Source organism: Gelidibacter pelagius (assembly GCF_017581925.1).
GTDB classification, from domain to species: domain Bacteria; phylum Bacteroidota; class Bacteroidia; order Flavobacteriales; family Flavobacteriaceae; genus Gelidibacter; species Gelidibacter pelagius.
The window spans coordinates 57672-173014 of the sequence record NZ_JAGEVG010000006.1 but is presented as its reverse complement, the minus strand read 5'-3'; the positions used below and the strand labels follow the sequence as shown (position 1 = coordinate 173014).

At 36.9% G+C, this 115343-nt stretch carries 93 protein-coding genes and 1 tRNA gene (2 of these 94 cut by a window edge); 43 read left to right on the top strand and 51 right to left on the bottom strand.

Going from position 1 to position 115343, the window contains the following annotated elements:
- Nucleotides 1–1573: the 5' portion of a zinc-dependent metalloprotease gene (locus J4051_RS06975; RefSeq protein ID WP_208233141.1), read on the bottom strand. The gene continues 899 nt to the left of window position 1, outside the view; only the first 1573 of its 2472 coding nucleotides appear in the window; the start codon lies at nucleotides 1571–1573; its stop codon lies beyond the left edge, outside the window.
- A gap of 642 nt (nucleotides 1574–2215) precedes the next feature.
- Nucleotides 2216–3772 carry a DEAD/DEAH box helicase gene (locus J4051_RS06970; protein ID WP_208233140.1) on the bottom strand — a complete coding sequence of 519 codons (1557 nt, stop codon included), beginning with the start codon at nucleotides 3770–3772 and terminating at the stop codon, nucleotides 2216–2218.
- 113 nt (nucleotides 3773–3885) lie between these two features.
- On the opposite strand from J4051_RS06970, the gene J4051_RS06965 reads away from it, so the two are divergent.
- From J4051_RS06965 to J4051_RS06955, 3 genes are all read left to right on the top strand, one after another.
- Nucleotides 3886–4692: a DUF1853 family protein gene (locus J4051_RS06965; RefSeq protein WP_208233139.1), complete on the top strand. Its 807-nt coding sequence runs from the start codon at nucleotides 3886–3888 to the stop codon at nucleotides 4690–4692.
- A 254-nt stretch (nucleotides 4693–4946) separates the two neighbouring features.
- Complete coding sequence (locus tag J4051_RS06960) at nucleotides 4947–7238, top strand: DNA topoisomerase 3 (protein ID WP_208233138.1); 2292 nt, start codon at nucleotides 4947–4949, stop codon at nucleotides 7236–7238.
- Complete coding sequence (locus tag J4051_RS06955; RefSeq protein ID WP_208233137.1) at nucleotides 7225–7821, top strand: pseudouridine synthase; 597 nt, start codon at nucleotides 7225–7227, stop codon at nucleotides 7819–7821. The genes J4051_RS06960 and J4051_RS06955 overlap by 14 nt, the downstream gene beginning before the upstream one ends.
- On the opposite strand, the gene J4051_RS06950 is transcribed toward J4051_RS06955, so the two are convergent.
- Together J4051_RS06950 and J4051_RS06945 are read right to left on the bottom strand one after the other, a co-directional pair.
- Nucleotides 7818–8261 (bottom strand): cold-shock protein, encoded by a 444-nt coding sequence (locus J4051_RS06950; RefSeq protein ID WP_208233136.1) that lies wholly within the window; start codon nucleotides 8259–8261, stop codon nucleotides 7818–7820. The two genes, J4051_RS06955 and J4051_RS06950, sit on opposite strands and share 4 nt — an antisense overlap.
- A gap of 193 nt (nucleotides 8262–8454) precedes the next feature.
- Nucleotides 8455–9723, bottom strand: a complete 1269-nt coding sequence (locus J4051_RS06945; RefSeq protein ID WP_208233135.1) for an NAD(P)/FAD-dependent oxidoreductase — start codon at nucleotides 9721–9723, stop codon at nucleotides 8455–8457.
- A 405-nt stretch (nucleotides 9724–10128) separates the two neighbouring features.
- Between J4051_RS06945 and J4051_RS06940 the strand changes: the two genes are divergently transcribed.
- Complete coding sequence (locus tag J4051_RS06940; protein WP_208233134.1) at nucleotides 10129–10392, top strand: heavy-metal-associated domain-containing protein; 264 nt, start codon at nucleotides 10129–10131, stop codon at nucleotides 10390–10392.
- Nucleotides 10393–10399: 7 nt separating this feature from the next.
- Here the strand turns inward: J4051_RS06940 and J4051_RS06935 are convergent, their stop codons facing one another.
- From J4051_RS06935 to J4051_RS06925, 3 genes are all read right to left on the bottom strand, one after another.
- Complete coding sequence (locus J4051_RS06935) at nucleotides 10400–11062, bottom strand: hypothetical protein (RefSeq protein WP_208233133.1); 663 nt, start codon at nucleotides 11060–11062, stop codon at nucleotides 10400–10402.
- A gap of 91 nt (nucleotides 11063–11153) precedes the next feature.
- On the bottom strand, nucleotides 11154–12668 hold the full coding sequence (locus tag J4051_RS06930) for a DEAD/DEAH box helicase (RefSeq protein ID WP_208233132.1): 1515 nt from the start codon (nucleotides 12666–12668) through the stop codon (nucleotides 11154–11156).
- Nucleotides 12669–13094: 426 nt separating this feature from the next.
- Nucleotides 13095–13574, bottom strand: coding sequence for an Hsp20/alpha crystallin family protein (locus J4051_RS06925; RefSeq protein ID WP_208233131.1), 480 nt, complete (start codon nucleotides 13572–13574; stop codon nucleotides 13095–13097).
- Nucleotides 13575–14134: 560 nt separating this feature from the next.
- Here J4051_RS06925 and J4051_RS06920 point away from each other — a divergent pair.
- The gene (locus J4051_RS06920; RefSeq protein ID WP_208233130.1) at nucleotides 14135–14695 is read left to right on the top strand and encodes an ExbD/TolR family protein; all 561 of its coding nucleotides are present in this window, start codon (nucleotides 14135–14137) and stop codon (nucleotides 14693–14695) included.
- 57 nt (nucleotides 14696–14752) lie between these two features.
- Here J4051_RS06920 and J4051_RS06915 read toward each other — a convergent pair whose 3' ends face one another.
- A complete protein-coding gene (locus J4051_RS06915; protein WP_236027297.1) occupies nucleotides 14753–15172 on the bottom strand; it encodes a 3D domain-containing protein in 420 nt (139 codons plus the stop codon).
- 47 nt (nucleotides 15173–15219) lie between these two features.
- On the opposite strand from J4051_RS06915, the gene J4051_RS06910 reads away from it, so the two are divergent.
- Complete coding sequence (locus J4051_RS06910; RefSeq protein WP_208233129.1) at nucleotides 15220–16533, top strand: dipeptidase; 1314 nt, start codon at nucleotides 15220–15222, stop codon at nucleotides 16531–16533.
- A gap of 67 nt (nucleotides 16534–16600) precedes the next feature.
- Here J4051_RS06910 and J4051_RS06905 read toward each other — a convergent pair whose 3' ends face one another.
- A complete protein-coding gene (locus J4051_RS06905) occupies nucleotides 16601–16804 on the bottom strand; it encodes a putative signal transducing protein (RefSeq protein WP_208233128.1) in 204 nt (67 codons plus the stop codon).
- 220 nt (nucleotides 16805–17024) lie between these two features.
- Nucleotides 17025–19025 carry an alpha-ketoacid dehydrogenase subunit alpha/beta gene (locus tag J4051_RS06900; RefSeq protein WP_208233127.1) on the bottom strand — a complete coding sequence of 667 codons (2001 nt, stop codon included), beginning with the start codon at nucleotides 19023–19025 and terminating at the stop codon, nucleotides 17025–17027.
- Between the two features lie 149 nt (nucleotides 19026–19174).
- Here J4051_RS06900 and J4051_RS06895 point away from each other — a divergent pair, with 149 nt between their 5' ends.
- The 5 genes from J4051_RS06895 to J4051_RS06875 all read left to right on the top strand — a co-directional run bounded on the left by J4051_RS06895 (nucleotide 19175) and on the right by J4051_RS06875 (nucleotide 23299).
- Nucleotides 19175–20125 (top strand): isopenicillin N synthase family dioxygenase, encoded by a 951-nt coding sequence (locus tag J4051_RS06895; protein ID WP_208233126.1) that lies wholly within the window; start codon nucleotides 19175–19177, stop codon nucleotides 20123–20125.
- Nucleotides 20126–20224: 99 nt separating this feature from the next.
- Nucleotides 20225–20548, top strand: coding sequence for a translation initiation factor (locus J4051_RS06890; protein WP_208233125.1), 324 nt, complete (start codon nucleotides 20225–20227; stop codon nucleotides 20546–20548).
- Nucleotides 20548–21477, top strand: coding sequence for a DUF1835 domain-containing protein (locus J4051_RS06885; RefSeq protein WP_208233124.1), 930 nt, complete (start codon nucleotides 20548–20550; stop codon nucleotides 21475–21477). Before J4051_RS06890 ends, J4051_RS06885 begins: the two co-directional genes overlap by 1 nt.
- Nucleotides 21477–22346 carry a nucleoside phosphorylase gene (locus tag J4051_RS06880; RefSeq protein WP_208233123.1) on the top strand — a complete coding sequence of 290 codons (870 nt, stop codon included), beginning with the start codon at nucleotides 21477–21479 and terminating at the stop codon, nucleotides 22344–22346. The genes J4051_RS06885 and J4051_RS06880 overlap by 1 nt, the downstream gene beginning before the upstream one ends.
- Before the next feature lie 98 nt (nucleotides 22347–22444).
- Entirely contained in the window at nucleotides 22445–23299 is an 855-nt protein-coding gene (locus J4051_RS06875) for a substrate-binding domain-containing protein (RefSeq protein ID WP_208233122.1), read from the top strand.
- Between the two features lie 232 nt (nucleotides 23300–23531).
- On the opposite strand, the gene J4051_RS06870 is transcribed toward J4051_RS06875, so the two are convergent.
- Nucleotides 23532–24215, bottom strand: coding sequence for a uracil-DNA glycosylase (locus J4051_RS06870; protein ID WP_208233167.1), 684 nt, complete (start codon nucleotides 24213–24215; stop codon nucleotides 23532–23534).
- A 116-nt stretch (nucleotides 24216–24331) separates the two neighbouring features.
- Here J4051_RS06870 and J4051_RS06865 point away from each other — a divergent pair, with 116 nt between their 5' ends.
- The gene (locus J4051_RS06865) at nucleotides 24332–26497 is read left to right on the top strand and encodes an endonuclease MutS2 (protein WP_208233166.1); all 2166 of its coding nucleotides are present in this window, start codon (nucleotides 24332–24334) and stop codon (nucleotides 26495–26497) included.
- Between the two features lie 67 nt (nucleotides 26498–26564).
- Entirely contained in the window at nucleotides 26565–26981 is a 417-nt protein-coding gene (locus J4051_RS06860) for a thiol-disulfide oxidoreductase DCC family protein (protein ID WP_208233121.1), read from the top strand.
- A 297-nt stretch (nucleotides 26982–27278) separates the two neighbouring features.
- Here the strand turns inward: J4051_RS06860 and J4051_RS06855 are convergent, their stop codons facing one another.
- From J4051_RS06855 to J4051_RS06845, 3 genes are read right to left on the bottom strand one after another with little or no spacing between them, the layout of a single operon-like run.
- Complete coding sequence (locus tag J4051_RS06855) at nucleotides 27279–28319, bottom strand: glutathione synthetase (RefSeq protein ID WP_208233120.1); 1041 nt, start codon at nucleotides 28317–28319, stop codon at nucleotides 27279–27281.
- Nucleotides 28320–28330: 11 nt separating this feature from the next.
- Nucleotides 28331–30169, bottom strand: coding sequence for a flavohemoglobin expression-modulating QEGLA motif protein (locus J4051_RS06850; protein ID WP_208233119.1), 1839 nt, complete (start codon nucleotides 30167–30169; stop codon nucleotides 28331–28333).
- A complete protein-coding gene (locus J4051_RS06845; protein ID WP_208233118.1) occupies nucleotides 30170–31000 on the bottom strand; it encodes an N-formylglutamate amidohydrolase in 831 nt (276 codons plus the stop codon).
- A gap of 232 nt (nucleotides 31001–31232) precedes the next feature.
- Between J4051_RS06845 and J4051_RS06840 the strand changes: the two genes are divergently transcribed.
- On the top strand, nucleotides 31233–32138 hold the full coding sequence (locus J4051_RS06840) for an EamA family transporter (RefSeq protein ID WP_208233117.1): 906 nt from the start codon (nucleotides 31233–31235) through the stop codon (nucleotides 32136–32138).
- Nucleotides 32139–32140: 2 nt separating this feature from the next.
- Here J4051_RS06840 and J4051_RS06835 read toward each other — a convergent pair whose 3' ends face one another.
- From J4051_RS06835 to J4051_RS06825, 3 genes are all read right to left on the bottom strand, one after another.
- On the bottom strand, nucleotides 32141–33586 hold the full coding sequence (locus J4051_RS06835) for a dicarboxylate/amino acid:cation symporter (protein ID WP_208233116.1): 1446 nt from the start codon (nucleotides 33584–33586) through the stop codon (nucleotides 32141–32143).
- A gap of 84 nt (nucleotides 33587–33670) precedes the next feature.
- Entirely contained in the window at nucleotides 33671–34738 is a 1068-nt protein-coding gene (gene aroC, locus J4051_RS06830; protein WP_208233115.1) for a chorismate synthase, read from the bottom strand.
- A 221-nt stretch (nucleotides 34739–34959) separates the two neighbouring features.
- Complete coding sequence (locus tag J4051_RS06825) at nucleotides 34960–37887, bottom strand: FAD-binding and (Fe-S)-binding domain-containing protein (RefSeq protein ID WP_208233114.1); 2928 nt, start codon at nucleotides 37885–37887, stop codon at nucleotides 34960–34962.
- 133 nt (nucleotides 37888–38020) lie between these two features.
- On the opposite strand from J4051_RS06825, the gene J4051_RS06820 reads away from it, so the two are divergent.
- Nucleotides 38021–38515: a hypothetical protein gene (locus J4051_RS06820; protein WP_208233113.1), complete on the top strand. Its 495-nt coding sequence runs from the start codon at nucleotides 38021–38023 to the stop codon at nucleotides 38513–38515.
- Nucleotides 38516–38577: 62 nt separating this feature from the next.
- On the opposite strand, the gene J4051_RS06815 is transcribed toward J4051_RS06820, so the two are convergent.
- The 11 genes from J4051_RS06815 to J4051_RS06765 form a co-directional block, all read right to left on the bottom strand.
- A complete protein-coding gene (locus tag J4051_RS06815; RefSeq protein ID WP_208233112.1) occupies nucleotides 38578–39600 on the bottom strand; it encodes a helix-turn-helix transcriptional regulator in 1023 nt (340 codons plus the stop codon).
- 59 nt (nucleotides 39601–39659) lie between these two features.
- On the bottom strand, nucleotides 39660–40799 hold the full coding sequence (gene bshA / locus J4051_RS06810; RefSeq protein ID WP_208233111.1) for an N-acetyl-alpha-D-glucosaminyl L-malate synthase BshA: 1140 nt from the start codon (nucleotides 40797–40799) through the stop codon (nucleotides 39660–39662).
- A gap of 155 nt (nucleotides 40800–40954) precedes the next feature.
- Nucleotides 40955–43873, bottom strand: coding sequence for a glycoside hydrolase family 3 N-terminal domain-containing protein (locus J4051_RS06805; protein ID WP_208233110.1), 2919 nt, complete (start codon nucleotides 43871–43873; stop codon nucleotides 40955–40957).
- A gap of 138 nt (nucleotides 43874–44011) precedes the next feature.
- The gene (locus tag J4051_RS06800) at nucleotides 44012–44497 is read right to left on the bottom strand and encodes an ABC transporter ATPase (protein ID WP_208233109.1); all 486 of its coding nucleotides are present in this window, start codon (nucleotides 44495–44497) and stop codon (nucleotides 44012–44014) included.
- Between the two features lie 52 nt (nucleotides 44498–44549).
- Nucleotides 44550–46028 (bottom strand): PH domain-containing protein, encoded by a 1479-nt coding sequence (locus tag J4051_RS06795; protein WP_208233108.1) that lies wholly within the window; start codon nucleotides 46026–46028, stop codon nucleotides 44550–44552.
- Complete coding sequence (locus tag J4051_RS06790) at nucleotides 46015–46530, bottom strand: PH domain-containing protein (protein WP_208233107.1); 516 nt, start codon at nucleotides 46528–46530, stop codon at nucleotides 46015–46017. Before J4051_RS06790 ends, J4051_RS06795 begins: the two co-directional genes overlap by 14 nt.
- Nucleotides 46531–46676: 146 nt before the next feature.
- Nucleotides 46677–47900 (bottom strand): phosphoserine phosphatase SerB, encoded by a 1224-nt coding sequence (gene serB, locus J4051_RS06785; protein WP_208233106.1) that lies wholly within the window; start codon nucleotides 47898–47900, stop codon nucleotides 46677–46679.
- The gene (locus tag J4051_RS06780) at nucleotides 47900–48691 is read right to left on the bottom strand and encodes a (Fe-S)-binding protein (protein WP_208233105.1); all 792 of its coding nucleotides are present in this window, start codon (nucleotides 48689–48691) and stop codon (nucleotides 47900–47902) included. Before J4051_RS06780 ends, serB begins: the two co-directional genes overlap by 1 nt.
- Nucleotides 48692–48821: 130 nt before the next feature.
- Nucleotides 48822–50129, bottom strand: a complete 1308-nt coding sequence (locus J4051_RS06775) for a (Fe-S)-binding protein (RefSeq protein WP_208233104.1) — start codon at nucleotides 50127–50129, stop codon at nucleotides 48822–48824.
- Between the two features lie 10 nt (nucleotides 50130–50139).
- Nucleotides 50140–51132 (bottom strand): MlaD family protein, encoded by a 993-nt coding sequence (locus J4051_RS06770; protein WP_236027285.1) that lies wholly within the window; start codon nucleotides 51130–51132, stop codon nucleotides 50140–50142.
- 55 nt (nucleotides 51133–51187) lie between these two features.
- Nucleotides 51188–52333, bottom strand: coding sequence for an N-acetylmuramoyl-L-alanine amidase family protein (locus J4051_RS06765; protein WP_208233103.1), 1146 nt, complete (start codon nucleotides 52331–52333; stop codon nucleotides 51188–51190).
- Nucleotides 52334–52421: 88 nt separating this feature from the next.
- Here J4051_RS06765 and J4051_RS06760 point away from each other — a divergent pair, with 88 nt between their 5' ends.
- Together J4051_RS06760 and J4051_RS06755 are read left to right on the top strand one after the other, a co-directional pair.
- Nucleotides 52422–55184 (top strand): putative LPS assembly protein LptD, encoded by a 2763-nt coding sequence (locus J4051_RS06760; RefSeq protein WP_208233102.1) that lies wholly within the window; start codon nucleotides 52422–52424, stop codon nucleotides 55182–55184.
- 65 nt (nucleotides 55185–55249) lie between these two features.
- A complete protein-coding gene (locus J4051_RS06755; RefSeq protein ID WP_208233101.1) occupies nucleotides 55250–55630 on the top strand; it encodes a Rid family detoxifying hydrolase in 381 nt (126 codons plus the stop codon).
- Between the two features lie 124 nt (nucleotides 55631–55754).
- Here J4051_RS06755 and J4051_RS06750 read toward each other — a convergent pair whose 3' ends face one another.
- The 4 genes from J4051_RS06750 to J4051_RS06735 all read right to left on the bottom strand — a co-directional run bounded on the left by J4051_RS06750 (nucleotide 55755) and on the right by J4051_RS06735 (nucleotide 63326).
- Nucleotides 55755–56621, bottom strand: a complete 867-nt coding sequence (locus tag J4051_RS06750; protein WP_208233100.1) for an N-acetylglucosamine kinase — start codon at nucleotides 56619–56621, stop codon at nucleotides 55755–55757.
- A gap of 80 nt (nucleotides 56622–56701) precedes the next feature.
- Nucleotides 56702–57703 carry a type I glyceraldehyde-3-phosphate dehydrogenase gene (gene gap, locus J4051_RS06745; RefSeq protein WP_208233099.1) on the bottom strand — a complete coding sequence of 334 codons (1002 nt, stop codon included), beginning with the start codon at nucleotides 57701–57703 and terminating at the stop codon, nucleotides 56702–56704.
- Between the two features lie 92 nt (nucleotides 57704–57795).
- Complete coding sequence (gene pfkA, locus J4051_RS06740; RefSeq protein ID WP_208233098.1) at nucleotides 57796–58782, bottom strand: 6-phosphofructokinase; 987 nt, start codon at nucleotides 58780–58782, stop codon at nucleotides 57796–57798.
- Between the two features lie 134 nt (nucleotides 58783–58916).
- Nucleotides 58917–63326: a translocation/assembly module TamB domain-containing protein gene (locus tag J4051_RS06735; RefSeq protein ID WP_317192700.1), complete on the bottom strand. Its 4410-nt coding sequence runs from the start codon at nucleotides 63324–63326 to the stop codon at nucleotides 58917–58919.
- Between the two features lie 106 nt (nucleotides 63327–63432).
- On the opposite strand from J4051_RS06735, the gene tsaD reads away from it, so the two are divergent.
- From tsaD to J4051_RS06705, 6 genes are all read left to right on the top strand, one after another.
- Entirely contained in the window at nucleotides 63433–64455 is a 1023-nt protein-coding gene (gene tsaD / locus J4051_RS06730) for a tRNA (adenosine(37)-N6)-threonylcarbamoyltransferase complex transferase subunit TsaD (protein ID WP_208233097.1), read from the top strand.
- Between the two features lie 17 nt (nucleotides 64456–64472).
- Nucleotides 64473–65180 (top strand): 16S rRNA (uracil(1498)-N(3))-methyltransferase, encoded by a 708-nt coding sequence (locus tag J4051_RS06725; RefSeq protein WP_208233096.1) that lies wholly within the window; start codon nucleotides 64473–64475, stop codon nucleotides 65178–65180.
- A 142-nt stretch (nucleotides 65181–65322) separates the two neighbouring features.
- Entirely contained in the window at nucleotides 65323–65979 is a 657-nt protein-coding gene (locus J4051_RS06720) for a DUF4159 domain-containing protein (RefSeq protein WP_208233095.1), read from the top strand.
- A gap of 369 nt (nucleotides 65980–66348) precedes the next feature.
- Nucleotides 66349–66861, top strand: coding sequence for a TrmH family RNA methyltransferase (locus J4051_RS06715; protein ID WP_208233094.1), 513 nt, complete (start codon nucleotides 66349–66351; stop codon nucleotides 66859–66861).
- Between the two features lie 83 nt (nucleotides 66862–66944).
- Complete coding sequence (locus J4051_RS06710; protein WP_208233093.1) at nucleotides 66945–68033, top strand: AI-2E family transporter; 1089 nt, start codon at nucleotides 66945–66947, stop codon at nucleotides 68031–68033.
- Nucleotides 68034–68067: 34 nt separating this feature from the next.
- The gene (locus J4051_RS06705) at nucleotides 68068–69249 is read left to right on the top strand and encodes a class I SAM-dependent methyltransferase (RefSeq protein ID WP_208233092.1); all 1182 of its coding nucleotides are present in this window, start codon (nucleotides 68068–68070) and stop codon (nucleotides 69247–69249) included.
- Nucleotides 69250–69336: 87 nt separating this feature from the next.
- Here the strand turns inward: J4051_RS06705 and J4051_RS06700 are convergent, their stop codons facing one another.
- The 6 genes from J4051_RS06700 to J4051_RS06675 all read right to left on the bottom strand — a co-directional run bounded on the left by J4051_RS06700 (nucleotide 69337) and on the right by J4051_RS06675 (nucleotide 75837).
- Entirely contained in the window at nucleotides 69337–69474 is a 138-nt protein-coding gene (locus tag J4051_RS06700) for a hypothetical protein (RefSeq protein ID WP_208233091.1), read from the bottom strand.
- 66 nt (nucleotides 69475–69540) lie between these two features.
- On the bottom strand, nucleotides 69541–70191 hold the full coding sequence (gene pdeM, locus J4051_RS06695; RefSeq protein WP_208233090.1) for a ligase-associated DNA damage response endonuclease PdeM: 651 nt from the start codon (nucleotides 70189–70191) through the stop codon (nucleotides 69541–69543).
- A 2-nt stretch (nucleotides 70192–70193) separates the two neighbouring features.
- Nucleotides 70194–72647 (bottom strand): ligase-associated DNA damage response DEXH box helicase, encoded by a 2454-nt coding sequence (locus J4051_RS06690; protein WP_262897796.1) that lies wholly within the window; start codon nucleotides 72645–72647, stop codon nucleotides 70194–70196.
- Nucleotides 72644–74236 (bottom strand): ATP-dependent DNA ligase, encoded by a 1593-nt coding sequence (locus J4051_RS06685; protein WP_208233089.1) that lies wholly within the window; start codon nucleotides 74234–74236, stop codon nucleotides 72644–72646. Before J4051_RS06685 ends, J4051_RS06690 begins: the two co-directional genes overlap by 4 nt.
- Complete coding sequence (locus J4051_RS06680; RefSeq protein WP_208233088.1) at nucleotides 74233–75255, bottom strand: ligase-associated DNA damage response exonuclease; 1023 nt, start codon at nucleotides 75253–75255, stop codon at nucleotides 74233–74235. Before J4051_RS06680 ends, J4051_RS06685 begins: the two co-directional genes overlap by 4 nt.
- Nucleotides 75256–75336: 81 nt before the next feature.
- Nucleotides 75337–75837 carry a pyridoxamine 5'-phosphate oxidase family protein gene (locus tag J4051_RS06675; protein WP_208233087.1) on the bottom strand — a complete coding sequence of 167 codons (501 nt, stop codon included), beginning with the start codon at nucleotides 75835–75837 and terminating at the stop codon, nucleotides 75337–75339.
- Nucleotides 75838–76034: 197 nt separating this feature from the next.
- Here J4051_RS06675 and J4051_RS06670 point away from each other — a divergent pair, with 197 nt between their 5' ends.
- Nucleotides 76035–76589, top strand: coding sequence for a ferritin (locus tag J4051_RS06670; protein WP_208233086.1), 555 nt, complete (start codon nucleotides 76035–76037; stop codon nucleotides 76587–76589).
- A gap of 277 nt (nucleotides 76590–76866) precedes the next feature.
- On the top strand, nucleotides 76867–77781 hold the full coding sequence (locus J4051_RS06665) for a WD40 repeat domain-containing protein (RefSeq protein WP_208233085.1): 915 nt from the start codon (nucleotides 76867–76869) through the stop codon (nucleotides 77779–77781).
- Between the two features lie 113 nt (nucleotides 77782–77894).
- Here the strand turns inward: J4051_RS06665 and J4051_RS06660 are convergent, their stop codons facing one another.
- The gene (locus J4051_RS06660) at nucleotides 77895–78335 is read right to left on the bottom strand and encodes a DsrE family protein (protein WP_208233084.1); all 441 of its coding nucleotides are present in this window, start codon (nucleotides 78333–78335) and stop codon (nucleotides 77895–77897) included.
- A 420-nt stretch (nucleotides 78336–78755) separates the two neighbouring features.
- On the opposite strand from J4051_RS06660, the gene J4051_RS06655 reads away from it, so the two are divergent.
- Nucleotides 78756–79091 carry a DUF6150 family protein gene (locus J4051_RS06655; protein ID WP_208233083.1) on the top strand — a complete coding sequence of 112 codons (336 nt, stop codon included), beginning with the start codon at nucleotides 78756–78758 and terminating at the stop codon, nucleotides 79089–79091.
- 255 nt (nucleotides 79092–79346) lie between these two features.
- Nucleotides 79347–79784, top strand: coding sequence for a hypothetical protein (locus J4051_RS06650; RefSeq protein WP_208233082.1), 438 nt, complete (start codon nucleotides 79347–79349; stop codon nucleotides 79782–79784).
- Nucleotides 79785–80289: 505 nt separating this feature from the next.
- On the opposite strand, the gene J4051_RS06645 is transcribed toward J4051_RS06650, so the two are convergent.
- From J4051_RS06645 to pta, 7 genes are all read right to left on the bottom strand, one after another.
- A complete protein-coding gene (locus J4051_RS06645) occupies nucleotides 80290–80538 on the bottom strand; it encodes a GIY-YIG nuclease family protein (protein WP_208233081.1) in 249 nt (82 codons plus the stop codon).
- 378 nt (nucleotides 80539–80916) lie between these two features.
- A tRNA-Arg gene (locus J4051_RS06640) sits at nucleotides 80917–80990 on the bottom strand.
- A gap of 252 nt (nucleotides 80991–81242) precedes the next feature.
- On the bottom strand, nucleotides 81243–81953 hold the full coding sequence (locus J4051_RS06635; RefSeq protein WP_208233080.1) for an AKAP7-like phosphoesterase domain-containing protein: 711 nt from the start codon (nucleotides 81951–81953) through the stop codon (nucleotides 81243–81245).
- 240 nt (nucleotides 81954–82193) lie between these two features.
- Entirely contained in the window at nucleotides 82194–83048 is an 855-nt protein-coding gene (locus J4051_RS06630) for a hypothetical protein (RefSeq protein ID WP_208233079.1), read from the bottom strand.
- The gene (locus J4051_RS06625) at nucleotides 83045–83452 is read right to left on the bottom strand and encodes a hypothetical protein (protein WP_208233078.1); all 408 of its coding nucleotides are present in this window, start codon (nucleotides 83450–83452) and stop codon (nucleotides 83045–83047) included. Before J4051_RS06625 ends, J4051_RS06630 begins: the two co-directional genes overlap by 4 nt.
- Nucleotides 83453–83644: 192 nt before the next feature.
- The gene (locus J4051_RS06620) at nucleotides 83645–84829 is read right to left on the bottom strand and encodes an acetate/propionate family kinase (protein WP_208233077.1); all 1185 of its coding nucleotides are present in this window, start codon (nucleotides 84827–84829) and stop codon (nucleotides 83645–83647) included.
- A 71-nt stretch (nucleotides 84830–84900) separates the two neighbouring features.
- The gene (pta, locus tag J4051_RS06615; RefSeq protein WP_208233076.1) at nucleotides 84901–87009 is read right to left on the bottom strand and encodes a phosphate acetyltransferase; all 2109 of its coding nucleotides are present in this window, start codon (nucleotides 87007–87009) and stop codon (nucleotides 84901–84903) included.
- 490 nt (nucleotides 87010–87499) lie between these two features.
- Between pta and J4051_RS06610 the strand changes: the two genes are divergently transcribed.
- Nucleotides 87500–88189 carry a ferredoxin reductase domain-containing protein gene (locus tag J4051_RS06610; protein ID WP_208233075.1) on the top strand — a complete coding sequence of 230 codons (690 nt, stop codon included), beginning with the start codon at nucleotides 87500–87502 and terminating at the stop codon, nucleotides 88187–88189.
- A 31-nt stretch (nucleotides 88190–88220) separates the two neighbouring features.
- On the top strand, nucleotides 88221–89657 hold the full coding sequence (locus J4051_RS06605; RefSeq protein ID WP_208233074.1) for a pyridoxal phosphate-dependent decarboxylase family protein: 1437 nt from the start codon (nucleotides 88221–88223) through the stop codon (nucleotides 89655–89657).
- Nucleotides 89658–89917: 260 nt separating this feature from the next.
- On the opposite strand, the gene J4051_RS06600 is transcribed toward J4051_RS06605, so the two are convergent.
- From J4051_RS06600 to folE, 4 genes are all read right to left on the bottom strand, one after another.
- A complete protein-coding gene (locus J4051_RS06600; protein WP_208233073.1) occupies nucleotides 89918–91192 on the bottom strand; it encodes a hypothetical protein in 1275 nt (424 codons plus the stop codon).
- Nucleotides 91193–91342: 150 nt separating this feature from the next.
- Complete coding sequence (locus tag J4051_RS06595) at nucleotides 91343–91702, bottom strand: plastocyanin/azurin family copper-binding protein (protein ID WP_208233072.1); 360 nt, start codon at nucleotides 91700–91702, stop codon at nucleotides 91343–91345.
- Entirely contained in the window at nucleotides 91702–92241 is a 540-nt protein-coding gene (locus J4051_RS06590) for a DUF4142 domain-containing protein (protein ID WP_236027284.1), read from the bottom strand. The genes J4051_RS06595 and J4051_RS06590 overlap by 1 nt, the downstream gene beginning before the upstream one ends.
- Before the next feature lie 73 nt (nucleotides 92242–92314).
- Nucleotides 92315–92953, bottom strand: a complete 639-nt coding sequence (gene folE / locus J4051_RS06585; protein ID WP_236027283.1) for a GTP cyclohydrolase I FolE — start codon at nucleotides 92951–92953, stop codon at nucleotides 92315–92317.
- A 220-nt stretch (nucleotides 92954–93173) separates the two neighbouring features.
- Here folE and J4051_RS06580 point away from each other — a divergent pair, with 220 nt between their 5' ends.
- From J4051_RS06580 to asnB (J4051_RS06560), 5 genes are all read left to right on the top strand, one after another.
- On the top strand, nucleotides 93174–93839 hold the full coding sequence (locus J4051_RS06580; RefSeq protein WP_208233071.1) for a sigma-70 family RNA polymerase sigma factor: 666 nt from the start codon (nucleotides 93174–93176) through the stop codon (nucleotides 93837–93839).
- Nucleotides 93840–94162: 323 nt separating this feature from the next.
- On the top strand, nucleotides 94163–94618 hold the full coding sequence (locus tag J4051_RS06575; RefSeq protein WP_208233070.1) for a DinB family protein: 456 nt from the start codon (nucleotides 94163–94165) through the stop codon (nucleotides 94616–94618).
- 426 nt (nucleotides 94619–95044) lie between these two features.
- A complete protein-coding gene (locus J4051_RS06570; protein WP_208233069.1) occupies nucleotides 95045–96244 on the top strand; it encodes an alanine dehydrogenase in 1200 nt (399 codons plus the stop codon).
- 2 nt (nucleotides 96245–96246) lie between these two features.
- A complete protein-coding gene (locus tag J4051_RS06565) occupies nucleotides 96247–96624 on the top strand; it encodes a hypothetical protein (RefSeq protein ID WP_208233068.1) in 378 nt (125 codons plus the stop codon).
- 336 nt (nucleotides 96625–96960) lie between these two features.
- A complete protein-coding gene (gene asnB / locus J4051_RS06560) occupies nucleotides 96961–98775 on the top strand; it encodes an asparagine synthase (glutamine-hydrolyzing) (protein ID WP_208233067.1) in 1815 nt (604 codons plus the stop codon).
- 272 nt (nucleotides 98776–99047) lie between these two features.
- On the opposite strand, the gene J4051_RS06555 is transcribed toward asnB (J4051_RS06560), so the two are convergent.
- Nucleotides 99048–103646: an Ig-like domain-containing protein gene (locus J4051_RS06555; RefSeq protein ID WP_208233066.1), complete on the bottom strand. Its 4599-nt coding sequence runs from the start codon at nucleotides 103644–103646 to the stop codon at nucleotides 99048–99050.
- A gap of 869 nt (nucleotides 103647–104515) precedes the next feature.
- Here J4051_RS06555 and murJ point away from each other — a divergent pair.
- From murJ to J4051_RS06510, 9 genes are all read left to right on the top strand, one after another.
- A complete protein-coding gene (gene murJ, locus J4051_RS06550; protein ID WP_208233065.1) occupies nucleotides 104516–105859 on the top strand; it encodes a murein biosynthesis integral membrane protein MurJ in 1344 nt (447 codons plus the stop codon).
- Nucleotides 105856–106917: a glycosyltransferase family 4 protein gene (locus J4051_RS06545; RefSeq protein ID WP_208233064.1), complete on the top strand. Its 1062-nt coding sequence runs from the start codon at nucleotides 105856–105858 to the stop codon at nucleotides 106915–106917. The genes murJ and J4051_RS06545 overlap by 4 nt, the downstream gene beginning before the upstream one ends.
- A gap of 3 nt (nucleotides 106918–106920) precedes the next feature.
- A complete protein-coding gene (locus J4051_RS06540) occupies nucleotides 106921–108165 on the top strand; it encodes an O-antigen ligase family protein (protein ID WP_208233063.1) in 1245 nt (414 codons plus the stop codon).
- Nucleotides 108166–108378: 213 nt separating this feature from the next.
- A complete protein-coding gene (locus J4051_RS06535; protein WP_208233062.1) occupies nucleotides 108379–109812 on the top strand; it encodes an MBOAT family O-acyltransferase in 1434 nt (477 codons plus the stop codon).
- A gap of 8 nt (nucleotides 109813–109820) precedes the next feature.
- The gene (locus J4051_RS06530) at nucleotides 109821–110798 is read left to right on the top strand and encodes an SGNH/GDSL hydrolase family protein (RefSeq protein ID WP_208233061.1); all 978 of its coding nucleotides are present in this window, start codon (nucleotides 109821–109823) and stop codon (nucleotides 110796–110798) included.
- Between the two features lie 36 nt (nucleotides 110799–110834).
- Nucleotides 110835–112268: an MBOAT family O-acyltransferase gene (locus J4051_RS06525; protein ID WP_208233060.1), complete on the top strand. Its 1434-nt coding sequence runs from the start codon at nucleotides 110835–110837 to the stop codon at nucleotides 112266–112268.
- 2 nt (nucleotides 112269–112270) lie between these two features.
- Nucleotides 112271–113212: a hypothetical protein gene (locus J4051_RS06520; RefSeq protein WP_208233059.1), complete on the top strand. Its 942-nt coding sequence runs from the start codon at nucleotides 112271–112273 to the stop codon at nucleotides 113210–113212.
- Nucleotides 113213–113231: 19 nt separating this feature from the next.
- Nucleotides 113232–115079, top strand: a complete 1848-nt coding sequence (asnB, locus tag J4051_RS06515; protein WP_208233058.1) for an asparagine synthase (glutamine-hydrolyzing) — start codon at nucleotides 113232–113234, stop codon at nucleotides 115077–115079.
- Nucleotides 115066–115343 carry the start of a glycosyltransferase gene (locus J4051_RS06510; protein ID WP_208233057.1) on the top strand. Its footprint extends 814 nt past the window's final position, so 278 of the gene's 1092 nt are visible here — the first part of the coding sequence; it begins with the start codon at nucleotides 115066–115068; the stop codon falls past the right edge of the window. The genes asnB (J4051_RS06515) and J4051_RS06510 overlap by 14 nt, the downstream gene beginning before the upstream one ends.

Below are 115343 nucleotides of genomic sequence, written 5' to 3'. Positions count from 1 at the left end.
CTGGAATCCAACGGTAACCCCAATTGGTGACATAATGGTCGTAAGGCCCAATCTGACGGACAAATCGGATGTTTTCATCGCCTGGTTGTGCAATATAATTGTATCGGGCATAATCCATAATACTTGCCGCAATGCCATGCTCTTGAGTGAACGCACCGTTTCGATAACTTTCCACATCATAGGCATTACTGGCGGCCATATTGTGTGGAAATCCTAAGGCGTGGCCTACTTCATGGGCAATCACCATACGCATCATTTCTCCTATTTCCTCATCGCTGGTATCCAAAGTACGTGCTGAAGGGTTGGCGGCGCCAGTTTCAAGCATGTATCGGTTTCTATAGGATCGCAAATGGTTGTGGTACCAGATGATGTCGCTTTCAATAATTTCACCTGTACGTGGATCAGACACACTTGGTCCGACCGCATTTCGTGTGGTACTTGCCACATAACGCACTACGGAATACCGAATATCCTCTGGACTGAAATCGGGGTCTTCTTCGTAAGTTGGTGGGTCTTTCGCGATAATCGCATTTTTAAATCCTGCAGTTTCAAATGGTTTCTGCCATTCTTCAATGCCTTGCTTGATGTATTTGCGCAGTTTCTCAGGCGTTGCAGGATCCAGGTAATACACGATGGGTTTGATGGGCTCTACCAATTCGCCTCTATTATAAGCTGCAGCGTCTTTAGGTTCCAAACGCCAGCGACGGATATATGTTTTTTCATCTGATTTTAAAGCTTCACTACTATAATCATATTGACTGACCGTAAAAAACCCGACGCGCGGATCGGCAAGACGAGGCTGCATGGGTGTGGTCGGTAACAAGACCATCGATTGGTTCATTTGCAAACTGATGGTCTCCGTAGCCGGAAGCATGGGTGGTTTTGACGCATTATAGGTAAAATCTTGAATGATTTCGATATTCAGAGGAAAACTTTTTGCAGAGGTGATAAAACTACGGGAATCGTCCAAATTACGGACTTTGTAAGTCTCACGGAGTCTACTGGACAAGCCACTAATCGCTTTGACATCACTGGTGTAGAATTTAGTAACATCAATCACCACAGCAGATGAATCTTTACTAAACGCCGCAATATCGAAGGCGAATAAGACCGGCTCATAATTGTTTGCTTTTACGGAGATATTGATGGGCAAACTGTCATTGGCAACAGCATTATAGGATTTGACTTTGATCAAGATCTTGTCCTGAAAACGCTCCCATGTAATCAATTGTTCATTGGCTTTTGACCCAGCATTCATGTAGCCTCCACCTAAATTAGAAGGCAATTTGGACATGCGGCTCACGAGCAGCATATCTTTATTCAGTAAACTATCTTGAATTTCAAAGAAGTATTTGTCTTTTATCTTATGGATTTTGAACAGGCCATCATCGGTGATGGCGTCTTTGGTAATCACCTTGTCATAAGGTTTGATGGCCTCGTCCTTCTTCTTTTCTGGAGCAGGCGCTTCTACCTGATTCTTTCCTTTTTTAGTGTTTCTTTTAGATTGTGCACTCACATTCAGTGGATTGAGAAGACCCCCAATCAGCAGGGCAAAAAGACATAAATTCTTCATTGACTTGATTCGTTAGTTAAGATTTATAAATATAGAAATAAGTTTTGGATTGCGGTGGGTTTTTCTCGTTGAGGCGCGGAGACGTGGAGTTGAAATTACCAAAAACAAAAGTACCAATGATAAAATTCCCTGTCTGCCGACAGGCAGGCAAATTCCAATCAGATGGTCTGTGGGAATCTGTGTAATCTGTGTGAAAAAATCAGGATCTTCAGTCTGCCATTTTGCACGCAGGAGGCGCGGATAGGCAAAGTATTTGGGCGAATTAATGCAATTGAAGGAGCACCAAAGAAAAACTCCCTGTCTGGCGACAAGATAGATTAACTCCAATAAGATAATCTGTGAGAATCGGTGATCCCGATAGCTATCGGGACGTGTCTAAAAATTCAGTGAATATCTACTAAGATCAGTGTCACCCGTCTGAACGTACGGGCAGGTCAGCGTTCCGTTTGGCTCACAAAGGCATTGAGACGCAAAGAATTCGTAAAATTAAAGCGGTTAGAAAAACAACAAACTCCAATAAGATAATCCGTGAGAATCGGTGAAATCTGTGTCTGAAAATTCAGTGAATATCTGCTAAGATCAGTGTCACCCGTCTGAACGGACGGGCAGACCAGCGTTCAATTGTTAGCGTTCTATGTCAAATTAATCCTCAGGCGGATGCCCATGAATTTCTTCATAAATAGTATCGAAATTTTCCCTGATATGCGCTCGGAGTTTCATGCGGTAATCATCATGCAACCATTTTACAAAGTTGAAGGTACTTCTACTGATACATTGTGTGTAGCGCTCTAAACGGTGATTGATATCGTCCTCCAACAATTTCATCAAGGCTAGGGCATCATACACATCTTCACTGTTTTCAACACATATTTTCGTGTGATGTGCAATGGACTGCTCTAAAAGCACTTTTGAAGAATCGCCTTTGTTAACAGAATCGGTATAGGCCTGTTTCATATCAAAATAGACCTCTTCAGAATTAGCAAATTCCTGACGCAGGGCATCAGGCATCTCATATCTGAAATCGGCTTCAATATCATCATCATTAACAATACTGTCCAGATAATAATTTGGCGATCCGAAGATTTTCTGCCAGTTAATATCTGCGCCCCAGGGTCCAAAACGGTGCATATTGTTACCTAAATCGATAATCTTAAATACTTCTTTGCCCTTATAAATACGAGACCCACGTCCCACCATTTGGTAATACAAGGCCAAGGATTTAGTAGCTCTGTTAAGAATGATGGTATCAACAGAAGGCTCATCAAATCCGGTAGTCAAAATACTCACCGAAGTCAAAATGGCATTCGGTGTTTCCTTGAACCATTTCAGAATCATCTTCCGTTCCTTCTTGGTCGCAGTATTATCTAAGTGCGCAATGGTATAGCCAGCACGTTTAAAGGCATCGTACACATGTAAGGAAGTGTTGATCCCGTTATTAAAGATCAGCGTTTTCTTATTAAGTGAATGTTGCTCATAGGCGTACACCACTTTTCTTAACATGTCGGTATTGGTGTATAGATCTTCAGAAGATTTGACGGTATAATCGCCGTTGGATCCTACTTCCAAAGACGTTAGTCCCACGTTATATTGATAAGTCTCTGCCCGTGATAGGAAGTTGTTTTCAATAAGGTGCTCAATAGTTTCTCCTGTAATCAGCTCATTATAGTTGTCCTTCATTGGCAAGTCCTTGTTGGAACTCAAGGGAGTTGCTGTCACGCCAAGGATAAAGGAATTTTCAAAATACTTAAAAAGTTTTGTAAACGAATTGTAATGCGCCTCATCAATAATGACTAGACCCACATCAGAAATATCCAACTTGTCCTCTTGGAGTCGGTTGTTCAATGTTTCCACCATCGCCACAAAACAGCTGTAATTTGCCTGATCATCCAAATTGGCTTTACTATCCACTACTTTGTTGGTCACGTTGAATTCTGTCAACATCTTAGACGTCTGTTTCAACAATTCAATACGGTGGGTAAGAATTACCACTTTTTTATCGTGATTCTTTAAATACTGCCTCACAAATTCAGAAAAAATCACAGTTTTCCCACCACCTGTCGGTAATTGATAGAGCAGATGATAGTCGGAAGGAGCTTCATCAAAAGCTTTAAATACCTTGTCAATGGCCTTCTTTTGATAATTGTATAAATCTTTCTCGGTTTGACGTTCTAAATTTTTTGAAACTGTTTTTACAGACATTTCGTATGTTGAGCTTAGCGGTTGGATGTTATAAGAAGATGCAAAGATATGAGTATTAGCACGGTCTTCCAATTATATGTTTAAAAGATATTTGTAATTTGCCCTCTCAATCTATGGAAAAAGACAATTTACAACGCAATTTTGAAGGCTATTTAAGCACACCCCGATTATGGCAAAATGCCGAAATTTATGGTCTGCAACAGTGTGTGTTGAGCAAAACTTCCCTCCGGAATTTCTCCGTTATTAACGCTGGTAATCTGCGCTTGGGAAAACTGGTGGAACAATTTGTATTCCACCAATTGAGTGACGATGACTCTTGTTCGATTATAGCTGAAAACATTCAAGTACAAGACGGCAAACGCACGATTGGCGAATTGGACGCGCTTTTAATGACCGAGAGTCGACCTGTACATTTGGAGATTATCTATAAATTTTACCTGTATGATCCTGAAGAAGGCCCTACGGAGTTATCACATTGGATCGGCCCAAATAGAAAGGACAGTTTGCTTCAGAAATTGGACAAGCTAAAGGAAAAGCAACTTCCACTACTCTACCATCCCAAGACCCAATCCCTACTTGACGATTTAGGCCTTAGCACAAGTGAAACTATACAGCAAGTTTTATTCAAAGCACAGTTGTTTTTGCCACTCGATCACCAAAATATAGAATTTAATCAATTGAATCCGGCTTGTGTTAAGGGTTTTTATGTGAAAATGGACAATCTCGAGCTCTTCAAAACCGGACAATTTTTTATTCCTGAGAAAATCAATTGGCTTATGGATGTCCATGACGATGTGAAATGGATGAATTATGATAATTTTCTACTTAAGTTGAACCCTTTGACCAATAAGAAACTCGCGCCTTTATGTTGGTTGAAGCAGCATGGTAAGTATTCTAAATTCTATGTAGTCTGGTGGTGATTTTTGTAAATGGCTCATCTCCAATCACCTTATTGGTTTCCTCTTAATCCTTGCGATATGTCTTCAAATAGTTTTACTTTGCACAGGTTAAATTTAGAACTCGAATAAAGCTTAAATGCGATGTGAAAATCATAAATATAAATCAGTTCTTCAATGATTGAAAACGATTCCTAATCAAGAACCTCGGGATATTAAAACCCATTAGTAGAAATAAAAAACAATCAACAACTAATAACAATAAATAAACACCTATTTTGAAAGTCTGTATTGCCGAAAAACCCAGTGTTGCGCGAGAAATCGCCGCTATTTTAGGCGCCAATAGTAGGCATGACGGTTACTATGAAGGCAACGGCTATGCGGTAACCTATACGTTTGGGCATCTCTGCACTTTAATGGAGCCCAACGATTATAAACCACACTGGAAAAGTTGGGATTTAAACAATTTACCCATGCTTCCCGAAAAATTCAAAACTAAGGTAGTTGGGAATACGGGAATTCAAAAGCAATTTAAAATAGTCAAGAAGTTATTCGACCAAGCCGAGGTAGTCATCAATTGTGGGGATGCGGGCCAAGAAGGAGAATTGATCCAACGCTGGGTTTTGGATCAGGCAAATTATAAGGGAAAAGTGCAACGTTTATGGATTTCTTCATTAACTGCGGAAGCCATAAAAGAAGGTTTTGAAAACCTCAAACCATCAGAACAGTATGATAATCTCTTTTATGCCGGGTTTTCACGCGCTATAGGCGATTGGCTTTTAGGGATGAATGCCACCCGTTTATACACCCTTAAACACGGAGGCTACAAACAAGTATTATCTGTTGGCCGTGTGCAAACGCCAACTCTAGCGATGGTGGTTAACCGATTTAAGGAAATTGAGAATTTTGTGCCCCAACCCTATTGGGAATTGCAGACACTCTACCGAGATACCTTGTTTAGCTATGAAGAAGGCCGTTTTACCAAAATGGAAGATGGCGAAATATTGGCCAATAAAGTCAATGAGCATGAATTTGAAATTGTCTCTGTTACCAAGAAGAAAGGAAAGGATTACGCTCCAAAACTGTTCGATTTAACGGGACTACAGGTGTATTGCAACAACAAATTTGGGTTTTCAGCCGACGAAACGCTTAAGATTGTACAGAAACTATATGAACAAAAGGTGGTCACCTATCCGAGAGTAGATACCACATTTTTACCCAATGATGTTTATCCTAAAGTCTCTGGAATTTTACAGAACCTGAAGAAATACGCGCCCTTAACAGCACCGCTTTTAGGTAAAAAAATCAAAAAATCATCAAGAGTCTTTAACGATAAAAAGGTTACGGACCACCACGCTATTATCCCAACAGGTGTGGAAAGCCAGTTGCAATACAACCAACAGCAAGTTTATGACATTATAACCAGACGGTTTATAGCTGTTTTTTATGATGATTCTGCAGTATCCAACACGACGGTTATCGGGAAAGCTGCGGATGTTAATTTTAAGGCTACAGGAAAAGAAATCTTGAGCAGAGGCTGGCGCGTGGTGATCGAATCAGCGGAAAAAGAGCAGAAAGCGACAGACTTGCTCCCATCGTTTGTCAAAGGTGAAAAAGGACCTCACGAACCCTCATTTTTGGAAAAACAAACCAAGCCACCCAATCAATTCACAGAGGCTTCCCTCCTACGCGCTATGGAAACTGCAGGGAAACAGGTGGATGATGATGAGATGCGTGAACTTATGAAGGAAAACGGCATCGGTCGTCCTTCTACACGTGCGAATATTATCGAAACCTTATTCAAGCGGAAATATATTGAGCGTAATAAGAAGCAAGTGTTGCCTACGCATATCGGCATTCAACTGATTGATACCATTCAAAACGAACTGTTGAAATCGGCCGAATTGACCGGAATGTGGGAAAAGCAATTGAAAGACATTGAAAAAGGGACTTATAGTGCTGGACAATTTATCGCCAATATGAAAAAAATGGTAGATGCTTTAGTGTATGAAGTCCGTAGTGAAACGCAACGCGCAAACATTTCACATGTAAAAGTTGAACAAAAAGCAGTTGCTGAAAAAGAAGTCAAAAAGAAAGCAGGAATTGCAGGAGAAACTTGTCCAAAATGTAAAAACGGGCATATCATCAAAGGCAAATCGGCTTTTGGGTGCAGCGCTTATAAAAACGGATGTCGATTTGTGCTGCCTTTTAAATTTAAGGACAAAAAGGTTTCAGAAAAACAATATGTGCGTTTGCTCCAAAAAGGATCAACCGTCAATTTGAAAGGCTTTAAAACCGAGGCCGGAGACTTGGAGGGTTTGATCAGATTTGATGATCAATTTCAGTTGGTTTTGGAGCCCAAAAAAGCAGTGAAAAAAGAAACATCTGATGCCCTGACCTGTCCAAAATGCAAGAAAGGTACGGTCATAAAAGGGAAAACCGCCTATGGCTGCAGCCAATACAAAGAAGGCTGCACATTTAGATTTAGTTTTGATGAAGTGCGACAAAAAGCAACCGGAAATATAATGAGCAAGGAGCTGGTTTACAGTATTTTAAATGGAGACGTCTAAACCAAAACAACACATTCATTTCTTACTTCATAAACCCTTGGGATACTTGAGTCAATTCATGAGTAATGCCAAGCACGAACGCAACAAAAAGTTTTTGGGAACACTTTATGATTTTCCTGAAGGCGTCATGCCGATTGGACGTTTAGATAAAAACTCTGAAGGTTTATTGCTATTGACCACTGATGGTTTTTTAAGCAATACCATTTGTAGCACTCCGATCGAAAAAGAATATTATGTACAAGTGGATGGAGAGATTACTGAAGCCGCTATAACACAACTTCAAGAAAGCGTGACTATTGGATTTGAGGGCATCACCTACCAGACTAAAGCCTGTAAGGTTTTTAAACTGGAACAATCGCCGGATTTTGCGGAACGCATTAAAAAAATAAGGGACGCACGCCATGGACCAACCTCATGGATTTCCATCACTATAAATGAAGGAAAGTTTAGGCAGGTTCGCAAAATGACTTCTGCTGTTGGTTTTCCTACCTTGAGATTGGTACGCGTACGTGTAGGTCGCATTTATTTAAACAAAATGCAACCTGGTGAAGTCATTAAACTTGATGAATTAAATGTAGATTAAACGCGCTTTACTTTTACAGCGTTCATGCCTTTCATGCCACGTTCCAACTCAAAGCTCACTTTGTCATTTTCGGCGATATCATCTAAGAGTCCGCTCACGTGACAAAAATACTTTTCATTGTTTTCTAAATCGATAATAAATCCGAAGCCTTTTGAGCTATCATAGAAAGAAACTTTACCTTGTCTTACAGGATCTTCTTCTTCGCCTTCTTCTTTTTTAGGAACACCTAAAACGATGTCTTCAGCATCAACTTTGATTTTATCTGCAGGATCAATTGGAGTATCTGATAAGTTTCCATAAGCGTCTACATAAGCAAACTGGATTCCATCACTTCCGCCTTCTGCACGACGGGCATCTTTTTTCTTCTTTTTTTCTTCACGCTTTTTAGCACGTGCTTTTTCTTTTTCAATTTTGTTAAAGGTCTGTTGCGACTTAGCCATTCTTTTTTTTAAATATGTTTTAAGGGTTAGATTTGAATTACCAAATTATGCTTTAGATGGGCAATTCTTGGAATTGTTGATTCGAAAGATTAATTCAGTGATTCTAATATACATTAAAATTTAATGGAATGCACCACAAAATGTCTATATACCTTACAAATATAAGATTTTGATTCGAGATAATGGTTTCAAACTACGATTCTTTGCGCTTGTAAGGTCTAATTATTAGTCCTAAAGGTTTATCGTAGGTCAAATAGTTGGCCATCCAATCATAAAATGCCATGATTTTATTTCGAAAGCCTACCAACGACATGATATGGATGAACATCCAAACCATCCAGGCAAAAGTACCTTGGAATTGCCATTTAGGTAAATCTACTACTGCTTTTTTACGACCAATGGTTGCCATTACACCTTTGTTTTTATATTTAAAGGGCACCATTGGCTGTTGAATTATCAGCTTGATGATATTATCGGAAAGTAGTTTACCCTGTTGTTGGGCCACCGGAGCCAACATAGGCAGGCCCTTTGGATTTTCAGTTGTTACGCAAGACGCCACATCTCCAATGGCAAATATATTCTTTGTGTTTTTTACTTGATTGAAAACATCAACCAATATGCGGCCGCCTGCTAAAGCATCGGCAGGAAGCCCATCAATCGGCGCTGCTTTCACCCCAGCGGTCCATATAACCGTGTCTGTGGCAAATGAGGTTCCATCTGCGAGAGTCAATATCTTGCCATCATAAGCATCCACCTTAGCATTGAGATGGACGTTCACGCCCAACTCTCCTAAATACTCCAAACTTTTCGTTGAAGACGCTTCTGACATGGCAGATAACAACTCTTTTGCAGCTTCGTAAAGATTGATTTCCATTTTGGACAAATCGAGGTCAGGGAAGTCTTTCGGAAGCACAAAATGCTTCATTTCCGCGAGCGCCCCGGCCAATTCAATTCCAGCAGGTCCGCCACCAACGATGGCAATATTCATAAGATCATCAATAGAGCGCTCATCCTGATGTGCCAATGCCTTTTCGAGATTTTGATAAATATAACTACGCATATTCAATGCATCTGGAATGGACTTCAAGGTTAATAATTTATCCTTGACCGGTTCGAAGTTAAAAAAGTTGTTCGTGCTTCCCGTGGCGATCACCAAATAGTCATAAGCAATGGTCCCTATTGACGTATGAAGACGTTGAGTGGCTACGGAAACCTGATCCACCTTGGCCATTCTAAAACTGAAGTTCTTTTGGTTTCTAAAAATTCGCCTGACTGGATAGGCTATACTATCGGGCTCCAATCCACCTGTCGCAATCTGATACATCAAAGGTTGGAAATTGTGATAATTGTGTTGGTCTATTAAAAGGACTTGGACAGGTTTATTCTTGAAAGATTTCGCTATGGTTATTCCTCCAAAACCTGCACCAACAATAACAACTTTAGGTGTGGTTTGTATGTTCATTCGGCAGGATACTATAATTTAAACACTCGTGAAATGACTGGGCGTTTCATTTCATAAAGATACAAAATCCTTTCCCTTGAAATATTAAAAACTATATATTAGATTGGAATTGAATATTCTACACGAGTCATTATATGGACATTTTGCAATAGCTTATTTTATTCCATCAGAGGGTTTTAATACATTAAAGTCTTTGATGAAATATCTAAAAATCTTGAATTTAATAAGTTAGCAGTCGACAGCATAAAATCCATGTATTTCCGCCATTTGTATTAGGTGAAGTGCGATAAATTATCTAAATTTAGATTCATAAAACAAGAAGCCGAGGCAAATATCCATCTGTGAATACGTAATTTGTATTTGCGATTGAGACAACTCTGAGGCTATTAAAACCGCTTTGTAAAAATGACCTATATAAATGACAATGTCATCCCTGGAAATCACGGTAAGACATTTACCACAGATGTTAGAAGTCCTGAGGAGAAATCAAAATTGAAAGCTGCAATCATGAAAATTGATGGTGTTACCAATGTGATTTTTGAAGATGTCTATCCATCTGAGGTTACCGTTCACACCGATAAAGTCGTCCATGTGAACGAGATTCAGGATATAGCTACTGATCTTGAATTTCATGTGATTGCAAAAGGACCTTTCTTTCCTTTGTTTTAGAAAATCACTATTCTTTTTCTTTTACGAGAATAATACTTGCCGTAACTCCAGTCAAGAGGTTCCACTTTTTAGACGAGACCTGAACACCATTGTCGTCGTAAACTTGAAATTCGGCTGTATTTGGACCAGACTCTCCCTGATTAAGCGCTACAAAGTCAATTTTATTGATGCCCTCCACCAAAGGCACATCAAAGCTCTTGTAGTTGCCTGTCAGTAATAAATCGGCTATAAAAACCGTACCATTGACAAATACCCGAACCCGGTCGCCATCAGGATATTCATGGTCCCGACATCTAATATTGGCTTTTTTTCCGGTGATATTAAAATTGCCCAAAAACTGATCTTCCATGGTTTCCATTCGGAAACCTTGCTCTACAGCTTTCTTGTTCCATTTATTATCAAAGATTTCGCCAGGATCACGCAAATTGCTATCGTCGAACATTGAAAATTCAGTTTCGCGTTTTTTAATGGTGATCGGGCTTTCAGCTTTAGGCTGTTCTTCTTTTATGATTGGGTCAATTTTGACAGGTTCAGGTTCAGGTTCTTTCTTTTCGTCCTTCTTCTCCACCGCAGGAATAGGAATACTCTTAACTGGAAATTCCTGAGCCTTGGTTTGGAAAATTGCAACAAGAAAAAAAATGCCTAAAAGTTTATATTTATAAGATGTCATAAGCTTAAAAACTAGTTCGGATATAAGAATCAAAAACCATACCTATCAGCGAAACTAACGATTAATTCCGACTATAATTTTAAAGGAAACGTTAAAACTTACCGTTAAAACTCAGTCTAAGTTTTCTAATATATTCTTCCATCAGCCATTCTTTGTAATTTTTGGTACTGTTCATCATACAATAAGAATACTGTTTGATCCGGTATGAAATGTCGTCCATCAAATATTTAGTGAGGTCCCTAGCTTCAAAAATGGTTTCGGCATTGGCAATACACATTTTGGAATGCTGTTCTATCGACCGTTCGATGGTAACCATAGATTTGTTGCCGTCAGCAATGGCTTTTTCATATTCCGCTTTGACATCGAAGTCGATATTTTCAGAATTCTTAAAGCGTTCCCTGATGGAATCTGGCATGACGTACACAAAATCACGCTCAATATCCTCGTCATTTCGGAGGTTTTCGAGATATAAATCCGGGTACTTGAAAATATGCTGCCAATCGACCGTTTGTTCCCAAGGTCCAAAACGAACCGCATTATTTCCCAGATCCAAAACCAAAAAGGATTTTTTATCCTTTAAAATACGGGAGCCCCGCCCTATCATTTGAAAATATAAGGTCAATGACCGTGTGGCACGGTTCAAAATAACCGACTCAACGGTAGGCTCATCAAAGCCCGTGGTCAAAATACTGACTGAGGTCAAAATGGCATCAGGCGTGTTCTTAAACCATTTCAAAATTTCCTTTCGTTCCTGTTTGCTGCAGGTATTATCCAAATGCTTCACCTTATAACCAGCACGCTTAAACGAATAATAAACCTCCTTAGAAGTGTTGATGCCGTTATTGAAAATCAGTGTTTTCTTGCCTTTCGACATTTCTTCGTAAGCAAAAATAAGCTTGCTCAACATATAGGAATTGGTGTAGAGTGTTTCCGAAGATTTAACGGTATAATCACCATTGATTCCTATCTTCAACGTGTTTAATTCCACATCAAAGTTGTACAAATTAGCATTTGCCAAAAATCCATTTTTTATCAAAGTCGAAATATCATCACCAACAATCAATTTCTGGTAATTATCTTTCATTGGCAATTTAATATTGGAACTAAGTGGCGTTGCCGTGACCCCAAGGATAAAACAGTTTTCAAAAAATTTGAACAGTTTTCTGAACGAATTATAATGCGCTTCATCAATAATGACCAATCCAATATCTTCCAATCGCAATTTTTTATCATTAAGACGGTTGTTTAAGGTCTCGACCATGGCCACGAAACACTTGTATTGATCTTGATCAGGGAGCTCCTTGACATGGCTATTGATGACCTTATTTTCGACATCAAAATTAGTCAGCATCTTTGAGGTTTGTTTACATAGCTCAATGCGATGCGTGAGAATTACAACCTTCTTATTATGGTTTTTAATATAGCGCCTTACAATTTCAGAAAAAATCACAGTCTTCCCTCCTCCGGTTGGAAGTTGGTACAACAAATTAAAATTATCTGGAGCAGTTTCCATGACCTCAAAAATCTTGTTCAAATCAGCAAGCTGATAATCATAAAGATCTTTTTTGGTTTCGGTTTGGTTAAGTTGCTCTATAGTTTCTGACATAAAAGTTTGGGTTCAAAAAAATTTCCACAAATTTAAGACTTTATAAGAGTTATTCTTAGTTAATGTTGAAAAGAATTAACAAGTATTAGGATTCTAATTCGTGATTATCTGATAGTTATCTAAGGGGTCTAAAAAGATATTTGGATATCCGCTTTTGGTCGTAAGGATTAAAAACTGAAAATACAATCCCGACTTGTTGTTTGCTCCGCCCTAAAAGGGATCAAAAATCTCAAATTATTAATTAAATTGAGAATAAGCCACTCTTTAGTCCCGATAGCTGTCTGGAAAGGCAAGGCTTATTCAGATTTTAAATGAGTAACCTCTATTTTTAAGGATTAATTGCGGATATGTAATAAAGATATCTTGTAAAAACTAAAAAGAGAAACCGATTGGTTTCTCTTTTTGAATTTTCTGATTTCCAATTTCTTAGGAAATAGTGATTCGCTTTGCTGGCTTATCTTTGGCCTCTTCTTTTTTCGGTAAATGCACCGTTAAGATACCTTCTTTATATTGGGCACTGATTTTATCAGACTCAATTGTATCTGGTAAGGTAAAGGTTCTTTTAAAAGACGAATATCCAAATTCGCGTCGCGTGTAATTTTCTTCTTTATGCTCTTGTTCTTCTCTGGTTTCGGATGAAATAGAAAGGACTTTATTATCAACATCAATATTAAAATCTGATTTTTTCATTCCAGGAACTGCGATTTCTAAAAAGAACTCATCGGCGTTCTCTTTAATATTCACTGCCGGAAGCGTCATTCCTGTATTGAAATTGGACAGAAAACCTGTTCCCATTCCGCCTTCAATTAAATTGTCAACCCAAGATGAAAAACTTGGTAAAGAAGAAGTGTTTCTCTTTGTAGAAACCTCATTGCCATGTTTAGGCATTGTTGCTAATGTACTCATTGTTTTCAAATTTTTTATAGTTAAACTTTATTTTGATTACTATACTTCAAAATCAATACCAGCTGTGATTTTAGGTCAAATTACTGACATATCTATCCAGATAACCGACATTTTGACACTTATAATACCCTGATAGCTAACATTTTGGCAGTTTTAACATTTCTATAACTACTTTGTATCGCATAGTACTGTAACAAAGCATTTGTTGTGTCGTCTTTATAGTATAATCATTAATTAAAAAATTAGAAATCATGAGAACATTAAACAGTAATCAAACAACAGGAACATTTCAAAACTCAAAAACATCTGCTTGGAATACCAAAAGACGTTTTAAAAACTAATGCTATTAGAATTTCATCAATCTGCCAAGAATCTTGGCACCAAATAACTTCACAATGAAAACTTTATCCAAAATAATCGACTCATCATGTACTTAAAATGACGATCTGGAGACGATTAAAACTCAATCTTCATCAAAATTACTGGCGCCTTAATCGAACGCCAGTATTTCGTGGCATCAATTTTGTGATTTCGTTAACATATCCTTAACACTTCACATGATGAGACATTCACAAAAATCTGCCCCACAGGTCAATGCTGGCTCCATGGCGGACATCGCCTTTTTATTATTGATTTTCTTTTTGGTAACCACTACCATTTCTGCTGATAAGGGCATTAATAGAAAACTCCCTACCAATTGTCCACCGGGAACAGACTGCTCAATGGAAATCAACGAACGTAACATTTTAAGAATTGTATTAAATTCGAATGATGAATTGATGGTTGATAATGAGCTTATCGCAATTGAAGATTTGAAAGCAAATGTTAAAATGTTTTTGGATAATAATGGCAATGGTTCTTGCTCCTACTGCAACGGAACATCTGCGAAGTCGCTCTCTGACCACCCTAAGGACGCCGTGGTCTCTTTGTCCACGAGCGAAACCTCCAATTATGCAACTTTTATTGCCGTACAGGACGAACTCTCCAAAGCCTATTATGAGTTAAGGGAAGTTTACGGATATACTGTTTTCGGGAAATCGCCGGACAAGCTAAATGCTTCTGAAATTAAAGAAATTAAACAGGCCTATCCTTTTATACTATCTGAAGCAGATACAAAATAAATAAAGACACGAACCTACCCGAATGGGCCGGTTCGTGTTCATACTTATCGACAATGGTCATTCTTCTTTTGGCAACCTAAAATCGATACAAACCTTTCTCCTTCCCCATGCTCTTGCTGCTTCAATATCTTCTCCCATATAAATATCAATATGGTTACGCCATTTATGGTGCATTTTATCCTTTACCAAATAAATCCCCTCAAAACCTTCTATGACCACAGGAGTATTGTGTTTTAAACCTTTACGTAACAAGTCCCGAGACACGGCAATATATTTCATGCCTGGTTTTAAACTGTCACCAAATGCCGTAATATTAGGGTTTCCGCTTGTTTGTCGGACCGTAGAATTATAGGCAGAAGCTTTGACATACATTGAATCCCAAATATGTTCAGAATCCTCCTTTTGTTCTTCAGTACAGCTAAAGACCAATAATAATAAAAACAGAAATCGGATTTGCATAAAATAAATATACAACATAAATACAATTTTGTAACTTGTCGTTTTTAAAATTAACATAACCAAACATGAAAAACACTATTCTTTCCTTAAGTCTCATCACACTTCTTATGAGCTGTAAAAACGAAAAAAAACAAATGACAGAGACCAATTCAGCACAAGACTCCATTGCACTAATTGAACGTGCAAAGGCAATACATGATCGTGTGATTACCCTTGACACCCACGCTGATATTAATGTCAAGAATTTTACGGATTCTATCAACTACACTCAAGACCTAAGTTCGCAGGTGACCTTGCCAAAAATGGATCAAGGTGGATTGGATGTGGCTTGGTTTATTGTTTACACAGGTCAAGATGAACTAACAGATGAAGGTTACAAAAAAGCTTATGAGAATGCGATGGACAAGTATAACGCCATCCACAAATTGGTAGATGACATTGCGCCAGATCAAATTGAACTGGCATTGACTTCAGATGATGTACGACGCATTGTCAAGTCTGGCAAGAAAGTAGCAATGATCGGCATTGAGAATGGGTACCCTATTGGAAAAGATATTTCCAATGTTGAAAAATTTTATGATTTGGGCGGACGCTATATGTCTTTGGCCCATAATGGTCACAGCCAATTGAGTGACAGTAATACGGGAGAAGCAGATTCCATTTGGCTACATAATGGCCTTAGTGATTTGGGCAAAAAAGTAATCAAAGAAATGAACCGCTTAGGCATGATGGTCGATGTATCGCACCCAAGTAAAGAAGCGATGAGAGACATGATCGAATTGTCTGAAGCTCCAATAATCGCTTCCCATTCGTCAGCGAGAGCATTGTGTGATCATAGCAGAAACTTAGATGACGAACAATTGGATTGGTTAAAAGAGAACGGTGGCGTTGTACAAGCGGTTGCCTTTGCAGCTTACCTGAATACTGAAAAGGCCGAAAAACGTGCGGCTTTTAAAAAGGAGGTTGCACTAACAGTTATGGATTCCATGAACGTTGCTTACTTGGACTGGAGTGCTGTTAGGGAACTGAAAGCAGATGAACGCGAGGCTTATTATGAAGTATTACAAAAAGTAAATCCTATAGTAGAAGCAAAATTAAAAACCATGAAAAACGTTCCGGAAGCTGTAAATGTCTCAGACCTTGTAGACCATATTGATTATATGGTTAACAAAATCGGGATCGAACACGTTGGCATCAGTAGTGATTTTGATGGCGGAGGTGGAATTGAAGGTTGGAATGATGCTTCAGAAACCTTCAACGTTACTTTAGAACTTGTGAAACGCGGCTACACCGAGGAGCAGATTGGTTTGCTTTGGAGCGGGAATTTACTACGGGTACTGGATGACGTTCAAGCTGTGGCAAAAAAACTACAGAGTTAAAAACAAACAGTCTATATATAAAAAGTCCGCTATATGCGGACTTTTTGCGTTATAAATAAGTGAGATTTTATTCTTTTTCCATTCCTATAAGTTGAAGCACTTTTTCAGAATCTGCTTCAGAAACAAAAAGTTGAATCTCTCCAAAAATTCCTGCATAGGAAGAGTCCATTTTATTCACCTCCTGGTACTCTATACCTTCATTTTCCAGAATGTTCTTAATTTCCATGACCCTAACTTGGGAACTGCCTGAATATATTTTGATGTCGCTCATAATCTCTTGTTTTTAAAATTAACGTTATCTCTGTAAGTTAATCAAAAAAAATAATATTAAGAAGATAAAACGATCTCAAACGAGCGTTTGTTTAATGAATAACATTTCAAGAGTAAAACTGTTGGTGGAAAAACGCCAGCATTGGTTTGCTTTCCCCATACTTTGATAAAATCTGTTGAATACATTCGTGATCACGATAGCTATTGGGCCGTGGCTAAAATTAATACGCCAAAACCTCCCTTAAAGCCATTTCAAACTTCCCTTTCGCCAAATACTGATCCTCTAATTGGTTGATAAATGGAATTGGCGTTTCCATACTTGCCACCCGTTTTACCGGTGCATCCAAATATTCAAAGCAATTTTCCATGATCAAGGCGCTCAAGTCACTTGCAATGCCGCCAAACATAGAATCTTCCTGCAGAATGATGGCGCGTCCAGTTTTCTTAACCGATTCATAAATGGCTTCGGTATCTAAAGGTTGTAAAGTTCTTAGATCGATGAGATCAGCAGAAACATCTTCATTGTTTGACAAGGTGTCTAAAGCCCAATGCACTCCAGCGCCGTAAGTAATGATAGTAATAGCATCTCCTTCTTTTAGGAGCGATGCTTTTCCGAATGGAATTGTAAAATAATCTGTTGGTACATCTTGTCGAATACTTCTGTATAATGCCTTATGCTCAAAATACATCACCGGATTTGGATCATTGATGGCTGTTGCCAACAGTCCTTTGGCATCATATGGAAATGCAGGATAGACCACTTTTAAACCTGGGGTTTTTGTAAACCATGCTTCGTTGGTCTGCGAGTGGAAAGGTCCTGCCGCAACTCCAGCGCCACAAGGCATCCGGATCACCACATCGGCATTTTCATTCCAACGGTAATGTGATTTCGCCAAATAATTGACAATCGGATTAAAGCCTGAACTCACAAAATCGGCAAATTGCATTTCCATCACAGCTTTCATGCCGGCAATAGACAGACCCATAGCCGTTTCAACAATGGCCGATTCGCATATTGGTGTATTTCGCACGCGTTCGCGTCCAAACTCTTTTACAAAGCCTTCCGTGATTTTAAAAACTCCGCCATATTCAGCAATATCCTGCCCCATAATCACAAGGTCTTTATGACGTTGCATGCTCTGTCTTAAGCCTTGAGAAACAGCATCAATAAAACGAATGTTTTCTGAATTGGAATTTGGTTCAACATGCTGATATTCAAAATCTTTATAGACGTCACCTAATTCAATGGTTTCATCAGGAACAATCGCCTCTTCTGCGCCTGCCACCTGTAAAGCTTCGTCTATTTCAGCCTTAATTGTTTGATGCAACTCGTCATCTTTGGCGGTAGTAAGAACGCCTAAATTGAGCAGGTAGTTTCTATAATTATTGACAGGATCTTTAATTTCCCATTCTGCCATTAATTCATTAGGAACATATTTAGTACCACTCGCTTCCTCGTGGCCACGCATTCTAAACGTCTTAAATTCAATTAAAATGGGACGCGGTCGTTTGCGTATGCTTTCGGCAAGCTTCAACACTTTTCCGTACACTTCAAGAATATTATTGCCATCAAAAATAAAAGAATCAATGCCATAGCCTTTGCCTCTATCGGCTAAATCCTTACAGTGATATTGCTCTGAAGTTGGCGTTGATAAGCCATAGCCATTATTTTCTATACAAAAAATGACGGGCAATTGCCAAACAGCAGCCACGTTTAATGCTTCATGGAAATCGCCTTCGCTTGTCCCTCCTTCTCCTGTGAAAACTGCCGTGACCTGACCTTTATTTTTTAATTTACTGGCCAATGCTATTCCGTCGGCTACGCCCAATTGCGGGCCTAAATGTGAAATCATCCCAACGATATGATAATCTTGGGTTCCAAAGTGGAACGAACGATCGCGCCCTTTTGTAAACCCATTGGCTTTTCCTTGCCATTGACTAAACAATCGGTGCAAAGGAATATCGCGCGTTGTAAAAACACCTAAGTTACGATGCATTGGCAGGATGTATTCGTTAGTTTGCAAGGCCATCGTCACGCCTACAGAAATCGCCTCCTGTCCAATACCAGAAAACCATTTTGAAACTTTGCCTTGACGTATAAGAATGAGCATCTTTTCTTCAATCAATCTTGGCTTCAACATGTTCTTATAAAGTTGAAGAAGTATCCTATCATCAAGATTTTTCTTATCGTAATTTATATGGCTCTTGGCTGCTGTCAACATAAGGTTCAAGTTTTAAAGTTCAAATGTAAATAAAATTAGAGAGATTGACTGTAAACCCTTGATCTTTTAGCGTAATAAAGCAACTACATTTAATAGTATTTTCGTTACTTTTGTAATTAAGACAGTTAAATCTAATAACCTATATAAATATGAATGTGATACCAAGTGTGAATCTTCAGGATTTTGTTTCTGGTGATCCGGTTAGAAAGCAAAAATTTATTGATGAAATAGGCAAGGCTTATGAAGAAATAGGCTTTGTTGCGCTTAAAGGCCATTTTTTAGATGATAAATTAGTCGGTGATCTTTATGGTGAGGTGAAGAATTTCTTTTCATTGCCAGTAGAAACCAAACGGAAATATGAAATCCCAGGAATTGCCGGTCAACGAGGCTATGTTTCTTTTGGGAAAGAAAGTGCAAAGGGCCAAAAACAAGCCGACTTAAAAGAGTTCTGGCATTTTGGTCAATATGTAGAAGACGACCCTGTCCGTGCCAAAGAATATCCTGAAAACGTAACGGTCACAGAATTACCAAGATTCAATGAGGTAGGAAAAGAGGCCTACGCAATGCTCGAAAGAACAGCAAAATATGTGCTTAGGGCTTTGGCACTTCATTTAGGATTGGAAGAAACTTATTTTGATAATTATATCCATAATGGCAACTCCATTTTAAGACCTATCCATTATCCACCCATTCACGAAGAGCCTAAAGAAGCTGTTCGAGCGGCAGCACATGGTGATATTAATTTAATCACCTTGTTAATGGGAGCTCAAGGACGTGGGTTGCAAGTACAAAACCATAAAGGCGAATGGATTGATGCCATCGCGCAACCAGATGAATTGATGATCAATGTTGGCGACATGCTTTCACGTCACACCAATAATAAGTTAAAATCAACGATCCACCGAGTTGTCAATCCCCCTAAAGAGCTTTGGGGAACATCTCGCTATTCCATTCCATTTTTTATGCATCCCATAAGCGAAATGAAGTTGGATGTTTTGGAGAGCTGTATTGATAAAGACAACCCTAAGCAATTTGAAGATATTACTGCTGGCGAGTTTTTACATGAGCGTTTAATAGAATTAGGATTGATCAAGAAATAGTTGACAGTAGGCAGTTTTCAGTTGGCAGTCATGCAACTGAGGACTGCCTGCCCGTCCACAGCGTTTGCGGAGGACGGAAGACCAGAAGACTAAAAAAACATGGATTTACAAGACCAACTCAAAAAGTTGTTCCCAGAACACACCCCAGAAGAAACGCCTGAAGACGAACCCTCTAATATTTGGCTGCAGGATGATCCCATTATTTGTAAATATGAAAAGCGAAAAGGTAAACCGATTACTATTATAGAAGGCTATACCGGAGCTACAGAAGATTTTAAGATATTGGCAAAGGAACTCAAAACAAAACTGAGTGTCGGCGGGAGTTTTAAAGATGATAAAATCATTATTCAAGGGGATTATAGAGATAAAATTATGGAAATCTTAAAGGAAAAAGGATTTACAGTAAAACGTGTGGGAGGCTAATGGGATTCGGAGTTTTACATATTACCAACGGCAATGATCTGACAGATTATTTGAACGAACTGAAAATTGAAGGTGATTTTTTGACCTGGCAGGAAATGCTCTGTGAAGGCCCGACAACAGAAGAGATTGAGACTGACGAGTTTTTCAATCTCCGGAAGGAATTTTTATTGGAGTTTTATGATATTGAAATCGCAGAAGCTGAGCTTCTAAGTGAATTGGACGTTTTAAACCATACAGATCAGTTTGAAGAAATTGTATTATGGTTTGAATACGATTTGTTTTGTCATATCAATTTGATGGCGATTATCAACCTTTTGAAACAAAAGAAAATTGAAATCCCACTCTACTTGGTATGTAGCGGCCGCGTGAAAGGCGAAAAAGATCTTAAGGCACTGGCCGAATTAAAGCCTGAACAACTTCATAGGGAATTTAAAAATAAAATTAAACTATCCGATGAAGATATTGAATTGATGAGTTCTTTATGGCGGATTTATTGTGGTCACGATCATAATCTCTTTAAGCCCTTTATTGTGCAAAAATCGTCGTTCCCATATTTGAGTAGTTGTTTGAAAGCACATTTAGAGCGCTTTCCGGATTCTAAAACAGGACTTTCAACTTTAGAAACGCATACGCTTCACATGATTTCTGATCATAAAGTATCATCAAAGCGACACTTATTGGGCTATATCCTGAATTTTCAAGGCTATTATGGCTTTGGGGACATTCAGATTGAAAGAATGATTGACAGACTTAATATTTTTTACACTGAGGAAGAAGACCAAATTGTACTCAATCGGAAAGGACATGATGCGCTACTGGAACGACGGGATTTCTCTAAAGAATTGGCCTCCAAGATGATTTATGGAGGTGTCAAAAAAATTGATTTTCAGTTTAGTAAAATTGAAAATAAACTTATAAAATCGACCTAATGTCAATAAAAGCATCAGAACTTATACTCAATCCGGATGGCAGTGTCTATCATCTTAATTTAAGACCGGAACATCTTGCTCCAACTATCATTACTGTTGGTGATCCTGACCGTGTGGACAATGTGACACAGCATTTTGATCACATCGAATTTCAGACAAGAAAAAGAGAATTTCACACGCAAACTGGTACCTATAAAGGAAAACGGATCACAGTCATTTCCACTGGGATTGGAACCGACAATATTGATATTGTATTCAACGAATTGGACGCTCTGGTCAATATTGATTTAGAAAAACGCAAAATCAAGGACCAACTCACTTCTTTGGAAATCATTAGGATTGGGACCTCTGGTTCTATCCAAAAAGAAATTCCCTTAGATTCCTTTCTGATAAGTGATTACGCCGCTGGCTTTGACAGTTTATTACATTTTTATGAAAGTGAACACATTCAACATCACAAGATTTCAGAAGCCTTAGTAAAACACACCAATTGGAGTCCTCTAAAGTCAAGACCATATATTGTAAGATGCAATGAAACCTTGCTCAAAAAATTTAGCTCAGATAAAACTGTAAGAGGCTTTACGGCTACCAATGTTGGTTTTTACGGACCTCAAGGTCGGGTTTTAAGGCTTGCCCTACAGGATGACGACCTTAATAATAAATTGGCAAGTTTTGATTATAACGATATGTCCATCACCAATTTAGAAATGGAAACTGCCGGAATTTATGGCTTATCAGCGCTTTTGGGCCACAAAGCCTTATCCATGAATGCGATTATTGCCAATCGGGCGACTGGCGAATTTAGTAAGGATTCAACAAACCTTGTCAATAATTTGATAATATATACATTGGACAAGTTGGTGGAATAGTTTGAAAAACCCCTATAATTTTAATAATAAGTTTTAAAATCAGATTCCCACCCCAAATTTGTATAAGGATTGTGCGGGATAAATAAATAAATTTTTTAATGACGACAGTAAAAATTGGTGGTGTACCCGAACATTTTAATCTTGCGTGGTATTTAACGCTAAAAAACGGCGAATATAAAGAGGAGAATATCAATCTGCGTTGGGAAGATTATCCCGGAGGCACTGGTGCCATGAGCGAAGCACTTCGAACAGGAGATATTGATATGGCCGTTATTTTAACTGAAGGCATTATTAAAGATATTGTAGAAGGAAACCCGAGCAAAATCGTTCAAATTTTTGTAGAAACACCACTTATTTGGGGCGTTCATGTTGCGGCTGACTCTGAATTTAAATCTATTGAAGATTTGAAAGGAAAACGCTGTGCGATTAGTAGATTTGGATCAGGATCTCACTTGATGGCCTATATAAATGCTGAAAATCATGGTTGGGATTTAGACACTGATCTTAAGTTTGAAGTCATACAAGATTTGGACGGCGCCGTTAAAGCTTTGAGCAATGGCGATGCGGATTATTTTATGTGGGAAAAGTTTATGACCAAACCCATTGTGGACTCAGGTGTTTTTAGGCGCATTGACAATTGCCCTACACCATGGCCTTGTTTTGTTATTGCCGTAAGGAATGAATTTTTAAAAGCCAACGAGAATATAGTCAAGATTATTTTGGAGGTTATCAACAATACGACCATTGATTTTAAGGAAATCCCAAGCATTGATAGAATGATTGCCAACAGATATGAACTGCAATTGGAAGACGTGCAGGAATGGCTTTCTTTGACAGAATGGTCGCAAAGCAATTTGGATGAAGCTACAGTAAAAAAAGTGCAACAGAAATTAATGAAATTAGACATCCTTAAAGAACAAAAGCCTTATCGCGACATTGTCAAAGAAGTATGAGCTCATCCCTATGGAATTAACATAATATTAAGTTTTTCTTAGATTGACATGGGGTTGTTTTAAAATTGCATACATTTGTAGTCCAAATCGTCCAAATTCCCCTGGTATATATAAATACATATGATCATGACCATTATTTTAATTATTGCTTCCTTAGTTGTTTTAAATTTCCTACTCCTAATATTCAGCTGTAATAGAACTACAAAAAAAGTCATTTCAGAAGTAAAACCCATCAAGCGTCCTTTTTCAGTCTCCAATCAACTGGATTCACGCCAACTTGCTCCAACTGGTAGTTAGTCTTGCTAAAACATTTATTTCCAAACCAATAGCCTCTATTGGCACTTAATGGCGAAGGATGCCCTGAAGTAATTATTGTATGTTTGGAAGTATCTATTAATTTAGCTTTCTTTTTGGCGAAACCTCCCCAAAGTAAAAATATCACGTGTCTTTTTTGATCGTTTATTGTTTTAATAACATGATCTGTAAAAATTTCCCATCCTGGTTTTTGATGACTGCCAGCAGTTCCTGCCCTTACCGTTAAGGTGGCATTGAGCAACAGAACACCTTGTTTCGCCCACGGTTCTAAATTTCCTGAGACAGGATATGGGATTCCCAAATCAGATTCTAACTCCTTAAAAATATTTCTGAGTGAAGGCGGATGCACAACGCCTTCGTTAACTGAAAAACACAACCCGTTGGCCTGTCCTGTGCCATGATAGGGATCTTGACCAATAATAACGACTTTTACTTGATCGAATGGGCACCAATTAAAGGCATTGAAAATAGCTTCTTTTTTGGGATAACAGGTCTGAGTGGCATATTCATGTTTGACAAATGTCATTAAATCCTTGAAATAAGGTTTCTCAAACTCCGATTGAAGTCTTTTTTTCCAGCTGGAATGGATATTGATATGCATGATTGTTATTATGTTTTCGATAAAAATAAGCTGATTTTCGGTATGTAGTAAATTATGCATCCCAAAACTTTAAATTTCCGTAAATTTGTTCCCAATTAAAGATGCCCTATAAGAGAATGCACATTCAAGATAAAACCTTAAAAGATATTGAATTTTATACCGTCTTAAATCAAATGGCGGAATACTGCATGACTCATTTGGGCACTGAAATGGCCTTACAGATCAAGCCATTTCGCAAAAAAGAAGAGGTATTGCAAGCTTTGCAGCTGACCAATGATTATTTGGCATCTTTTGAAAATGACAATCGCATTCCAAACCATGGGTTTGAACCCATTACAAAAGAAATTCAATTTTTAAAAATAGAAAACTCATTCCTGGAAACTGGGAGCTTTAAAAAAATTAAAGCTATTTCTGTCTCTTCTAATGATATTATTGGTTTTTTAAAGAAGTTTAAAGAATACTACCCAAATCTATTTGAGTTCTCCTCGCCTATTCCCATCACCACTGAGTTGATCCATCAAATAGATATTGTAATTGATCGTTTTGGCGATGTTAAGGACAATGCGTCAGATGAACTATTTAAGCTAAGGCAGGAAATCAATAATATCAGAGGTAAAATCAACCAAAGTTTTGTGTCAGCATTGAATTCTTACAGTGCCATGGATTACTTAGATGATATTAGGGAATCAGTGGTTGAAAACAAGCGCGTTCTGGCAGTCAAAGCAATGTACAGACGTAAGGTAAAAGGTGCGATTTTAGGAGGCAGCAAAACAGGAAGTATCGTATATATTGAACCGGAAGCAACTTTTAGATATACTAGAGAACTCAATAATTTAGTTTTTGAAGAAACGGAAGAAGTCAACAGAATATTAAAACAGCTGACTGATTATATGAGACCGTTCCGTGGGTTGTTAAAGAATTATCAGATGTTCTTAACTGAATTGGATGTGATTTTTGCAAAAGCAAAATATGCCCAATCCATTAATGCTCTTTTACCGGAAATTACTGAAAACAAAGACTACGTTCTGAGAGATGCCATCCATCCATTACTTTATATTTCGAATCAAAAGAAAAATATTAAAACCTTTCCGCAATCTATAACATTGCATCCTGAAAACAGGATAATTGTGATTTCAGGACCAAATGCGGGTGGAAAAAGTATCACCTTAAAAACAGTAGGCCTATTACAAGTGATGCTGCAAAGTGGGCTTTTAATCCCAGTTCATGAACGCAGTAAAATTTGCCTATTCGATCGAATATTAACTGATATTGGTGACAATCAATCGATTGAAAATCATTTAAGCACATATAGTTACAGATTAAAACAGATGAATTATTTCCTAAAGAAGTGTAATGGGAACACTCTTTTCTTGATTGATGAATTTGGGACCGGAAGTGATCCGGAATTGGGTGGTGCTTTGGCAGAAACTTTTTTGGAGGAGTTTTACCATAGAGAAGCTTACGGAATTATCACCACCCACTACTCCAACCTTAAGGTTTTGGCCAACGAGTTGCCTTTCATGCAAAATGCCAATATGATGTTTGATGAAAAAAGTTTGGAGCCAATGTTCAAACTTGCATTGGGTCAAGCCGGAAGCTCTTTTACCTTTGAAGTGGCACAAAAAAATGGCATTCCCTATAGTTTGATCAATCGCGCAAAAAAGAAAATTGAACGTGGAAAAGTGAGATTTGATGCCACAATAGCTAAACTTCAGAAAGAACGTTCCAAATTAGAAAAGACGGAACGCTCTCTTAAAGTCAATGAACAAAAGAAATTGAACGAAGCTGAAAAACTTGAGGAAATAAATCAGAAAATACAAAAAAAGCTCGAAAACTATCAAGAGTTATATGATAGCAATCAACGTTTGATTTATTTGGGACAAAAGATGAATGATTTGGCGGAGCGTTATTTTGATAACAATCAAAAGCGTGAACTGATGGCAGAATTGTTCAAAGTCGTCCAAATTGAAAATTCCAAACGAAAAAAGGTTTCGGCCAAAGTGAAAAAAGTTCAGAAAGCAAAGGAGCAAAAAGTCATTAAGGAAGCTGAAAAAACGGTTGAAGTCATTCGCGAGAAAAAGAAAGCCGCCAAGAAAAAAGTAGAGACCGCTCCGAAACCAAAAGCTAACTTTAAAATTGGTGACCGCGTCAGATTACAGGACGGCAGAGCTGTTGGCAGTATTGATAAACTCGAAAAAAACAAAGCCATCATTAATTACGGGATGTTTACGACCAATGTAAGTGTGGATCAATTGGAATTGGTGGAAGCGGTTGGGAAGTGAGAATGATAGTATGCAATTGGCAGTTGGCAGTTGGCAGTCGAGTAAATAAGTTTAAAAATAGAACAACATGTCCATAGATTTGGAACAAAATAAAAAACTAATTCTTTTTGACGGGGTCTGTAACCTCTGTGATGCTTCGGTGCAATACGTAATTAAACACGATAAAAACGATCTGTTTCGATATACGACGTTGCAAGGTGAAGTTGGGCAAGCCATCATTAAAAAATTTGATGTGGACACTAGCAAAATGGATTCTATTTTACTCTATTCTCCCAAAAAAGGCATATCCTATAAATCGACCGCAGCTTTGAAAATTGCATCAAAACTTGGGTTTCCGAGACATCTGATGGTTATGTTTTTAATTGTTCCCGCTTTCATCCGAAATTGGGTATATGACTTCATCGCAAAAAATAGATATAAATGGTACGGCAAAAAGGAAGAATGTATGATTCCGACAAAGGAATTGAAGTCTAAATTTTTATAGAAAAGAATAACTGATCTTTAAATATCGCATAAAAAAAAGTCCTCGGCAAAGGACTTTTTTCATTTAACAACTACTTAAAAACTAAATTAATCTTAAACTTAACTATTGCAGAGGGAATAATAAGTTGATTAATAGCACATTATTTTGATACCGTAAATCTATACAATTGATTTGTGATCAAATAAAATAGTCGTTGTATGTCTTAAAATAATTGATTAAAAAGTATTTGATGTTAAAATCATCTACAAACGACATTGCTGAACCAATTTTTAAGTGTTTCGTTCTAAATTTCTTGTATTATAAAGTTGCTAATCTGCTATTGTACAGATAATCACCGTACATGCTTCTGTAGTAGACCTTTCGTTCAATAGATTCAATAACGGGTGTTGCAAAATCAGCATCGTACATCTGCCCCATTACGTTTAAGCCGCCTGGGCTGAAGACGTTAATTTCCATCAACTTAGAACCTACAATATCGATCCCCACCAAAAACATACCATCTTGAACCAGTTTAGGTCTGACAATATCGGCAAGTTCCATGATCTGATCCGTCATTTTCACTTTTTCAGGCTTACCGCCCGCATGAATATTACTTCTAATGTCTCCGGAAGAATTGACGCGTTGCATTAAAGCGTACTGGCCATCCACTTGTAAAGGTTCTCCATTCATGAGGAACAACCGCGTGTCACCTCCAGTGGCCTCAGTGAGGTATTCTTGGGCAATTACAAAGCCGTCACGACAAATGGCATCAATGGTTTGCGATAGATTGTGTTCGTTCTTCTTATCCATCATGAATACATTGGTACCGCCCGACCCTTGCAAAGGCTTGAGGATCATTTTCTGCTTTTGTTCTTTAAAGAACTCCTTTATCTCATCATGGTCTCGGGTAATTATGGTTTTAGGGCGAAGGATTTCAGGAAAATGCTGAAAATACATTTTATTCACAGCACCCGCCAAACTACTCGGATGATTGAGTACCAATACGCCATTGCTCATAGCTATTTCACCAAAAATAAAGGCCGCATTATAGGCCCAATCACGTTCGTTGATTTCATCTGCGGGATTATTCCTCAAGAACAGAACATCCAAATCTTTAGAAGATAAGTTGACAAATTCTTCATTTTGAACCGCTTTAAAATACGTTTCCTCACCTTTAAAAGTTCTCTCAGTGATAGTTTTGCAGCGAACAGAAAGATGTCCTTTTGAGGCATACGACAATTCGCCAACACCGATAAAAAACACTTCATGTCCTCGTTTATAGGCGGCGTAACCCAAAGCAGGTGTTGTATAATTCCACTTTTCCGTGGCGTGATCATTGATTATAAATCCTATTTTCATTGTATCTGATTTTATTTTACAAGATCAACAATATTTATCCCCTTCCTTAACTTTTTCAAGCGTTCCTTTACCTCATTACGATCTAAAAAACTCGGCAGTATGGGTTGTCTCAATACGTTTCTGTACAGCAATTCTTCAATTAAAGCGATATGGGTGATATTAAACTTGCCCGTATATAGTGGTTCAAGCTTCCCTCCTTTTTTAAGGTATGCCATCAAATCTATAAGCCCGGCAAGATATACTGCATCTTTAGTAAGTCCGCCGCCCCTATAAACACGCATACTTATATAATAGGCCACACGATTTGGAAACGCATAGAACTCTCTCAGCAGATTAAAAGTTTCGATAAAGCTGGCATTGCCTACCATGGCGTTTACGGCAATGACACGTCCTGCCAACAATCGCAAACGGTTTACGGTCAGTCCGCCAACCAAATATTCAGCTATCACAGCCAATCCTTCCTGCAGTTGATCATAACCTTCAAATCCGCTGTACATCTGCTTTAAAGGCTGACTTTTACCATTGCAATAGGTCAGGATATGTGTGCCTATTTCGTGCTGAATCAACGCATCACAGCGATTCGCATCCAGATTCATTTCATTATTGATGAGCAATTTGGACTTTGATACCATGATGCCGGCTACATCATCCCTTACTTCAATACCGAGCTCCAAGTCAGGAAATTTATGTGCATAATAATCTATTTCTCTTTGGGCATGTTCTGCGAATTCCGCACTATTAAAACGCTTGGAACCTTGGATGATCTCTCCTTCCGGATAGGTTTTTAAAATGTGCTCAGCCGCCTCCAGAACATCTTTCCGGATCACTCCATAAAGACTTTCACCAATAAATCTAAAATTATCGGTGCCACGCTCCTCAAGCATGATCAATTGCTTTTCTATTTCGAGACGTTTTCCTCGTAATATAAATGCAATGGTTGGGTCTTCGACCAAATCTATGGGAATATTAAAAAGTTTGCGTTTTTCCAGCTCAGGATCTATCGCAATCAATCTGTATTTAAACGATGGCGTAACCGTGTATTCATTCTGCTCAAATTTGTCCCATTCCTCGTTACTGTTTACTGGTGTCACTCTTAATAGAAAAGACATCCGTTCACTGATTTTTGCAAGTTTAGTATCTGAAGAAATGGTAACAGCGTCAATATGGGTCTTGCCCAGCATCAGGTAATTCTCAAAGGCATCGGTAGTTTGAACCCTTATAAACTCATAGACCGCTCTTTTTATAGTTTCGGAAAAAATGGTGTAGAATTTCCTGAAAAACAAGGAGAACAACTCATCGGTTTCTGTGTTTTGATAAACGGCAGGAATTGAAATGCCAATAATAAGTGTTCCTGATTTTTTAGAAGTGGAGATGTCCAATAGCGGCAACAAATGTTTTGGATGCCTAAACTCTGTATGAATTATTTTTGTGCTTACAATGGAGAGTGTTTTTTTTATTTCACTAAAACCCTCCTCCAATGCATTGACTGTTTCCTCTGATTTGTCTTTTGGACCGTAAATTTGAAATTGATTTTTAAGGGCGTCTTTATCTGGCCATAATTCCAAAATCAGAAAAGTTTCAAACTTTTCAGAAGTGATCAATCGGATGGCTTCCAAGAGATGCGAAATATCGATACTCTCTTCGACAATTAGGTAAGAGGCTTGCGTTTTAAGAAGTCTTGAGAAATACATATCCAAATCCTTGTATCGATACACACAAATAAAGGGTAAAAGTTTATCAATGTGCAACAAACCGTTTTTTGGCAATTCGGCATTCACAGGAACATTGTCGGTGATGTTTTTGCAAATGGTTTGGACTAACTCAGCATCTATTTGGTGTTCCTTGATCATTTAATTAGAATATATATTATAGAAATCTGAAGCATGTTCGGGCAATTGCTTCTTTAAGCCCTTTCTGATGGCAGAGACAACTTCCGGATAGATCACCTGTCCGAGTTCATCACAATAGATTTTAGCCACTTCTGTAGCCAACACTAAGGTGTTATTAAAGTTATTGGTGATGAATTTCAAAAAATAACCATTGCCCTGAAAGGTGTCATTGATTTTGGCTGTTGGTGGGATATCATTTGGCAACTTAATTTTAGACAACTGATCCCGCCAGGCCTCTACTGCTTTTTCAAAACGTATGTTGTCTATATTGGAGGTCCCCAAATTCCAAGTTGGTACTTCCCTGTCCCAGCGCTTCCAATTATAACTATGCAGATCATAGACCACACAGCATCCAAATTTTAGTTCCAGTTTTCGAATCAATGCGTGGACCACTTTATAGAAGTTCTGATGTTTTTCAAGACTTCTTGATTTTTCGTCTTCGGTCAATGGTTCTTTCCAAAGCTGCTTACCCCAGGCGTCTTCATAAATGGCATTCTCTGGAGCTCTGTTTAAATCATATTCAAATCTGGAGTCCATTCCCGAAATCACGATAGGATGTGGTTTCAGCATCGTTTTGGTCTTTGGATCTTCTTCATACCACCGCTCATATTCTGTATGCAGGCACTTAGGCCATAATTCTTTACGGAACTGGTGTCCGTTATGCACGGCAGCGCAAGCGTATGGTACGTAATCGTCAATTTTTAGGGTGAATGAATAGTCAGAAGCGACCGCGTGAAAGAAATCTTCGTTTTCTATTTTTGAGATAATGTCTTGAATTGAGAGCTTTTGCATGAATTGAAAATTATAAGAAGTTTAGAGCTTTTATGTGACATAAAATTCTCACATCTTCACAAATTTATAGAATAATGTGCTGTCAACCCTACTCAATATGATAAATTATAGTTAATATATGCTTTTATTGAACAGCGTTGGAACTTAAGAAGAGTGCCATTTTTAAAAGCATTTTAACATGATGTGCATAGGTTTTTAGAATACCTTTGCGAGCTTGTTGTAAAATTCTGGAATGAACTCAAAGTATTATATAGCAGTAATCTCGGCCTTTACTATATGGGGCTTTTTTAGCATTGCACTGAAGTCTCTTGACTCCTTTTCGGCATTTGATATCCTGAGTTATCGGACCTTGGGATCTGTCGTCATCATGTTTTTTGTGTCCTTAGTGCTTCGACCGAAAGCATTGAAAACAAATATAAAGTTGTTCAATTCGCTGACAACAACCGACAAACGGCGTATCGTCATCATCAATGTACTGAGCGGCTTATTTTTGGCCCTTAACTGGTATATTTTTATTTATGTGATGAACAACGTGAGCGTAAGTGCCACGTCTTTGGCCTATCTTATCTGTCCAATCTTGACCATGGTATTGGCTTATTTACTACTCAAGGAAAAGCTTTTGAAATTGCAATGGGTCTCCGTAGTGTTGAGTTTAATAGGATGTCTATTATTGTCCTTAGGAAATTTCACGGATCTGTTTTACAGTATGATCATTGCATTGACGTATGCTTTGTATTTGGTCTTACAACGAAAAAATCAAGAAATGGATCGTTTTTTAGTGCTGACTTGCCAAGTCTTTTTTGCAGTGATTTTTCTGTTGCCCTTCATCATTAGCTATGATTCTCCCAACGAAAAAACACCATTTTTCTACGGAATGTTAGCTTTGATTGCTGTGGTATTTACCATCATTCCAATGTTTCTTAATATTTATGCCTTAAGAGGATTGAACTCTTCTGTAGTTGGCGTTTTTATTTATTTGAATCCGCTCATTAACTTCATGCTCGCCATTTTCTATTTTGATGAAAAGGTCAGCTTTATTGAAGCCATTTGTTATCTCTTGATTATTATCTCTATTGTCATCTTTAATTTTGCTGCAATTAAAAACAGGATCAACCGAAGGCGTGCTGCGCATATTTGATCTTAAGATTTCAAATCGAAAGTTTCTGTTGGATCTTTGGCATCTTCATAATTCAACATATTCTCGCCATCAGCTATTATTGCACAAACGGTGGCGTCTCCAGTGACGTTAACCACAGTTCTGAACATATCAAGAATACGGTCAACAGGGAAAATGATGGCAATCCAAGCGGGGTTAAGCCCTACGGAATCCAACACAATAATCAACATCACCAAGCCTGCACTTGGTACTGCTGCAGAACCTATAGAAGCCAATGTTGTGGTCATTACCACGGTGAGTTGCTGCCCTATAGTCAAATCAATCATATGCAATTGGGCTAAAAAGACCACTGCTACGGCTTGGTATAAACTGGTGCCATCCATATTCACGGTGGCGCCAATTGGTAGAACGAAACTGCTTATTTTTTTGTTTACGCCAAGGTTTTGCTCCACACATTCCATGGTGATAGGAAGTGTAGCGGCACTGCTCGATGTTGAAAATGCCAAGGTCTGAGCCGGACTCATTGCCTTAAAAAAGCCAGCATAAGGGATCTTTTTAACAAAAGTCTTTAAAATCGAAGGATAAGTTATGAATATCATAGTCAAAAGACCACTAAGAACAGTTAATGAATACCAACTAAGTCCTTTAAATATCTCAACGACTTTCCCAATATCATCCCCAGCCATTTTACTCACTACGCCTGCCAACAGGGCAAAAACGAAAAATGGAGCGGCTTGCATAACCAAATCCACCATTTTAAGAAACACCTCGTTTATACCATCGACCAATTTTAAGACTGGTCCCGATTTTTCATTTGGGATAAATAATAGACAGACGCCAAAGAAAATTGCAAAAAATATAATTTGCAACATCAAACCATTATTGGAAAGTGAGTAGAAGAAGTTGTCGGGAACGATATCAATCAACGGCTGCAAAGGCGTTGTTTCTTTGCGTTGGTCAGCGGTTGCTATTTTGTCTGAGACCGAAACTTCTTTTAAATCTTGCTTGGTTAATTCGGAAATTTCCTGTGCTCTTTCTAAAAACTCTGGATCCTTTAAATAATTGATACCATCTTTGATTTCATGCCCTTGAGAACTGGCCCAAATTTCATAGTTGATTCGGTTGTCTATTCGGCTTTGCTCGTCTATGAGCTTTCCAGGCTTTATCGTATTAACTAAAATTAAACCTAAGGAAATGGCAAAAATCGTCGTCAGGAGATAAAGAAGTAAGGTTTTCCCTCCCATTCTTCCCAAGCTTGAAGGATCTCCAATATTTGCAACACCACCAATTATGGAAAACAACACCAAAGGAACTGCAATCAATTTCAATAAATTAATGAAAATAGTACCAAATGGGTCAATCCAATTGATGGTAAATGCGCTCCAGCCCATGTAGCTGGATAATAATGCCCATATAACGCCAAGGACCATTCCAATGATGATTTTCCAGTGTAGTGCTAATTTTTTCATGTAATTATGTTTTCATTTCCGCGAAGGCGGGAATCTCTTAATTTTTAATCATGGGTGATTTTCGGAAGCTTAAGGCTCCGTCTTTTATTCATAAGACTCCTGCCTGCGCAGGAGTTGGTAATCTGCTAGAACCAACGCAGCCATTGCCTCGACAATAGGAATAGCTCTTGGAACCACGCAAGGATCATGTCTCCCTTTTCCTTGCATTTCTACAATATCACCTTTATTGTCAAGCGTGTTTTGCTTCTGTATAATCGTGGCTACCGGTTTGAATGCCACTCTAAAGTAAATATCCATGCCATTGCTGATACCACCTTGAATACCTCCTGATAAATTGGTTTTGGTACTTCCATCTTCGTTGAACTGATCGTTGTGCTCACTTCCTTTCATTTTGGCTCCGCAAAATCCGCTACCATATTCAAAGCCTTTCACAGCATTGATGGACAACATGGCTTTGCCAAGTTCAGCATGCAATTTATCAAAGACAGGTTCTCCAAGCCCGATAGGTAGATTTTGAATCACGCAAGTGACCGTTCCGCCAATGGTATCCCCTTGTTTTCTAATCTCTCTGATTCTTTCAATCATTTGATTTGCAATAGTTTCGTCTGGACAACGTACAGTATTGCTTTCAATTTTTGAAAAGTCAAGATCTTGATAAGGTTTATCTAAAAAAAGGTCTCCAACTGAAGATGTATAAGCATGAATCTCAACGTCTTTCAGCATTTGTTTTGCAACGGCGCCTGCAACAACTCGGCAAGCGGTTTCTCGTGCAGAACTTCGTCCGCCACCTCGATAATCACGAACACCATACTTTTTGTCGTAAGTGTAATCGGCGTGACTCGGACGGTAAACATCTTTTATATGAGAATAGTCTTTTGATTTCTGGTCGGTGTTTTTGATGATGAAGCCAATTGGAGTGCCTGTAGTTTGACCTTCAAAAATTCCTGATAGGAACTCAACCACATCTGATTCCTTGCGCTGCGTGACAATATCAGATTGACCTGGTTTGCGGCGGTCCATTTCTAACTGAATGGCATCAAAATCCAACTTTATTCCTGATGGACAACCATCAATAACGCCACCAATGGCGACACCGTGAGACTCACCAAAGGTTGTGAGTTTAAACAATTTTCCGAAGGAATTTCCTGCCATAGATATTATTTTGTGCTAATGTAATTGTATTCTGAGAGAAACAAAAATAGAATTTTTAAACGTTTTCTAAATTTTTTATTGTCGAAAGATAACAATTCCTTCATAAAACCAAGTGATTATTCCACGGAACACTTATTCTTAACCCGCATTGATATTCGCCAAAAAACAAATAAGTCAAATTCAATATTTAATGTGCTATAAAATCGCCTTAAAATTTAAGACTATAGGAGTGCACGCCTCAAAATCGTGATGGGGTGCAGCGCTTCTGTTTGCGTGCCATCCATGATTTGGTGTCTACAACTGGTGCCGTTTGCCGAGATCAGTGCCGCCTCAGGAGCTTTTCTTACCGCAGGAAACAAGGTCTGCTCCCCAATTTGCATACTGACTTCATAATGTTCCTTTTCATACCCAAAACTTCCTGCCATTCCGCAACAACCACTAGGGATAATGGTCACTTTATAGTTCTCAGGGAGATTGAGAATTGTAAAGCTGGACAACTGGTTGCGCAAGGCCTTTTGGTGGCAATGTCCATGGAACTTTATCGTTTTAGAGTCGGATGTAAATTGCGATGCCTTGATATGTCCTAAGTTGATTTCTTGCTGAATAAACTCTTCAATCAATAAGCTGTGCTTTGCAATATGTTGGGCGGCTACTTTATCGTCTGCCAATCTTGGATACTCATCCGTGAATGTCAATATTGCCGAAGGTTCAATCCCGATTAATGGTGTTTCTGCAGAAATCAAATCTTTAAAAATTGCCACGTTCTTATTGGCCAATTTTTTAGCTTGCTCCAGAAGCCCTTTGGAGATGAATGAGCGTCCAGATTCTGAATGCCGAACAAACTTTATATTATAATTCAGACGTGTCAAAAGTTCTATGGCATCCTCTCCAATCGGTGTATCCAAATGATTGGTAAACTCATCATTAAAAAAGTAGACTGTTTTAATACTATTACCATCAATATTCTTATTGTCAAATGATTGTATATACTTATCTAAACTCTTTCTTGAGATCAAAGGAAGCGATCTCTCTTTAGCAATTCCGAAAGTATTCTTTATAATTGACGACGTTAAGCTGTTTTTGAAAAAGAAATTTGTCATCCGCGGAAGCGCACTTGAAAACCCATTCAAAGTATTGTTATAGGCGAACAATTTTGTTCTCAATGAGACCCCGTTTGCCTTTTGATATTGGTATTGAAACTCTGCTTTTAAACTTGCAACATCCACACTGCTTGGACATTCGCTCGCACACGCCTTACAACTCAAACAAAGGTCAAAAACATCCTTTAATTCCTTATGGTCAAACTTATTAGCTTTCTCTGAATTTGTCAAAAACTCGCGCAATGCATTTGCTCTGGCACGGGTGGTATCCTTTTCATTACGAGTTGCTCTATAGCTCGGACACATTGTGCCACCAAATTCAGGTAACTTCCTACAATCACCAGAACCATTGCATTTTTCAGCCTCTCTTAAAATACCCAAAGAGGCTGAAAAGTCCGTTATGGTCTCTATTTCGGGTTCAGTTCTATCAGGTTGATAGCGTAGATTCTGATCCATTGGATAGGCATCTACGATTTTTCCGGGATTGAAAATATCCTGAGGATCAAAGACTTTTTTTATGCGCTTCAACAATTGATAATTTTCCTCACCAATCATTAATGGAATAAATTCAGCTCTTACGATACCATCACCGTGTTCTCCACTCATGGAACCTTGATATTTCTTAACCAGATGCGCCACATCCGTTGTGATCTGTCTGAACATGGCAACATCTTCGCTTTTTTTAAGATTGAGGATAGGTCTCAAATGTAGTTCTCCGGCCCCGGCATGCGCATAATAAATGGCTTCCTGATTGTGTCCCTTCATCAATTGTGTAAACTCAGCGATATAGTTGGCCAAATCAGGTAATGCGACGGCCGTATCCTCGATACAAGCTGCCGATTTTCTATCGCCAATAATATTGCCCAACAGCCCCAATCCTGCTTTTCTTAACTCAACGGCTTTTTCGATCACCGCCCCAATAAGAACAGGCCATGCATAACTTAATCCAGAATCCTGAATGGCTTTTACCAGGTGTTCAGCTTGTTTTTCTACGTCTTCAAAAGAATCCGCCCGAACCTCACACATTAAAATGGCTTTGGGATCGTCAACAATAAATGCCCTGTTTTCAGCCTGGGTCTTATTTTGCTTTGTACAATCCAAGATGGTTTTATCCATCATTTCACATGTAAATAGATTGTGCTGCATGGTCAGTTCGACACTCTGCAAGCAATTTTCTATACTGTCAAAATGTGCTGCAACCATTATACTTTCTTTTGGTGGCAACGGATCCAATTGGAGCATTATTTCGGTGGTAAATGCAAGCGTTCCTTCACTTCCCGATAATAACTTGCACATATTAAAGGCTTGGGATGTCTCAGAAAAAACTTCATTTTTCAGAAGTTCATCAATGGCATAGCCTGTATTCCTTCTATGAATTTCGGGTTTTGGAAAATTATCGGTAATTCGTTTCTGGACAGCCTCTGAATGAAGTTCCTTATATATGGTCTGGTAAATATTACCTTCTAAGCTGCTTAATTTTGCTTTCTTAAAGAATTCAGCTTTGCTTGTATTCTCGAAGACCGCTTCACTCCCATCGCTCAACAAGGTTTTCATCTTCAAAACCTTATCTCTGGTAACACCGTATTGAATTGAGGTGGTTCCCGAGGAGTTGTTCCCAACCATACCTCCAATCATACAGCGGTTGGAAGTGGACGTATTCGGGCCAAAAAAAAGACCAAAAGGTTTTAAGAAGTTGTTGAGTTCATCTCTTACAACACCTGGTTGAACTGTGACAGTTCTCGCATTTTCATCAAGGTCAATAATTTTAGTGAAATGCTTGGAAACATCGACTACAATTCCCTCACCAACACATTGACCTGCCAAAGATGTCCCTGCCGTACGAGGGATTAGAGATGTTGAATGGGAATTTGCAAAATTAATGAGCAATTTTAAATCCTCAAGAGTTTTGGGATATGCTACACCCAATGGTAATTTTCTATATACCGAAGCATCTGTCGCATACAGAGCTCTCATTAAATCGTCAGTAAATAACTGCCCTTCCAACTGCTGTTTGAGCTCTTTTAACACTTTGCTTGACTCTATTACCATTGACTTTTCTAAATCTTAAAATTTTGTCATAAATTTAGGGGTATTTAGCCAATTTTAACACAAAGTTGGCGTTATAATTTCTCTCGAATATCAATCCAAGATGTATTTTTGTTAAAACTTTAAAACTTTAATTATGAAAAAAATATTTTTAATCGCTATTGCCTTTGTTGGGGGCACTATGTTTATGAATGCGCAGGATATTGCTGACAACGCCATTGGTTTACGTATTGGCGACAGTGATGGTTTTGGAGCGGAAGTCTCTTACCAACGCGCTCTTGGCTCTAACAATCGTTTAGAATTGGATTTGGGACTAAGAAATGGAAGTAACTACGATGGATTTAAACTTGCTGGTATTTACCAATGGGTTTGGAACATTGATGGTGGCTTTAATTGGTATGCAGGCCCTGGTGCAGGTCTTGCAAGTTATGGTTATAAATACAAGGATGAGGGTAGACACTACAAAGACAATCAGACCTTTGTGTTTATTGCTGGTGATATAGGAATAGAATACGTTTTTGATATCCCTTTAATGCTGTCATTAGATTTCAGACCAGAAATTGCTTTTGGAAATGATTATAATGACGATTTGGATTTCGATATTGCCTTAGGTATCAGATATAGATTTTAGAAATTAATTTCTCTAAGAGAAATAAAAATAAAACCATCATTATTTATATAGTGATGGTTTTTTTATGTGTTTTTTATATGCATTTGACGGTATTCCGTTGGGGTTATCTGATATTCTTCCTTAAATATTTTTGAAAAATAGCTTCTACTCGTCAAGCCGACTTTATAAACGATTTCTGAGATGTTGAAATTTGTACTTCTTAATAATTGAGACGCAAGATTCAATCGTACGTCATTAATATAATTATTGATTGTGGAGTTATAAAGGATTTTAAAACCTTCTTGAAGTTTAGTTTCCGTAAGGCCCACTTCTTTACAAATATCATTGATGGTATTCGTTTTCTCAATATTTTGATGGATGAACTGAACAGCTTCTCTTACCCTAGAGACCTCATATTGCCTTAAAACATGCCTGTTTTCTTCATTATTCAGATCGTCTTGGTATTGTGCAATTTGGTTTCCCAGCAATTGATACCCGCAACTAATCATAAAAATGGTCCTTAAAAAGTAATTGTCATTGAAATTTTTTATCTGTTCAAATACTTCAGCAAGGGCTAAACTATAATATCCTTCATGGTAAAAACTGTTTTTAGCCAAAACATCACCAAAAATATCATTGAGATCAGATTTAATAAGTTCAGAGGAGCATTCATCATAGAGCATAAAGCGTTCTCGATCCATTTCCAAGCTATAAAGATTGACTTCTTGATTTTTCTTTAGGCTGATGACGTGACCGTTATAGTCTTGACTTGCCACAATAGCCTGTTGATATTCTTGCAGATCATGAAGCTTATCTTCATTGGAAAATCGATGTACAAAGCTGCCTTTTGTACAGTATAAAAATTTTAAGGGGTGTGTAAAGTCTTTTACAAATTGAATTTCGACATCCATTTTAAATTTACAATGGTATTCGATAATGCCAAGTCCAGACTCAAGCATCATTGCCTTGATATAGCCTTCACCTATATTCTCTGAGAGTTCAACAAGATATTCACGGCAATTAAGCTGAAAAGGCAATTGAAATGCTGCCGCCAAATCCTTTATGACCAAATCTACTGGCAAAGAGTTGACTTTTATGGTTATCATGCAATTCGAAGTTTAGACACCCAACATTAGGTTGTAGGCAGAATATTTAAAGATAAAGCTTATTTTACAAGCTCACAATTTTTTAAAGTCTTAACATAAATAGCTTCGTACTGAGGTACCACATTTTCAATTGCAAATTTAGCAGATTCTCTTGTGGCATTCAGTTTAAAGGTTTCAAGCCTTTTTTTATCGCTCAAAATATAAATAGCATTTTTTGACATGTCTTCCACATCGTTGACATTGCTCAGAAAGCCGGTAATTCCTTGGATATTTACTTCAGGAATCCCTCCTGTATTGCTCGAAATAACCGGAACCCCTGAAGCCATTGCTTCTAAGGCTGCCAAACCAAAACTTTCGGTTTGTGATGGTAGTAAAAATAAATCGCTAAAGCACAGAATTCTATCAATTTCATGACTATTGCCAAAAAAGACCACTTTATCTAAAATGTCAAGTTTTTTACATAACCTTTCGGCTTCAGCTTTTTCTGGACCTTCACCTACCATCATCAATTTTGCGGGTATTTCCTTCTGTATGTTATAAAATATCTTAATGACATCCGGAATCTGTTTTACCTTACGGAAATTACTGATATGGGTAATGATCATTTCATCCTCCTTTGCCATGACATCCCTCTGACAGTCTGTAAACTCTGATTTATGACGACTGAAGTCGATAAAATTAGGAACAACATCTATCTCATTTTTAATATCAAACAAGCGCAAGGTATCGTCTTTTAAACTTTGAGATACAGAAGTCACGGCATCTGAATTGTTAATGCTAAACGTAACGGCTGGTTTATAAAAAGGATGACTTCCCACAAGCGTAATATCCGTACCGTGAAGCGTAGTTACTATGGGAATGTAAATGCCCTCTTCCTGTAACATTTTTTTTGCCATGTAGGCGGCGTAAGCATGCGGTATAGCATAATGTACATGAAGAATCTCTATGCCGTATAACTTAACCATATCTACCAATTTGCTTGACAATGCAAGCTCGTAAGGCTGATATAAAAACAAGGGATATTCTGGTACATTGACCTCATGGTAATGTACATTGTTGCCCAATAAATCCAATCTCACTGGTTGACTATAGGTGATAAAATGAATTTCATGACCACGTTTGGACAATGCCAAACCCAATTCTGTTGCGACAACCCCACTACCACCAAAGGTCGGGTAACATACGATTCCTATTTTCATGTTTTGTTCTTTTTAGTTTAATCTAAAGTTTTACAAGTACTTGAAGTGACTAAAGTTGTCAGGTCGTCAGATAATTGTCAAACTAAATATTCAAAATTCTTCCGCCCAACTTCAAGTATTTAAGGCACTTAAAACTTATAGCCCCATTACTACACCTACTCAATAATTGCTTCGTAAATCAAGCGTTGAATCTCCGTTCTAATACCTTCTTTTAATAATATATTATTGTTGGCATTGGGATATGTACGGTTTGATAAAAACACATATACGATTTCCTGATCCGGGTCGGCCCAAGCATAAGTTCCAGTAAAACCAGAATGTCCAAAACTCGACAAGGACACACAGCCACAAGTCGGCCCCTTTGTTCCCAACTGCGGTTTATCAAAGCCAATACCTCTTCTCACGCCACTACCACAGTAGTAGCAGTAATTAAATTTATCAATAGTTTCTGGTTTTAAATAGCGCTTCCCACCATAATAGCCTTTTTGAAGATACATTTGCATAATTTTAGCCACGTCGTTACTATTACTGAAAATACCAGCGTGCCCACCAACACCATTTTGCATTGCAGCCCCCATATCATGAACATAGCCCTGAACGGTCTGATGTCTGTAATAATCATCTATTTCTGTTGGCACCAACTGCGAATTGCTGAAAATGGCTGCTGGATTGTACGTGGTGTGATTTGCTCCCAGCGATTGGTAAAAATGTTCCTGAACCAATTCATCCAAGCCTTTATCGTAGTATTTCTCAATATATTTTTTCAAGATGAAATACGGAAAATCACTGTATCTATAGTTTAAACTTGATAACAAGTCGCTGTCCTTAATTATTTTCTGGATGGTATCTGGATAATCATGTCTTAAATAAAGTTCATCAGCTACTTTCACACTGAACATAGGGCTCGAAACTCTTCTATAGTATTTTGGATCTGGTTTTTTGGCTGCGTCCAAAGTTGCAGTATAAAACGGAATCCAAGGTTTTAAACGGGCATAATGTGATAACATTTGCTTCAATGTGACATTCTTCTTGTTTGAATCTTTAAATTCTGGTAAAATCTGGGACAGCTTTGTTTCAGTAGAAACAATACCTTTTTCTTCGAGTTCCATTAAGAGCGGCAATGTTGCCAAAATCTTTGTGAGTGAGGCCACATCGTACATATCGTCCAAATCCACCTTTTCCTTACCGTCGTAAGTGTGCTTGCCAAACGCTTTATTGTAAACAACTTTTCCTTTGCGAGCCACTAAAATCTGTAATCCTGGAGCTGCCTTATGATCAATGGTAATTTTAGCCATCGAATCCAGTTTTTTTAATTTCTCAGAACTCATCCCAACAGACTCAGGTAGGCCGTAACTCAAAGATTGTATAGCGTTATAGATAAATCCGTCGCCAACCTTAAAATGCTCTCCGGTAGAAACAGGCAAGGTTCCTTTTGCTGGAATTGCACCAAAAATAAGCTGTGCAGATTTGCGCATGGAAATCTCACTATTTTGATAACTCACAACAATGCCTTCAATGTTTTCTATAGAATGTAAATCGATAAGTGCATAAGGTCGTGCAAAAACATCCAAAATAACGGTGTTGGTCCGTGCCATTTCATAAAGCCAAACCATCTCCTTATCAGAAAACTGATAGGGTTTCCATGGATTGACGTTTGATTTGTGAAATCCGACGATAACTGTATTGTAGTTTTGAAGTTTGGTTATCAACTCATCCAACTTGGTTGCCTTTATTTGATGTACTTTGGTATATTTTCTCAATTCATTAAGATAAGCCGAATTATCAAGAGCATCCCCCATTTCGACATAGGCTATTTTTTTGGTTTCGAGATGTCTTAGAGGCAGGATTTCCTTTTGATTTCGGACTACCGTTATGGCATTTTCCATAACTCTTTCGTAGAGCAGATCATCCTTCAAACGATTAAGATCCTCTACAAGATGCGTTGTACCTATCGGGCTAAAATTATTAAGACCAACTTTATACTTCGCCATTAAAATCTTTTTAACGGAGTGCGCCAGGCGTTCTTCAGTAATCTGTTTGGCTTCATAAGCAGCCACAATTTTATCAATGGCAACGGGTACGTTTTCAGAAATTAAAAGTACATCATTTCCAGCCAAAAATGCGGCAAGATCAATATCTCCAGGTCTACTAAAGTTGGAAACACCTTTCATTTCTAAGGCATCTGTGAAAATCAAGCCTTCAAATTGTAAGCGCTCCTTTAAAATATCCGTAATAATATGTTTTGACAAAGACGATGGTGTACCTTCTTTTGGTTCGAGACTTGGTACATTCAAATGCGCCACCATAACACTTGACAAACCCTCCTGGATTAGTTTTTTATAGGGATACAACTCTATAGAATCAATACGTCTTGCGTTGAAGTTTATGGTAGGCAATGTTTTATGGCTATCCGTGTCTGTGTCTCCATGTCCGGGGAAGTGTTTCGCATTTGCCAAAACCCCTGCATCCTGCATTCCTTTCATAAACGCTAAACCTTTGGCCGTCACATTATCTCTATCCTCACCAAAAGAGCGGTTTCCGATGATGGGGTTTTTAGGATTGGTATTGATATCAACCGTTGGAGCAAAATTAAAATGGACCCCAATTCGCTTGCTATGCTCTCCAATTTGCCGGCCTACTTGTTCCACTAGTTTATTGTCAGTGATGGCACCAAGGGTCATATTGTATGGAAATGCATAGGTCGAATCCAAGCGCATGCTCAAACCCCATTCTGCGTCCATACCAATCAATAAAGGAACATTTGAAATAGCTTGGTAGGTATTATTTAATTTGGCTTGATTAACTGGACCGCCGGTAGAATAAATAATGCCACCGATTTGTTGCGTATTTATTAATCTGGCCACTTGAGCTTCATTAGATTTATTGTTATTTGATACCGCTCTCGCCATGAACAATTGCCCCACACGCTGGCGCGTATCCAAACTGTTATAAACACTATCTACCCATTTTTGCTGAGCTATCTGGTCTTTTGCCAACAAAGGATTTACTGGCATTTGTGCTAAACTATTGAGTGATATAAAAAAGATTATAACGAGGGAAACTACTAAGCGCATATAAATTCGGGTCTTTTAAAAAGTCTAATTACCAATATAAAATAGTGCAGCAAAATACCACTTTTACGTTGAAGGCTATAATACTTTAAGATAGTTTTATAAAGAAGCTGATTAATAAATGTTATGGGCACGAAGGATTTATTTTATAAATCGACTGTGCCAACTATCACTTGCAGGAACTTCCCAGTTTTCATTGAATTCTGCGATATTATTGACCAAATTATTGAAAACAATGGTGTTTTTTGAAACCGCCTTTTCTTTGGCCATTTTTTTGAAATCCAATAATGTCTTGTAGGCAATGAAATCCCCCTGCTTATAGGACACGTTCATCTTGTCCAAAAGATCAACATTATAATCCTTTTCCAATTGCTGGATAAAATGAACAGAGGCATCAATACTGCAACCTGTTGCAGTGCTTAAGCTTTGATTTATTGCGATAACTATAAAACGTCTATATTTAATGATATAGCCAGATTGCAAATCGGCGCCATGGGCCGTCCAATTGGATATAAAAGTATCCAATTTGGATTCTATTTCTGAAATTTCATCATCCGTAAATGAGCGATTGGCTTGATAAATCCACACTCTTGAATCTTCTGGTAGGGTATTAAAATCAACTAACATAATTCTATTTTTTTCTAAGCACAAAAGTACACAATTACATCCAATCTTTATCTTAGGATTCAACCTTAAATAGCAGATAATCTACGATTGATTTTGCGTTTTCTTCAGTGACACAAAGAATTTTAACTTTATCGGATGCGGTGGCAATGTGGATTGTTGCGATCTTCTTTCGCTTTTGAAAAATGCTCTGTTTTAATTGCACTGATTGAATTTTTTGCAATTCGCTGATATTTCGCACACGATCAATAAATCCGCTAGTAATGGTAAGGTATTTATCGGTAATTTGATAGCTCGCCTTTTTATAAGTGAAGTGGACAAATAGAGCTATCCAAGGTATCATGATGATATTGACCATCCAAAAGGAATTTCCGAAGATAAAAAAAGCAGGAATATTAATAAATGCACCAATACTAATGGAACGAAATGTCAACATTCGTTTATAATAGACTTCCGGCTTATGATATTGGCCTGATCCATTATACAGGATGAAAACTTTCTCGATCAAATGCGCAACCTGATGTTTCTCTAAAGCGACAATCTTGAAGTTCTTTTGCTGTTTTTTATTGACCATAGCCTGTTTGATGGACAGGGTGTGTAAGCCTAAGGACTGCTTTAGCCGATTGGTTTTAATGATGATGTTTTGAATCTTTTCTGGCACCAAAATCAAGGAGAGCTTATTGAACAGTCCTTTGTTGATCTCAATAGTGTCTTCATTTTCAATGACTTCTAAGTTGAAATTAGAAACAAAAGTATGGATAACGGAAAACAACATGGAGCCCAATACCGCGAGAACTACAACAAACATATTGGCCAATACGACATTGATAATAGTACCTGATTCAATATTGACCGACGCTTGCACGTGATCTGAAATGCCGAGGTCTTCCAAATAATTCTTAAACTCATTATACAATCCAAACACAAAAGAAACGATGACCAAAAAACTTTTGATATGGTTTTGGGAGATGCCTTCTAAAAATAATCGCCACATCGAAATTTTAAAGAACACACTGCTCTGGGAGGTTTCATCAACCAAATCAATGTCTGTAACTTGTCTTTTAATGAACAATTGCTTTTTAAGTTCAAGAGCAGATGAGCGACTTAAAGCATTAATTTCAATTTCGGCCTTATCATCGCCAGCGGTTTCTATGGTAAGCGAAACGACATTAATAAGCTGTTGGATGAAATTTTGTTTGATATAAACATTTTGGATCTTGGACTTGGGAATGATGGCCGTGTCCTTATTGATAATACCAGATGATAAATAAAACTGGTCTTTATCCAAGTGAAATTTGAAATTCAGATATTTGAGAATGGCCAATACAAGAATCAATAAAAAAACACCTATAATTATGAGCGTCAGGCTTGTAGTAGTTAAAAAGTAAAATGATTCATCTTTGGAGACTGACAAACCTAAGGCCAAAAAAATAACAAAGTAACGCCTAATGAATTTGAAGGTATTGAGCGCAAAAATGACAAGAATACCTTTGGAAGACTGCCGTGAAGGTTGAGAAAAATCAATCCGTTCCATTCACCCTGTTACTTAAAAAATCATTGATTTGTTTGGCCTCACTGTAATTTAACCCCGCAATCCTCAAATCAATTCCCGATTCACCCGCGGTGAAAATCTTTAAAGTCGCCAGGTTAAATCTTCTCGCTATCCAGCTCCTGGAAATTTCCAAATGCTGAATCCGTGAAATCGGAACCACTGATACTGAATTGACCAACAGGCCTTTTGAATAGATAACATCATATTCTCTAATAGCAAACTTCCGTTTTTTGAAGGCCAATATTGAGCCCACAAGATTAAGAATGCAGAATAGCACAACGGTCGAAAACAAATACACGAATATCAAATGAAAATTTGAATGCATAACCTTGAATTTGGCAAAGATCAATGCAGACAAAATAAGACCATAAAAAAGCAGTCTGTTTAAAATAATAATTTTGAGATACTGTTTTGAAATAGGTTTTAAGGCTACATCATCAATAGCAGGCAAAGTTTCCAGATTAATTTGCTTATTGGTGAACATAGTAGTCTAAGTATTTGTTATAAAACTGTCTTCATTTAAATCTTGTTTTTCAAGATTTCTATAAGTCAAAAAAAAGCCAATAAGCAATGGCTTAGTAAATAAGAATGCTTCAACCTTCTGCTAATATTGCAAGATCATCGGTGATTTTATTCGATTAAATCGATATGCTTATCGTGATATCCCAATAAATACAAAACACCGTCCAATCCCATACTCGATATAGAACTTTGCACATTGTTCTTAACTTTTGGCTTGGCATGGAATGCTATTCCCAGTCCGGCAAGATTGAGCATCGGCAGATCATTTGCGCCATCACCAACTGCTATCGTCTGACCAATATCAATGCCTTCTCTCATTGCAATTTCCTTAAGGTATTCCGCTTTTTTATTGCCATCAACAATCTCTCCAATATAGTTTCCTGTTAGCTTACCATCTTTTATCTCTAATTGATTGGCGTAGACATAGTCGATACCTAATTCGTTTTGTAAATAGTGTCCAAAATAAGTGAATCCACCAGACAGAATAGCGGTTTTAAATCCATATTTTTTCAACGTATCAATCAGTCTTCTCGCACCTTGGGTTATTGGCAAATTAACTGCGACATCATGTAGCACATCTTCGCTTAAACCTTTGAGCAGTTTCATCCTACTTTTAAAGCTTTCATTAAAATCAATGTCGCCGTTCATAGCAGATTCTGTTATTGCTTTTACTTGGTCTCCAACACCTGCCAATTCAGCTAACTTATCAATGACTTCAGCTTGAATTAAGGTTGAATCCATATCAAAACATACCAAACGTCTGTTGCGTCTGTATATATTATCTTCCTGAAAAGCAATGTCTACATCTAAATCGTGAGAGATTTGCATAAATTTTTCGGTAAACTCAGCCTTATTATCAATTTTGCCTCTGATCGATAATTGTATTGAAGCTCTTGGGTAGTCATCCTGTTTAATTAAAGAAATACGACCCGTCAACCGTTTTATGGCATCAATATTTAAGTTCTTTTCTGAAATGACTTCAGTGACCGTAGAGATCTGTTCCGCAGTCAGCTTTTCACCTAAAATGGTAATGATATAGCGATCCTTACCTTGATTGCTCACCCACTTTTCGTAGTTTTCAGATGTAATAGGTGTGAATTTAGCTTTGACACCAAGCTCATAAGCTTTGAATAACAAATCTTTTAAAACCGCAGCTGATTTGTCGCCAGATTCAATTTCAAACAAAAAACCCAACGATAAGGTGTCGTGAATATTTGCTTGTCCAATATCTAATACTTTAGCGCCATATTGTGCTAAAACGTTGGTCAAACCGGAAGTCAATCCAGGTTTGTCTTGTCCTGAAATGTTTAATAGAAATATCTCTGTGGCCATTATAAATCCTGAGCATTTGCTATTAATTCCGCGATATCCATCACGGCAATCTCAGATTCTTTGTTTGTTGATTTTACGCCATCAGTCATCATGGTATTGCAAAATGGGCAACCTGCCGCTATAATGTCCGGCTTCACCTCGATGGCTTCCTCTGTACGTTTAACGTTTATTTCCTTATTCCCTGGTTCCGCCTCTTTAAACATCTGAGCTCCACCAGCACCACAACAGAGTCCGCGGGATTTACAACTTTTCATTTCCACCAATTCAGCATCCAATTTTCTGATCAAGTCTCTTGGTGCTTCGTAAATATCATTGCCACGACCTAAATAACAAGGGTCATGAAAGGTGATGCGCTTGCCTTTAAATTGTCCACCCTCAACGGTCAGACGTCCTTCATCCAAAAGCGATTTAAGAAATTGTGTATGGTGCATGACTTGATAATTACCTCCAAGTCCTGGGTATTCATTTTTTATGGTATTGAAACAATGTGGACAGGCTGTAACAATTTTCTTGATCTCATAGGCATTCAACACCTCTATATTAGTGACCGCCTGCATCTGAAAAAGAAATTCATTACCGGCACGTTTTGCAGGATCACCAGTACAGCTTTCTTCAGTTCCTAAAACTGCAAAATCTACCTTGGATTTATGAAGCAATTTCACAAAAGCTTTGGTAACTTTTTTTGCTCTATCGTCAAAGCTTCCCATGCAGCCTACCCAAAAGAGTACTTCTGGTTGTTTACCTTGGGCCATGAATTCTGCCATAGTTGGCACTACAATTTGTTCGCTCATTTTTTATGAGTTTATATGTTTTTATACTTATTTTACTTAAAATACTTAGACAGCATCTTTTATAGGTTCTCAATAAGCCTTATGTCAGAAACTATGTGTTATGACATTTGTGATTTCGCCTCAATTAGATTTATTCGTTTTTCCAATTCAATCTGTCCATTTGATTGTATGGCCAAGGAGCGCCATTATTTTCAATATTGGTCATCATATTATTGAGTTCCATTGGTGCTGCTGATTGCTCCATGACCAAATAGTTTCGCATTTCCACAATAATTGACATTGGATCGATACTCACTGGACAGGCCTCAACACAGGCATTACAGGTGGTACATGCCCACAATTCTTCACGTGTGATATAGTCATCCAGCAATTGCTTGCCATCATCCTTAAACACACCGTTATTGGCATCTATATTTTTTCCTACTTCCTCTAAACGGTCACGCGTATCCATCATAATCTTACGCGGAGACAATTTTTTGCCTGTTATATTAGCTGGACATTCACTTGTACAACGTCCGCATTCAGTACATGTATAGGCGTTGAGCAATTGCACCCAACTTAAATCTTGAACATCGCTAGCTCCAAACTTTGCAGGAGTCTCGTCCCCTGCTCCTTCCGGTTGCGCTGCAAATGGATCAACGTTTGGATCCATCATCATTTTTACTTCTTTGGTAACGACGTCATTGTTCTTAAACTGACCTTTCGGTGCGATTTTTCCGAAATAAGTATTTGGAAATGCCAAAAGAATATGCAAATGCTTGGAGAAATAGAGATAATTCAAAAAGGCAAGAATACCTAAAATGTGCAACCACCAAGCGCTACGCTCAATAATATGGATTGTACCTTCTGAAAGACCGCTAAACAGTGGTGTCAAAAACTGACTGATGACATTTCCATTTTCCATGGCTTGGAACTTCAAGTCAGTGGCATTCATGATTAGGAATAATGCCATTAGCACCATTTCAATATAGAGGATATAATTGGCGTCATTTTTCGGCCAACTGGTCATTTCATTCGCCCAAAACCGTTTGATTTTAATAATGTTTCTCCTAATCCAAAAGATGATGACAGACACAAAGACCAAAACAGCCAATATTTCAAACACTCCAATAAGAACACCATACAAAGGTCCTATGGATGAAAAAATACGATGTGTGCCCGCAAGACCATCGATTATAATCTCTAAAACCTCAATGTTTATAATAATGAAACCTACATAGACAATAATGTGCAAAAACCCGGAAACTGGTCTTTTGACCATTTTACTTTGTCCTAATGCAATCATTGCCATGTTTTTCCAACGTTGGGAAGTATGGTCACTCACATCAACATCACGGCCCAATTTAATATTGCGGATCAGCTTTCTTACATTATTTGCAAAGAAACCAATGCCAACAATTAGCGCTATGGCAAATAGAATATTTGGAATGTAACTCATTATATGGAGGTTAGTTGTTTTCTAATTCTACGCGTATTTCGTCTGGTTGTGTTTTTAGGTCTTCAATGATATTGCCTTCAGCATCAAATCGGTCTGGTCTCTTTCCGAAAACAGAAAAATGGACATAGCGTTTTGGATTCAATTTAAAGTCCTGTAGCAATTGTTCCAACTGTAGAGATGCTCCTTCGAGATTTGTATATAATTTATCGTCATTAAGCAGTTTGCCCATCGTGCCCTTACCATCCTTGACACTTGCCAACAAATTATTGACCTCCTGAAGCGTTTGATCGAGTTCCGCAAAAGTTTTGGATATTTCAACCTGTTTAAATTCTGTAGTGATCTCCGCAAGATTTCCTGATAAAGTATCAAAATTACCAATTGCAGAAGTTAATGCTTCATCGTTTTTAGCCACTAACGCGGTCATGGCATTTGACATGGATCTAAAAGAAACAATGGTTTGGTTTAATTCGGCAATTGCAGCTTTTATACCATCCTCATCGTCATTAATGATCAAGCGGTTAAAATTGTTCATTAGTGAATCGGCAGCCTTTAGGGTCACACCCAAGTTGCTACTGATTCCCGAAAAGTTTTTGGTCAAACTTGTGATAAGGCCTTCCTCAACCTCGGATTCCAAGAAATCCCCACTTTTAGCAAGTTCAGGTCCAGGCATAGGTATAATGGCCAAGGCATTGCCTCCCATTAACCCTGTTTCATACATACGGATCTTACTATTTGTAGAAAACTTGACATCTTCCGTCACAACAAGAGTAACAATAGTTTTACCTGTTTTGTCATCATAAGTGATCGACTCAATTTTCCCTATTTGATTCCCTTTAATAGTCACCAAAGATGAAGAACTTAGCGCATTATAATCGAATTGTGTTTGGTATCGATTGTGTTTTTGTAGGATATTGATACCTTTTAAATAATTAAATGTAAATACCATTAGGAGTATTCCTGATATTACAAGTATTGCGGTTTTAACTTCTCTTGATATTTTCAAAGTTTTTAAGATTTAGTTGCTCACAAAATTAGGAATAAAAATATTAAGAATCTTTTTAATTAGCGGGAGAATTGATAACTGAAGATAAGTCTACACGTTTTCCATTTTGGTAAGCAACAATAAAGGAGGTGGGATAGCCTTTTGACTTTGCAACTACTGCCATTTTTTGAATTTCATTATAATCAGAGGTGTCACCATAGAAATACTTAAAGAGTTTGCCTTCCTTTTCTCTGGAAATATCCTTTAGACCTTTAAAATTAAAAGATTTAGGTTCAATTTTATTTGAACTCGCTGCCAATTGCACTTTAAATATAGTATTGGGATAAACACGTTTAGTGGTATTTTTAGAGTCGACCTCGTCATCTACAGCTTCTGTGATAGTCTCTATATTGGCCACATCTTTATAAAGATTTTGACCCACATTTCTATCCAAAATCATTTTGTAGTCCATAAGCCCTTTATAAATGGACAAAGCAACTTCATTTTGACCTTTCGTAGAATTGAGATAGGCACCCTCCGGCTTATAGGTCAAGAACCCCGTTTCAACCAAAACACTTGGCATATATGTATTGTGCAACACCCAAAAGCCAGCTTGCTTAACACCTCTATCATTTCGTTTTAAGGTTTTGGTAAAGTTATCTTGAACCAATCGGGCCAATTGTGTACTTTGGTCAAGATACTCCTCCTGCATCAAAGTCAAACCTATAAAGGATTCTGGCGAATTGGGATCAAATCCGTCATAATGGGATTCATAGTTTTCCTCTAAGAAAATAACCTCATTCTCCTTTTTGGCAATTTCAAAGTTACGTTGGTTTTCATGTAAGCCCAAAACGAAGGTTTCCGTACCATGGGCACTTGAATGATGTGAATTGCAATGCACTGACACAAACAAATCAGCATCAGCATCATTTGCAATTTTCGCCCGATCTCGTAGAGGCACAAAAACATCCGTTTTACGAGTGTAAATCACTTTTATATTAGGGTGTTTCTCTAAAGATTTGCCAACCGTCAAAACGATGTTGAGAGCTATTTCTTTCTCTTTATAGCCATTTCCCACGTTCCCGGGATCATTGCCACCATGGCCAGCGTCTAAGACCACCACAAATTGACCTTTGTTTTTCTGAAAGGCTTGGGCAGGTGCTAAAAAACTAGCAAATAAAATTATGTTTAATACGAAGATGTAATATAATTGCGTTCTCATAAAGGTATAAACGTATAAAAAACTTGGTTTATTTTAATTTTTAAATTTTGGTTGAATAGTAATTAATCACAAAAAAATATATGTAATTTTGACTTTTCAAAAACCGAGCCATACTTTTACAAAAATACACTTAAAAGCATTGCGTACAAAAAGCTTTCATATACTTTTTTCCCTGAGTTTTACAGTGTTTATTAACACTTTGGGGTTGGCTCAAGACCTTCCAAAAAACCAAACCCCCATCTTGCCAAAAACAGAAAATGACAGTATGAGGGTGTCCATCAATATTGACTCTCTGATGACTCCGACGGCAACGCTCAAAGAAACCGATAGCATTCAACAGGACACAATTCCAAAAAAGAAAGATTTCTTAGAGGCTGTGGTCAATTATAAGGCAAAGGATTACGTGACTCTTAATCAACGTTTAAAGCAGACCACCTTATATAACGAAGCGGAAGTGTACTATCAGGACATGGAAATAAAGGCAGGGGTCATTGTTATCGATCACAATAAAAATCTGGTTTATGCGGGACGTTTAAAGGATTCTGCAGGTGTGTACTCTCAAGCTCCTACGTTTAAACAAGGCGCCAATCTTGTAGAACCGGATTCAATTATCTTCAATACCGAAACCAAAAAAGCTCTTATTTTTAATTCGAGAACAGAACAAAGTGGCGGTTATATTATTGCGGATGTAACCAAGAAAGAAAATGATTCGGTTTATTTCATTAATCGTGGAAAATTCACAACTTCAGAGGACCAAGATGATCCTGAATTCTATTTTTTAATGCGAAAAGCCAAAATTGTGCCCAACAAAAAAGTGGTCACCGGCTTGACCAATATGTATATTTACAATGTACCCACCCCCATCGGTTTGCCTTTTGCCTTTTTTCCGTTGACAAAAAAGCAAACTTCAGGAATTCTTTTTCCTACTTTCGGTCAAGATAGCAGACGAGGTTATAACCTCCAAAATGGAGGCTATTATTTTGCGATAAGTGACTATGTGGATTTGGCGTTGTACGGCGATTATTATACCAATGGAAGCTATGGCTTCAGAACAGAAACCAACTACGCCGTGCGGTATAAATTTAGAGGAAATCTTGGTATTAGGTATGAAAGCTTAATCAATAGTGAACGTGGCTTCCCAGATTATTCAAAATCTTCCATCTATAATATTAGGTGGTCACACTCTCAGGATGCAAAAGCGAATCCGAGTTCTCGTTTTTCGGCCTCTGTCAACTTAGGAAGTAGTAAGTATTATCAAGAGTCTGTCAACCAAATGAATGCCTCTAACTTTCTAAATAACACCTTATCATCATCCGTCTCTTATTCTAAATCCTTTACTGGTGAGCCACAAGTCAATGTCAGCCTGACGGCCACGCACTCACAAAATACAAGGACTCAGCAGATTGATATGACTTTACCTACTTTTCAGGGAAGTGTGAGTAGAATCTTCCCTTTTGCACCAAAAGTTGGCACTAAAAAAGGAATTATTGACAATATCAATTTTCAATATAATGTCAATGCACAGAACAGGATAAGAACTACAGATTCACTTTTTTTTAAAGCAGAAATGTTTGAGGACGCTCGAGTTGGCGTGCAACAAAGTATTCCCATTTCCACGAACTTCAAAGTTTTTAATCATTTTAGTGTCAGTGCAAGTACAAATTTTCAGGAAAATTGGACCCTCAACACTATTAGAAAATTCTATGATCCCGACGAAAATAAAGTCTTAAAAGAAGATTTGACAGGCTTTGACAGTTATAGAACCTATAATTTCAGCACCAGTATTGGAACCACAATTTATGGGATGTTCAATTTAGAAAAGCCAGGAAAGGACACCAAAATCAAAGCTATCAGGCACATCATGAGACCTTCTATAAGCTACAATATCAATCCTGCCTTTGATGAGTATTATGATTCCTTTGATTATATTACGGCCAATGGCGATCTGACTCGTGCAGAATACAGTAGGTTTGAAGAGTCTCTTTATGGTGCACCAAACAAAAATTTTTCAAGTGCAATGGGCTTTTCATTAGGTAATAATTTTGAAGCCAAAGTAAGAGATAGAGACTCCACCAAAACAGAGCCTAAAAAAATCATCTTATTGAATAATCTTAACTTGTCTTCCTCTTATAATTTTGCCGGCGATTCACTGCAATGGAGTCCGTTAAGAGTCTCTGGTGGGACACAATTGTTGGACAATAAAATGAGCGTCAATTTCGGAATGACCTTAGACCCTTACGCGCTTGACAATAATAATCGACGTGTGGATAAATTCAACATCAACAATGGCGGAAGTTTATTTAGGTTGACATCAGCAAGTATGAATTTGAGCTACACCCTAAATAGCGATAGTTTCTCTGGACGAAAAGAGCCTGACCAAAGAGCCATTGATGAATCTGTCCTTAGCGGTGGTCGCGCTGATGATTTATTTGGAAAGTCTCAAAACTTTGCCGATCAGCGTTTAGGCGATGAAGACCGAGACAGAAGTAAAGAAGAAAAATCTGAGTTTTATAATTTCACCATACCATGGAGCTTACGTGTTGCATGGGCTGTCAACTACTCCAATAGCGCACGACAAAATGAGATTTCGTCAAACTCTTTGATGTTTTCTGGAGATATAGATTTGACGCCTCGTTGGACAGTGGGCGTATCTTCAGGTTATGATTTTAAAAACCAAGGTTTCACCTATACCCAACTCAGGTTTGAGCGTGATCTGATGAGCTGGCGGATGAACTTTAGCTGGATTCCGTTTAGCGAGCGTAGTTCATGGAACTTTTTCATCGGAATCAAATCGAGTCTACTAAAGGATATCAAATATGACAAACAGCGTTCGCCTGATAAAAGACTATAAGTGAAACATCCAAAATCCAAATAGCAATAAACCTTCTAAGGAAAAAAAATAAAATACGATTCATTATGAAAACAATCATCAATACGCCAAATGCTCCTGCACCCATAGGACCTTACAATCAAGCTATCTTAACTGGAAACACCTTATATACTTCAGGGCAAATAGCTTTTGACCCAAAGACCAATGACCTTGTTCTTGACTCCATAGTAGCCGAAACCAAGCAAGTGATGGAAAACCTAAAAGCAGTTTTAGCCGCAGCCGATATGACTTTTGAAAACGTAATTAAATCGTCCATCTTTATCAGCGACATGAACAATTTCGGACAGATAAATGAAGTTTATGGAGGTTATTTTAATGAAGCTACGGCCCCAGCAAGAGAAACTGTGGAAGTGGCCAATCTTCCTAAATTTGTGAATGTGGAGATTAGTATGATTGCGGTGAAGTAATATGAGATTCCAATAGGCCATAATATAAAAAAGCAGTGTAGTTGTTTTAAAATTTACACTGCTTTTTAATTTTATTCTCACCCGTGGGATTTAATGCCCTGAAGTTCTTAGTTCTATTTCAAACTTAATTTTGAAACTTTCGTGTATGATAATCCACTAAACCTTCAATAGGTCGGCGAACAAAATTCCCTGCGGTGAAACCCATTTCTTCTGCTATTTCAAGGATCTGATCTTTAGCAAAAAACGCTATAGATCCAGCAAAATGAACCGGAACCGTCTTAACTTCGTCTTTAAATTGGAAAATCATGTTTCTTGCAAAAATTCGCATTCCTTCCTTAATCATTTCTTGAATATAGATTGAATCGATATTCAGAAACATAAATTCTGCAAAATTTGCTAAATAAGCGTTTGGGCTCGGTTGTTTATAGAGATTGTACTTGATATAATCAGCGTCCATATTGTATTTATCCGCAAAGGATACTTTTATGGCTTCTGGCATATGATTAAAGTAATAATCGCGAATTAACTGTTTGCCGAAATAATTGCCTGAAGCGTCATCCATTAAGGTATAGCCCAATGACTGTATTCTCTGGTCCAAATTTGCGCCGTCGTAATAACTGCAGTTTGAACCCGTACCCAGGATACAAACTATTGCTGCCTCATCATCATGACTTAAAGTTGCTCTTACAGCGGCCATGGTGTCTTCTGTAACTTCAACCTCCGCGTTAACAAAAATATCTTCGAGCACTCGTTTAAGAAGCAATCTCGGGTTTTCAGTGCCGCAACCGGCACCATAAAAGAACACATGAGTTACGTCGCGCTTGATTTCCGCCAATTCTTCACTCTTTCTTATAATCTTGTAGAGTTTCTTCTCTTTAAGAATTTCTGGATTCAAACCACCGGTCCTTATTTTTTCCTTTATTTGTTTTCCGCTTTGATCTACTGAAATCCAGTCGGCTTTTGTAGAACCACTATCAACTATTAATATCATGTGTTTATTGAATAAAAAAAATCCGTATAAGTTTAAATCTATATAAATATAGCGAACTTACACGGATTGATATGGGTTAATTATAAAGAATGGACATGTTCAGCCAATTCAACCAACTTGGTAGAATATGCAAATTCGTTATCATACCATCCTACTACTTTAAAGAATCTTGAATTTAGCTCGATAGAAGCATCGGCGTCAAATACACAAGTGTTTGTTTCTCCAACAAAGTCTTGAGACACTACAAGTTCGTCAGTGTAGCCAACCACACCTTTCATAGCACCTTCAGAAGCATCCTTAAATGCTTTTTTGATCGCATCCAAAGAAGTTTCCTTAACAGTTCTTACAGTTAAATCTACCACAGATACGTTAGCCGTTGGTACACGGAATGCCATACCTGTTAATTTTCCATCCAATTTCGGAATTACTTTTCCTACAGCTTTTGCTGCACCTGTTGAAGCAGGTATAATATTCATTAAAGCACTTCTTCCACCTCTAAAATCTTTTTTGGAAGGGCCATCAACCGTTAATTGTGTAGCAGTTGTTGCGTGGACCGTCGTCATCAAGGCTTCTTCAATACCAAAATTATCATCAATGATTTTCGCCATTGGTGCTAAACAGTTTGTCGTACAAGAAGCGTTAGATACAATTTTATCTGAAGCTTTTACTTCATTATGGTTAACACCCATAACAAACATTGGTGCATCTTTACTTGGTGCAGAAATCACCACTTTCTTGGCGCCTGCCTCAATATGGTAATTTGCTGATTCTAAGGTTGTAAAAATCCCCGTACAATCGGCAACAACGTCAGCTCCAACTTCATCCCATTTAAGATTACGTGGATCTCTTTCAGCAGTTACACGAATGGTTTTTCCATTGACGACTAAATGTCCGTCTTTAACTTCAACCGTACCATCAAATCTCCCGTGTACTGAATCATACTTTAACAAATATGCTAAATGCTCAACTTCCAATAAGTCATTGATTCCTACTATTTCTACATTTGGTTTATTTAAGGTTGCTCTAAATACAATTCTTCCTATTCTTCCAAAACCGTTTATTCCTAATTTTAAATTTGACATTTTTTTATAATTTTTAATATTATTATTCTTAATTTTTATTCTACGCTCTTCATCTCACCATAACCATAAAGCACATGATGGCGTAGCAAGTTTTATGTGGTCATGATTTCTGACACACGGAGTAATTCCCTATCAATTTTTGACTTTCCTTTGACAGCTTCCCTTAAATGGGTTAATTCCATTTTCTCATTGAGTAGACCAACCATATAATTGGTTTTTCCTTCCAACAGCGTTTCCACAGCTTTCACTCCCATTCTACTAGCCAATACCCTATCAAAGCAGGATGGAGAACCACCACGTTGCATATGGCCCAAAACAGAAACCCTAACGTCATATTCGTCCATATTGGCTTCAACATAATCTTTCAACTCAAAAACGTTTTTTCCAATTTTATCACCTTCTGCAACCACTACAATACTGGAAGACTTGCCTGAACGCTTACTTCTGTGCAAGGATTCCAACAGACGGTCAAGACCCAAATTTTCTTCAGGTATTAAAATTTCTTCTGCTCCTGCACCAACACCAGCATTCAATGCGATATGCCCAACGTCACGTCCCATAACCTCCACAAAAAATAAGCGGTTGTGAGAACTTGCAGTATCTCGAATTTTATCTATACAATCAACTACGGTATTTAATGCCGTATCAAATCCGATGGTATGAGTAGTTCCGAAAATATCATTGTCTATAGTACAAGGAATTCCAATAATCGGGAAATCATATTCTTTGTTGAAAACCAATCCGCCATTGAATGTTCCGTCACCACCAATAACTACAAGTGCATCGACATTGGCACTTTTAAGTTGGTCATGGGCAATTTTGCGACCTTCAGGAGTTCTAAATTCTTTTGAACGGGCAGACTTAAGTACTGTTCCGCCCTTATTGACAATACCTTTAACGCTACGGGCATCCATGGACCTAAAATCTCCCTCCATAATACCTTCGAAGCCACGATAAATTCCTACACATTCTATATTATAGTAGGCGCAGGTTCTGACTACGGAACGAATGGCTGCATTCATTCCTGGAGCGTCGCCTCCAGAAGTCATAACCCCAATTTTTTTTATGTTTTTTGACATTTAAATAGTTTAGTAAAGTAAAATTACTAAACTAATACTATAATAAAGACGGGAATTATGATATTTTACTGAGTAATGTAAAATTCAATCGATTTCGTTAATAACTAAATCGAAATTGTGCAAAAACAGTTGGCTTAATTCTCCTTTTTTGCCTCTTTCTTCTTCATTTTGACATATTCTGGAAGCGGGTTTTCTTCTCTCGTACCTACATTTTTGTTTTCAACAGCATTGTTGTCTTTTCTGTTCTTCCCTGAAAATATAATTCTCAGCAATTCCCTAAACGTATCAAATTCTACATTATAGGATAATCCAACACCTTGAGTATAGCCAATTTCTTCGCCAAAATTCCGAATGTTATTTTCTCTATTAAAAAATTTAGCAGATAAGGTACCGTCTTCATTCAGCAGTAATTCTATTTCAGCGTCTCCGGCAATAACCGTTTCATTAACGCCGCCAATTGGCACCCCAACTTTCCCATTGAACAACACACGATCACTAATCTTAGTGCTTAAAGTCAAACCTAAACGATCATCTGATCTGTAATCAGGAGTTTGTTCGCCTGCTTGAAAATTCAGACCCAATTTCAGTTTATCATCGTCACTGGACAGTAAGTCATTGAATAAACTGTTTACACGATCGGCAATAGTACCATAAGCTTGTTGGCCTAAACTTATTTCACTGGCAAAAGAACCCGTTGCCAATAAGAAAAGAGCTTGATTCTCTCTACTTTCTTTAGTTTCCAGTCGGTATTCAAGCTCTGACCTAACAGTTGAACTCGCATTTGGAAATGCCAAGTTGAAATCTGGCGTGGGCTGTTCCAACTGTCCTGAAAGATTGATCTCCACATTGACCGGGATGCTTCTATTGATCGGATTATCCAATAGAACCGAAGGATTGGCTTCTGTTTTGTAAATGGCCTTCAAATTGATTTGCGCCTTTAAAGCATCACCTTCCCAAATAATACTACCTCCAGGTTCTACGACCAAGTTTTTCTGAATCAAACCGCCGTAAGAAAAATTATAAATACCTTTAAATACGGCAAAATCACCCCACATTTTAAATTTACCATTGGTATTGATTTCAAACAGAAGGTTACCTTCTCCACTGCCCTGGATGGTGCTTCCCGAGTTTCGGTCAATTACAATTTCAATATCTGCATTTTGGTTGACATTCAAGTCAAACTTTAGCTCCAAGCCTTTGACCTGAGTTTCAGTAATGACCTCTCCTTTCAAACGCGCTGCTTTTTCTTCAGGACTCAAAAAGTGGATATAAGAATTGTCTCCAAAACTTTCAACATCATTCAATGGAATCTTAAAAACGGTACCTTGAGACGTACTGCCATCGACTTCAATGACCAATTGATCTGTTGGACCATAAATGCTTGCTGTACCGTTCATAAAGGCCGTGCCGTAGTACAAGGCATCTTCAGCGTCATCTGTATTCAAAACCAGCAATCTGTTAGTCTCTATATCCAAGCCAAGCCTCCAATCGGAAAAGTTTTGATGCGACATAAAGCCGTTCAATGTCGCTTTTGAAAAGAATTCGGAATCGGTAAGCACAACATCATTAAAAACAAAGCGCTGGTCTTTTAGAGTGACTTCCGTATCAAAATCAAAGGCGTAATCAACATTCAAATAAGGGATGGCCAATCCTGCATTGTCCAAAATCAAATCGCCGTCAATTTGTGGTTTTTTTAAATCTCCGGATACAATGACATTACCTGATGCCAATCCTCTAATCTGATTAATGACATCTCCTCCAAAAACATTCAATGGTTCTAAATCAAATTCATCAAATGCTATATCCAAATCAATATTGGAGTTGGTGGCGCTGACGTCAACATTGCCAGTGACATTCAACGATTTTAGATTGTCATTCCTTAAAAACAAATCGACCGTATAGTTGGTGAGAGATTCGTTGCCCACGATATCCGCTCGTAAATCGCCCAGCATATAATCATTAAACATAAATTTCTCAATACTCACATCTGAATCAGGTACATACACACCATTTTGTTGGAGGATATCCAATTTCCCGTTCAAGATGCCCCCAAAGCTGATACTGTCAAGGTTGGGTGTCACTTTGTTGAGATCCACATCCATGAATCTGAGTTTAATATCTTTATAGGTCGAATCGCGAAGAGCGCCTGACAATTGGATTTCTTCATCTTTATGACTAAAAACAACATCAGAAATATTAAATTCATTAAAACTTCTATCAAAAGCTACTTTATTGAGCTGGTCCTTCTGTTGGTTTATGATCCACTCATTATCCTTAATGGTAATATCCGATCTTTTAAAACCCACAACCGACTTGTTGTCTTGGTCAATGGTGTAGAAGAGACTCAAATTGTAATGGTCGTTATTGTGCTTACCACCATTAAATTCAGACTTGATAAACAGTGTGTCTCTTACGGTAACGTTAATAAGATTGAACTTTGAGACGTTATAATATTTGGTATTGATGGAATCTACCTCAATAAACGTATTAAAAAGAGGATTGCCATTATCTATATTCACTTGAATGTCATTTGCGAAATAGTCCAGCAATTTAATTTTCGGTGATTTGAAGGTCAAATTAAATCCGCGTTGATCACTTTCAATTCGCCCCTTTACAAAGGTATTTTTACCAAGTTCAAGATCATGATAGAAGACTTCCACAATTTTATTGTAAATGGTGAAATTGAAATCGAGATATTGTTCGGTTTGAACTTTATGCGGAATATAATTGGTATAAATACTTCCTATTGAATTTGCCACCAGTTTACCAATGTCCTTAAACTTAAAGATGCCACTCACCTGTCCTTCAATAATATCGGGTGAATTGATTTCAACGATACGTTCGTTTTCATTAAATCTTGAAGTGATTTCAAAATCATCAAAAAAGTAAGTGTCATTTTGATTGATATAGGTTGTATTGTTAAACGTAAGTTTACCAAAAGCATCATCGATGTTTGAACCATCCATATCCATAGTAACATCGCCCTTGAAGATGGAGAGACTATCCTTTTTTACAAAATTGAGGGCTCTAAGGTTTGCGTATTCCACTTCGGCAGTAAAGTCCAATGAACTGACTTCTTTTGACATATCAGCCAACCCGTTGAACTTGAATTTTAAATTTTCATCTTGCGAAATCAAATCACCGTTGAATATCTTATTTCCCAATTGACCAGAAATGTCAATATTTTTATAAACATAATCGTTGTAATTAAGATTGAAAACATGCCCCTTAATATTGGTGTTTAAGTTCTCAAGCGTAAAGCCTTTTCCGTCCACCTCCATGTCAAAAGTGGTTTCTTTGATGTTCGGATTATCCAAAACTTCTCCAAGGTCGAAATCTTCAAAAACAACATTTCCTTTATAGCTGGCGTTGTCAATATCATTGAACCGCAACAAATTCAAATTCGATTCAATATGTCCGAGTGCCGTATTGATCTTTAAATCGGCAACAATGTCAGACGATGTGATTTTCGATTTTCCATAAATGGTAAAGCCTCCCAATTTAGCAAAAATGCTCGGTATTGAAGCGCCCAATACGTTGGGCATAAGCGATTTTAAATCATAGTAATTGGATGAAAGATTGCTAAAATCGCCATCCATTTCGAAGGTATTGGGCTCAATATTGAATAAATTCTTAAAGTTGATATCGCCATAAACCTTTGTTTGACTGCTGGTATTGAGTCTCAGGTTCATCATGGTCAAGTCATTAAGGGTTCCGCTTAAACTCACACTAAACTTAGCATGATCTTCAATACCAAACTCGTTATAAAAGGTGTTCAATTCATTTAACATCACATCAGAATCCTTAAATGATGCAACAACTTCTACCTTGTTGGTGAAATCTTGCAAATCTTCACGATTATACTTGAAGGTCAAATCGCCATTGAGAAATGAATTGGGCGTTTTTATAGAAAGATCGGCAAAGGTCATGTGATCCAAAGTGTATTCAAAATCCGTCACCATGTTTTTTACCGTCAATCCCCTACTATCCCTAAAAGTGAGCGTGTTTATCCGAGCACTAACATCGCTGGCGTTGATTAAAAAATTGGTGGCATTTAGGTTCAGATTGTTAAACTCAAGAATTTTTGGATTTTCCTTATTGTCATTGATCATTCTGAAAATACTTCCATAAATGGACACATCACTTGAGGACAATAAAAACCTGCTTTTATCAGGCCTCGGATTGTCTTCATCAAACCTTGCTACGAATACATCTAAGTTGGTCTCGTCCTCACCTAAATAGGTTCTGACATTAAAAGTTAGGCCATGGACATCGATATCGCCAAAGGTCAATTTACTATTATAAAGATTTCTATAGTTAAGAATTGATGTATTTAATCCTTCAATTCCTATTAAAGTATCTTGTTTATAATCTTCAATATAGATGCCTTTAAGTTCCACATCCCCGTTAAATCGAAGGCCCACCTTATTAATGTAAATATGTGTTCCGTAATCGTCATTGATACGTTTGGTCACTTTTTTTCCCAAAAATGTTTGAACGGGTGGAATAGAGAGAATCAGCACCAAAATGATGAATAGCAACACAATTATTGCTACAATTTTAGATGCTATTTTTAAAAGTTTTTTGATGCGTTTTAAAAGTTATAACTTTGGAGTCAAAATTAACAATTATTGTGCCTAATTCTTACTAATGGCTACACAAAATATTTATATTCTTGCAATTGAGTCTTCATGCGATGATACCGCGGCTTCAGTAATGCTAAACGGGAAAATCCTAAGTAATGTTGTGGCTGGTCAAAGCATCCATGAAGCTTACGGCGGTGTGGTGCCAGAATTGGCCTCACGAGCCCATCAACAAAACATTGTTCCGGTGGTTCAGCAAGCCCTTAAACGTGCCAATGTTGATAAAAATCAACTGAGTGCCATTGCATTTACCCGAGGTCCAGGTTTAATGGGGTCTTTATTGGTTGGCACCTCGTTTGCTAAATCATTGGCCTATGGTTTGGATATCCCTTTGATTGATGTCAATCACATGCAGGCGCATATTTTAGCTCATTTTATAGATGAAGAAGGCTTTAACAAACCTCCTTTTCCGTTTTTGGGGATGACCATTTCTGGCGGACATACGCAAATAGTGAGAGTGAACTCTCATTTTGATATGGAAGTTATTGGTGAAACTATAGACGATGCTGTTGGCGAAGCTTTTGATAAAAGCGGAAAGATATTGGGGCTCGGCTATCCCGCTGGTCCTGAAATTGACAAACGCGCTAAATTGGGTAATCCGAAAGCATTTAAATTCACCAAGCCCAAAGTTGAGGGCCTGAATTTTAGTTTTTCCGGATTAAAAACGGCGATTCTTTACTTTATTCAGAAAGAAACCAAAGCAAATCCTAATTTTATTGAAGAAAACCTGAATGACATTTGTGCATCTATTCAATATACAATTATAGGAATTCTGATTGATAAGCTGAAGCTTGCGTCAAAGCAAACCGGTATCAGTCACATTGCGATTGGTGGTGGCGTTTCAGCAAATACGGGTATCAGACAAGCACTCAAAGATGGGGAAGCCAAATTTGGATGGACTACCTATGTGCCCAAATTTGAATTCACCACAGATAATGCCGCAATGATTGCCATTGTTGGATATTTGAAATATATGGAAGGCGATTTTGCACAACAAAATGTCACGGCTTCCTCGCGACTAAAAATTTAATACTACAGAATCAACCAATGCAGCTTTTCTATAATCCGAATATTGACGAAACTACTACGCAAATTGACTTTTCAAAAGATGAAAGCCGACATATTGTGAAGGTGCTTCGAAAAAATAGTGGCGACCAACTCCAAATTACCAATGGAAAAGGCTGGCTATTTGTGGCTGAAATCACACTTTCGGATATAAAAAACTGTGTGGCATCTATACTTTCCAGATCGTTTGAACCTGCTCGAAACTACAAAGTTCATTTGGCGGTAGCTCCTACAAAAATGAACGATCGCTACGAGTGGTTTTTAGAAAAGGCAACTGAAATTGGCGTGGATACCATCACGCCAATTATTTGCGACCACAGCGAGCGAAAAGTCATTAAAACTGACCGATTTGAAAAAATCCTCCAGGCAGCAATGAAACAGTCTTTACACTATTATTTGCCAGAATTACAGGAATCTATTTCGTTTAATGACTTTATAAATCTACCGTTCGACGGACAAAAGTTTATTGCACATTGCGAAGAATCCGAACGCGTTTCTTTTAAAAATGCATTACAATTACATACTAATGTTCTAATTTTGATAGGTCCTGAAGGCGATTTTAGTCCTAATGAAATCAAGACGGCCATGGCCTCAGGATTTAAACCTATTAGTTTAGGCAATACGCGTTTACGTACCGAAACTGCAGCCATTATAGCGTGCCATAGCGTTGCATTTACAAATGAACAATAACTTCATTTAAAGGGCATATATAACTACTATACAGCATCTTAATATAATTCATGTAGTATTAAAGCACTGATTGTCTAACTTTCAATTCGTGCGATTTATTTTAACCCATTTTTATTTCTATTTTTGGAGGATGAGATTTAGCATGACCATATCAAAGCATTTTTTCGGCATTTTATTCTTTGGTATCTGTGGAATAGCGTCGTTGCAGGCACAAGAAATTGCCGTATTAAAGTATAAAGGTGGTGGCGATTGGTATGCAAATCCAACATCCTTGCCCAACTTAATTTCTTATTGTAATCTCCACATCAACACAAAAATCAATCCTAGACCTCAAACTGTAGAGCCGGATAGTCCAGATATTTTTCAATTTCCATTTATACATATGACAGGGCATGGCAATGTGTTTTTCAGTGAAAACGATATTGAGAATTTAAGAAACTATCTTTTTTCTGGTGGATTTTTACATATTGATGATAATTACGGAATGGAGTCTTACTTGGTAAAGGAACTCAAAAAATTGTTTCCTAATAAGGAGTTGGTTGAATTGCCTAAGACTCATCCTATTTTTAGTTCAGCTTTTAAGTTTCCTGAAGGATTACCTAAAATTCATGAGCATGATGGCCAACGGCCCCAGGCTTTTGGAATGTTCGATAACGATAGATTGGTGCTGCTTTTCACTTTTGAAAGTGACTTAGGAAACGGCTGGGAAGATGAAGAAGTCCACAATGATCCTTTAGAAGTGAGGGAGAAAGCGTTGAAAATGGGCGCCAATATTATTAAATACGTTTTTGAAAACTAGAACGATTAGTAATTGTTGATTGAGGAATATCGATTGATGAAGTAGGATATAAAGCAACATTAAATGCGCATTTTCAATTACATGCATGCCTCTTTTTATTTATACTGAGAGTTATTATTTAACAACATTTACTCTGTTTGAATTATGATTATAGTTGAAATTATGAATGAGTGACAATCCTGTTCATCTGTTTGAGGAAAGTCTATATCGTATCAAAAATAAAAAAGTTCAAACTTCAATTTTCTAAATTATACATGAACAATTCATCAGTATCAAAAAACACATCCGAGTACTTCAAAAAATCATCATTCGTTAATTGTCAATCGTTAATTATCAATCGTTAATCGTCAATCGTTAATTTTCAATCCCATGCAGCTTACCCATTACAATTCAAGATTCAACCAACAGACATTTCCCATTACCTTGATCTGCGAAAATGTGACCAATGCTGCTAATATTGGCAGTTTATTCAGAACTGCAGATGCTTTTGGAATTGAAAAATTGATACTTTGCGGCAGTCCAGTTCCTTTCGGTAGGAAAATGGCACAAACATCCAGGGCTACTGAAAAATATGTTAATTTTGAGTGGAATGAAAACGCTGAAGAAATACTCGTGAATTTTAAATCTTTGGGGTATCAGATTTTGGCTTTGGAAATCACCGACAACAGCACCTCCCTATTCAGCATGGAATTGAATGCTGATCAACCTATTGTATTACTCATTGGAGATGAAAATTTCGGTATTTCGGAAGCCTGCCTAGAACTTTCTGATCGTACCATTCATATCGAGATGTTTGGCCAAAACAGCAGTATGAATGTTGTACAGGCGACTAACATTGCACTTTATGAAATAACAAAACAACTTCGGAAAATTGTACTTTAATTTTTCTGAGCTTTAGCAATGTAATTTTGAATACCGTTAATTTTTATTGCAACCGCATCCTAAATTTGATTTATATTTAAAAAATGAAAGCAAAAACGATTTCGAAGGGACTATTACAGGCATTAGCCGTGGTATTTGGCATTATACTGCTGCTATTCTTTCTTTACAAAATCCAATCCTTATTACTTTATTTGTTTATAGCTGGAATCATATCGCTTATTTTCAGGCCTGTGGTTTATTTTTTTAAGAATCGATTGAGATTAGGAAGAAACTTTTCAGCTTTTATAACGCTTTTATTAATCGGAGGCTTTTTCGCCTTGATTTTATGGCTTTTTGTTCCCATAATTTTGGAACAGAGTAAGAATATATCGGAAATTGATTTTGAAATGGTCAAAACCGATTTGAACGAACTCAGTATTCAGGCCAGTGAATATCTAGGTGTGGAAAAGATCAACATTATAGAAGCTATCAAACGTACCGACTTTGTACAAGATTTCGACTCTGAGTTTGTGGTTAGTTTTGTAGACGTTTTTGTCAATAATATAGGGGCATTTATTATAGGCGTATTTTCTGTTTTATTCATTTCATTCTTTTTACTGAAGGATGACCGCATGATTTCCAACGCCGTTGCCAGTTTTGCCGAAGAAGGGAAAGAACGTCGGTTTTTAAGAGTTTTGGATAAAGCGAAAGAACTATTGTCTCGTTATTTTATCGGTCTCCTCATTCAGACCACAATTATGGGCATCTTCTATTTTTTACTATTGTTAAATTTAGACGTCAAAAATGCACTTGCCATTGCTGTCATTTGTGCGTTTCTAAATATTGTACCTTATTTGGGTCCTCTTCTTGGTGGTGTGGTCATGATCTTGGTAGTAGTCTCCAATAATTTAGGGGTCGATTTTTCATCAGATTTATTACCACTTCTTTTCAAAGTCCTCATTGGAGTAGCCATTGCTCAATTGATTGACAATCTCTTTTCTCAACCTATCATTTTTGGTAAAAGCGTGCGTTCCCATCCATTAGAAGTCTTTCTTGTGATCATTATCGGAGGGTTAATTTTTGGAATTCCTGGGATGATCCTTGCCGTTCCTTTCTACACAACCTTAAAGGTTATTTCGAAAGAATTTCTATCGGAATACAAAATCGTTAAGCAATTGACCAAGAATCTTTAAGTGTAATGGTTAATATTGCACTAAATTTCATGTGATGAATTCCGCCATTCTACATCCTGACGTACAAGATTATATCAACCATAATCTTAAAACGGATCCCACGGTTCTGATTTTAAAAGGGATTTCTTTTGCCGGAGTTACGACTGCAGAAGTTGTTGAACAGATTGAGGCGAAACAGAAATGTGAAAAGAAATTGCCAACATGGTTTCAACAACCCAATATTTACTATCCAAATAAACTCAATATTGAACAGACCTCTTCTGAAATGACCGCCGAATATAAATCGCGTTTAATTTCGGGTAAGACACTCATTGATCTTACGGGTGGTTTTGGAGTAGATGCATATTATTTCGCAAAATTATTCCAGCAGGTCACTCATTGCGAGCTTGATGCTGATCTCAGTGGTATTGTTAAGCGCAATTTTGAGACACTTAAAGTCAGTAATATCATTACCATTGCTGAAGATGGCTTATCCTATCTTGAAAACTTACCAACAGATTATGATTGGATTTACGTCGATCCCTCCAGGCGTCATGATAGCAAGGGCAAGGTGTTCTTCTTAAAAGATTGCTTGCCCAACATTCCAGAGCATTTGGATATTTTATGGTCACGGTCAAAAAACATCATGATCAAAACCTCGCCATTGTTGGATATCACGATAGGGTTGAACGAATTGGAAAATGTCAAAACAATGCATATTGTAGCAGTAAATAATGAAGTGAAGGAATTATTATGGGTTTTAGAACATGGATTTTCCGGGAAGGTAAAAATCAAGACCGTTAACCTTAAGAATAGCGGTACCGAGCACTTTGAGTTTTTTATGGAAGACGAAGCTCAGGTTGAGAGCACGTATAGCGAGCCACTCACCTATCTCTATGAACCAAATTCGACGATTATGAAATCGGGTGGCTTTAGCTCAGTATCAGAAACTTTTGGGGTAAAGAAACTCCATAAACATTCGCACTTATATACGAGTGATACGTTGATTGAATTCCCCGGAAGGGCATTTAAAATATTAAAATCGATCCCTTATAACAAAAAGAAAATCAAAAAGCTTTCTATAGAAAAAGCTAATATCACTACTCGAAATTTTCCTGACACGGTTCAAAATATTCGGAAGTTGTTTAAAATAAAGGATGGCGGAGCTTATTATCTTTTCTTTACTACGGATATGAACAATGAGAAGATGGTATTAGTCTGCACCAAGGCCACTTAATGACCTCAATCCTAAAAGTTGTTTTAAAGATGATTGCCATATTTTGTTGATCAGCATTCTATCAACAAATTGTCAAATTTCGTTGACTTAAATCATATTAAAGACTGGGCCAAGTAGGACATATATAATAATAAAAAGGATAATTGTGCCAATACAGCCACACTTACCACCACCTAATTTCTTTGCCCCCCACCCAGCGGCAAGAGCTCTTAATATATTTTTCATTCTCTTAGATTTTAATTTATAAATATAATGCGAAATGAAATTTGCGAAGTGCGCATTAACGAAAAATCATATCTCAAATACTGATTTTTCAGTAAAACCATAACATATGGCAGAAGCAACCGTTCGTTTGGTGTTTAATCCTGTAAACTCACTGAACGCAGGAAGGATTAAGCGGTGCTCAGAAAGCTCATAACAGGGAAGTTTAATCGATACCTTCCCTCTACCTCTTATTAGCACTCCAGGATGCGTATGTCCGGAAATACAAAAAATATCCTTTCCACAATGCTGTTCATCATGGACAAATCGGAAAGCGGCCACATCTTTATGAGTTTTGTAAACGGAAATCCCCAGGGATTCGTAAAAGCTATTTTTTAACCGATCGTGATTGCCTTTAATGAGTTCAAAATTGATATTTTGATTGGCTTCAATAAAATCTCGAAACTGATCACTGTCGGTATTTTGTTCAGCATGAAAAAGATCGCCAACCACAAGGACTATCTCTGGCTGAAAATAGTTTATTAAACCTTGTAATTTTTTCAAATCATTGTCCAATATGGCCGACGGAATAGGAATACCAGCTTTTCTGAAATGGGCGGTTTTTCCTATATGTAAATCAGATATAACCAAAGTTTTCTGCAATCCCCAAAAAAGGGCACGTTGGTTGGTCAGCGTTAAAACTTCATTTTGAATTGAAATGTCTTTGGTAATAATACTCATAGCTACGTTTGCTTCAGCACCTCGTCTCTTATCCGTTTAATCCGCGCATCTAAATCTTCGCTGGTCAAGGATTGTCGTAAGCTATCCACTTTTATAGGAAAGCTTAATGGTGTGAAAGATTTTGCAAATTTAAGGATTAGTTTGCTTTTAGAAATACGTTCAAAGGCATCTTTCAATCGCACTTCTTCCAATTGTTCATTAAAAACCTCGGTGTAGGCTTGTCGCAATAATAAATTCTGAGGCTCGTAATCTTCCAAAACTCTGAAAATTAAACCAGAAGAGGATTGTAAACTTTTATTATTCTTTCGCGTCCCGGGTTGACTTTGCACCACCAAACCTGAAATAACGGCAATATCCCTGAATTTACGAGAGGCCATTTCTGACGCATTGATGCTTCCGATCACATCTTCCATTAAATTTTCTTTAGATAAGATATCCGTGATCGTCTCTTCATCAATTGGGATGGCCTGATCACTCAACAGTTCGAAACCATAATCGTTCATGGCAATAGTAAAAGTCAATGGTTTTATCAAGCTCAGACGATAGGCGATCAACGCGGCCATAACTTCGTGAATCAGTCGCCCTTCAAATGGATACATAAAGACATGATGGCCATCTTTGGTTTCAATCATTTCGATCAAAAACTCGTCTTTACCTGGAATATGAGAATTCTTTTCCTGTTGGGAAATCAACGGATGCAGAAACTTAAGTTCTTTTTCGGCGGTTTTTGGATGAAGCGACTCCGCCAGTTTCTCACGCAAATAATGGCTTAAATAAGAGGATAAAGGCAAACGGCCTCCCATCCAACTTGGGGTAATGGCCGACTTTCGCTTGCTCCGCTTCACCAACACTGTCATATCCTTGATGGTCACTATCTCCAATACCCTGCCCGCCAAAATAAAGTGATCATTCGGTTTTAATTTTGAAATGAAATATTCTTCTACCATACCGATATATCCACCGGAGAAAAACTTCACTTTTAACATGGCATCACTTACAATGGCACCAATATTCATGCGATGCAACATAGCAATCCTTCTGCTTTTCACTTTGTATAAGCCATCCGTAGCTAAAATAACTTTGTGGTATTCTTCGTATGATTTCAAGGTGTTCCCTCCTTCGGTAATAAAATGCAATGCCCAACTCCAATCGTCTTCAGTCATATAATGGAACGCATGCACTTTCTGAACGGCTTCAAAAAGGTTTTTCTCATTAAAACCTTCACCTACTGCCAGAGAAACCATATACTGAATGAGCACATCAAAAGTCAAAACCATAGGTTCTCGAGCTTCAATACGTTTATCTTTTACGGCTTGTTTTAATGCGGCGGCTTCAATCAATTCCAAAGAGTGCGTTGGCACAAAATAAATCTTAGAGGTTTCATATGGTGAATGGCCACTACGTCCTGCCCGTTGCATAAACCGCGCAATACCTTTTGGAGATCCAATTTGAATAACGCAATCCACAGGTTTGAAATCCACGCCTAAATCTAACGAAGATGTGCACACCACAGCCTTGAGATGGCCGTCCGAAATGGCGTTTTCAATCCAATTGCGCAATTGTGCATCAATAGATCCGTGATGAATGGCAATTTGTCCCGCCAAATCTGGTTCTATCTTAAGAATCTGCTGATACCAAATTTCCGATTGGTTCCTGGTATTGGTAAAAATCAGTGTGGTGTTGTTTTCGTAAATAATCGGAATGATTTTAGAAGTCATCTTTACGCCCATATGTCCAGCCCACGGCAAGACCTCAATCTCATCAGGGAGCACGGTAATGATGTCGATCTTCTTTTTCTCTTTGGCAACAATACGTTTGGTCTTGATGTTTTTATACGGAATCAATACCTTTTGGGCTTCATCCAAATTACCAATGGTGGCTGTTATTCCAAAAATTTTCATGGATTTTGAAAGGCTCAACAATCTGGATATTGCCAACTCGGTCAGTACCCCACGTTTGGATCCCAACAATTCATGCCACTCATCTACTGCAACACAATGCAAGTTTTTAAAAAATCGGGAATTATTTTTTTGTGAAAATAATATATGTAGTGTTTCTGGCGTGGTCAACAACACATCGGGCATTAAACGCTCCTGTCGGCGACGGTCTTTTTGTGGTGTATCGCCATTTCTGACCTCCACTTGCCAATCCAAACCAATTTCTTCCACAGCAATGGTCATCGCTTTTGCCAAATCTTTGGCAAGCGATCGTAGCGGACTTATCCAAAGCAATTTCATGCCTTTTTTATAGGCTTCCGGTTGGTTGAGATAATCAATAACGACAGCTAAAAACACAGAAAAGGTCTTTCCAAATCCTGTAGGTGCAACCACCATTCCGCTGTAACCGTTATGATATTGATTCCAGGTTTGCAATTGGAAATCGAACGGGTTTTGCCCTTTCTTCTCCATCCAATCGGAAACTATCTGATAGCCCTGTGAGTCCTGAACGTTTTTCAAGTTGGATTTGTGATTAGTTGTTTAACTTGTTCAATGGTATCAATTTGATCAACGGTTTTATCACGTCGCCATCTTAAAATCCGTGGAAATCTTAGAGCTACCCCCGATTTATGACGATTGCTAAGTGCAATACCCTCAAAGGCGATTTCAAAAACCAATTCAGGTTTTACGGTACGAACAGGACCAAATTTTTCGATGGCATTTTTATTGACGAATCTTGAAATCTCAGTGATTTCAACGTCGGTCAATCCCGAATAGGCTTTGGCCACGGTTACTAAACCATCGTCTTTTTTAACTGCAAAAGTATAATCTGTATATTTTGAACTGCGTCTTCCACTACCCTTTTGGGCATAAATCATCACGGCATCAATTGTTAAGGGATCGACTTTCCATTTCCACCAATCGCCCTTTTTACGACCAGTGTGATAAGGTGAGCTTTTCTGCTTTAACATTAAACCTTCACTGTTGAATTCACGTGCCTGATTTCTAATAGCATCCAATTCACTCCAATTATTAAATGTAATGATTTCAGAAATTAAAATATGATTTGGTAAGATTTGAGAGGCTAATAAAGTCTCTAAAATTTCCCGCCGATAAGTCATTGGTTGTGTACGCATGTCTTGGCCATTCCATTCTAAAACATCGTAAACATAAAACCCAACCGGTATTTCTTCCAACATTTTTTTGCTGACGTTTTTCCGATTTAGCCGCTTTTGTAAATCATTGAACAACAGAACAGCATTATCTTTAAGTGCCAATATTTCGCCGTCGATAACAAAGTCTTCCTCAAAGGTCTCCATAGCGCTCACCAATTCGGGAAATTGACTTGTTACCAGTTCTTCACCTCGTGACCAGATAAAAATCTCGCCATTGCGTTTAACTATTTGACCTCTAATGCCGTCCCATTTATATTCCACTTGCCACTCTTCAGGATTACCCAATTCTGGCAGTTCCTTTTCCAAAGCATAGGCCAAACAAAACGGATAGGGTTTCGAATTGTCATAGTTGATATGCTCACCCTGGATCAAATCTTCAAAACTGATACTGTTGATATCCCAATTGCCAATAATACTATGCATCAGCTGATTGGCATCAATTCCAGAATACTTAGATAAGGCATTGACCAAGGTTTTTTTAGAAACGCCGATTCGAAAGCTTCCACCAATTAATTTATTGAAAATTAGACGTTCTTGCATTTCCATTCCTGACCAAGCATTGAGCACATACGCCTTTTTATCGGAGTCAGATTTTGGTCGTAAGGCAATCAATTCTTCCATCCAAACACTTAATGGTTTTTCAATTATATGTGTCGGATCTGGAAGCATTAAAGCGATGGTTTCACCCAAGTCGCCCACACTGCTATAACTTTCCAAAAACAACCATTCGGGATAGCCGGTGATTTCCATGCACCATTGACGCATCAGCGTTGTTTTCACAGGCCTTGAAGGACGTTTGCCTGTGAATAAGGTAATGATCCAAAGCTTGTCCTTTTCTGGAGCAGCTTTTAGATAGTCCACCAAGGCATCAATCTTTGAATTGGTTTTATTGGTGATTTCTATAGCGCTGATGAGTTCGGAAAAATGTTTCATAAGGCTTCCTTTTTTTCGGTTACTACCTCCTTATCATCTTCTTCAGTACCATATTCTGTTTTTACTTCTGCTGATGGAATACCAATTTCATTCAAATATTTTGAAAAAGACGCTTGACTGCCGTGGGTTACATAGACTTTTTCTGCTTCGCTGGCTTTTACGGCAGACAATAATCCGTTCCAATCGGCATGATCACTTACTGCAAATCCGGCATCTACAGCTTGCCAGCGCCTATTTCCCCTAATTTGCATCCACCCTGAGCAAATAGCGGTGGCAGCATTTGGAATCTTCTTCAATAATTTTGATCCCAACAAACCAGGAGGCATAATGACAATCTTATTTTGAAGATCTTCTTTTTTAAAGTCGTAGTTGAGCAATTCAGTCTGCGGAAGCGGGATGCCTGAACCTTCAATAGCCTTATTAAGATTGTGGATAGCCGAATGAACGTACATTTTATCAACACCTTCCATTAGTTTCATAATGCGTTGCGCTTTTCCCAAAGAATATCCCAAAAACACGCTTGTACGATTATGCGATTGATTTTTCAATACCCAATCTTGCATTTGTTGCTGCAGTTGGGCTTCAGGCAGCCAATTATAAATAGGAAGGCCAAAAGTGCTTTCTGTGATAAATTCATGACATTTGATAGGTTCAAAAGGGATGGTCAGATGATCGTTTTTCACTTTATAATCGCCAGTAAATACCACCACAAAACCTTTATACTCCAATCGTATTTGAGCAGATCCAATGACATGTCCAGCAGGATGAAAACTGACTTGCACCCCATTTACACTTCTGGGCTCATTATAATTCAAGGATTCGATCTGTATATCTGCTCCGAGTCGATGCTTTAAAATGGCTTTAGAATCCGTTTGGCACAAATAGTATTTCATTCCGTTTCGAGCATGATCAGCATGACCATGGGAAATGATGGCAAAATCTACCGGCAACCACGGATCGAGATAGAATTTTCCAGGGATGCAATAAATGCCTTTTTTTGTGAATTTAACGAGTTTCAAATGTGACGTGCTTTCTAAGTTAAATGTATAAAGTAGAATGGAAATGGATAAAAACCGATTTCAATTCAAATTCTACAATAATTACGGCTTTAATTTTCCGAAATCCATTGTATCGGGTTGATCTCCAGTAACGGCACCAACGCCCATTTTAACCAAAGTAACCAGTTTGTTGTTTTTCGGATCCCAATAAAAGGCTTCGGTCGGTTTTACAGAGATAGCGGTGATGTTTGGATCGTCTTTTCCATCAAACCAAGTATCGTCAGACTTACCGTAAAGTTCATCAATCATCCTTCTATCTGTGGTGATGGTAGCTGTTCCATAAACATTTAAGAACTGCATATCATTTTTATCGACATAAATTAAATGAAGATTAGGGTCGTTCATCAAATTCTCATTGTGTGTGCTATTCTTATTGCTCAAAAACCAAATATTTCCTTGAGAGTCAACTTTTTTAGTGCTCATCGGAATCATATGTAGGGGTGTTTGCTTCAGATTTGTGGCCATCATTGTAAAGTCAATGTCTTCTGCCATCTCTATAATCTTCTTTTTAGCGTCGTTATTATATAAATTCTGTGTGCTCATAATTTTTCTGTTTAATTTATTTGTAAAATTAGTGAACAATTTAAACGACGGATAATTCTATCCAATAAAATCATATCCCAAAAACAATATTTCCCCATCGAGTTACAATAAGTCTATACAACACTTAATTGTAGCGAATGAGGTAATTAATCTTTCTAAAATTGATTTATTTTATAGATAATTAAAATATAAAAACAATGGATACCAACAGATTATCAAAAAAAATAGAAGACATTTTAAATAAGCAAGCCGCTAAGGAGGCTGAAGCAGCCCAGGTTTTTTTAAGCTATGGCTGTTGGGCAGATTCTGAAGGCTATGGTGGGATTGCAAATTTCTTTTTCAGACATGTGGCCGAAGAGCGTGACCACATGATGAAGGTAATTCAGTACATCATGCAGCGCGGCGGCACTGTTAAAATAACAGCAGTCAAAGCACCACCTGCAGATCCGAAAAACTTACAGGACTGTTTTGAGAAAACCTTTAAACATGAAGTTGACAACACTACTGCCATATATGAGATTGTGAATTTGGCGCATGAGGAGCGCGATTGGGCAACTTACAACTTTGCCCAATGGTTCGTAAAAGAACAAATAGAAGAAGAAAAAATGGTCATGGACTTATTGGATAAACTTAAAATTGCCGGTGGTCCAAAAGCCACGGATGAATCCTTATTCAATCTTGATAAGTTTTTGGCTGAAGCACCTGATGAAGCGCCATTGGCAAGAAATGCCTCTATGGACAAACCGGAATAATAAAACTATGTACTTTCCAATATACAAAACCCTTGCTTGAGGGTTTTTTTGTGGGTCATACTTACCAAGTTTATATGGAAGATAAATACCACCATTCACATAGTTCACGTTAAAGTTCGATTGAAGTAAGTTACGCGACAAAAAACTATATAGCCAAGAATATTAATTCTATTTCTATGAAGTAAATTAGTTGCGTATCTTGCGTAATTGATCAACTAATCCATCACCAGTACTAATCATAATTGCGACAACAACAAGTAGAAGAACTTTTACATCCATGACTATTGAGGTAAATAAAATAGCACAATTAACAGGACATAAAGCGGCGATATATGCTTTGGATAAAGGTACAGATGACCATCTGATTTTTTCCGGAAGTGTAGATCAGGTTATCGCACAATGGAATTTAGAAACATTTCAATTGGATAAAGTGGCCGCTCGTTTTCTAGCACCTTTATATTCTATTTGTCACATTCCAGAAAAACAATGGTTACTGGCAGGAACTTCAAATGGCACTGTTCATCTAGTAGATTTAAAAACCAATCAAGAAATAAAACTTTTAACAAACCATAGCTCTCAGGTTTTCAATATCCGCTATTCCATAGAAACCAATTGTATTTATACCCTTGGCGGGGATGGCCGTATGGCGGTTTATTCATTGGACAGTTTAGACTTAATCAAATTAGTCATGCTAAGTGATAAAAAAGTACGTCATCTTGATTTTAATTATAAGAGTTCAGAATTAGCTATTACTGCCGGAGATGGTACTATTCATATTCTTGACTTAAACACCTTATTGGAGAAAAGACTTTTTATTGGACATCAACTGTCAACAAATGTCGCGCGTTTCAGTCCAGATGGAAAACGCCTTTTGACAGGCGGAAGAGATGGCCATTTGAACATCTGGGAAGTGGGAAGTTACGAACTCATAAAATCAATTCCCGCTCATGAATGGGCAATCTATGATATTGCATACAGCCCTGATGCTAGCCTATTTGCTACATCAAGTCGTGATAAATCATTGAAAATATGGGATTCCGAAACCTTTGAACTATTGGAAATAATAAATAAAGAAACCTTTGGCGGTCACCAATTTTCTGTCAATAAATTAATTTGGAGTACTTATAATAAGTATTTGATTTCAGCAAGCGACGATCGGACGATCATGATATGGGACATACAAGTAAATTAAAATGCCCCAATAACACGATGCGGTTGGGGCATTTTTTGTAAAAGTAGAAATATCTTGAGTTACCTCGCCGTCAATAGTGAAGCAAAATCCTCCTTAATATTTTTTAAGAACTATTATAAAGTAATCGTTTTAAATCCGCTCTCCTGCAGACCAAATATATAGGCGAAACCGTCAGGGGTTGTATTTATAGAGCTATGGTAATCTGATTTTTTTACTCCAAAATGGTTCATTGCCGACTCACAAACAACTACACGAATGCCCACTTTTTCAGTGATTTCAATAAATGAAATCAAATTCTCATCGGTTGCTAAATCCTTTGCAGCTGCACTGATGATGACAATTTCAAAATCAATTTTCGGATTCTTACCCTTAAGTTCCTTACCTGTCATCACTGCTGCCTGAAAATAGCGCGCATTCGGAACGAGAATGGCATATTTTCCATCCTTTTTGATAGAATTTTCAATATCTGAAACACTTAGTGATTGTGCAGTTGCTGAAGTAAACAAAACAGACCCTACAAAAACGAAAAGGACCATTAAAAACTGATTTCTCATAATTTCTTTAAATTTGGATAATTTATTATAAATACGTGACTAATATCACAAGGGCAAACATACAGTATCATTTGGTTTCTAAATGTAACCTATGTTACCATAAAGTACATTTAAGAATAAGGTAACTATAGAGTCATTCATTTTTTTTTAAATATTTTGATCTCATATAAAACATAACCGCATGTGGCACAAATAAAAAGTGCAATGATCAAAAGGCTTGAAAAGGTATTTAGATTAAAGGGTTTGGTTTTGAACGTAATCCTTTACAATACTTTAGATAAAAGTTATTGTATGTAAAACATTGGATTTTTGGCAGTATAATTGATGGATTACAGAATAAACATGAATTTTTCAGTAGTCACTTAAAAAATGCTGTTTTAAAATGGTCTACGTAATATAAGCCTCTTAAATTTAAATTAAATGAAATACTCACTTCTAATTTTAACTCTGTTGTTAACGTTTAGCATGGCAAATGCGCAAAAAATCTATTCAGTTGACTACGAAAATCAAGCTGATGTGAAGGTATTCGTTGTTGATTATGCCAACCAAGCCGATTTAAAGGTTTTTAAAGTCAAATACCAAAACCAAGCCGGTAAGAATAATGGGAAATGGTTCTTTACAAAATATGCCAATCAAGCCGAAAAGAAAATATTTTTTGTGAAATATCAGAACCAAGCAGATTTGAAAATTTTCTTTGTCGACTATAAGAATCAGGCGGGATGGCAAAAAAATTTTAAGAAAAGTTTATTGTATTAGAGCGTGTTCAGGTCATTGCAAATTTAGAAATCGATGACGGTTGTTATAATTAACCCCTATCCGGTTCATTTCTTCTTAAAACTATCAAGAATGAAAGCTTTGACATATTGATCGCCATAAACCTACTATTACAAGATGAGCAATGCTGATCCTGTTTTCAAGTAAAGATTTTGTTTACATTTGGTTATCGCGGTTTCAAGGCAGCCATCGTACTTGGTGCTTTAAGGAAACAAACCAAATAATAACGCACAATAAATGAAATTCACCTCACTCTTTATTTTCCTACTGTCCTCATTTATGGTCTATACCCAAACCTATATTAGAGAAGGCAAAGGAAATTATAATAGCGTGTTATACACTTGGGACGAAAAGTATCTAAGACAAGGTAAGGGTGTATACAATACCATTTTAGCTACATTTGACAAGAAATATATGAGACAAGGAAAAGGCGATTATAACACGGTTTTAGCTACTTGGGATGGAAAATATCTCAGACAGGGAAAAGGTGAGTATAACGAGGTTTTATATACCTGGGACGGAACATATATTAGGCAAGGTAAAGGCGACTACAACACAGTTCTATATACTTTTGACGGCAAATATCTACGTCAGGGCAAAGGCAAATACAACACTGTTTTATTGACAGTGTCTGGAGAGATTCCAATAGAAGTGCTGATTTTTATTGTTCCATAGTTTTATAGTTAGAATAAACTTTTTGCTAACATAATGCCAACATACAAAAAACGGGCAACACTTTTAAGTGATAACCGTTTGATAACCAGGCAAAGTCGATAGGTTATAAGCTCCTATGTAAACCCAAGTGAAAATAGAATTTCCAGCTATAAATACGGCTTCGTTTTTGTTTTGTGAAATGCCTTATATATTGACTGACAGCAATATTTGCATAATCCTAAAATTTCGCGGGGAATTAACTGCTCATAAAGCAAAAACTCCACTGATAGTGGGGTTTCGAGGTTATGAGCCCGACAGGATTAAAACCCCCGTGTGCCCCCAATTGAAAATAGAACTTCCAGCTGTAAACACAGCTGCTTTTTGTTGTGCGAAATGCCATAAAAATTCATTTTACGACATTTCTAAAAACAAAAAATCCACCAGCCTGTTGGCTGATGGAAGTTCTGCGTTAAGTGAGCCCGACAGGATTCGAACCTGTGACCGTCCCGACTTAGGTCGGGATGCTCTATCCTTTGGATATTAATTCGAATATTTTTTTTGAGCTCTTCCATCCTTTTATTTCCAACTCCCTTCTATAAGCTGAACTTTTGTCTGGATAACTTTCAGTATATACAATCTTCCAATCCTTGGCTTTTGCAGTAAAACCCTTGTGGGCCGTCAAGTGTTTTCTCATGCGCTCAGCAATTTGGTCGCAGGTATGTCCGATATAATACCTATTGAGCTCAGATGAAAATAAAATATAGACAGTGCACATATACTTACTAACTTAAGAAAAATAATCAAACCAAATTATACCTAATTATAAAATCCGTCAACTTTTTGACTTGATCTCTTTCTTGCGGTGTTTTCACGGTACTTTTTATCATAATATCAGTACAATTTGTACACATAAAACAATAAAATAACATAATTCAGAAGCCCTCAAACAACGAAAACCCTGCGCTATGCAAGGTTTTCAAGGATGTGAGCCCGACAGGATTAAAACTCCTGTGTGCCCCCAATTGAAAATAGCACTTCCAGCTGTAAACACAGCTGCTTTTTGTTTTGTGAAATACCTTGAAAATTCATTTTACGACATTTCTCAAAACAAAAAATCCACCAGCCTGTTGGCTGATGGAAGTTCTGCGTTAAGTGAGCCCGACAGGATTCGAACCTGTGACCGCCTCCTTAGAAGGGAGGTGCTCTATCCAGCTGAGCTACGAGCCCATTCAAGAACTGTTGTTCTGAAAATGGTAAAGACGAGATAAAACGAATTTCATTTGTCTTACGGTCGGCAAATATACAATTTCTATTAAAACATCATAAATAAAAAGTAAAAAAAACGTTCTTTAAATGGTATGTTTTTATCTCTTAAATATAAAAAAAATCGAATGGCTTAATTATTAATTACTTAAGGATTATTTTTAATGGATTGTCTAGCATTAATATTTTTAAATATTTACTAAAATCACGTTGCTTTTAAGCTCGTTGTGTCTTTACATCGGTGTTTGCCATCTTAAACTCATGAAGTTTTGTGACCAATCCTTCTCGATGATACCAATCGTTATAAGAAAGCTCCATTGTATTTACCTTGAACGTTCCAAAATCATGATTTCTATATTTATCGACAAGGGCCAAGAATTCCTCTTTCTCTTTTAATTGCTCACTAAAACGAAATACGGTAGCGTGCGCCGTTTGAATCAAATAGCGTTCATCTATGCTTTGCTCTAAATTGGAGTCTTTAAAGTTTCTCCTTAGGTTATCTCTAATCTCATTTAAACCATTACCCTCAATAAATCCTTGTATCATAATGCAAGACGGTGAAGCGGTAATACCTTTACAGTTTATAGTCATATGCTGTGCATTTTCAAGGCTTTTCTCTATGAGTTCAATGTATTCTGGTACATTAAGATTTGACAATTTAAGTCCGTCGTAACAGGAGACTACGGAAATTACCGTGATATGGATGTCAGAGTTTGGATAATAATATTGATCGGGTTCAATGCTTTTAAGTTCCTCTAAGAATTTTTGTATTTCATTTTTTACTGCCATTGGTGGTTTGATCAAAAGCGACATCCCAAATCGCTGATCATTTTCAGCATGAAGCATAGGATCGATTTCGTAATTATCGGATGAAATTTCACCAATGGATTCTTTATAGAGTTTATTGTAATGTTCTGTGAGATTCATTGATTTTAGTCAATTAGTAGATGATTCAGGTATTTTTACATTTTTCCCATTCTTACGAGCAAATCACAATGCCGATAAATTTTGAGAAAATTTATATGGAAGCAAACTCCAAAAATACTAAAAAGTAATGAGCCTAAGAAAAACCAAAGCAGCAAGGCTTTTAATACACATAACCCATTAGTTCAACTAGTAATTTACGTAGAGTTTTATGTTTTATGGATTGTCATCGCTTTGAACAAACTAGTGGTACCCAATTCTCGTAATCATCAATGTGAAACATCCCACAACAATTAAAACATACACTAGTCGTAAACGAAGATTGTTGCATAAATAAACGCCACAGATAGCGAGCAAGGCCATAAAACCTGTTTCGAAGCGTGTGCAGAGTATTCCTATAATCATCATTGTAAAAACCAGATGGGTCCAAAGGCCTTTCGGCTTCAAAAGTAAAGTAATAGCGACGACCAACTCTATCACAACTGTGATCCAAGCAAAGATATAGCTGATTGAACTAAGACTTGGGAAAACATCCCTTAATACGATACTCTCACCAATATTTGGGTCCGTGGCCTGCAAGTCTATCACACTTTTTGAATTACTCTTCGCGATTTCTAAACTTTCAGGAAAGAAATTCATGAAGTTTATAAATAAATCGCCATGATTGAACATATTATAATAGAAGTTCCCAGTCATAAATTGGCTTGAGGTCAGTTTTTGCACAACGGAAGTCAACACAACAATAACCAAAAGAATCTGAATGTTTTTTAGAAGGATATCACTGCGTTTGTGGTAGTGGTAGATCAACACTGAAAGCACTATAAACATCAACATAAAATGATGGTTTGCCAACCAGAAATAATTATGATAAAGGTCGACAGTGAGAAGTCCTAAAAAAGTAATCCAGATGATGGGATGCTTCTTTTTATGACGTAAAAGAAAATAACTCAATAATCCAATAAAAATTATCGGGACTTTCCATCGACGGTTCTCATCAGCCATCATGAAAACATAGGCAGCAAGTATCAAAAGTAGCAATTGTCCCGCTAGCGAAATTTGATCCTTTAAGTGATCTTTTATGTCTGTCCAATATTTCAAAGTTCCGTGGCTTTCAAATGAACTTCATCTATCAATACTCTCGAATAAAATCCATCTTTGGAATTGACAATTGGCTTCCAAATTTGAATGTGAATACTGTCTTTTTGGGTTGTTTTTAGGATAAGTTCACCAGCTTTATTAAGATTATCTTTATTTGGCATTAACATTAAATAGCCAAGCGTGCTTTTCATTTCACTGTTATCCTTTAATAGAGAATCCAAAGACATGCCTGGGATGTATATCTGATTACTGAAGTAATGAATTTCAGTGTACATCCCGTAACCGCCACCTTTCCATTTACTGAGGTTTTTTGTATTCACATAAAAGAGCTGTATGGCGATAATAACCACTGCAAGGCTCGGAATCCCATATTTCAAGATAAGCTCTCTTGCAGTGTTGGCCATAAGTTCTATTTGGATTATTAAAAAGAAGGAAATTAAAATTATGGAATAAAAATAGTGATATATCAGCAACTTACCCATTTTTATATTGGTATCACTGAAATAAGAGAAACAGAAAACATCACAATTAAAATCACAAAAAAAGTAGCACCAAAAAACGGCACTACTCCCACTCTACAATTATCTTGATGAAAATTAACTTACCAACTCAAACGCTTGCTTTGCAATCTCCAATTCCTCATTGGTTGGAATGACCAAAATTTTCACCTTGGAAGAATCGGAATTGATTTCTCTTAAATCTCCTGGCCTTTGGTCGTTTTTGGTAGTATCCAAGTTCATTCCAAAGACCTCCATGTCCTCACAAACCAATTGTCTGATCACACTTGAATTTTCTCCAATCCCCGCCGTAAAAACAATGGCATCCAAACCATTCATTGCGGCAGCATAAGATCCAATATACTTTTTAATACGATAGGCGTTCATTGATAAAGCCAGTTGGCAATCCTTATTTCCATTTTCTGCTTCGGCTTGAATGTCCCTTAGATCCACATGTCCAGTAAGCCCCAACATCCCACTTTGATTGGTGAGCAGTGTTTTGACCTCATCTAAAGTGTAATCTAAATTATTGACCAAATGGAAGATAATAGCGTGATCGATATCGCCACTTCTGGTCCCCATGATTAAACCATTAGAAGGTGTAAACCCTAAACTATGGTCTATACTCTTACCATCCTTAACCGCAGTCATACTGCAACCATTGCCCAAATGAATGGTGATGATTTTGGATGATTCCATGCCTAAATAGGTAATCGCTTTTTCTGAAACATATTGGTGACTCGTGCCATGGAAACCATAGACTTGAATGCCATGTTCTTCATAAAAACTCGTGGGGATGGCATACCTTTTGGCTTTTGCAGGAATGGTTTGATGAAATGCCGTATCAAAAACAACCACTTGTTTCGCTGTTGGAAAAATTTCTTCAGCAACCAGAATGCCTTCAAGATTTCCTGGATTGTGCAACGGTGCCAATGCAGCGTATTGTTGAATCTTTTCCTTCACTTCTGAAGTAATTAATGTCGTGTCTGAAAATGAGTTGCCACCGTGGACAACGCGATGACCAACCACCTCAATCTCATTTGTGTGGGTAATCACGCCTTTTTCTGGGTCAAGCAACAACGCTACAACTCTCTTAAGTCCTTGCTTGTGCGATTCAATATTATGTGTTTGTTGTAGATTTTCACCATTTGTTTTATAACTAATCGTCGCATTCTTATAACCAATGCGCTCCACTAATCCACTGCATATCAATGTTTCGGAAGGCATATCCATTAACTGAAATTTTATGGAAGAGCTTCCGGAATTGATGATTAATATTTTCATATATGTTTGATTTTCGACGTTTTGCCGTAATACCTCATTCTTAATACTTTATACTTACTTCTTAGTACTCATTAGATCCCTTGTGCTTGAATTGCCGTTACAATAACCGTGTTATAAATATCGTCTATGGTACAGCCTCGGCTTAAATCGTTAACCGGTTTGTTCAAACCTTGGATTATTGGGCCAATCGCCAATGCTTTTGTTTCTCGTTGTACGGCTTTGTAGGTGTTATTTCCTGTGTTAAGGTCCGGAAAAATAAAGACGTTGGCCTGCCCTGCAACTTCGGAATCTGGAAGTTTTAATTTACCCACAGCGATATCCACCGCTGCGTCATATTGAATAGGCCCTTCTACTTTAAGATCTGGTCTTTTTTCCTTCACTAATCTTGTGGCCTCCCGCACCCTTTCTACGTCTTCTCCAACTCCCGAAGTACCAGAAGAATAAGACAACATGGCAATTTTTGGATCTATTCCAAAAACCGTACTGGTTGCTGCTGAAGAAATGGCAATATCTGCCAATTGGATGGCCGTAGGATTCGGATTAATGGCACAATCACCATATACAGAAACACGATCGTCCAATAACATAAAAAATACAGAAGACACAATTGGAGCCTCAGGTTTTGTTTTAATAAATTGAAGAGCTGGCAGAATGGTATGCTGTGTTGTATGTGCAGCTCCAGATACCATACCATCGGCATCGCCTTTATACACCATCATCGTACCAAAATAAGACACATCTTCCATCAAATCCTTAGCCATAGGCAGATTGACATTCTTATGTTTACGAAGTTCAAAGAGCGTTTCTGCGTAAGATTCAAAATATTCAGATTCGATTGGATTGATGACTGTGACCTTATCCAAATCCAGTCCAATATCAAGATTCGTTATTTTTTCCTCAATTTGCTTTTTATTACCGAGTAGCGTAATCGTTACGACATCCAGATCGACAAGTCGTTTGGTAGCCCTTAAAATACGTTCGTCATTTCCTTCTGGCAAGACAATATGTTTTTTGCTCGATTTTGCCTTTTGAAATAAGTTGTACTGAAACATTCTCGGCGTAACCCCATTTGATTGAAAGGTAATAAGACGCTCGATAAGCGCATCCACGTTGACATATTTTTCAAATTCATTTATAGATGTTGTTATCTTGTCTGTGTTTTCGGCATAGATTTGCGACTGTATGCTCCCGAGACGATTTGTTACCGAGAACGTTCCTCCTTCTACCAAAATAATTGGAACGACCTCTGAAAGTCCTTCAATGAGTTTCAGAATGGAATCTTCCGGCATCAGCCCACCTGTAAGAACAATCCCAGAGATAGATGGGTAATTGTCGGAAATGTTTGCTTGTAAGGCCCCTAAAATGATATCCGCCCTGTCACCTGGCGTTATGACCAAGGCCTTTTCCTTTAAATGAATAAGGTAATTGCGCAGTTGCATGGCCCCCACACTATAATTGCCCGCTTGATTGTTAATGAATTCTTCGCCAAAAAGCACTTTGGCATCCAAGGTGTCCACTATCTCCCTGATGGATGGATTTGCAAGACTATGATTTAGCGGAATTGAATTTACAATAACACCTTTAGGCAAGTATTTCTCCAATTCTGAAGTCACCAGTGTCAGGTTTTGTGGTTCTATCTTATTGGCAATAACAGCCAATACCTCAACACCTTTATCTTTAAAAGAATCGTAAGCCATTTGTAGGTTCCCAACAAGTTGATCCAAGGTTTTACCAACACCTCCTCCAACAATAATGGCAGGTACGCCTAAGTTCTTAGCGATCAACACATTCATATCAAATTCCATGATGGATCCTTCGCCAATAAAACTTGAACCTTCTACCAAAACAAAATCGAAACGCTCTTCAAGACCTTTATATTTTTCAATAATTGTGCCCATGATCTCACTGTCTTTGTTGGCATTTTTTTTCCGAATAACCTCGCTTCTGGTAAAGGCGTAGGCGTCTTCAAATTTTATATCCAAATTGAAATAGGTGGAAACTGTATTGATATGATTATCTTTTTTTCCAGGCTCGAAATCATCAATAACTGGTCTGAAATAGCCGACTTTTGCAGCCTTTCCCAACAGTGATTGCATCAGTCCTAAAGAGATTATAGATTTCCCAATATTAGGTTCTGTGGTGGCAATATAAATGCCCTTATTGGTTGTTTTTTTTGACATATTAATATTATAATTATATTTTAATCCCACAACTGGGTTAAATTTCATGCTTGCTCTACTGTGAAAATTTAAAAATTAGTTCCAAATCAAAACTCTGAGTTGTACTGGACGATGAAAAACCGCTTTATTTCTGAACAAAAATAGCGATTTCGTTCCGTTAAGCAAAGGTTGGTTCCTTTCTATATGATTTAAATCTATTTAATTACTTGGATGACAAATATCCAAAGTTCTTTTGTCAAATGTCATGACTTTTATCATGAATTCATCCTAAAATTCCAGTTAAATATTAAGCCGATTCTTTCAAAGATAACTTCTGAAACTGAAGTCCTAATACAGTTTCGATCGAATTTCTGCTGGTAAAATTTTACAACTAATTCTGAGGCTTTTTTTTATTCAGATTGAATGGTTTAGGGCATTTATCAAACCTCATCTTTTGTAACCATCATAATGAAAATGCATCCAATATAAAAGCATTAAAAATCTAATAACCATGGATATCATATTTCCGTATAAAGCAAAAGTTCTCAATGTTTCCACTTTAAATCACAATGTCATATTACTACAAATTACCAAACCATGGAAGTTTGAATTCAATATTGGTCAAGCCGTCGATTTAAGTATTGATAAACCCGGTTACGAACTTGCGGTTGCTCCTTTTACACTGGCCAATGTGCCTACAGACGAGCATTTAGAGTTTGTGATTAAGGTTTATGAGAATGCAAATGCACTCACACAGGGCATTGCAAAATTGCAACCCAATGACATTGTACAGTTGTCTTATGCCTGGGACTCGTATTCTTACAAAGGCAGCGGGACTTTTATTGCTGCCGGAACTGGCATTACACCTTTTTTGCCAATTTTCAGAAATATGTCCAAAAACGGCATAGATGTCAAACAAGAGCACAGACTGATTTATGCCAACAAGACTAAAAATGATGTTTTATATTATAAAAAATTGAAGGAATTGTTTAGTACCAAATTGTCGGTAATCTTAAGCAGATCCAAATCAAAGAATCTTCCATTTGGGAAAATTGACAAAGACTATTTACTTAATTTAGTTCAAAGTACCGAACAGAATTTTTATATCTGCGGGCCAAAGCAATTTGAAGAGGATGTTAAAACCCATCTTATTACCATAGGTGTTAAACAAGATTATATTCAAACAGGATATAAATTTTGATTAATTTTATAGGAATATTAATTAAAACTCTATGAAAGGTCCTAAGCCAAACTCTACAAATAATATATTTGAACTTGAAGAATCCGCGACAGAACGCAAAGTTCTTTTTGATAAAATTCAGAGTTTCTCAGAAGATTTCATTGACACTTTAGACACCCAAAAAGCGTTTCATTACGACACACATGCTTCAACTGAACGGGATTCTTTTTTTAAAATTAATAGGGACAAAGAATCCTTGGATGATATCTTAGCGTTTTTTAAAGAGCGTGTGGTTGATACCGGATTAAATCCTGCATCAGGTGGTCATTTAGGGTATATCCCGGGAGGGGGTATTTACAGTTCCGCCTTAGGCGATTATCTTGCTGCAGTGACCAATAGATACGCTGGTGTGTTTTATGCATCGCCCGGGGCAGTCAGAATGGAAGATGCACTTATCAATTGGACTGGAAAGTTAATTGGCTATTCTGATGGCTTTGGAGGAAACTTGACTTCTGGTGGAAGTATCGCCAACCTTATGGCGCTCCATACAGCGAAACATCATAAAAACATTACTATTTCGCAAGTTTCTAAAAGTGTGGTGTATTGTACTTCGCAATCACATCACAGTATTTACAAGGCTTTGAAAATTATTGGACTTAATACCTGCATCATTAGAGAAATCCCTCTCGATTCGCACTTTAGGATTTCAGTTTCAGCTTTGGAAACTCAGATTAAGCATGATGTACAAATTGGGTTAAAGCCTTTTTTAATAGTCGCCAACGCTGGTTCCACTGATGTAGGGTCTATAGATCCTTTGGAGAAATTAAGCAATATCAGCAAAAAACATAATATTTGGTTCCATGTGGATGCCGCTTATGGTGGCTTTTTTATGTTAACCGATATAGGAAAAGAAAAACTTAAAGGGATTGAATTGGCCGACTCGGTGATCTTGGATCCTCATAAGAGTTTATTTATGCCGTATGGATTAGGAATTGTACTGGTAAAAAACATTAATCATTTAGCCGCTGCCCATGCTTATAGCGCAAATTATATGCGTGATGCCGAAATGGAAAACCAATATTCACCTGCCGATTTATCTCCAGAGTTGAGCAAACATTTTAGAGGTTTGCGCATGTGGTTACCATTAAAACTGTATGGACAGAGTCCTTTCTCCGACTATCTCAATGAAAAGTTGCAACTCACCAATTACCTTTATAAAGAACTTCAGACTATCGGGTATAAGGTACTATGCGAACCCGATTTGAGCGTTGTGGCGTTTAGACTCGAATTGAAAAACTATGACAGTGATGTGCTCAATAAAATGATATTGGATTACATTCAACAAGACGGTCGGATTTTTATTTCATCCACGCTTTTAGACGACAAAATGACTTTACGTGCCGCGATTCTTTCCTTCAGAACGCATAAAAAAGAGATAGAATTGTTATTGTATTTACTTAAAAAGATAAAACATCAACTCGACATTTAAAGTTGATGTTTTAGACTTCTTTTATCATTTATATCCAGCGTTGTCCAAATATCTCTAAAGTATAATGCAATAAGTGCGCAACCTTGTGTATATCAATTCTCAACTATCGATTTTTGCTTCTTGATTGCTTTGTTTATAGAATAATCTAAGTTATAAAAAACATTTCCTCAGGGCTTGATTCCTTTAGGAACTGCTTCCCTAAAGAGATGCATAAACAACAGCAAACTTTCAGCATGGTCAAGGGATACTACCTTTTGACCTTATATTGATTTCAAGTATTCAGTAAGATCATACTTTTTGGTATCACTTAATTTAAGTTTGTTCACCTCATTATATCTTGATACCACATCAGCCAATGTTTTTGCTGAACCATCATGAAAATAAGGAGGGTGTTGCCAAATACCTTTCAATGGTGTCACCCGCCATTGTTTGGTGGCGGAACGTTTTACATAATCCTTATCTACTGCTACGGATGCACTTTGAGGATGTAATTTTCCTCCTTCAACAACATCTGTAAATAAAGGTCCGGAATGACATGTTGCACATTGTGCTTTTCCTGAAAAAAGTGCTTTTCCTCTAAAGGCGGCAGCGGCATCAAATGAATTTTCTGGGGGCTTTGGAGCGGCAATAGAAAATTGATAGGCTTGTAATGCAGGAAGTTTATCGGTTACTAAATCGTCATCTTCTCTATGGTCCACTATCCAATTATCAAGACGTGCATCTTCAAAATACCCATGCCCATGCATTTGGGTCACTGCAACATATCTATTCCAATAGGCCACAGGTCCTGCAGGTTCATGTTCGATATCTCCATCCCCAGTAAAAATGGCTTTAGGAAGTCCATACAGACCATAAGCTGGTGGAATGACCACTGGATTATTCAAACCATCGTGGTTAAATCTCGGATCGTAGATACCAGGTGCCCAAGATGCGTAAACATCTTTTGTAGGTTGGTCTAAAGCTGGCGACAATGAGATAATCAAACCAGGGTCTAAATCTCTATTTGGCCATCCATCCAAACGATTTCCTATGCCCTTAGCAAAAGAATCGTCAACAGTTGAATGACACAAAGCGCAAGTTATACCCATTCTATCCAAGGTCAAAGAACCATCCGGTTTTTCACTTACCTGACCTTGCACTCCAACAACAGCATTTAGTTGCAGCAAGACCAACGTGGTTTGAGGATCCTCCAAATCAACGTCCCCATTTTGAATGGCTGCAACAACTTCAGCCGGTAAAGCAGAAGCATCGACCTTTAAGCCCACAGCCAAAGCCGTTGCTGGACTGACTGCGGATTCTATAACTTGGTTCATCTGCAATACATCTGTCCAAAACGTCTCATCACCAAAAGTATCATATCTAAATATGTCTTTTCCCTCTTGGACTAACTGTGGATCCAGAGGAGGCAGGTCCAAACTACCTTCTCCTGGTGGAATTGGTATGATCGTTCCAGTATCATCATCATTGCAACTAAAAAGGCTAAGCATAGCCATTACGGTGAATGTCACCGTAGAAATTTTAAAATAATTTTTCATGATTTTTCGTTTTTTGTTAGTGAATTATGAACCTTCTCCCGACGCTTTACTTGAATCGGGATAAGTTTTTTTATGCTGAGAGGCGAAAGATTGGACCAGTGCAATCAACTGAAAGAACAGCTAACCTCATTCAGATAATTAATACATTGACTACTTAGCTACTGTAATTGTGCCTTTCATCACTTTGTGTAGATCACAGTAATATTTGATATCCCCGGTGATCACTTTTGACCAAGATTCGCCTTGATTAAAAGGTTTTGAAGTCCATTTTCTACTAGTCATTTCAGTCACATCATGTTGATAGAAATCTTTATTGATCCATACCACAGTATCACCTTTATTGACCACCAGATTCTCTGGATTAAACTTCATTTTAAAAATAGTTACTGTATGCCGAGTGGGCTTATACGTGTTTTCTGAGCTTTCAAATCCCATCAGTAGCACAAAAGCACAAATCAGCACAGCCACAATTAATAAATACTTAGAAACTAAAAACTTATGTGATTGCATTATTTTGAAATTTTACTTTGTGCCATTATAGCATGTCCAAGATGTGCTTCTAAAGCCGGGAGTACTGCTTCGAGCAAATCTTTGAGTTCTGAATTTTGTGCTTGAGGAATTAATACATTTTTAACAGCACCAATGACCGCTTCATGATATGCTACTTCATTATCGATATAAGTCTTGTCAAAATCCTTTTTACTGACTGAGTTCAGTTTTTTAAGGGTTTCTTTAGATTGACTCATTAAGGATTGGCTCACCGCATTATCTTTAGGGGTCACGCCTAACTTTGTAACCAAAGCTACTGCCTGATCAATGACTGCACTATGATCTTCGATCATTCGGTTCGCAAAGTCAGTCACCTCTTTATTTTTAGAACGCTTTAACGCCACTTTTCCATAATCGATGTCAATTTGATTTGCCACCACTGCTACAGATGCTATTTCAGGATCTGTTAGTTTTGGGGCGTCTTGAGCCATCATCAAACCTGATGTGGCCATTACTAATGCACAAATTATTGTCAATTTGTATCTAGCTTTTGTTTTCATAATATATATGTTTTAAAAATTGTTTATTGTTTTGATGCATTTCTTGTACTTGGGTTACAAATAGTTTTAGATATTATTTTCCAATGGCATTAAAAAACCTATTTTTCATTTTGTCCTTTAGGAACTTTCCACCAAAGAAGTTTGTTTTGGTCACACTTTTCTCATCTCTTACGCCACGAGAGGCCACACATAAATGAGTAGCTTCTATAAAAACAGCTATATCGTCGGTTTTTAAAAGCTCCGATAATTTTTGACCAATTTCAACCGTGAGCTTTTCTTGTATCTGGGGTTTACTGGCAATAAATTGAACAATTCGGTTAATTTTAGATAATCCAATCACTTTGTCTTTAGGCATATAAGCCACAACAACTTTTCCGAAAAAAGGCACAAAATGATGCTCACAATAAGAATACATACTAATATTTTCAACCATCAGCATGTCCTTATAGTTGTTGGTGTTATCAAAAAATGAGATTTTCGGAAAATTTTTCTCATCCAATCCTCTAAACACCTCATTGACATACATTTTCGCAACTCGTTCTGGAGTTTTCTTTAAACTTGGGTCTTTGAGATCCAGACCGAGTGCCTCCATTATTTTGGTAAAATGATATTGTATAGTTTCTAGTTTTTCATGATCCTCTATGTCATCTATTTGTGTTTTTCTACTTGAATACATAGTAGATTCAAGAACTCTATTTCCATTAATTCCCATAATTAATTTTTTGTTTTAATTAGTTTAAAATTTACATTAAGCTTCGTGGTGCATTTTAGATAAATAGTTCAAAATTCAGAATTATTAAAAGTTGAGCAGTTAACAAAATGCCATCGCCTTTAACTCATGGCCCTTTAGTTTAGATGAGCATCTTAAAAAAAGGTTACAAATTTTGTAACCAGTCCCATGAATTCGCATCTAAAGACAAACAGCAATCGTTATGTATACCAAAACAACACCAGAAAAGCAATTGACTGAGGCGGCGATAATTGAAAAAATACTTGAAGGTGAAGTTCAATTATTCGAAATTTTAATGAGACGCTATAATGAACTATTATATAGGACAATTAGAAGTTACTTATTAACCGATGTGGAAGACACAATGCAAGACACTTATATTAAAGCCTTCGAAAAATTATACCAATTTAAAAATGAGTCAAAATTTTCTACCTGGTTGATTAGGATTGGCATCAATGAGGCACTGCAGCGAAAGCGAAAATCGCCAAAGCATACCACCATTTCTTTGCAACAAGATGATAATTTTTTACAGATAGTAGATCAAAACACAATGAATCCTGAACGACATACGATATATAAAGAATCTTCATGTTTTATGGAGAAAGCAATAAATACCTTGCCTGAAAAGTACAAAGCAGTCTATATGCTGAGAGAAGTAGAAGACATGGATATCTCTGAAATATCAAAATGCTTGAAATTGACCAAAACTAACGTTAAGGTTCGCTTATATAGAGCACGGTTTCTGCTAAGGAATTCTATTTTAAATTTAACCGATTACTCAAGTATTTTTGAATTCGGAAATTCAAAGTGTGATCATGTTGTAGCCAATGTTATGGATCATATTTATAGGAATTATTCAAATAAATAATCAATTGCTATATCTAATTGGAATGTTTGCCATTTCTGTTTCTTATATCTGAGAAAACAGTGAAAAACTCAGTGCATTCGGATCTTTTAATACCATCGATAAATAATCAATATGAAGATTCACTTCACAAAAGTCTCTTTTGGGATAAATAAATTAAACTTTTTGAATAGTGAAGCAATATCTTAAAACAAATAATTATATAATCAAGAACCTCGGGACCCATCCGACCGGCACAGGCGGGCAAGCTCTCAAAGTTTGAATAAGAAATTGTCTTTTCGATCGAGGCAAGCCTCGGGGTATTAAAACCCACTGGTGGGAATAAAATGGAAACAGAATTCAATTTATGGAACATCAACAGAAAGATTTTATTGGAATATTTTGAAAATTATTCCTTAGAACAGTTGAATATAATACCTCAGGGCTTCAACAACAATCTTATTTGGAATATTGGACACGTCATAGTGGTGCAGCAGGCATTACTTTACAATACTTCTACCCTACTTGGATATATTACAGATGACATGATCAATTTATATAAACCGGGAACTTTCCCAACAGGAAAAACTAATCATGCCGAAGTCAATGAGTTAAAAGAGCTACTGATTTCTTTAATCGACAAAACTAAAACTGATTATTCAAATCAACTTTTTAATTCATTTGCACCACGCAAAACACTCATCGGGTTAAATATGGACTCTATCGAAGATGCCATTATTTTTAATAATTACCACGAAGGCTTGCATTTAGGTGCGATGATAGGTATTCAAAAATTTATTTAATGACATGGATAATCTGTCATCTACAACTTAATAAAAACATTATGGGAATAATAGTTGTGACATTACCACAAATCTCATAGACTTTTAAACTCTTGACCAGAGCAACAAAATTCTCCAAACATCGCGATTATTCAATTTCGATTATTTTTAATTTGCATATCCACTTTTCGTCCTAAGAATTAAAAACTGAAAACACAATGCCGATTTTTTGTTTGCCCTCCCGATTGTTATCGGGACTAAAGGAAGCAAAAATCTCAAATGATTAATTAATTTGAGAATAACCCATCCTTTAGGCGGGGCAAGGCTTATTCGGATATTAAATGTGCAATCTCAATTTTTTAGGATTAATTGCGGATATGCAAAATTTTAATTAGACAATTCAAATCGAAAAATTATTTGTAATTTCAGTGCTTATTTCAAAGTCAAATGAGCAAATCCATTTCTCCTTTTACCCGGGAACAATTACTTCCTCAGGAAGAAACTCTGGAAATTTTCAAAAAAAAGGGAAATCTTTTTATTGGTATTCCCAAAGAAACCTATTTTCAGGAGAAGCGCGTCTGCTTAACTCCTGACGCTGTATCTGCCTTGGTGTCCAACGGCCATCGGGTCATGATTGAAGCTGGTGCTGGGGATGGTGCAAATTTTAAGGATAGAACCTATAGTGAAGCAGGTGCCGAAATAACCAAGGATACCGCCAAAGTGTACTCCTGCCCTATCATCTTAAAAGTTGAACCACCTTCTTTAGATGAAATTAAACTCATCAACCCGCAGACATTATTGATCTCAGCGCTGCAACTAAAAACACAAAGCAAAAAATACTTTGAAACCTTGGCCACCAAACGCATTACGGCCTTGGCATTCGAATTTATAAAAGACGATGATGGCTCTTACCCTGCGGTTCGGTCTTTGAGCGAAATTGCAGGAACTGCCTCGATTCTTATTGCGGCCGAATTATTATCGAATATCAATGGTGGCAATGGATTGATGTTTGGAAATATCAGTGGTGTGCCTCCAACCGAAGTCGTTATTATTGGCGCCGGAACGGTAGGCGAATTTGCTGCCCGTTCTGCCATTGGATTGGGTGCAAATGTTAAGATTTTTGACAATTCCATTACCAAGCTAAGATCGGTCCAATCCCATTTGGGCAGAACACTATACACTTCAACACTGCAACCAAAGAACCTCATCAAAGCCTTGAAGCGATGTGATGTTGCCATTGGCGCAGTAAGAGGCACCAACAGAGCACCTGTTGTGGTTACTGAAGCTATGGTAGACTGTATGAAAGCTGGAGCTGTAATTATTGATGTCAGCATTGACATGGGCGGTTGTTTTGAAACCAGTGAGGTCACTACCCATGATAAGCCAACTTTTGAATATAACGGCATTGTCCATTATTGTGTGCCAAATATTCCTGCACGCTATTCCCGATCAGCCTCTGTATCAATAAGTAACATGTTCACACCTTATCTTTTGAAAATTGGAGAGGATGGCGGAATCGAAAATGCCCTCAGATTTGATCGGGGTTTAAAAAATGGATTGTACTTTTACCACGGTATTTTAACAAGCAAATTGGTTGCCAATTGGTTTGATTTAAAATACAGTGATGTCAATCTTTTAATTTTTTAACCATGAAATTTATCCATCGTGTCGGCTATTATTTAGGCGGCTTTTCTATAGGTTTAATTATTCTATTCTTTTTCTTAAGTGGCAAAAAAACCTCATGTGCCTACAGTCCCAACGCACGGACTACAAAAAACATCTCACTAAAACAAAAAACATATTCAGAAGATGCATTATTTGCTATGCGATCATTTGAAATGGATACTGTTGTTGTTTCTGAGATGATCAAACATGGGAATGTCAATTTTTCGGAAAGTGATACCAAAAACGAATTATGCAAGACTTATATCATTGAGAACAGCTATAAAGAGCAGAATTTCAAAATGCAAGTTAAAAACTGCGATTCTTTAGTAACTGTAGAATCTATCGTCCGCTTTAAAAAATAACTGAGCTATAAAAATATTCCATGGCGAATGATTGCTTAAGTCATTGCTCACTTATTTTGATTGATCCAATCAACTAGTAAGCATATAGGGCTACCTTTTAAGGATAGTGAGTCCATAACCATTAAAAATGTTAACATTCGGTTTATCGCTTACCTACCTCAACAATGGCTTCGGTAACAGAAATTTGAATTATAAAATGATATTTCAAACATAATTTTAATCAATGAAATCCCCAACAATTCAACGAGTCATCCTGCTTTCCAAAAGAGTTAAACTTTTTTGAAATACTAGTGCTTTTCAAATAAAAATATCTTTTTTTTACATAAAACTAATACTATGTGTGGTATATATTTAACAAATATTCCTTACCAACTCGAGGAAATCGATACTAAGCTTGATTCAATTTCCTACAGAGGCCCAGACTTTAAAGGAATTAAAAAAATAAATCATCTAACGTTTGGTCACTTGCGTCTTTCCATTTTAGATTTAAACACACGTTCCAACCAACCCATGGATTTTGAGAATTTTACAATTGTTTATAATGGGGAAATTTATAATTATAAAACAATTCAAAAAGAGCTTCAAGATTTAGGTTATATCTTTAAAACAGAAAGTGATACAGAGGTTCTTCTAATTGGGTATAAGCAATGGGGGAAAGCCGTTCTAGAAAAGATAAACGGCATGTTTGCGTTTTCAATTTACGACGCAGAGACAAATAGGTTGTTTTCTGCAAGAGACAGGCTTGGGGTTAAACCATTTTACTACTATTGGGAGAACGGTAAGTTTGAAATTTGCAGTCAAATTAAGCCAATGCTTGCGGACAAGAAGATTAACGAAGACGCCATTTCCATGTTTTTGGACTGTATGTTTATACCTAGCCCCTATACGATTGTGGATGAGGTGTTTAAGCTTCCTCCCGGGAATTATATGGAAATTGATTTAAACAACAAAACTTTAAATATCGAAGAATATTGGAACTTAAAACCTGTTAAAGTTAAAGACATTTCATACCAGGATGCCAAAAGCGAACTACATGATTTGCTTTTGGATGCTGTTAAAATAAGGCTTCAATCGGACGTGCCTATTGGCTCATTTTTGTCAGGAGGTATAGATTCTGCTTTGGTTTCTAGTCTTGCAGCAAAAGTGTCTCCTTCACAAATAAACACGTTTTCCATTGGGTTTGATGATCCTAAATTCGATGAAAGTAAGATAGCGGAACAATATTCCAAAATTCTCAATACAACCCATAAAACAATTATTTGCACTCCTAATGATATTTTAAAACTCATTCCAAAACTCACCGAAGTCTATGACGAGCCTTTTGCAGATAGCTCAGCGTTACCATCATTATTACTTAATAAAATCACCAAACAATATGTTACAGTTGCTCTTTCAGGTGATGGTGGAGACGAAAGTTTTATAGGTTATGAACATTTTGATTCATTGATGCGAAACAAAAGAATAATGGATATACCCTACGCTATTAGAAAACTCATAGTGAAATCGGGAGTTTTAAAGCTTTTTGGGATGAACACTGATAGAATTAAGAATGCTTTGAATACAAAAAGCAGAAATGACTTTATCGAAAATATTTTTTCTAGAAAGGGATTTCTTCTAAATGAGAAAAAGCAGGATTACATGAAGCATTATCAAGGCTATAAAACTTGGTCTAATAATTTCTTACAGAAAGCTGCAGATTTGAATATTAAATTATGGTTGGAAAATGACAGCAATGTAAAAGTTGATAGAGCCAGTATGGCATTTTCCGTTGAAGTGAGAAGCCCATTCTTAGATTATAGAATTGTAGAATATGCCAGAACACTACCTATGCATTTTAGGTATGAAAAAGGAAAACAGAAAAAAATACTGCGTGATATTCTAAAAGATTATATCCCAGAAGAAGTGTTTAATCAACCTAAACGTGGATTTGCCGTACCCATTGGTGATTGGATGCGAACAGAACTTAAGGAGGAATTTTTAAAAGCCTTGAATGATGAGTTCCTAAATAAGGTTCCCAATCTAAATGTTCTTAAATTTAAAAGGCTTTTATCTGAACATATGGAACAGAAAGAGGACCATACGGCATATATCTGGAAACTATATGTTTTGAGCAAGTGGTACGACGAATTTGGGTTTAGGCAAAATTCATAAAGGTTCTTTCCATTAATTACAAGAAACTCTTCCGAATGTGTTGGTTAAGAAATGTTCTTCCTCGAATGTTGACTTTATAATCATTATTCAATTGATAGGATAGTAGCCAAATGTTCTAAGTTTAATAAGTCATTTAAGGACTACACTATTCTTAGCATTACAAGTTAAAAACTATGATTCTTTAGTAACTGTAGAGTCTATCGTCCCTTATAAAAAATAACTGAGCCACAGAAATAATCCATGGCTCAGTCAATCTTCTATTTTTTTGAGACTTATCTCAAAACTATTTTTTTGGTGATCACTCTTTGGTTATCCACTAATTGTAATAAATATATTCCAGATGCAAAATCTGATAAATCGATTGTTTTATTATAACCCTGATGGTCATTTACACTGATTGCTTCAGTGTATAAAGATTTACCCGAAAGGTCATACAAATAGATACTTGATGCGTCAGATAGCCCCGAAATTTTTATGTGAACCTCACCGTACGTAGGATTTGGATGAATCAAAAGCTCTAACGTCGTATCATCTTCTATGGTCACATTATCATCGACAATTTGCGAGGTTTCACAATTTCGAACACTCACCATCACACTGTCAGTGTCAGAATCTAAAGCATGGTAAACCATCACTGAATATTCAGTGTCATTATCTGGACTAACGGTTATGCTTTTAGTAACCTCTCCAGTACTCCACAAGTATTCACTATTGGCAGGGCCTTTTGCAGTTAGAACTGTGCTTCCGTTCAGGCAGATGGCCACATCATCACCTGCATTGGCGACAATTTTTTCAAAGACATTTACCTTAATGGATTTTTCGGAAGAGCAATCGTTAGTGTATCCGACAACCTCATAGGTTTTAGTTTTCGTAGGACGTACCGCAATATTTGGTTGGGTCGCACCATTGCTCCACTCGTATCGATTGGCCCCTTGAGCTGATAAGGTTATAAATTCCCCTTCAAGAATAGCCGCTTCGGAACCATTAACGATCTTAACATTTGGCTTAGGACTTACCTTAACCGTGGCTTCATCCGTACCAGATGCTTCTCCAATATATGCCGTAACAGAATACTTAGTTGTCGTTTTTGGATTAACCGTTATACTTGCCGTCTTAGCACCTGTACTCCATAAATAACGATCTCCACCTGTCGCAGTTAATGTGACCGGTGAACCTTGACAAATATCTTTATTTCCACCTGCACGAGCGACAACTACTTGAGGTTTTTCTACTATAACCTTAACTGTAGCAATGGCATCACAACCATTTCTTGTTCCTGTTACAGTGTAAGTCGTGGTTGAAGTTGGACTTACATTAATGCTTGCCCCAGTTTCGCCTGTGCTCCATTTATAGGATTGCGCTCCAGATGCGGTCAATTTAGTGCTTTCTCCAGAAGTAATTGTGATATTTTTACCCACAGATACTGTTGGCATTGAGTTGACCGTTACCTTAACTTCATCGATATGAGAATATTTGCCTGTGCTATCATAAGCAGTAACTGAATACGTAGTTGTCGAAGATGGGCTAACCGAAATACTTGCGGTTGTAGCTCCCGTGCTCCACAAATAGGTAGAGCCTCCAGTGGCAGTTAAAGTCGCACTTGATCCGGCACAAATGCTTTGGTCCACACCGGCATCGGCGATAACTTCAACAGGGTTTAAAACGGTAACCTCTACTGTGTCTGCAACTTCACAACCATTTCGTGTACCTATTACAGTGTAGGTCCTTGTCGCCGTGGGACTCACGGTAATACTCGAGCCAGTAGAACCGGTACTCCACTTATACGTGGTAGCTCCCGTTGCAGTTAATGTTGTGCTTTCTCCTGAATTGATTTTAACATTACTTCCAGCATCTACCGCAGGCAGAGCGTTGACCGTTACTTTGACCTCATCTGTATCAGAATTTTGGCCGGATTCATCGTAAGCAGTAACCGAATACGTGGTTGTCGAAGATGGGCTAACCGAAATACTTTCGGTTGTAGCTCCCGTGCTCCACAAATAGGTAGAACCTCCAGTGGCAGTTAAAGTCGCACTTGATCCGGCACAAATGCTTTGGTCAACACCGGCATCGGCGATAACCTCAACAGTGTTTCTTACTATTACTTTTACTTTGTCTGTAGCCTCACAACCATTTCTTGTTCCGGTCACGGTGTAGGTCCTGGTCGCCGTGGGACTCACATTAATGGTCGCACCAGTTGCCCCGTTGCTCCACTTATAGGTAGTAGCACCTGTTGCAGTTAATGTGACGCTTTCTCCTGCATCAATAGTACTACCGCTCCCTGCATCTACAGTTGGCAGCGGATTGACCGTTACCGTAACTTCATCTGTATCAGAATTGGTTCCTGTGCTATCAAATACCGTAACCGAATAGGTGGTAGTTGCGTCTGGGCTTACCTCAATATTATCGGTTGTGGCACCATTGCTCCATTGGTAGATTGAACCTCCAGTGGCAGTTAAGATTGTGCTTGTTCCAACGCAAATAGCAACGTCTTGACCGGCATTGGCAGAAACTTGCTGAGCTACCGTAACAGTGATATTTGCATTACTCGAACAACCAGCAGGACTAATAGAACTGACGGAATAAGTGGTCGTAACTGTTGGGCTTACTGTAATTGATTCAGAAGTTTCACCAGTATTCCATTCATAATTACCCCCTCCATTCACTGTGAGTGTTGTAGATTCACCTTCAGAAATTATCAAATCGCCAGTTATTACAAGTTCTGGAGCATCTTTCACAGAAACACTAACCTCATCTGTACTAGAACAACCATTAGTACTCACTTCAACACTATAAACGGTGTCTACTTCTGGATTTACTTCTATCGAAGCTGTGGTTTCACCGGTACTCCATAGGTATGATGATCCTCCAGTGGCCGTAAGCGTTGTTGTTTCACCATTACAAATAGTTTGATCTTCTCCTGCATTTGCGGTCGGAATGGCACTAACTGTAACCGTGACACTAGCCTCTTCTGATTGATCATTTTCATCTGACACTGTAACAGTGTAAGTAGTTGTGGTCTCAGGGGTGACTTCAATACTCTCTGAAGTTTCTCCTGTACTCCAAACATAATTTGTGCCACCACTTGCGGTGAGTGTGGTGGTTGTACCTACACAAACTTCTTGGTCAGTACCTGCGCTCGCCTGGAGCGCTTCCGGAAAAACCGTTATTAAGGAGGTGGCTTTTATTCCACCGTCTGCACTTGTAAAAGCTATAGTCACCTCACCTACCGAAACAGCTGTCACAAGTCCTTTGGTATCAACCGTCGCGATGTCTTCGTCACTGGAAATCCATGTACCGTTTTTATTGGTAGCATTAGAAGGTGTAAAGCTTGCGGATAATTGAAGGGTTTCCAATATTTGAACTCTTGCGGTACTTGGTGTGACTTCAACACTTTCAACAGCTACTGCAGCAACCTCTCCAGTCCGATCTACACCATTTAAATACTCTTCCAACCAAGTATAACCACTTGGCGCAATGTCATTATGGTCTTGGCCTTCCGGAACGTTGGCTTTAAGCCATATTTCTGGGATGTGGGGGTTGGAGATGTAGAAGTTTGCTGATCTTGTGTTTCTAGGGATAGTTGGGTATGGTACTTCACTTAGAGGTGGATATGAGAAATCATTTTTATCATAGCTAACAAAACTATCATTTTGTATCATTAGAATATCAGCAGCATCCTTAGTGTCTTGGTATTCATTTAAAGTACCATCAGCATTTAATGTTTTATTTGCACCAACGTCATTTAGAACGTCAATATAGGCTTGATGTGCCGTTTTTATTGTAAAGTCAACTCCTTTAAATGGAAATTGTATTTTAGTAAAGAATTTGGCAGCAACTGGATTACCCTCTCGAAATGAAGAGTGTGATCCAGCAAAATAAGTCCACATGTCACTATCATCAACTTGTGGAACTTCTCTTTGCCCTGTTATTAAGCTTCCTGATGTATAAATTAAGGGGTTGTTATACGTTTGTGCTTGTAGTTTATGTAATCGAGTTGTAATAACACCTGTCCCAGGAAACCAACCACTTCTTCTTAATCCTTGAGCAGATGTTTTATAATAATTATTTATAATGTTATAAGTACCTTCATTTGTAACTCTAATAAGTCTTTCTTTCCAATTATAAATCACATTATTCACGATATCATATTGCCCTCCTCCCTGTGGGTTTGGAAATCTATGTGATATATTGCTTATTGCATTATTGACAAAAGTAAAATCGCCTAAGTCTGGTAAAGGTGTAGGGTTCCCACTTGAATCCACTCCCAATATAACTCCTGTTTTACTATCTTGAAGAAAACAATTTTGAATTGTAACATTTCCCATTGTTCCCAAACTATAAGAAAAGTCTAATGCTTCGTCATTACCATGGCTGAAAGTGCAATGGTCAAATATTATATTACTACCACCTTGATTCCATATTGGGTCTGAACTCGAATATTTATTTGTATTCCTAAATCTTATATATCTTACGACGACATTATCTACATCTCTAAAAATTATAAAAGAAGTCCTTATTGTAATACCTCCATGAGGAGCGGTTTGTCCCGCAATAGTAATGTTATCATAATCAGAACCAACAATTAAATCTTCATAATTACCTTGGCTTGTAGCATCAATTTCGCCACTTACATCAAAGACAATTGTGCGAGGTCCCTTAGTTTTAATAGCTTCTTTTAGACTTCCTGGTCCATCCCAATTTAATGTAGTGACGTGAATAACCTGACCACCTCGTCCACCAGTAGAATAAGCACCAGCACCTTTAGCACTAGGAAATGCTATCTGTTGAGCATTTATATTTAGAAATGAAAATAATAAAATGAATATTGGTATATAACCAATTTGACTTAATGTGATTTTAGGGGCTTTCATAAAATTTTTACTTTTTCTGATTATAAGAAGGTCTGCAATCTATAAAATTAAAGGATTGAAATATGCTAAAGAGCCGTTTTATTCGACAAAAGGCATAATAATACATAAGTATTCGACAAGATGCAAAATATTGTAGGGTAAGTATTACTTTGTTTTTAATTACTAATCATTGTTGTTATATACGGGTAGAAAATTGATTTAGATGTTTCTCAACGTTAAATTTAACAGTTTATCGAATTTACTATACATAATACAAAAAAAATTATAAAGTGAGAATTCGATTTTAATCAACATAGAACGGGCACATCATAAAATCACTGCATTAAAGTTTAATAAAATATTTTTCTAATAAAAACACATAACCAATAAGTTAAATCAAAAGATTTCCTTTTTAAGAAGAATGGTATAAGTAAAAAATTTAGCTCACCGTGAAACAATAGCAAATTGGTTTAAATTGTAAAAAATAAAAAAATCATGAGTAACTAAGAGAGTCGGCTACTGATAATAAAAAGCATTCCACAATGAGAAATTCTCGAACAATTAAATAAGATTCACAAAAACTCTTACACGATTTATTAATATCGAACAAAAATAACCTTTATTTAATGGACAAATAATGTTGTCGTTAACTACATGGATTTTAAAAATAATGCGGTGAAAACCATAACAAATAACTTAATACAATATTTATCTTGATTTCAATTATTTTTTCCATATTTGTGGATTACAAGAACATTTCGCCAATATTGACTCTACAACCTTTAGATAAAATCCAATCGAACTTTTAGAGATTATGTAATATTCCCTAAAATTAATATCTCCTTGAGTATATTTTTGACTGCAATGAAAAACACTCTTGACAACTTAAAATGTTAATTACCCAATTAAAAAATATATTAGGAAAAGCAAACAATACTATGCGGAACCCTGTTATGAAAAGTATGGCTATTGTTGCAGTTCTTACTTTCATAATTAAGATAGTTGCGTTTTACAAGGAAACCATTGTTGCAGGTAGCTTTGGATTAAACGAAGTCATAGATACTTTTATAATAGCTTCTTTGCTACCTACATTTATAAATAGTGTTTTTATTAGCTCACTAACAAACTTGTTTATACCAAACTATATTACTGAATTAAAAAACGGTGATAATAAATCAAGTTTTCAAAGTGTCGTTTTCACAATGACGATTGGTGTTTCACTTCTTTCGATTTTAATAACGTTTTTTTCATTCGATTTTTTCTTGGATATAGTTTATCCCAATCAACCAGAAGCTAATTATCAATTAGTGAAAAGCCAATTTTACATTATTTTACCATGTTTGTTTTTTTGGGGAATTGAATCTGTACTTACGGGATTATTGGAAGTTGACAATAGGTTTTTCATATCCACTATTGTAGGTCTCTTACCTTTATTCACAACAATCTTATTTCTTTTACACTTATTGGAAATACTCGGGCCAATGGTTTTGGCCTATGGTACTTTGACGGGTACGATTATCAGTTTTACATTTTTATTGTTTTATTCAATAAAGCTCAAAGCTATTTCGTTAGGAAAACTGATTTTGAATAGTAATTCTAGGTTAATGATACAGCAATTACCGCCCAAAATAACTTCAGGTTTTCTTTCTGCAATGAATAACTTTATTGATCAATTTTTTGCTGGCCAACTTATTGTTGGTTCTTTAGCTGCTCTAAGTTACGCAAACAGAATACCAGCATTTGGTGTTTCCATTGTAATTATGTCTTTAGGAAACGTCTTATTGCCTCATTTTTCAAGAATGGTTAATGAAGATCTTAAAATAGCCTATCAATATTTATTTAAGATTTTAAAATGGATATTTGGAACCGTACTAATTGCTTCAATAATCGGAATTTTATTATCTGATTGGGTTATTCAATTATGGTTAGAGAGAAATCAATTTACCCATAATGACACTATAAAAGTTTCGACCATCCAACAAATTTTACTATTAAATGTCCCGTTCTATCTCTGTACCTTAATTATTGTTAAATTTTTGACAAGCATTAATAAAAACAGCTTCATGGCTTGGATTTCGTTAGTTAATTTAATTGTTAATATAATATTAAATACTATATTAATTAAGCACTATGGCGTTTTCGGGTTGGCCATGAGCACTTCTTTAGTGTTTATTATAAGTAGTTGTTTTTATTTTGGATATACATATAAATTATACAAAAAACTTAATTTATGAAAATAGATTTTCTTGTAAATTCACTCGCCTCGGGAGGTGCTGAACGTGTGTTAGTTTTGTTAGCTAATTATTTTAAAGAAAAAGAACATGATATTTCAGTAATAACTTTTAACGGACCAGATATATGGAAACCAACTCAAAATATAAAACGTATTAAATTGCATCATGGAAAGATAAAAAACCACATGACAAGAAGCTTTGTCAACTTAATGCAATATTATAACTCTCAAAACAACAGACCTGAAGTATTAATTACATCTATGATTCAGACCAATTTGATTGGAATAATTGTTAGTAAATTATATGGCATTAAGATTATAGCTTCTGAACACAATAACCATCTTGAAAAAACAAATTTCATTGGTCAAATAACTAGGAAATATGCTTATAAATTTAGTAATGCACTAACGGTTCTTACCAACTTTGACAAGGAATATTATGAAAATCGAAATGTTAAGGTTTATGTTGTGCCAAATCCGTGCGCATTTGAAATTTACAGAGAAAAAACAAGAAATCGGAACAAAACTATCTTAGCTGTCGGGGATCTCGATAGGTACCATCATAAAGGTTTTGATAATTTACTAAAAATGATTGGGCCCGTTTTATTAAAAAATCCTGGTTGGAATCTGAGACTAATAGGTGGTGGAGAAGAAGGATCAAAGTTTTTAATAGATTTAGCTAAAAAAGAAAAACTAAATGATAAAGTGACTTTTGAAGATTTTTCAACACAAATTTCAAATGTTATGAGAGATTCTGAAATTTACATTATGACTTCTCGATTTGAGGGTTTACCAATGGTACTAATTGAAGCTATGTCTCAAGGTATGGCTTGCATAGCTTATGATTGTATTTCCGGACCATCTGAAATCATTACTCATAACGTAAATGGTATTCTGGTAGAAAATCAAAATTCTGAATTAATGTGTAAAGAATTAGATGAATTAATTAAACAACCAGAAAAAAGAATAGAATTTGCAAAAAAGGGTATTGATTCTTTAGATAGATTCAAAATCGAAAAAATTTATATGAGATATTTAGAGATGTTTGAAGCACTATAATCGATGAAAAATAAACTAGTTGTACATCTCTGTTTTCTATTTCCCTTTGTGGTTACTGTACTCAATGCACAAGTTATAGTTACTTATTTAGTTTCATCAACACTTGCTCAAGGTATAGCATACGGAAATCTATGTCTAATTGTATTAGGAACAGGCCTAATCATTAAAAACAGAGGAGAACTTTCCAAAACTTCTGCCTTATGGATTGTTTTTTATGTGCTTTATTTCTTGTTTGCCTTTTTGGCAAGTGCTATCAATTATTTTAATTCCAATATACTATTAGCTGTCATTCCATTTTTTTATGTTTTAGGATTTTATTATTATTTAAGCTTATCAAATAATAGAATTTTATTTGAAAAAGTGGCTCTTATATCCTTCGTATTATCTTGCGTGATTTCAATTTACTGGAAAAGTATAGATTTCGATATAGATCAGGTAGGCGGCAAATATATCTATATAATAGACAGAGCTTCAGGTGTTTATGGAGATGCTAACCAAATGGCCTTAGTCTCAATTATTTCATTTATTTTTGTTTTTCAAACCTTTAAATCTAAAAGCAAATTTCTGAAAATTTTAAGGTTAATTCTATTAACTGTCACGGCTTATAGTTTGTTCATTACTTTTTCAAATACCGGGTTTATGGTTTTTGTCATTTCATTAATAATGCTAAATTACAAGTTTTTTAAAGGCATTAGAATTATTTTAGGTATAAGCTTGCTACCTCTTGTTTATATTTTACTATTAAATCTAAATAGTTTAACCGCAAACGTTAATTTAGTAGGGCAACAAAGAGATAAAATAAACAATATTGTTAATATTTTATCATTTAATTTTGACAGGGTTGATGATTCTGGAAGAAGTGAATTAGTAAATGAATTATTGCATTATGTTTATAAAAATCCAGTATTAGGAAATGGAATCAATTTTGCAAATTCTCATCAAGGACATAATACCATTATAGGTGTATGGGCAGATGCTGGTGTTTTTGTACTTATCTTCTTCTTATTTATGCTTGGAAGATATTTCTCCAAGGCTATTGCAAGCCCACCACATATTAGATTTTTTGTGCTTCCTGTTTTAATCGCATTGTGCATATTCATGCTGAGTTTACAGAGTATAATAAATCAACCTTATTTAGTGGCATTGTTTATTTATTTGGGTTATCTCGTAGATTTTAATGATGATGAACATTTGAATAGTATTTCTGATAATTCATCACGCTCCATGTTTAAAGATTTTCTGACTTGATTAAAAACTTGCCATGATATTAAAAATAAAATAATTCATAATTTATCATCTCTCGATTTTTCAACTGTCTTGATTTAATTCTTCTGTTTATAATGCAGATAAAAGTAGGAAAGTTGTAATTCAAAGAATAATTTTGATGATTTCAATAAGATACAGCATATTTACTTTAAATTATTATGGCCCAAAATGGAACTGACCCAAATTTAACTATTTATGCTTTTTAATTCGCTAGAGTTTTTTATATTTCTCCCCATTGTATTTACACTCTATTGGTTTGTTTTTGGCAAAAACTTAAAGTTTCAAAATTTTCTCATTGTTTTTGCTAGCTATGTTTTTTATGGCTGGTGGGATTGGAGGTTTTTATCACTCATTATATTTAGCTCATTTTTAGATTATGGTATTGGAGTGCTTCTAAATAGCGAAAAGAGGCCTAAAAGACGCAAATTACTATTATGGACAAGTATTAGTGTTAATATTGGTTTTTTGGGATTCTTTAAGTATTACAACTTTTTTGTTGAAAGTTTTATAGCTTCATTTACGTTTTTTGGGTCAACAATAAGTGCTGGTACCCTTAATATCATACTTCCCGTTGGTATTAGTTTTTATACGTTCCAAACCTTAAGTTATACCATTGATGTTTATAACAAACGCCTAGAGCCAACCAAGGATATAATTTCATTTTTTGCATTTGTAAGCTTCTTTCCACAGCTAGTTGCTGGCCCTATAGAACGTGCTACAAATCTATTACCTCAATTCTATAAGAAAAGGGAGTTTCACTACGCAAATGCCGTTGATGGAATGCGACAGATGATTTGGGGTTTATTCAAAAAAGTAGTTATTGCAGACAATTGTGCAAAATATGCAAATACTATATTTAATAACTCAAATGACTATTCTGGCAGCACACTGTTTTTGGGAGCGCTTTTATTTGCATTTCAAATTTATGGTGATTTTTCAGGCTATTCGGATATCGCCATCGGTATTTCTAGATTTTTTGGTTTTGACCTTAAGCAAAATTTCGCATTCCCATACTTCTCAAGGGACATTGCAGAATTTTGGAGAAGGTGGCACATCTCATTATCTACCTGGTTCAGAGATTATATCTACATTCCTTTGGGAGGAAGCAGAGGAAGTTTGAATAAAAAAATAAGAAATGTTTTTATCATATTTCTCGTTAGTGGGTTTTGGCATGGCGCTAATTGGACCTTTATTGTTTGGGGAGGACTGAACGCCTTATATTTTTTACCATTATTGCTCGCTAAAAAAAATAGGGTGAATACCGATGTAGTGGCCCAAAATAAACTGTTGCCCAATTTTAGGGAAATTGTTCAAATGGCCTTTACTTTTTTCATCACAACTGTGGCTTGGGTATTTTTTAGGGCCGATTCTGTTTCCCATGCGTTCAGATACTTATTGGACATGTTCAATAGTTCTCTGTTTTCAAAACCTGTAATTCTTCCATATACCGTATTGTTTTTAGTTTCCGTTTTTTTGGGTATTGAGTGGTTGGGAAGACATGATCAACACGCCTTGGAACGAATAGATTTTATGAAAAAACCAATGCGCTGGTCTTTCTATATGTTGCTCATTATGCTTATGTTTCTCTTTACTGGAGAAGAGCAAGCATTTATTTATTTTCAGTTTTAATATTATAAATGAAAAAATTTTTAAAACAAGTTTCCTTAGGTGTGTTAGTGTTTATATTGGTAAATGTAATTATTGCGATTATATATGAATATCCCACCCATAAATCTGTTCGAAATAAAACGAATAGAAATTACCTTAAATGGGAAGCTATTCATCAAAACAAAAATACTTATGACTTGATCATTGTTGGTACCAGCAGAGCTTATGCTTCATTTAATCCAATTATTATTGACTCATTTCTAAATACAAACTCATATAATATGGCCACATCAGCCCAAGATATTGCTGAGACCTATTACAGTTTAGAAGAAATTTTTGAATATCAAAAACCAAAATATATCATCTTGGATCTGTTTTTTGAGGCCTCAGATGATATCTATGATTACTACCAAACTTATTCTAATTCTTCTTTCTTTAATTCCAATCAAAGAAGATATAATCTCATTGCCAAAGGCTACGGCACAGCTGGAATTCTAAACTTCAGCATTCCAGTAGTGAAATTTAAGAATTATATAAAACAAGACATCATCGGGGTGTTTTCAAATAATAAATCACTTAGAAAAGAAGATCAATGGATCAAGGGTTATCTGCATGATACCCTAACAGCCAGTAAAGCACAAGTGTCTAATTTTGGACCCATCTCCAATTTTGAAAATACAACATTCGACAAAAATCGTTTTGATAAGTATTTTAAAAAAATTGAGCATCTTGTCAAATCCAATAATGCAAAGTTAGTTTGTGTAAGAACAGCCTATCCTCCTTCGAGATTAAAATTAAGCAAAACAGATGATGAAGGTGCTTATTTTAAAACGTATATGGCAAAAGAAAACAATCCTTATTTTGATCTAAATAATTTTATTGATGATCATACTATTTATACAGACCAGGATTTTGCGGATTATCACCACCCAAATTACAAGGGCGCTCAAAAAGCAAGCATGCAACTTGTGGAGGCAATAAAACGAATACAAGAAAAAAACCACTAACAGAACCTCTATTAACCAACTAAATCATGCAATTACATGCTGTTTAATTCCATTGAATTTTTTCTGTTTCTTCCAATCGTATTTGGATTATACTGGCTTATAGGAGGAAAACGCATCAAGTCTCAAAATCTATTGATCACGGTATCTAGTTATGTGTTTTATGGCTGGTGGGATTGGCGATTCCTTTCATTAATCTTATTTAGTTCGTTGGTGGATTATACAATAGGACTTGCGCTGGGGAAAACAGAAAAACCATCAAAAAGAAAGCTACTGTTATGGATCAGTATTTGTGTTAACCTTGGGTTTCTCGGATTTTTTAAATATTACAACTTTTTTGTTGAAAGCTTAATAGATTCGTTTACCTTTTTTGGCGCCGAACTCAGTATCAATACGCTTAACATTATATTGCCTGTCGGCATTAGTTTTTATACATTCCAAACCTTAAGTTATACTATTGATGTTTATAATGAAAAATTAGAACCGACTAAAGATATAGTGGGCTTCATGGCTTTTGTCAGCTTTTTCCCTCAATTAGTCGCTGGACCCATCGAACGGGCTACAAATTTATTGCCTCAGTTTTCAAAGGAACGGACATTTAATTACAGTAATGCGGTTGATGGGTTACGCCAAGCACTTTGGGGATTGTTCAAAAAAATTGTTATTGCAGATAACTGTGCTAAGTATGCCAATATTATTTTCAATAACCATACCGAATATAACGGGAGTACGCTTCTACTTGGTGCCATTTTCTTTGCATTTCAGATTTATGGTGATTTTTCTGGGTATTCGGACATTGCTATCGGTATTTCTAGATTATTTGGATTTGACTTAAAAAGAAACTTTGCATTCCCTTATTTCTCTAGGGATATCGCAGAATTCTGGAGACGTTGGCACATATCACTTTCTACATGGTTTAGAGATTATTTGTACATTCCATTAGGCGGAAGCAGAGGTGGACTTAAAATGAAAATCAGAAACACCTTCATCATTTTTGTAGTAAGTGGTTTTTGGCATGGTGCCAACTGGACCTTTATAATTTGGGGCGCATTAAATGCTTTGTACTTTTTACCATTATTATTGACAAACAAAAATAGAGTAAATACAGATTTGGTTGCACAAGGGAAATATTTCCCCAGTTTTAAGGAACTTGCTCAAATGTCATTTACGTTTTTACTAACTATTATTGCATGGATATTTTTTAGGGCAGATTCTGTATCGCACGCCATATCGTATTTGAAAAACACTTTTTCCTTTTCTTTATTTTCAGAAATTGAAATATTTCCAATCCCGATTTTAATATTAGTACTGTTTTTCGTAGGAACAGAATGGCTTGGAAGAAGTGGCGAATATGCGATTGAAAATGTTGATTTTATGAGTAAACCTGTGCGTTGGGGCTATTATATTCTGCTGATTGTATTGATGTTCAGCTTTACAGGCGAAAAGCAACAATTTATATATTTTCAGTTTTAACTATGAAAAAATTCCTTAAAAATATATTTCCGTTATTACTAATAACTATTGTTGTCGGTGAAGTTGTTGTTAGGTTGACGCATGCTGTGGCCGATTTACCCCAAAGAACGATTGATGGACATGGTGTTCAAAAATACCTTCCAAATCAAGAAGGGTATTGGAAAGGTGGCGAACACAATTGGACAATAAATAAATTTGGTTGGCCAGGAAAACTTCCTCAAAGTTATGATAATCTTATAATGGTTATTGGAGATTCTTTTATTGAAAACTTCATGAATCCAAATGAGTGTCATCAATCTGTTTTCTTAAAAGAGAATATGAAGGATTATAATTTCATGGAAGCTGGCCGTTCAGGAGTTTCGCTAATTGAAGCATTAGAAATAAGCAAACAATTTGATTCACTCAAACCAATTCAATTTTTAATATACGTCAATGATGAAGATTTTTACGAAAGTATTTCCCAAATAAAACCAATGGACGATATTACGCAATTAAATATTGATACCAACACCATAGAATATGGCAAAATGAAAACTCCTGGCCTAAAAAAAATATTATATGCCTGGAAGCTAATGTATTACTTGTATAATAGGTTTCCGTTAACAAACTTATCTAATATAGACGAGAAACCAGAAGTCAGTTCTAAAGATACTAATAATAAAGAACTGGAATTTCAACCTGAACTAACTCAACTTATGGCTTATATAAAGTGTAATTACACCATCAATAATAAGACATTGGTGTTCCATCCTGATTCAAGTAAATCCATTATTGCAATTTGTCAGGCCGCCGGATTTAACATTATCTTTTTGGATTCCAATAATGATGAAACTTGGGTCTTTGACTACGATAGCCATTGGACCTGTTATGGACATAAAAGGGCAGCGGAACAAATATCAGAACAATTGCCCTCTATTTTAAATAATTCAGAGCAATTAAATTAATTATTTTTACATTACTAATATGTGCGGAATTTACGGAAGTACCATAGTATACAATGAGTCTCAAGTTAAGGAAAAATTAAGACGCACGTCATTTAGAGGCCCTGATCAAACCGGTTGTAAAGTTTATAAATCTGACAATTATTCAATTGTATTTGGACACAACAGATTATCAATTATTGATTTAGACGTTAGGTCTAATCAACCGCTCTCCTATTTGGACCATATTGAGATTGTGTTTAATGGTGAGATATTCAACTTCAAAGACCTCAAGGATAAACTCCATAAAAAAGGCTATACTTTTAAGACCACAAGTGATACTGAGGTAATCTGCGCCGCTTACTTAGAATATGGCGAGAATTGTGTCAATCATTTTAACGGAATGTTTGCCTTTGTCATTTATGATAAAAAAAAGCATCAATTCTTTGGGGCTCGTGACCGTCTTGGTCAAAAGCCATTCTACTACTACCACAATAGAAGGGATTTTGAATTTGCAAGTCAAATATCTTCCATTCAACTTCACAACACTAATTTAACTATTTCAGAACATGCCATCAATTCTTATATAACATGGGAAACAATTCCTGATCCGTTGTCAATTTTTAACGAAATCCATAAATTATTGCCTGGCTACGCATTCGTATTTGATTTAGAATCAGGAAAACTCGAAACAAAACAGTACTGGGATATTGATTATAAAGGCGAAAATATATTTAATGGTGACTATAAGGAAGCACAGTCAGAGCTTAAACGGCTGCTATCTGATGCAGTGAAAATCAGGATGTTTGCCGATGTACCAGTAGGTGTATTCCTTTCTGGCGGTGTAGATTCATCTATTGTGGCCGCTATGGCAACACATGCCTATGACACTAAAGTAAAAACCTTTTCAGTAAAATTTAATGATAAAGGTTTTGATGAAAGTATTTATGCAAAAAAAGTTGCCGATCATCTACAGACAGACCATAATATCATTGAGTGTAATTATAATGAAGGCATTGCCCTAATTGATAATTTCCATCACTATTTTGATGAGCCTTTTGCAGATTCTTCAGCCATCCCTTCAATGTTATTGGCAAAGCACACAAAAAAACAAGTCACAGTCGCGATTTCGGGAGATGGTGGTGATGAAAGTTTCTCTGGTTATCATCGTTACAATTGGATAAATCAAGGATCCAAATTCATGAAGATCCCTTATCCAATAAGACTTATTATGTCAAAGCTAACAGGACTTGCACCTCACTATAAATTAAAAATCATTTCAGAGTTTATGGTCTATAATTCTATAGAATCTATTTATATCGACTCTAAGACGGACAAGAGCTTTTCTCAAAATACTGGCTTAAAAGATCCTAAAGAAGTTGATGAGTTAAAATATCTACTTCATAATAATAAAAATTTAATTGAACGGGTATCAGACTTTGATATAAAAACGTATTTAAATTGGGATATAAACACCAAAGTAGATAGGGCAACTATGGCTTATTCTTTGGAGGCAAGATCACCTTTTATGGATTATCGAATAGTAGAGTTTGCTCGATCCCTGCCCTCCGAATATAAATTTAAAGGAAAGAACCAAAAACGCATCCTTAAAGACGTATTGTATCAATATGTACCAAAGGAATATTTTGATAGACCTAAAGCTGGTTTTACCATGCCTTTTGAAAACTGGTTTAGAAAAGAGTTGAAAGAATATGTACTAACCGAATTAGACACTAAAAGTTTGATGGAAATTCCTGGTATAAACTATCAAGATGTTTCCAATAAAATCAAGAAACACATGGATGGAAATGCAAATCATTATCCATTAATATGGAAATTATTGGTACTTAAACAATGGTTAAATAATAACAAGGGCTATGAAATCAGATAAGATAAACATTACGTTTACGCTCCCTAATCTATTGCCAGGTGGTGCTGAGCGGGTAATGTCCTACATAGCCCAGAACATAGATTCAACTAAGTTTAATTCAACCTTACTTATTGTTGGATATTCCAAAGATGCTTCCTATAATATTAAAAATATTAATGTTATTTTTCTCGAGAAACCCAGAGTATCAAAAGGCGTTTTCGCCCTATTTAAATATATTCTAAATACAAAGCCAGATATTGTGGTAAGTGCAATCAGTCATTTAAA

Bases quoted from the DNA above. Each gene is read 5' to 3' on its own strand.
- J4051_RS06970 (WP_208233140.1), bottom strand. From the start codon at position 3,772: ATGTCTGTAAAAACAGTTTCAAAAAATTTAGAACGTCAAACCGAGAAA.
- J4051_RS06965 (WP_208233139.1), top strand. From the start codon at position 3,886: ATGGAAAAAGACAATTTACAACGCAATTTTGAAGGCTATTTAAGCACA.
- J4051_RS06955 (WP_208233137.1), top strand. From the start codon at position 7,225: ATGGAGACGTCTAAACCAAAACAACACATTCATTTCTTACTTCATAAA.
- J4051_RS06950 (WP_208233136.1), bottom strand. From the start codon at position 8,261: ATGGCTAAGTCGCAACAGACCTTTAACAAAATTGAAAAAGAAAAAGCA.
- J4051_RS06945 (WP_208233135.1), bottom strand. From the start codon at position 9,723: ATGAACATACAAACCACACCTAAAGTTGTTATTGTTGGTGCAGGTTTT.
- J4051_RS06940 (WP_208233134.1), top strand. From the start codon at position 10,129: ATGACCTATATAAATGACAATGTCATCCCTGGAAATCACGGTAAGACA.
- J4051_RS06935 (WP_208233133.1), bottom strand. From the start codon at position 11,062: ATGACATCTTATAAATATAAACTTTTAGGCATTTTTTTTCTTGTTGCA.
- J4051_RS06930 (WP_208233132.1), bottom strand. From the start codon at position 12,668: ATGTCAGAAACTATAGAGCAACTTAACCAAACCGAAACCAAAAAAGAT.
- J4051_RS06925 (WP_208233131.1), bottom strand. From the start codon at position 13,574: ATGAGTACATTAGCAACAATGCCTAAACATGGCAATGAGGTTTCTACA.
- J4051_RS06920 (WP_208233130.1), top strand. From the start codon at position 14,135: ATGAGACATTCACAAAAATCTGCCCCACAGGTCAATGCTGGCTCCATG.
- J4051_RS06915 (WP_236027297.1), bottom strand. From the start codon at position 15,172: ATGTTGTATATTTATTTTATGCAAATCCGATTTCTGTTTTTATTATTA.
- J4051_RS06910 (WP_208233129.1), top strand. From the start codon at position 15,220: ATGAAAAACACTATTCTTTCCTTAAGTCTCATCACACTTCTTATGAGC.
- J4051_RS06905 (WP_208233128.1), bottom strand. From the start codon at position 16,804: ATGAGCGACATCAAAATATATTCAGGCAGTTCCCAAGTTAGGGTCATG.
- J4051_RS06900 (WP_208233127.1), bottom strand. From the start codon at position 19,025: ATGTTGACAGCAGCCAAGAGCCATATAAATTACGATAAGAAAAATCTT.
- J4051_RS06895 (WP_208233126.1), top strand. From the start codon at position 19,175: ATGAATGTGATACCAAGTGTGAATCTTCAGGATTTTGTTTCTGGTGAT.
- J4051_RS06890 (WP_208233125.1), top strand. From the start codon at position 20,225: ATGGATTTACAAGACCAACTCAAAAAGTTGTTCCCAGAACACACCCCA.
- J4051_RS06885 (WP_208233124.1), top strand. From the start codon at position 20,548: ATGGGATTCGGAGTTTTACATATTACCAACGGCAATGATCTGACAGAT.
- J4051_RS06880 (WP_208233123.1), top strand. From the start codon at position 21,477: ATGTCAATAAAAGCATCAGAACTTATACTCAATCCGGATGGCAGTGTC.
- J4051_RS06875 (WP_208233122.1), top strand. From the start codon at position 22,445: ATGACGACAGTAAAAATTGGTGGTGTACCCGAACATTTTAATCTTGCG.
- J4051_RS06870 (WP_208233167.1), bottom strand. From the start codon at position 24,215: ATGCATATCAATATCCATTCCAGCTGGAAAAAAAGACTTCAATCGGAG.
- J4051_RS06865 (WP_208233166.1), top strand. From the start codon at position 24,332: ATGCACATTCAAGATAAAACCTTAAAAGATATTGAATTTTATACCGTC.
- J4051_RS06860 (WP_208233121.1), top strand. From the start codon at position 26,565: ATGTCCATAGATTTGGAACAAAATAAAAAACTAATTCTTTTTGACGGG.
- J4051_RS06855 (WP_208233120.1), bottom strand. From the start codon at position 28,319: ATGAAAATAGGATTTATAATCAATGATCACGCCACGGAAAAGTGGAAT.
- J4051_RS06850 (WP_208233119.1), bottom strand. From the start codon at position 30,169: ATGATCAAGGAACACCAAATAGATGCTGAGTTAGTCCAAACCATTTGC.
- J4051_RS06845 (WP_208233118.1), bottom strand. From the start codon at position 31,000: ATGCAAAAGCTCTCAATTCAAGACATTATCTCAAAAATAGAAAACGAA.
- J4051_RS06840 (WP_208233117.1), top strand. From the start codon at position 31,233: ATGAACTCAAAGTATTATATAGCAGTAATCTCGGCCTTTACTATATGG.
- J4051_RS06835 (WP_208233116.1), bottom strand. From the start codon at position 33,586: ATGAAAAAATTAGCACTACACTGGAAAATCATCATTGGAATGGTCCTT.
- aroC (WP_208233115.1), bottom strand. From the start codon at position 34,738: ATGGCAGGAAATTCCTTCGGAAAATTGTTTAAACTCACAACCTTTGGT.
- J4051_RS06825 (WP_208233114.1), bottom strand. From the start codon at position 37,887: ATGGTAATAGAGTCAAGCAAAGTGTTAAAAGAGCTCAAACAGCAGTTG.
- J4051_RS06820 (WP_208233113.1), top strand. From the start codon at position 38,021: ATGAAAAAAATATTTTTAATCGCTATTGCCTTTGTTGGGGGCACTATG.
- J4051_RS06815 (WP_208233112.1), bottom strand. From the start codon at position 39,600: ATGATAACCATAAAAGTCAACTCTTTGCCAGTAGATTTGGTCATAAAG.
- bshA (WP_208233111.1), bottom strand. From the start codon at position 40,799: ATGAAAATAGGAATCGTATGTTACCCGACCTTTGGTGGTAGTGGGGTT.
- J4051_RS06805 (WP_208233110.1), bottom strand. From the start codon at position 43,873: ATGCGCTTAGTAGTTTCCCTCGTTATAATCTTTTTTATATCACTCAAT.
- J4051_RS06800 (WP_208233109.1), bottom strand. From the start codon at position 44,497: ATGTTAGTTGATTTTAATACCCTACCAGAAGATTCAAGAGTGTGGATT.
- J4051_RS06795 (WP_208233108.1), bottom strand. From the start codon at position 46,028: ATGGAACGGATTGATTTTTCTCAACCTTCACGGCAGTCTTCCAAAGGT.
- J4051_RS06790 (WP_208233107.1), bottom strand. From the start codon at position 46,530: ATGTTCACCAATAAGCAAATTAATCTGGAAACTTTGCCTGCTATTGAT.
- serB (WP_208233106.1), bottom strand. From the start codon at position 47,900: ATGGCCACAGAGATATTTCTATTAAACATTTCAGGACAAGACAAACCT.
- J4051_RS06780 (WP_208233105.1), bottom strand. From the start codon at position 48,691: ATGAGCGAACAAATTGTAGTGCCAACTATGGCAGAATTCATGGCCCAA.
- J4051_RS06775 (WP_208233104.1), bottom strand. From the start codon at position 50,129: ATGAGTTACATTCCAAATATTCTATTTGCCATAGCGCTAATTGTTGGC.
- J4051_RS06765 (WP_208233103.1), bottom strand. From the start codon at position 52,333: ATGAGAACGCAATTATATTACATCTTCGTATTAAACATAATTTTATTT.
- J4051_RS06755 (WP_208233101.1), top strand. From the start codon at position 55,250: ATGAAAACAATCATCAATACGCCAAATGCTCCTGCACCCATAGGACCT.
- J4051_RS06750 (WP_208233100.1), bottom strand. From the start codon at position 56,621: ATGATATTAATAGTTGATAGTGGTTCTACAAAAGCCGACTGGATTTCA.
- gap (WP_208233099.1), bottom strand. From the start codon at position 57,703: ATGTCAAATTTAAAATTAGGAATAAACGGTTTTGGAAGAATAGGAAGA.
- pfkA (WP_208233098.1), bottom strand. From the start codon at position 58,782: ATGTCAAAAAACATAAAAAAAATTGGGGTTATGACTTCTGGAGGCGAC.
- tsaD (WP_208233097.1), top strand. From the start codon at position 63,433: ATGGCTACACAAAATATTTATATTCTTGCAATTGAGTCTTCATGCGAT.
- J4051_RS06725 (WP_208233096.1), top strand. From the start codon at position 64,473: ATGCAGCTTTTCTATAATCCGAATATTGACGAAACTACTACGCAAATT.
- J4051_RS06720 (WP_208233095.1), top strand. From the start codon at position 65,323: ATGACCATATCAAAGCATTTTTTCGGCATTTTATTCTTTGGTATCTGT.
- J4051_RS06715 (WP_208233094.1), top strand. From the start codon at position 66,349: ATGCAGCTTACCCATTACAATTCAAGATTCAACCAACAGACATTTCCC.
- J4051_RS06710 (WP_208233093.1), top strand. From the start codon at position 66,945: ATGAAAGCAAAAACGATTTCGAAGGGACTATTACAGGCATTAGCCGTG.
- J4051_RS06705 (WP_208233092.1), top strand. From the start codon at position 68,068: ATGAATTCCGCCATTCTACATCCTGACGTACAAGATTATATCAACCAT.
- J4051_RS06700 (WP_208233091.1), bottom strand. From the start codon at position 69,474: ATGAAAAATATATTAAGAGCTCTTGCCGCTGGGTGGGGGGCAAAGAAA.
- pdeM (WP_208233090.1), bottom strand. From the start codon at position 70,191: ATGAGTATTATTACCAAAGACATTTCAATTCAAAATGAAGTTTTAACG.
- J4051_RS06685 (WP_208233089.1), bottom strand. From the start codon at position 74,236: ATGAAACATTTTTCCGAACTCATCAGCGCTATAGAAATCACCAATAAA.
- J4051_RS06675 (WP_208233087.1), bottom strand. From the start codon at position 75,837: ATGAGCACACAGAATTTATATAATAACGACGCTAAAAAGAAGATTATA.
- J4051_RS06670 (WP_208233086.1), top strand. From the start codon at position 76,035: ATGGATACCAACAGATTATCAAAAAAAATAGAAGACATTTTAAATAAG.
- J4051_RS06665 (WP_208233085.1), top strand. From the start codon at position 76,867: ATGACTATTGAGGTAAATAAAATAGCACAATTAACAGGACATAAAGCG.
- J4051_RS06660 (WP_208233084.1), bottom strand. From the start codon at position 78,335: ATGAGAAATCAGTTTTTAATGGTCCTTTTCGTTTTTGTAGGGTCTGTT.
- J4051_RS06655 (WP_208233083.1), top strand. From the start codon at position 78,756: ATGAAATACTCACTTCTAATTTTAACTCTGTTGTTAACGTTTAGCATG.
- J4051_RS06650 (WP_208233082.1), top strand. From the start codon at position 79,347: ATGAAATTCACCTCACTCTTTATTTTCCTACTGTCCTCATTTATGGTC.
- J4051_RS06645 (WP_208233081.1), bottom strand. From the start codon at position 80,538: ATGTGCACTGTCTATATTTTATTTTCATCTGAGCTCAATAGGTATTAT.
- J4051_RS06635 (WP_208233080.1), bottom strand. From the start codon at position 81,953: ATGAATCTCACAGAACATTACAATAAACTCTATAAAGAATCCATTGGT.
- J4051_RS06625 (WP_208233078.1), bottom strand. From the start codon at position 83,452: ATGGCCAACACTGCAAGAGAGCTTATCTTGAAATATGGGATTCCGAGC.
- J4051_RS06620 (WP_208233077.1), bottom strand. From the start codon at position 84,829: ATGAAAATATTAATCATCAATTCCGGAAGCTCTTCCATAAAATTTCAG.
- pta (WP_208233076.1), bottom strand. From the start codon at position 87,009: ATGTCAAAAAAAACAACCAATAAGGGCATTTATATTGCCACCACAGAA.
- J4051_RS06610 (WP_208233075.1), top strand. From the start codon at position 87,500: ATGGATATCATATTTCCGTATAAAGCAAAAGTTCTCAATGTTTCCACT.
- J4051_RS06605 (WP_208233074.1), top strand. From the start codon at position 88,221: ATGAAAGGTCCTAAGCCAAACTCTACAAATAATATATTTGAACTTGAA.
- J4051_RS06600 (WP_208233073.1), bottom strand. From the start codon at position 91,192: ATGAAAAATTATTTTAAAATTTCTACGGTGACATTCACCGTAATGGCT.
- J4051_RS06595 (WP_208233072.1), bottom strand. From the start codon at position 91,702: ATGCAATCACATAAGTTTTTAGTTTCTAAGTATTTATTAATTGTGGCT.
- J4051_RS06590 (WP_236027284.1), bottom strand. From the start codon at position 92,241: ATGAAAACAAAAGCTAGATACAAATTGACAATAATTTGTGCATTAGTA.
- folE (WP_236027283.1), bottom strand. From the start codon at position 92,953: ATGGGAATTAATGGAAATAGAGTTCTTGAATCTACTATGTATTCAAGT.
- J4051_RS06580 (WP_208233071.1), top strand. From the start codon at position 93,174: ATGTATACCAAAACAACACCAGAAAAGCAATTGACTGAGGCGGCGATA.
- J4051_RS06575 (WP_208233070.1), top strand. From the start codon at position 94,163: ATGGAAACAGAATTCAATTTATGGAACATCAACAGAAAGATTTTATTG.
- J4051_RS06570 (WP_208233069.1), top strand. From the start codon at position 95,045: ATGAGCAAATCCATTTCTCCTTTTACCCGGGAACAATTACTTCCTCAG.
- J4051_RS06565 (WP_208233068.1), top strand. From the start codon at position 96,247: ATGAAATTTATCCATCGTGTCGGCTATTATTTAGGCGGCTTTTCTATA.
- asnB (WP_208233067.1), top strand. From the start codon at position 96,961: ATGTGTGGTATATATTTAACAAATATTCCTTACCAACTCGAGGAAATC.
- J4051_RS06555 (WP_208233066.1), bottom strand. From the start codon at position 103,646: ATGAAAGCCCCTAAAATCACATTAAGTCAAATTGGTTATATACCAATA.
- murJ (WP_208233065.1), top strand. From the start codon at position 104,516: ATGTTAATTACCCAATTAAAAAATATATTAGGAAAAGCAAACAATACT.
- J4051_RS06545 (WP_208233064.1), top strand. From the start codon at position 105,856: ATGAAAATAGATTTTCTTGTAAATTCACTCGCCTCGGGAGGTGCTGAA.
- J4051_RS06540 (WP_208233063.1), top strand. From the start codon at position 106,921: ATGAAAAATAAACTAGTTGTACATCTCTGTTTTCTATTTCCCTTTGTG.
- J4051_RS06535 (WP_208233062.1), top strand. From the start codon at position 108,379: ATGCTTTTTAATTCGCTAGAGTTTTTTATATTTCTCCCCATTGTATTT.
- J4051_RS06530 (WP_208233061.1), top strand. From the start codon at position 109,821: ATGAAAAAATTTTTAAAACAAGTTTCCTTAGGTGTGTTAGTGTTTATA.
- J4051_RS06525 (WP_208233060.1), top strand. From the start codon at position 110,835: ATGCTGTTTAATTCCATTGAATTTTTTCTGTTTCTTCCAATCGTATTT.
- J4051_RS06520 (WP_208233059.1), top strand. From the start codon at position 112,271: ATGAAAAAATTCCTTAAAAATATATTTCCGTTATTACTAATAACTATT.
- asnB (WP_208233058.1), top strand. From the start codon at position 113,232: ATGTGCGGAATTTACGGAAGTACCATAGTATACAATGAGTCTCAAGTT.